This window comes from Streptomyces sp. Wb2n-11 (assembly GCF_001049855.1).
Lineage (GTDB): Bacteria > Actinomycetota > Actinomycetes > Streptomycetales > Streptomycetaceae > Streptomyces > Streptomyces altiplanensis.
In genome coordinates, this window is record NZ_CVPB01000001.1 from 6,388,420 (window position 1) to 6,499,774 (window position 111,355).

Consider the following 111,355-nt stretch of genomic DNA (forward strand, 5'->3'; position numbering starts at 1 on the left):
CGGATCACGCGGTGGTTCCTGCGGCTTCTCGACCGGGCCGTCGGCGAACCGGGCACCAGGATCGCCGACCTCGCCCTGATCGACGAGGACGAGCAGGCACGGCTGCTGGCCCTCGGCCACGGAGGCGAGCCCGCCACCGGTCCGGCGACCGTACTCGACCGGTTCGCCGAGACGGTCGCCGCGTCCCGCAGCGGTGACATCGCGGTCACCGCGCCCGACGGCCGGATTTCGTTCCCGGAGCTCGATGCCCGCTCCGGGCGCATCGCCGCCCTGCTGAAGGAATCCGGGGTCCGTCCCGGCGACGTGGTGGCCGTGCTGCTGCCCCGGTCCGTCGACTCCGTCGCGACGCTGCTGGGCGTACTCAAGACCGGCGGCGTCTACGCACCGGTCGACGAGTCCCTCCCCCAGGGGCGGATCGACGCCGTCCTCGACGACGCCCGGCCCCGGCTCGTCGTCACCGCCGGCGCCACGGCCGGCCGGGCCGGGGAGGTCTGGCCCCAACTGGTGCTCGACAGCGCCGGACCGGCCCGCTCCCTGACGGCGCCGGACATCCCCGAGCCCGCCGTCCGGCCCGGGCCGGACTCGGCGGCGTACCTCATCCACACCTCGGGATCGACCGGGCGCCCCAAGGGGGTGCTTGTCGGGCACGGCTCGCTGGCCCGGCTGCTGGACCACCACCGGCGAGAGGTCTTCGCCCCGGCGGTACGCGCGAGCACAAACCGGCGGCTGCGGGTCGCCCTGACCGCCGCCCTGTCCTTCGACGCCTCTCTCGACCCCGTGCTGTGGATGATCGACGGACACCAGTTGCACGTGCTCGACGACCTGACCAGGCGCGACTCGGAAGCCCTCGTCGACGCGGTGCGTGAACACCGCCTCGACGTCCTGGAGTCGACACCCACCCACGTGCGTCAACTGCTGGATGCCGGTCTGCTCGCGCCGGGCCCGCAGCACCGCCCGTCGGTCCTCGTTCTCGGCGGCGAGGCCGTCCCGCAGGCGCTGTGGACAGCGCTGCGTGAGGTGCCCGAGGTGCGGTCCTGGAACTTCTACGGTCCGACGGAAGCCACCGTCGACACGGTCGTCGCTCCGCTCGCCGGGACCGACCGCCCCGTGCTGGGCACACCGGTCACCGGCACCCGCGCGTACCTGCTGGACGCGCGCCTGCGCCCCGTGCCGGTGGGGGTCGTCGGCGACCTGTATCTCGCCGGCGACAGCCTCGCGCTCGGCTACCACGGCCGGCCGGCCGAGACCGCGCGCGGCTTCGTGCCCGATCCGTACGGCCCGGCCGGCGCACGGATGTACCGCACCGGAGACCGCGCGCGGCGCGGCCGGGACGGCGCCCTGGAATTCGCCGGACGCGCCGACAGCCAGGTCAAGGTGCGCGGCTTCCGGGTCGAGCCCGACGAGATCGCGGCCGTGCTCGAAGCACACCCCGATGTCGTCCAGGCCGCCGTGACCGCCCACGACGGCGGCCCGGCGGGGACCCGGCTCGCCGCCTACCTGGTGCTGTCCGAAGCGCCGTCCGACCTGGCCGGGATACGGGCCCACGCGGCCCGCGACCTGCCCGCGTACATGGTCCCCACCGCCTGGCAGCCCCTGGACCGCATCCCGCTCACCCCCAGCGGCAAGCTGGACCGCAGGGCCCTGCCCGACCCGGCGCCGTCCGCCCTCGCCGGCAGCACCGACGGCGCCGGCAGGGGGCCTCGCAACCCCCGCGAGGACGTGCTGTGCACGCTCTTCGCGGAGGTGCTCGGCGTCGAACAGGTCCTGATCGACGACGACTTCTTCGCGCTGGGCGGTCACTCCCTGCTCGCGACCCGGCTCATCGGCCGTATCCGCACCGCCCTCGGCGTCGAGGTCAGCATCCGCAGCCTCTTCGAGGCACCGACCGTCGCCGCACTCGCGGAACGCCTCCTCGACGGCGCGGTGGACAATCCGCTGGCGACCCTGCTGCCGCTGCGCACCACCGGCGACCGCCCACCGCTGTTCTGTGTCCACCCGGCGGGCGGACTGGCCTGGGCGTACGGCGGGCTGCTGCCCCACCTCGACCCCGACCAGCCGGTGTACGGCCTGCAGACCCCCAACCTCGACGGCGCGGCCGCGTTCCCGGACAGCCTGGAAGCGATGGCGGCCGTGTACGTCGCCGAGCTGCGCTCCGTGCAGCCGCACGGGCCGTACCACCTCTTCGGCTGGTCCTTCGGCGGCAACCTCGTGCAGGAGATCGCGGTGCAGCTCCAGGAGGCCGGTGAGCAGATCGCGCTGCTGACCATCCTCGACGCCTTCCCGATCGCGCCGCTGGACGACCTGGACAGCGCCGGCCGCGACACCGTGTTCCGGGCCCTGCTGTCCAACATCGGGGTGGGCGAGGAGACGCTCGAAGGGGACAGCGAGATCGAGGCGAGCGCGGTACGGGACGCGTTCCGCCGCAGCGGCAGCCCGCTCGGGTCCCTCGAACCGGCCACCATCGACACGATGGTGGACAACTTCGCCGGCCAGGCACGGCTGATGCGCAAGTACACCCCCCGCACCTTCCGCGGCCCCGTCCTGTTCTTCACCGCCGCCGAAGGCCGCCCGCGAGACGCCTTCGGACTCGGACTGTGGGCGCCGTACATCGACGGACACATCGAGAACCACGACGTGGCGTGCACGCACGCCCAGATGATGCAGCCGGCTGCGCGGGCGCAGATCGGCACGACCCTGGCCGCCGCACTGCGCGCCGGTCACCACACCGCACAGGGAGACCACTCATGACCAACCCCTTCGACGACCCGCAGACCCAGCACCGCGTCCTCGTCAACGACGAGGGCCAGCACGCCCTGTGGCCGTCCTTCGCCGACGTCCCCGCCGGGTGGGAGGCCGTGTTCGGCCCCGCAGCCCACGCCGCCTGCCTGGACTACGTGGAGGTGCACTGGACGGACCTCACACCCAGGAGCGCCCGCGCCGCCATGGCCTGACCCGGGCCTGCGGCCCCAGATCACAGCGCGACCCACAGCGCGACTCATACCGCGACTCATACCGCGACGAAAGGCAGCGATGACGGAGCGGCACAACAACGCGGCGATACGCGCCGAAGGGCTCACCAGGAGCTTCGGGGACAAGCAGGCCCTGGCGGGTGTGGACCTGGAGGCGGCGCCCGGCACCGTGCTGGGGGTGCTCGGGCCGAACGGGGCGGGCAAGACCACCACGGTGCGCGTGCTGTCGACGCTGCTCCGGCCGGACGGCGGGCAGGCCTGGGTGGCCGGGCACGACGTGTGCGAGGACCCCGAGAGTGTCCGGCGCAACCTCGGCCTCTCCGGCCAGTACGCGGCGGTCGACGAGAAACTGACCGGCCGCGAGAACCTCTACCTGGTCGCTCGCCTGTACGGGATGGGACGGCACGCCGCCCGGCGCAGGGCGGAGCTGCTGCTCGGAAGCTTCCGGCTCGAAGACGCCGCCGACCGGCCCAGCGGCACGTACTCCGGTGGAATGCGCCGGCGCCTCGACCTGGCGGGCGCGCTCGTCGCCCGCCCGCCCGTCGTCGTGCTGGACGAGCCGACCACGGGGCTCGACCCGCGCAGCCGGGCCGACACCTGGGCCTCCATCCAGGAACTCGTCGACGGCGGTACGACGGTCCTGCTCACCACGCAGTACCTGGAGGAGGCCGATCAGCTGGCCGACACCATCGTCGTCATCGAGCACGGCAGTGTGGTCGCCCGGGGTTCGGCGTCCGAACTCAAGGCCCGGGTCGGCGGCGAGCGGCTGTCACTCACCGTCGCCGACCCCGGGGCGCGGGCGGCGGCGGCCGAGATCCTGGGCGCACTGGGCCCGCACGCGCCGGCCCTGGATTCCCGTACGGGCCGCTTCACCGTCGCCACCGAACACGGTGCTCAGAGCCTCGAATACGCCCTGGGCTGCCTGCGGCTGGCCGACGTCGCCGTACGGGACGTGGCACTCGCGCCGCCCACCCTCGACGACGTCTTCCTGTCCCTGACCGGCCAACCGGAGACGTCGCGCAGACCGGCCGCCACCGGCGGGACCGCCGGCGCGGGCGCATCGGAGGCAGGGCGATGACATCGGTGCGGCGACTGGCCCGCGACTCGTCCATCGTCGCCTGGCGCAATCTGCTGAACCTGCGCCGCACCCCGGGCTCGGTGATCGCCGCCCTGGTGCAGCCGGTGATGTTCGTACTGCTGCTGGCGTACGTCTTCGGGGGCAGCCTCGGCGGGGCGGACTACCGGACGTTCCTCATGGGCGGGATCTTCGCGCAGGCCGTCACCTTCAACTCGGCGTTCACCGCCCTGGGTCTGGCCAACGACATGGACAAGGGCATCGTCGACCGGTTCCGGTCGCTGCCCATGCCCAGGATGGCCGTGCTGCTGGGCCGCACGATGTCCGACCTGCTCATGAGTACCGTGACGTTGGTCGTCACCTCCCTGTGCGGGCTGCTGGTGGGGTGGCGCATCGGCGCGTCCGCCGGCGACGCGGTACTCGCGTACCTCCTCATCCTGCTGTTCGCCTTCGCCATGTCGTGGGTCGGCGCGGCCATCGGGCTGATGGCCCGCAGCGTGGAGGTGGCGCAGAGCGCCGGCCTGCTGTGGCTCTTCCCGGTGACCTTCGTGTCGTCGGCGTTCGTGTCGACGCACACGATGCCGGGTCCGCTGCGGGCGGTGGCGGAGTGGAACCCGGTCTCGGCCACGGCGACGGCCGTACGAGACCTCTTCGGCAACCCGGCGCCCAGGGGTGTCCCCGTGAGCGACGCCTGGCCCGTCGTCCACGCCCTGCCGTACGCGCTCGGCTGCGCGTGCCTGATCACGGGGGTCTTCATGCTGCTGGCGCTGACGCGCTTTCGCCGGGTGACCCTCGGATGAGAACACTCGGTGGGAGCCGTCACGCGCCACCCGGCTCCGTTGCGCCATGGACGCCTTCCGGCGGTGGCTGTTCGACACCGCAGGCAACCAGCAGCCCGTCGGCCCGGCGCTGTTCCTCGCCGCGCCCGGGCTCTACTTCGCCGGATCCGACATCTCAGGCGACGACTTGTACGAAACGCTCGCCTGCCTGGCGGAGCACAAACTGATCGAGCGCATCGACACCGACCTCGCCATGGTCGCCATCACGCCCCGGGGCGTCAGCCGCGCCCTGTCCGGGGGAGGGGAGCCGACACCCAGCAAGCAAGCGTGCAGGACCGCATCAACCAGCCCCGCCCCGGCACCACGTACAGCACCTGCCTGCTGAACGCCAAGGGCGTCATCATCGGCGAGCAGCAGCACTTCACCCAGAACAGCACCAACGGCGTCGACCCGACGCCGTTCGCCCAGCTCGCCGGGTACATCGGCCAGGTCAGCACCACCCTGGGCATGTCCGGGACGGACCGCGTGGAGCTGGAGCGCGTCGCCCAGGACCTCCACGCCGAGGCGACCTGCGAGGACCCTGAGCCGGGCCGCCTGCGCCAGTTCGCCACCCAGCTCAAGGACAGGCTCCTGGAGGCCGGCACCACCATCGCGGCCACGATGGGCGTACAGGTGGCCGACCAGGCCCTCGCCACGCTGGTTCAGCAGCCCTTCCCGCAACGCTGCGGGCCCCGGGGCCGGCCAGGACGTCCCCGGGGCCCGGCATGGGGGCCGTGACGACCAACGACGCTGCGATCCCCGTCGTCACGAGAGGCGCAACCGGATCCCCGGCACGGGCGCGCGTACAGCCCCCTTGACGCTGGCCGGCAGGCGGGTGGATCGTGACCCTTCGCATCACGCTCCCCCCCCCGAAAGGGGGGCTTGCGTGTCGTTCACCTGGAGTTACGTGGTGAACCCCGACGGCTTCTTCGGCCGCGTCGGAAACCTCGACGGCAGCCTCGACAACGTCAGCGACGAACAACTCGCCCGGCTGCGCCCCGACCGGAACGAAGACGAACAGCCAGCCCGGCCCGCTGTTGACCGGCGTATGGATGGAACTCTGCCCGTGCCTGCGGCACCCGTCGTCCGGCCGCCCGCGCGTTCATTGAGTGGTACCGGGCCCCCGGCTGTGACCGAAGGCGCTGCCGGAGCTCTTCGAAGGGGGAGAGAGACCAAGTCCCTGCACGCCCACGGCTGAGACCGGCCACGTCCGCGCCTTTCGGCACCTGTGTCTCGTCACCGGGGAGAGGGGAAGTGGAAACAGTGACCGCTCGCCGAACGGTGACCGTGACGGAAAGACGAACGGACCGTGTGGGGCCCTGGGGCCGGCGGGGTTTCGCGCACGCGGTTCCGGCCCGGTTGCCCGTCGGCTCAAGGGCGCTGCAGCAAGCGGTGGGAAGCGGCCCACGTGATCAAAACCCTGGACCGGGCCTCCGCCTGAATTTTACTGAAGGAGTGAACGTTTGTCGCTCCAGGCATGGGGAGGTCCCCAGCGCGGGCGCTGGGGACCTGGGTCGGGAGGCTGCTCAGTGGCCGGCCGTGTCGCCCCCGCGGTAGGAGCGACGGGCGGCGTCGGCAGCCTTGTCGGTCTGGGCGTTGTACTTGTCGCCGGTACGTTCATCGGCCACGCGTTCCGCGCTCTCGACGCCCTTGTCTGTCGGCCTGCTGTGGGTGCTTTTTGGCCATATCCTTGGCCTTGTTCGTCATATCGCCCAGCCTGCTCATGAGATACCTCCTGTGATAGTGCCGGTGTGTCGTCGTTCGTTGCGGCAGAGCCGCTGTTTCTTTCCCCGATCCGCGTGTGCGGTCGCGCGGCCGTGCTCAGATGTCCATGTGGCCGCTTTGCGCGCGGAGTGCCCAGGCGGTCCGGAAGCTGTGCCGGCAGGGCATGAGCGTGGGAGTCAAGCGTGTCGTCGTGCCCACAGAGGGGCGACGAGAGCGATCAGGACGGCAGCGATGCCGATCTGGAAAATGTGCCGGATCCAGTCGATGCCGCCGGTGTCGCGCACGCCGAAGCCGCTGGCGAGCGCATTGCCTGCGACGGCGCCGCCGATACCGAGGAGGACTGTCAGCCACAGGGGAATGGGCTGACGGCCAGGCAGAACGAGCTTGGCCAGCAGGCCGATGACGAGTCCCGCGATGATGGCCCACAGGAATGACATGACAACTCCTCCTGTTCTGCTGTCCCGGTCTCTTCCGGGAACCTGTAGTTCGCATGCCCGAACAGCTGCCCTGTACTTGCTACCGGGTGGCGAAGCCCGGTGCAGAGCGGAGCCCGGAGCACAAGCGAGCGCTGCACATTCATTTGTGCCGTCGCAGCCAGGTGAGGCTCACGCACGGCGATGTTGCTGCGGTCGTCTCACGCGGTCGCCTCGCTGCCGGTCCCTTGGGACGGGGGCCGGCAGCGGGGCGGATGATTCGCGTGCTGGTATTAGCTGCCGGTGGGGGTGACGCCGAACATCAGGGTGCGACGGCCGATGTCGTAGTGGACGGTTTCGGTGTTCTCCAGCAGGTCTTGGAGAACGTCGGCGTCGTTGGCGTCGACGGTCAGTACTTCTTCCCAGGCGCCTTCGTCCAGGACGAGCTGGAGGGTGAAGGTGCCGGGGACGCCGGGCTCGCCGGCTACCCAGCTGAACTGGTAGTGGCTGAGCTGGCGGACCTTGATGCTGTCGTCGGTGAGCGGCTGCTTGACCCTGGCCATGGATTCTCCTCGCTCAACAGGTGGTGTGGCACGCGACACAGCCCCAGGGGACATCCCGGCGCTCGGTTCCAGCGCGGTCGGCATCTGCTCTCGGGCGGTCATCTCTTGCCCTCCTGCCTCCTGGGTGTCGGCTCCCCTCCGGCTCACCAGCATCGGCGGAACGAAACATCCGCAAGCACACGTAAGAGGAATCTGTTTTCGTGCCGCCGAGTGCGGTTACCCGCCTGGCATGGCACGGACACCGCAACCAGATGAGCACCGAAACGAACCCGGCCGCCACAACGGCTCCGAGCGCTATTGGGACCGTAAGAACGGCGAACCCGACAACCGGCAGGGGGCAGACAGCATCAGATCGGATCCGGAAGTGGAGCGCAACGCACCGGATGCGCCGACCGCGATGCCGAAGCGGTCGTGGTGGGCGGTGCTGAAGCGCACGGCCAAAGAGTTCAAGGACGACGAGCTCGCCGACCGGGCCGCGGCTCTGACCTACTACGGAGTTCTCTCCCTCTTCCCTGCTCTGCTGGTGCTGGTCTCTTTGCTGGGGATCGCGGGCAAGACCGCCACCCAGCAGGTGATGGACAACCTCCAAAAGCTCGCTCCCGGCCCGGCCCGGGACATCATTTCCAACGCCGTACAGCAGCTGCAGGGCAACGGCGGCACCGGGTCGCTCATGGCGATCGTGGGTCTGGTGCTGGCAGTGTGGTCGGCCTCCGGCTACATCGCGGCGTTCATCCGCACCTCCAACGCCGTCTATGACATGCCCGAAGGCCGTCCCGCCTGGAAAGTTCTGCCGCTGCGGCTGGTGCTGACGGTGGTCCTGATGGTGCTGGCGGTCGTCAGCGCGCTGATGGTGGTGTTCACCGGCCCTCTCGCCCAGCGGGCCGGCAGCGCGCTGGGTGTCGGGGACACCGCCATGACGGTGTGGTCGATCGCCAAGTGGCCGGTCCTGGTCCTGCTGGTCACGATCATGATCGCGATCCTGTACTGGGCCGCACCCAACGCGCGCGGCCGCGGGTTCAAGTGGGTGACTCCGGGCAGCTTCCTGGCGCTGCTGCTGTGGATGGTCGCCTCCGCCGGCTTCGCCCTCTACGTGGCGAACTTCGCGTCCTACAACAAGACCTACGGCACCCTGGCCGGCGTGATCATTTTCCTGGTGTGGCTGTGGATCACCAACCTCGCGGTCCTCCTCGGCTTGGAATTCGACGCGGAGATGGCCCGCCAGCGCGCCATCGACGGAGGCCATCCCGAAACCGAGGAGCCGTACGTCGAACCGCGCGACACCGCCAAGTGGACCGAGGAAGACCGCCGCCGCCTCGACTGAAAGCAGCCGTGCTTGCACGACCAGGCTTCCCGACCCGGCCAGCGGCATGATCGCCGCAGGCAGGGAAGGGGCTCGGGCATGACGATGACGCCCCTGATGCCGCAGATGAGGACCGCACCTGGCAGGAAGCTCTGTTCACCGCGGCCGTGCAAGGAGCGATGTGAATTGATCAACGCCGCTGCGGCCGGGACGACGCCGTAATCATGCACCGCTTGACCGGTACTTGGCCCGGCTGACAGGCATCGACTACCTGAGACAGGAAGGATCAATGGCCCCACACCGTGACCTGCACGCTCTTACTGCGGCGGCCGTGACCGCCACGGTTCTCGCGGCGCGATGGTGGTCGGTGTCCCGCCATCGTTGGCCGTATCGGAGGGCCAGCGCCGCCAAGGCCCCCTGGTGGCGCATCGCCCCCCAGGCGCCCTCACTCGATCCGGGTGTCGACCGGCTGGCAGAGCTTCATGCCTCGATGCTCGACCCCACTGCCGGCCAGGCTCTGCGCGAGACCGACGGACACCTCGACCGGTACTGGCGACGACTCCAGCCGCTCTATGTCCGGCACGAGGACGACTCCGGGGCCAGTTAGCACTCATACTCACCCGCTCTGGCTGACGCTCTCAGGGATCTTGAAAAATGAAAGCCTGGAGCGCGATCCGGCGCGGGGGCACGAGCCATTTCCCCAGTCCCGGTGGCCGAAGGTCACCCCGATGCCTGGCCGGAAGCGGACCAAAGCGGTCACGACCGTTGGACGACCGCATCGTCGGTGACGGACGTGAGTGGCGAGGTCGTTGCGATGGGTAGGACTCATAGATTTGGGACGGCCGGGGCCCACCACCCGAGGACCGAGATACGCGTTCGTCCCTGCTCCGACGCCGTGCGTCCGAAGCTACATCTCCGTCGCGTTCAAGGGGCCGACCGGCCGCGAGCACGCTGTCTCCCTCGTCGGGCGGGCCGGGGACTCTTGACGAGGGTGGGTGCCATGCTGGTAGGTGTGCCCGCCGCGCTGCCCTTGCTGTTTCCCATGCGGCGGGTGCACCCGCGCCGAGCGACGGGCGGGTGCACCCACGGCTGGGGTTTGGTGGCCGGGTCAGCCGGGCCAGGTGCCGGTCAGGCGTTGCACGGTGGTGGCACCGGCGCGGTCGACGGCTGCTTTGACGGCGGCGAAGATCGCGCCTTGGAGGGTGGCGGCGAGCAGGATCTCCTACCAGGTGCGGTCCTCGTCGGTGGCGTCGGGGGCGTCTTCGTCGTGGCCGAGGACTTTCCAGACCTGCTTGAACAGGGCGCCGGCCGCGACACCGCTGAGGGCGCCGAGCGCCAGCCCGACGGGCTTGTAGGCGATCTTCGAGGCTTTCATCAGCACCCCCTCTTCTTACGGCGCACGAGGACGAGCACGGCAAGCGCAGCGACTCCGGCGATGAGCAGGCCACGGTTGCCGCGCGCGGTCTCTGTTGCCTGGTACGCCTTCTCGCGGACCGGGTCCGGGGCCTTCTCCTGGAACTTGTCTGCCACGGCAGCCGCTGCCCGGGCGATCTGCTCCTTGGTCTGCGCGGCCTTCTCACGCACCGGCTCAGGAGTCTTGTCCTGCGCCAGGCGCAGCGCTTGAGTGGCCTTGTCCTGCACCTGGCTCTTGACCTGCGCCGCCTTGTGCTGCGTCTGGGCTTTGACATCAGCCTTGGCGGCCAGCGCTTCGACGGTCTGGCCGAGCTCTTCGCGGGTCCCTTCCACCTGCTCGCGCAGTTCTTCAGGGGTAGGCGTCGAGCCGTTGGAGCCGTTGTCCTGCGGGTTGATCGTCATCGGTGCGCTTTCTCCTTGATCTCAGCGACGTCGGCCTTGACGCCGTTGATGGCCCGCTCAGGGGCGGGCGGGGTCGCCTGGCTGATCTGCTTCTTGCCCACGGCGGCAAGCACCGCCGCCAGCAGCGCCAGGACCACGGTGACGGTCAGCGCCGCGGCCCACAGCGGCCACAGCAGGTCCAGGGCCACGATGGCGGTGGCGGCGAGGGCCTGCAGGGCGAGGAAGCCGATCACTCCGGCTCCGCCGAACAGGCCGCCGCCGATTCCGAACCGTTTGCCCTTCTGCTGCATCTCGGCCTGCGCGAGACGCAGTTCCTGGCGCATCAGCTGGGAGATCTGCTCCGACGCCTGCTTGACCAGCTCACCGACCGGCTCCTGGGCCTGGGTGCCCTGGCGCGGCGGGGGATCCATGGACGTACTCATCGGTGTACCTGCCTTCACTGCTCAAGCCGGGCGGGAAACGTGATCAACCGCCCGGGTGGTCGGTGCGGCATGAGCGCCGGCGCCCGCCTGGGGCGTCAGCTTTCCTTGCCGCTGCCAGGGGTGACGTCGTGGACGGGGGCGTCGGCGTTGCGTTTGACGGAGTCGATCCCATTCAGGCAGGCCCGGTGGGTTTCGTAGTGCTCGCTGGTGGCGATGACCTGCCCGTTGGTCGCGATCAGTACGAAGTGGTAGCCCTTTGCGGGCTGGTGCCGGACCTCAAACCGTGCTGCCATGACGCCTGCCTTCCGTTCGTGCCCGCGTAGCGGGGTGGGTGGTTGCCCGGCGCGTACCCGACCTCTGCTACGCCATGCGGTTGCCCGCCACCCCTCCACGGGGCGGTCACAGCACCTGGCGGAGCAGCAGCTGTGGTGCGCGGTGGACCAGCCAGGCGCTGGCCAGGCCGATCGCGGCGCCGGCCGCGACGTCGCTGGGGTAGTGCGCCCCGCTGTGGACGCGTTCGACGGCCACCATCGCGGCGGGCACCGCGGCCGCCGCTCCCCACCACGGCGAGAGCACGGCGACGGCGGCAGTGAAACCGACAGCTGCGGCGGTGTGCCCGGAGGGGAAGGAGGAGGAGTCCGGCCGGTCCTCGACGTCGTCGTGCGGGATCAAATCCGCCGGAGATCTGCGCCGCTCGTACAGCTGCTTGCATACAGCGTTCCCGATCACCTGCGCGCTCAGCATCCCGGCCACGCCCGCCACCGCCGCTTTGCGCTCTCTGCGCCCACCAGTGACGGCCATCAGGAGACCAGTGGCCCACCAGAGTTTCGTCTTCTCGGCCGCGGACTCCACCGCCGGCAACACCTGCCGTGCCCAGGGTGATGTCCAGGAGGCGGCCCGGCGGGTCAGCTGCCGGTCAACAGAGTGGAGGTCATGGAGGAGCTGCATGACCACCCGGTTCCCCTTGCCTGGTGTTCGACACTCCGTCTCAACCACAGAGCGTCCCGGATCAAGCATTGCTTCACGACACGGGGTCAGTCTTTGCCGGTCCATCTACGCGGGTAGCGAGGGACACCTAGGGAGTACACGACAAACCACCTGGGGGCCGCGCCGAGCGCGCCTATGATCGATGCATGCCGTCGTCCCTTCCCACGTCTCTTGCTGTGTCCGACGCCATCACCCACTACCGCCAGCTGCGCGAGCTGAGCGTCGACGAGCTGGCCTATGTGCTCCGGATGCTCGATCACCCGATCTCGGCAGACGCCCTCGCGGAGATGGAGCGATGCGCTCGCCCCGTGACCGTCGACGACCTCGTCGCGATCTCCTATGCCCTCGATACGACCCCAGCGGTGCTGCTGTCGCACATTCCCATCGACATGCCGGAACCCGAGGGGCCCCTCGCCACCGGGCTCCCCCGTGACGTCGACCAGACCGAGCTCCGCGCCTGGCTCGAAGGAAAGACCACGCTTGACCGCGAGTCGCGGGTGAACTGGTGGAAGGAGCGGATCGCCCGTCTCAGGGTCCGGTCGGCACACCACGAGGAGCAGCTGCAGGGTGCGTACGCGGAGCTGTGCGAGCTCGGTGACCTGGCGCTCCAGGAAGCTGACGCCCCGCCGGTGCAGCGTCTTAAGTGGCGCATCCAGGACGGCGAGCACGCGCTCAACCAGTCCGAAGTCGCACTGGCGCTGACTGAGCATCGACTCGACAACCTCCAAGAGGACGCCTGACAGTCGAGTCCTGGCCAGTCGAAGTCGCTTATCCATAGGCGCCTTTGACTGGCTTTCCGTCGTCAGGTGGTACATCTGGTACATCAACCTGCAATACTGATTGCTCGCATTGCGAATGCCTTCACAAGCGTTGATCTGGGAGGACGGCGCCACCTGGACACGCAGGACTGAACGAGAGAAAGCGGGGGCGATCATGACTGAGGATCAGCCTCAGCTACCCGAGCAGCCGACACAGGGCCATGCATCAGCATCACAGGCCGTGCCGCCGCGACCGCAGGTTCCGCCCGTTGTCACGGCCGAGCAGTGGGCCGCCGGGTTCCAGCAGACGCATCATCCGATGTCTGAGTACCAGACCGCTGTTCATGCCAGCCTGATCGTCCACGAGCGCCGGCCTCGTGATCCGTCGATGGAGCAGATGGCCGACGGAGCCAGGCAGGTCGTCAACAGTGCCCGGGACTTCTTCAACACCAAGGTCGCGCCGGCTGTCGAGAACTCTGGAGCCAAGGAGTTCTTCAGCAACCGCGTTGTCCCCGCTGCGCAGAGCGCCGCGCGCTCGATGCGGCAGAGCACCTCGCGTCCGGGACTGGCCAAGCTGAGGGGGCTGCCCACCTTCATCCTTACCGCCGCGGCGTTCCTGGCGATCATCTCGCTGTTCATGCCGCTCGCTTCAGCCATGGGTTTTTCCGTCAACTACTGCAGCGACGAGGCCGGTGGCGAGGGCGGCTTCCTGCTCTTCATCATGCTCGTGGCCATCGCCGTCTCTGCCGTGGCAGTCATCCGCAAGGCGAACTGGTCCCGCACCACCGCCGGAGTCGTGGGCATCGTCGCCGGGCTGATCGGCATGATCGACGGCTTCGGGACCATGGGTTCCATCAGCGGCACCCGCTACGCCTCCGTCGGGGCAGGCGTGGTGCTCCTGGCGCTGCTGTCGGTCGTGGTGCTGGCTGCTGCAGTCCTTGTCCCGCTGCCGCCGCGTCAGGCCTCTGCCGTTCCGCCGATACCGAGCATGCCGCCGGTCCAGCCTCCGCAGAGCTGAACCAAACCGACTGTCCAAAACGAACGAAGGAAGAACGCCATGAACTCCACCAGGACCGCACGTGCGACGCGGACCAGGACCGCCGTGTCCGCCGCGGCCCTGGCCGCGGGTGCTCTCATGCTCACCGCCTGCAGCGGGAGCAGCGATGCTGCTTCCTCGCAGAGCCCCAGCAGCAGCCAGGCCTCCAGTATCGACGGTGCCTACATCTCCATCACCGACGGGGCGCGCGGCGGCATCGCCGCCATCGACGGCCACAAGATCACGTACATCAACGTCACCGCTGGCGACCAGCAGTGCCAGCTGACCACGAAGGCTCTCGACGACAGCAAGCACGACTCGATCGTCAAGGACGGTAAGACCGACAAGGGCCAGTACCAGGTTCTCTCGACCGGCACGATCAACGACAGCCGGACCAGCGTGCTCTGGGACGACGTCAACGGCTCCGACCAGACAGGCACTGACCCGGGATCCGGCTCGATCTCGATGTCGAACAGCATGATCACGCTCGGGTACACCTTCGCCTACTCGATCGACCAGGTCCAGCTCATCCCCGCCGACAGCGACCAGGCGAAGGCCTTGATGGCCAAGGACTGCAACCAACACAGCTGATTGCCGCACCACCCAGGCAGCACAGAACCCGGTGGATATCACGTCCACGGGGTTCTGTCTTCTCTCTGACACCTACTCCTGGAGCTGCTGCGCCCGGTACTCCTCAATCGTCTCCGGTGGCCGGCCGTACTTCGGCGCGTGCTGCTCGACGAAATCCACCTCAGCCCACGCTGCCGATTGCCGGATCCTCGACCGGGCGACCACGACGAACACCATGGCACTGATGGCGATGTTGACCAGACACCACCCAGCCAGCAACGCCGTCAGCACCACAAGCAGACCGTCCTCGATCGCCAGGGTGACCAGAACGACCAAGCCTGCGCTGTTGATCAAGAGACTGGCCACGTACCCCTCGAACGTGCCGGACAGGCGCGCCAGAGTCCGCGGCTCGTCGCGATGCTGCACAGCGCGCATCATCTCGCCGACGAACACCACGGTGGCCACGGCCGCCGCAGTGCTCAATGCCAGGTCGCGGACCCCGGTGATCCACCATCGCGCCGAGCGCCACCAGCCGCGCGGGAACTCGCCGCGAAGCCTCGATCCGAGCCTCATGCTCTTCCCCCTTCTCCTCCTGCCGCGCAAAAGACGACGCACCCGGTGAGGACGATCGCAATGATCGCCCTCACCGGGTGCGTCAGCCCTCCACGCTCGCCCCATCAGTCCTGCGGCTTCTCACGCCGGCCCCGGCGAAGACCACCGGCCGGCCGCTGCTGCGGCTCCGGAGTCTCCATGCTCTGAGGGGCCGGATCGGCAACCCGGCGCGGACGAGGGCGAGGGGGACGAGGGCGCGGAACCGGAGCCTGCCGCGGCGAAGGAGTCGGTGCAGGAGCCGACGTCCGCGGAGCCTGAGCCCGCGGGGCGGGCGTCTGGCGCGGCGTCGGCGTCGACGCCTGAGTCGAACCCGGCTGACGCGCTGCCTGCCTCCGAGCCGGAGTCCGCGCACCAGGCGCAGCCGGAGTCTGACCCGAAACCGGAGCGGCCACGGGACGAGGAGCCGACGTTCCGGCTCCCAGCTGCCTCGGAGCCGGGGTGTCCTGAGCGGAGCGCGTCGGATGCGTGCTCGGCGCGGCCGGCTGCCCGGAAGCAGGAACGGGAACAAGAGCAGGAGGAGCGCCGCTGAAGCGCTGCGGTGCAGCCTGCTGATTCCCGCCCGAGGAACTCTGCTGGCTCGGGGCACCCGTGCCGAACTGCGTCTGGCCCGTCTGACCGGCGACAGCCTCTCCGCTGGTCGGGACAGAACCAGCGCCGCCGGCGCTGCTCTGCCCCTGAGCACCACCGCGAGAGCTCGACGGCTCCGTGGACGAGGCCAGAACCTCGCCGGGGATGACCTTGTTGCCGTCCGAGGTGTACCCGAGATTCGACAGGCCGCCCTGGTTGCTCAGGCCCAGCGCCGTCTGCTTGTCCAAGCGCGAGTTGCCCGCTCCACCGCTCGTCAGCTGCAGCGGACCACCCTTGTCGTCGGGTCCGTCGCCCTGAGCACCTGCGGGACCACTGCCGCCCGGCAGAGCCTTGGCGCCGTTACTGCTTCCGCCGGAGCCACCACCGGGACCACCACCGGGACCACCACCCAGCGCCGGGCCATGCTGGCCGCCGCCCCCGAGGACCAGTTGCTGCGGACTGGCGGTCAGCGCCGTGGTGTGACCGTTCGTGCCGCCGGCGTTCGTCGACGGCGTCTTGCCCGCGGGCTTGCCCGTGCCCGGAGACGCCGGACCGCTGGTCTTGCTGTTGAACCCGTTGGCGAGCTTGTTGCCCATGGCCATACCCGCGCCGGCCCCTGCACCTGCGGCCAGAGCAGGCATCAGCCCACCCTTGTCCGGCTTCGGCGCGGTGTTGGTCTCCAGGAACTTGTCCACGAGCTTGGTGACCACCTCGTCCATCGCCTGCAGCACCGTCTTGCGGACCCGCAGCAGAGCGAAAGTGATGCCCATGATCAGCAGCGACGAGATGAGCGTCAGGATCACCACGATGATCCCGCCGAGCGCAGCGCTGCCCCACAGGCCGCCCGGGCTCATGAAGCTCGACACGGGCCCAGTCATGATGTCCGGGACCGAGATCAGGAACTCCGAGACGAACTGGTAGATGAACAGCGTGACGAGAACCTCCAGGATCAGCGCCATGGAGTAGACGATCACCTTGGCGATCGCGGCCATCGCGCCCAATGTCGCGAACGGCACGGCCGCTACGAGGCCGAAAATCCGCTTGACCGAGCCGGCCAGCATGCCAATGGCGTACCAGAAGCCGAGCAGGACGATGGAACCCAGGACCGTGGCTGCGTTGGACCAGTACATAAACTTCGCCGGACCCGTGCCCACCTGGCTGACGGCCATGTGGTTCTCGCGGGTGAAGCCGGACGTGGCGTTGTTCGAGCTGTACATGTTCAGCGAGCTGGGGCTGAACCCGGTGTTGAGGTAGTTGTACGCCGCCAGAGGAGACAGGTTGCACGAGGAGGGCGTCTTGCCCACCGTGAAGCCGCAGTTGCTCTTCGTCCCGGTCGTGGTGAAGACCGTCGAGTCCTTACCAGGACGAGAGGAGGTCAGGCCCGTGCCGTCGGTCGAGATCACCGGGTGATCCACCGGCTTCGGCCCCTCCTCCTCACCGAACTGCTCTACGTCGCCGTAGCTGTCCTTGTCGACGAACCAGCTCTTCTTGACATCCGCGCTCTCGTCCAGCTGCGTGATCGAGCTCTTGATCCCCGACTCGAAGTCGGAAGCCGCGATCTCGTTGCTGCCGATGTACTTGCCGATGATCCCGAAGGTCGAGAACACCGCCTTGAAGTCATCCGACGCACCGGTGCCGACGGAGACCGTGCCGTCCTTCCAGGCCGACTCGGCGTCGTTGGCCTTCGTGCCGATGCTGATGCCGTTGAACGTCGCTCCGTGGGACTGCTTGTTGATCGCCAGCGCGCTCGTGCGTACCGACATCATCGCGTCAGAGCTCGCCTGGTCGCCGTTCCAGGAGACAGTGGCCTGGTCCGGGATCCCGAGGCGGTCGTTCATCATCCACGCCTCGAAGTCGACGTAGGTGCTCAGCACGACGCGCGTCGGACCGGCATGCTGGCCGAGAACCGAGTTGTCGAACTTGTCGAGCACGCTGGTGTACAACGAACCGATGAGCGGCAGGCCGACGCCGATGAAGACGACGCGCACGATGAGCTTCTTGATCGCCGAACCCCGGTCCATCTTCTTGAACATGACCAGGCCGATGAGCAGGACGCCGATGAAGATCGGCACCAGCGCCTGCCACGAGATATCGACAAGCAGGCCATACCAACCGCTGATCCAATGCTGGAGGCCCGAGAGCGCGCCGCCTCCGGTGTCACCTCCCGTCATCCCGTCGGCGAAGGTCGGATTGACCGCCCTGACCGCCTGGTAGAACCACATGAAGGGGTTGATGAGCTTCAGGAACTGGAGGAGGACGTAGAACAGCGTGCCGACCGCCAGCGCCAGGGCGTAGAGGACCCAGATGATGGAGCCTCCGATCACGCTCACGATCTGGCCGCCGATGCCCGAGGACATCATGTCCAGGCCGAGGTCAGCGTTCGCCGCCCCGAAGTGCGCGTAGTCGAGCATGCCCGAGTACTTCGCGTTGCCCTTGTCGTCTTTCGCTGCCAGGGTCTCGTACGTGACGGTCTGCGAGGACCCCGACACCTCAGCGAAGAACCAGCCCACGATGTTGCCCAGGCTGAACTCCGAGTCGGCGTAGCCGAGCATGGAACCACCCGAAGCAGGACTGCTCGTGACCGGCTTCCAGTTCTCGTGCATGCCCTTGTCGTTCGACGGCGAGTTCTTCTCGCTGAAGTACGAGCTCGCATTCGAAGCCAGCTGGTAGAGGCTGTAGTTGTCGCGCTCCTTCTGGTCGTCCGCGGACGCCGGCAAAGAGGTCGCCATCATGAGGACCGGCACGAACAGCGCGGCCAGGAGCACGAGGGCGAGCCCGCGCGCGAGCCTGCCCTGGCGGGCTCCGCCACCGCCGTGGCCGGCCCAGGCATGCAGCCGCGCCACCGCCGTGATCGTCCCGTTCATCGTCTCTCCTCTACTCCTCGCCTTCGTTTCAGCGCTGACCTCGCTCATGCCTTGACCAGCTTCTTCGGCTTGGGCTTCCTCGCTGGCCGCCTTGCGCCGTCCTCGGGCTGCTGCAGGCTCTTCTTGCCGTCGCGGCGCTTGCCCCCGTCGCTCTGGCCCGCGTCAGCCTCGCCGTCGCCGCCCTCGCTGTGCTTCCGGATGCTGGTGAGGTTCGCGCCCGGTGCCGGCTTGTCGTGCATGATCGCGTCCATCCGCGCCGCCTCTTCGGCCCTGGCCGCCTCCAGGCGGACATGCCTGCGCTGGGCCTCCCGGTAGGGGTTGATCCCCAGTGCCAAATCCAGGTGGAAGACCACGTTGGAGACGCCCCGGCGCAGGTACGTGAGGTTCTCGCCCTTGGTCGTGATGAGCTGGGCGAGATCCGGCGGAATCCGCTGGTGCAGCTGCTTCTGGTATTCCGCCACCGCGCCGTCGCGCATCGGGCCGAAGAGCGTGTAGTCCGCGGCGTCGAACTTGTTGAAGTCGCTGTCGGCCAGCATCGTGTCGACGTCGTTGTAGCTGTAGACCACCCGGCCGCCGCGCTCGTGCATATGGTCGAACTGGTCCTTGATGTACTTCTTCACCCGGTCGTCGATGTGCTCGGTGCCGTGAATGATCACCGTGTCGCCGAGCCCCAGCTTGCCGACGGCGAAGCCGACGATGTTCACCAGCTGCGCCATCGCCACGCCCTTGCCACGGCGCATGAGCCGCGAGAAGTCGTAGACCACGCGCCGCGAATCCCGGACCCCGTCCACGGCCGAGGCCGTGTGGTTGTTGAACAGGTCGCCGTTGGTGCTCAGCATCGCGTTGGCGATGCCCCTGAGCACGTTGTAGGCGCGCAGCTGGTCCGGGTCGGTCTTGCTGGAGTTCAGCAGCGCCTTGTGCGCGGTTGCCAAGTAGGAGACGAACATCTGAAGACGCGGCACCTGGGTGTGCGGGATGTTCACCACGCGCAGGCGGTGACGCTGCTCCTTGGCGTTGTGCCGCCACATGCCCTGCTCGATGTAGAAGTCGGTCGCGGTGTCTTCGAGGGCGCTGCGGATGATCGAGCCGACGGCGCCATCGGTGGTCTCGTAGAGCTGCTCGAACATCAGCTTGAGCTTCTCCATCTGGGCGGAGAAGACCGTCAGCTCGTCCTCCTCCTCGCCGAACATCTCGAACATGTTCACGTCGCCCTGATTCAGGTCCACGCGCGAGGTGAGCCGCTCGAACTTCGGGCCGAGCTTGTCGAGGTTCGCTCCGTCGAGGATGAGGTGGACGACCTGGCCGTTGTTCAGCAGCGCCGCCTGAGAGATCTTCGAGCACCACATGTTGGCCACCCGCTGGCGGTCCAGGTACTCGCTGAGCGTGGCGTCGGCGACGATCGCGTGGTGGTCGTAGGCGTTGACGTCCATGAGCACGGCGCTGTTGTTGACGTCGCCGACCATGTAGCCGACGTACTCGCCGCCTCGGTCGTTGAGGCCATTGGTCACCAGCGAGTACGAGCCGGCCAACTCGGTCGAGGTGAAGTGGAAGCCCTTGCCCTTCTTCTTCTCGTTGTTCTTCCACAGGCCCGAGAGCTCCTGACGCTGCTCCCCGGCGTACGGCGCAGCCTTCAGCGTGCCGAATCGGTCGATGTACAGACGCGTGACCCGGTCGATCGTGTCGTCCAGGGTCGCCAGATCGGGGGCCTTGAGGAAGAGCCGGTTGTGCACCGAGAGGTAGCTCGCACCGTCCTGGATCTCGCCGATCGTGACCCCGAGGTCACCGGAGATCTTCGCCGCCTTGCGCTTGGAGGAGGTCGTGCCCGTCTCCTCCTGCTCGTTCGCATCCAGCCGGTCCAGCTTCTCCGACTGCTTGGTGTACGAGTCGATCCACTTCTCATCCATCCGCTTGACCTGCTCAAGCACGACGGCGGTAACCCGCTCGTCCAGGCCGTCCGGGATCCGGTCGATACCCCAGAAGGCGGCGAAGTTGTCGTGCGCCGCGTCGTCGTGGAAGTACGCCAGGATGCAGGCGACCGAGCCGTCGACCTCGAAGTAGTCGGAGCGGAAGAGGTACCTCTCCTTCGGCTTCAGCGCGAGCAGGTGAGGGTAGGCGTCGAACGTGCCCTGGAGGTGCTTCACCTCCCGGCGGCGCTGCCACCAGTTCTTCTTCGGCTCGGCGGCCTCATCGGCTGCGCCGTCCGCCGGCGCAGCGTCCTGCACGCCCTCAGCCTGAGCAGCACCGTCCGCGCGCGGATCATCGACCACGAGCTCCGCGGTCTCATTCGTCTCGTCAGGCTTCTTTCCCGGAATGCCGAGCTGTGCCCGGACTTTCGTCATCAGCGCCATGGTGTCCTTCGTTCGTTCCTCGTCGTGGTGGCCGGCCTGGCGCTGGTCAGTTCAGCGACGCCTTGAGATCGAGCAGTTCGTCGTCGATGCCCTGGTAGAAGACCCGGAGCATCGGCAGGGCCTCCTCGCGGTCGAGCATCGCGGCTTCCCTGATCATCAGAGTCGAGCCGCCGACCTCGGCCTGGAGGACCTGGTGCCCCTTGCGCAGTGCGTCGGCGTTCTTGCCCTTGAGCAGCAGGTACTGGTGGATCGAGGTGAACTTCCCGCCCACGTGCTGCGTGAGGATGTCGTACTGCTCGTTCTGCAGCTCGATCAGGTCGGGGTCACGGACCTGCAGGGCCTGGTTGCGCCGCTCCAGGTTCGCCACCTGGTGGTAGATCCGCTGCGGCTCCTTCGTCGTGATGAAGCTGTGCTCGCAGGCCGTCTCGACCTTGCGCCAGAAGGAGTCGACCCGGTCGAGGATCCCGACCCGGTCCTCGTCGAAGAGCAGGTAGCTAGCCGAGCCGACGACCAGGTAGACCCGGCCTTCGCCGCCGTCGGAGAAGCGGATCAGCCCGTCCTCGTCGATCCCGTCGATGCCGACGATCGAGTAGAAGTCCGTGGGATTCGAGCTGCGGCGCGTAAAGACGTGACGGGCCTTCGGCGGCAGGTAGGCCAGGAAGGCCGGCACGCGCATGATGCGCAGCTCCTTCGTCCTCATCAGCCCGCCGAAGTAGGCGATCGCCGCCAGTCCCCAAAGAACGAAGAACGTGATGGCGACTGGGCCCGAGCTCGCGACGAACGTCGACGTGCTGAACCACAGCAGGGCGAGGCCGCCGCCGCCGCCGAAGAGCAGCTGCTTGATCGGGGAGGGCTTGGCCGCCCAGCCTCCTTGCTCAGCGTGATCTCGTGGTCGAGGAAGCTCCTGTTCAGCGAACTCGGCACCTTATAGGACAGCTTCGCCATGAACCTCTCATCTCCCCTGCGATCTTAATGACCAGCGATTGCCCTATTCGAAAGACCTCATATGTGAGGTGTGTGGATGGCATCCTATCTTAGATAAGTCATTCGAATCGAGAGTGAAAGAGTCCTGAATGGTGATGTGCGGCGAGTCGGACTAGTGGGTCCGAGTCGTCGGGTGTTGTCTGAGCGGCTGACAGATCAGTCGCGCCGCAGGAGCAGAGCCCATCGCTACCGGCTCGAAGCGCGGAACGTCGTAGCCCAGGTCGAGCACGGCCAGCGCATCGGCGAAGCCGTCCCGATCGAGGATCTCCTGACGGACCGGCATCGTGTGTGACATCAGCGGTGGGGGTTGAGCGCCCGCAGGCGTTCCGGGAAGAGCGCGTCTCGCTGGGGCGGGGTGAGGGTGCCGGTCTCGGGGTCGAGGTGGCCCCATGTGCCGTGCTCGCCGCGCCCGCACAGCATGAGGGTCAAGGTCGCTCCGGGGGGCGAGTGCAGTTCGGTCACTTCGTGGTACAGGTCCCTGTCCACGGTGTTGGCGCTGCCCTGCCCGTGCTCCCGTTCCGTCTCCGCGCGGACCTGGCCGTCGACGAGGAGGTACCGGTCCTCGGAGTATCCGCCCGCGAGGATCTGGGATTCGAAGGGCCACGGGTGCGAGTGCGGGAGGGGGCCGTCCGTCCCTCGAGTGTCGGGCACGTGCCAGAAATTGATCTTGACGGTCCGGTCGCGGTCTTCCGTCAGCGTGAGTTCGGTTTTGCTGAGCCGACCGATGCCGTCCGGGACCAGCCACCACGACATCGGCGCGGTGAACTGCTCCCAGGTGAGCGGGGCGAGGTCGGCGGCGTAGGCATCGACACCAGCGGCCGCCGTCTCGTAGAGCGCGGTGGTGAGTCTCAGCCCGGGGGGCGATCAGCGCAGGGTCCATGCCCGGGAGACTGCCTAACGAGCTCGTGCATGGTTGGCGGTAGCGCGTGGAGGGCGGTGCCGGCGGCGTTGTCGTACGCGGAGGCGGCCAGCACGACCACCTCAATGATCAACCCCAACACATCCACGGCCAGTCCCCGCTTGCGCCCCGACACTTTCATGTTGGCGTCCAACCCCGTCGTGATCCTTGGGACACCCGCCGAGGCGCGGATGGACTGGGTATCGATGATCACAAGGGACGGGCCCTCTAACCGGCAAGCCTTCTCCCGTACCTGACAGCGCAGGAGTTCCTGGATCCGCTGGTCCAGCCCGTCTTCACGCCACAGTCCGAAGTAGTAGAACACCGCCGACCAGGCCGGGAGGTCATGCGGCAGGAGACGCCATTGGCAGCCCGTCCGGTTCTGATAGGAGATCGCGTTCACGATTTCCCGGAGGTCATAGACCCCGGGATCCCCGGTCGCCGACCGCGCCACCCTGCCCTGCTTCCAGGCCGTGATCATCGGCTCGATCAACGCCCACTGCTCGTCCGATAAGTCGCTGAGGTACGGCTCTCTCTTCACGCCCGCATCTCAACATGAACATGCCCACCAGTCGCCCCCGACGGCGACCAGTACCACGATCGGGCAATCACGAACCGAGGAAGATCGGACTTAACGCCCACTCAGTCGCCGAGGATCCGTTCCCACAGCAGGCCGTCCCGCCAGCTCCCGTCGAGGAGGATCGAGGAGTGGGAGACGCCGTACGGGCTGAATCCGTTGCGGCGCAGTACCCGTTGCGATGGCAGGTTCTCCAGGTTGGTGGAGGCCTCGGCGCGGTGCAGGCCGAGTTCGTCCGTCATGACGCGGAGCACGTGGCCAACGGCGCGTCCGGCGTGCCCTTGATTCTGGGCGACACTGGCGATCCAGTATCCGACGGAGCCGCGGCGTAGGTGTGGCTGCGGCAGGATGCCTCCGACGGTGACCTGTCCGATCACGCGGTCGTCGGCGAGCACCACACCCGGCCAGATGGTGCCGGCCCGGTGTCCGGCGAGCAGGCCGTCAATCCGCTCTGCCTGGCCCTCCGGGGTGAAGAAGTCGGCGGGTTGTGCCGGTTCCCACCGTCGGAAGGCATCGACGTCCCGCATCCGATGGGCGGCGATCGGGGTGGCGTCGGCGGGCTCGATCAAGCGGATCGCAGTACTGGTGTGCATGGGGCGGTCCTTGTCGCGGTGCATGGGGTGAGACGGTCGGGCCAGGGGAGGGCGCACATGTTGGCGTGCCCTACACCCGCCGCAGGATCGAGTCGATCGCGCAGCTCGAGTTCTCGCCGAACAGGTCCAGATACCGGGTGTCGAGCTGGTATCGATGCGGACTGCTGCGGAGGAACTCGCGGAGGGTGGCCCGCTTGGCCAGGCTGTCCTCGACCAAAAGGTAGTCCCCGGAGGTCAGTTGGGCATCGAAGAAGTCGAGCACGGCCCGGACGTGTGCGTGGGCGTCCTCGATCACCAGCCAGGGCCTGGGCAGGTCATCGGAGTCGGCGAGGACCTCGCCGAGACGTCCGACGTCCCCGGTTCGAAACCGCACCCGGTCGTCCGCCAGGTCCACTGGAGTGCGATCGATCGAGATGATTTCCGGTCGCTGGCCATGCGCCGCTGCGACGTCGGCCAGCCAGAGTGCGCTCCCGCCGCTGCCGGAGCCGAGTTCGATGATAGTGCCCGGGACCAGTTCGGCGATCAGCATCGGATAACCGGCCAGGTCGAACACCGTCTTGTACAGAGGCCGACCGGCCCACGTGAGGTGATCGGTGACGCCCTGGGTGGCGACGAAGTTTTGGACCGGGAATGCGAGGGCCGCGAGCACGTCCCGGTCGGATCGATCGAGGCGCGGCAGCGGATCCCGGTACCGGTCCCCTGTCAGCAGTGCGAGGTACCCGGTCAGTTCGTCGGACCGGCCGGTGCGCCGGGCCTCGGTCACCGCACCCCGGATGTGGTGGTCGTGATAGGTGGAGATGCCGCCCTGCCGCTCGACTTTCGCGGCCACGAGGCGCTCGGCGATTTCGGCGAGCCCCTTGACGTCGACTTCGTCCATGAGTCAGCGTCCCGGGCAGGGTGCGGCACAGACCAGCCTGGCGTCGACCAGGAGGTCGAGCAGTGTCTGGTCCGCGTCCAGCTCGGACAGGGTGAAGCTGTCGGTCCGGCCCGACACGGCACGCCATAGGGCTTCCTGGCCGGGCTCCAGGGTGATCAGCCGGTCGGCTGTTCGCAACCGGACCCCGTCGGAGTGCAGGACCCCCTCCGGATGGGCGTGGAACCGCACAGCCCGGTCTTTGCCGATCACCGACGACACCGGACGGGCGGGTAGCGGGGCGAACTGATCCAGCCGCGCACCGACCACCCGGGTAGCGACCGTCTCTGGGACCAGCTTGGCGATCATGTCGGCGATTTCTCCCATCGCATCGGTCACCGTGGCCTCGGTGCGCGTACCGTTCCGGAACGCGCCCGGGGGTAGTTCCCGGGCCAGCCCGGGATCACGCAGAACCTCGGCCAACAGGGCGCGCAGCACGGCATCCAGCTTCGTAGCCCAGACGGTGAAGGTCAGGTGCAGGCTCGGCTCCGAACCGCTGCTCCCGCTGTGCCACCATCCCCGAGGTATCCACAGCACGTCACCCTCTGCCAGGACCACCTCCAAGTCGGCCGGGTCCTTCACCGGGTCGTGGTCTGGCGCCCACAGTCGCCACGACTTGCTGCCCGAGACCTGGGTCAGCCAGGCGTGGTAGGGGTCGTGGTGGGCGCCGAAGCCCTGCTCCGTGCGAGGTGTCAGGTAGGCGTTGACAAACACCGGATGCCCGATGTCGGCCGCCAGGCGTCGGCAGGTGTCCGCCAACGGTGGCCAGAACCGCTGCAACCCCTGGAGCACGAGCGTCGCCCCGTCGGCCAGCTCGGCGCCGATCCGGACCGGGTCGGCCAGCCCTTGGACGGCCTGCGACGTGTGCCGTTCCGGCCGGGTCACCAGCTCTGCCGGTACCAACCGGTGGTCCCGGGCCATCCGGAACGCCGGTGCCTGCAGTCCCTGGTCGTTGAGGATCGTGTCCAGCGCCGACCAGGTCAGTGTGGTCCGCAACTCGGAGGCGCTGCCCACCCGGTGGTAGGGCGTGGCGGGCCAATCGTTGGTGAACCAGGTCGGGTCGCCGAGCGCGTTAAGGACGCTCATGTCAGTTCTCCTCTCCGAGTACGGCGCGTACCGCTTCGAGCGCGTCAAGCCGCTTGCGATCCCAGGTGTCCCGGCGGTCTTCGGCCAGTTCCGGTTCGAGGACCTCGACCACGGTGGCCGGCAGCCGCTCCTTCCACCGCCGGAGCAGGAGGGAAGGCCGCCGGTCCCGGAAGTGCAGGCCGTGGGCCACGCGGAGGGCATGTCGGGCGTCTTCGGCGGACAGCTCCGTTCGGCTCAGCAACCAGCGGACGTTCGCCAACGGCACGGTCACGGGGGAGTAGTCCTCCGGGTCGTACAGGAGTGCCACGTCTCCGTCGGACTCGATGGCGCCGGACAGGTACTGCTCGTACACCCAGCCGCTGCCCGTCATGCCCAGGGTCCGGCACTCGACGGCCCGGAGCGCGCCCATCGACGAGGCGCCGGCGAGAGGCTGCCCGGAGGCCAGCACCGAGCGGATCTCGGTGATGCTCACCGCGAGGTTCTGGCCGAACTCGCCGTCCAGGACCAGCACTCGGTCGATGCCGCCGGTATTGACTACCTCGACCAGGTCGAGTCGGCGCACCGGGGGCCGCACGTCTAGGTCGTGCCCCGTCCTCGTGGCGAGTGCCCGCAAATCGACCAGGTCGGCGGGGCGCAGGGAGGGTCCGGTGAACAGGATCGTGCTGGTGCGGGTCATCGCGGGGACCTCGCCAACCCGGCCTCGACCATCATGGCGTGCAGTCTGGTGCCGAGCCGGGCCGGGTCGTTGTGGTGGTTCTCGATGCCGGGCACGATCACTTGGGTCACGGAGAACGGCAGGTCTGGCGGTGCGAGTTCGGTGGCGAACACGAGATCCAATCCGGCCGTCCCGAGTCCGTCGAGAACCAGTCGGAGGTCTCCCTCCACCCTGCCGGTGGTGCTGTTCGGTAGCTCGCCGAAGTCCAGCTCGGACCGGCCAGCGCTCCAGGTGTGCAGCATCTTGCGCATCTCTTCGTAGGAGGCGTGTCGGCGGTGTACCTGGCCGTTTAGGTCCTCGCGAGCTCCGGAGATCACGTTCAGTCGGGACTGCGCGGCTTCGGTGAGTGCTCGGCTGAGCGCCACGGTGGGGTCGGGATGACAGCCGGCGCCGCCGTTGATCAGGAGGCCGTCCTCCGAGTGGGTGTCGTCGGTCGTGACGAAGACGGTCGGTATGCCGATCTCGCTGACGTAGCCGAACAACTGTACCTGAATGCCAGCCCCTTCGAACCGAGCGACGAGTTCCTGCGCTTCGGTTGGCAACGTGCCCGACCTGATCCGGTGGCCGCCCCGCAGCGTCTCGCCGAACGCGGTGCAGTCATGCTCGACAAGTTCCAGCAGGCCGTGCAGCAGTGCCTCGCGCGGGCTGTTGCCCGAGGCCAGACCGATGGTGTTCGAGGAGAACATCCCGTATTCGTCCGGAAACGGGGTGAACACCGCCAGCGCGGGGATGAGTACCTCGGTGTCGGAGCACAACTCGCGCGCCGGCCACCAGGACAGCGGCTGCCGCTCGGTCCAGCGATGGCCGCGCCGGAGAATCAGCCGCCGGGGGTCGAGTGTCGGCCGACCGGCCGCGACGAGTTCGGCGTAGCTGGCGCGGAGCGGCGGTTCGGCGGCCCGGGGCTCGCACCAGGTGCGTTCGATCGCCTCCATCATCGCCGAGACCCGTGCGGCCGTCACGGTCGTGCCCTTGCCACTGGTGACTGTGTTGAGGCCGGGGGCGGCGTCGGGACGGCAACTGTTGAACACCGGGATGCCGAGCACGTCCAGGTCGGTCACGTCGGCGATTCGGGTGATGCCACATCGGTCGAGTACTGCGCCGGCCAGTTCCGCGGTCGCCTCCAGGGTGCGGATCCGCAGCGAAGTGCCGCCCGCGGTGGTCGCGTCGGCCGTGGTCGGCGGGAGCCAGTGCTCGCGGCCGAGGCTGATCCGCGGGGTGAGCGTGGTCGTGGTGGTCGTCATGCTGCCAGCACCTCCGCGCAGGCCGCGCGGACCCAGTCGTACCAGGCGGTCACGTTGGCCGCACGCTCGATGCTGTGACCTTCGTCGGGAAGCAACATGAGCCGTACGTCGACCTTCCTGGTGTCCAGGGCCCGGTACATGGCCCGGGCCTCGCCGACCGGGACGTGCTGGTCCGCGCAGCCGTGCGAGAGCAACACGGTGACTCCCGGATCGATGCCGTCCAGTGCGAGGCTTTCCCTGCGGTATGCCTCGGACTCCTCGACCGGCCCGTACTCCCGAAGCCAGTGCCAGTGCAGGTCGCTGGCGCGGGCCACGGCGGCGAAGTCCGACCAGCCGGCGTGACTGGCGACGAGTCGGATCTCGGGCAACCGGGTGGCCAGGGCCAGGGCGAGGTAGCCGCCGAAGCTGCCGCCCATCGCGGCGACGCGCCGTGCATCCAGGTCAGGCCGCCGGAGCACCGCGCGGACCTGTTCGGCGGCGACCGAGGCCACCTCCGAACTCCACCGACCCCAGCCCCGCTCGACCGTCTCCTGTCCGTACCCCATGGACAGAGGAGGATCAGGCATCAACACGGCGTGGCCCTCCGCGACGAACGGCCACGGATTCCACCGCCACGACCAGTCGACCCAGCTCAACAAGGGGCCGCCATGGCACCAGACGAGTACCGGCAGCGGCTCGGCCGGTTCGTCGGCGGGCAGGCACAGCCAGCTGTGCCACACCGTGCCGTCCTCGGCGAGATGGCTGAGTCGTTCCATGCGTCCGGTCGGCCGGGCGGCGGCCGCCGGGGTCAGCAGGGTGCGCGCGGAGGGTCCGGCCAGGTTCACGGCGACTACTTCGGGGGGCAGGTCCACTCGGGACTGTACGACCAATGCCTCGGCCGCCGTGACGGTGACGGACCCCACGGATCCGGACAGCTCGACCGGCTCGGGACGGTCGCCCTCCGGCAGCACCGTGTACAGACGCCGTCGGCCGTGGTCCTCGCCGACGCAGAGCAGGGTGTGCCCGCACCAAGCCCTCGGCTGGAGCCAGTGCGGGTGACGGGCAGCGGGCCGCAACAGCCGGGAGCCGTCCGACGCCACCAGCACCACGCCCTGGCGCGGTCCGAGTCCCGGAGTGGCCACCCGCTCTGCCGTGCAGGCGAACCAGGAACCGTCCGGGGACGGCACGGCGTCCCGCAGGTCTTCGTCCGGCCACACCGCCTGCGCGGCGGTCGGGTCCGCCACGGGGATGAGCAGCAGGCCGTGACGGCGGTGGCCGCCGGGCAGGAAGCGGACCACGCCGGCCGCGCACCGACTGCCGTCCGGGGTCAGTGACAACAGTCCTGTGAGCCGTTCGTTCGGAGCCAGCGTGACGTCGAGTGGCTCCGGCACCCCGGCTTCGAGGGATGTCAGAAGCAGGCCGAGCACCTCACCGGCGGCCTGGTAGCCGGAGCGCGGCCAGAGGTCGCCGTCCAGGAGGACGGCGGTTCGGTGTGGATCAGCCCGGTCGACGGGCACCCAGGCCGCCGCGACGACCACGGAGCCGCCGGCGGCGTAGGACACCACGTCGCGGCCCGGACTCAGCACGAGTTCCGTCTCGGCGTCGGGCCGGTGCCGGCGCAGGCTCCGACCGTTGCCCGCCTTGGTGTCGGAGAGGAACAGATAGCCGTCGTCGAGCACGGTCACCGCGGAGGCCCCGGCGTAGGCGTGCGCCAGGGTGAGGTCGCCGTCCGGCCCCGGTGCGTAGCCGAGGACGAACGGCACCGGATACGGCCGGTCGGGTCGGGTCATCCTGGCCTCGAGCACCAAGCCGTCCCCGAGCCGGTGCGCGATCTCCGCGCGGACCTGGCCGAGCAAGACGTCCGGTTTCATGTTCGGCCGCCGCAGCGCGGATCGACCGCGGCCCGGTCCACCAGCGCCGCAGGGTCCAGGTCGGCCAGTGCCTTGCCCAGTTCCGTACGCAGCCAAGCGGTCTTCTGAGCCGGCGTGAGGAAGTGGTGGGTCCCAGCGATCTCGGTGGCCGCCGGGCCGTCGAGGAACTCGGCGATCATCAGGCCGGCCAGCTCCGAACCGGTCGGCTCTTCGATGGTCACGGTGAGGTGGAACGATCCGTCCGGGCCGGCCTCGCAGCCGGTGTCCTGCCCACCGGGCAGGTACAGCACATCGCCGGGAACGAGTTCGATCGCTGGGCCGGAGGGCGGCGTCCAGTGCGACTCGCCGTCGAGCTGGAAGTGCAGTGCGTGCTGATCCGTGGTGTGCTCCGAAGAGGCGCTCGCGCCGGGCGGAGTCAGGAAGACCGCCGACCTGGCCCATCCCCGCAGGTCCGCCCGCAACGCGTCCAGCAGGCCGCGGATGCCGACGTGCCAGTCCTCGGGCTGGTTGAGGGTGATCACCCGCCCCGACGCATACTTCGCGCGCACCGCATCCGGATCGGCGTAGGCGGGCAATGCCCGGCCCAACACCTCGCGGGTCGTGGTGATGCCCTGCGCGGTCGCGCCGCCGCCGACCTCGCGGAGCATGCTGAAGTACGGTGCGACCAACAGTCCGCACTCGACCATCTCCCAGGCGGCGGCCCGTACGAGCAGGTCAGGCCCGGCCTCGTACCGGAAGACTTCCGGCCGCCGCGCCCATATCTCGGCGGCGAAGGAGTCGACATCTCCGACGATGTCGGCCAGTAGCGTCATCGGACCGTCCTGTCCCGCATTCGTTCGACGGCCGTGCCGACAAGGGCGTCCGCGTCGGCCGAGTCCAGGTGGTTCAGCAGCGCCTTCGCCACGGCCGCCGCCCGGTCTTCCAGGGGCAGGGCAGGGTCGACCTTCGGCTGTTCGAAGGTCGCCATCAGGGCCCCGGCCAGGTCCCGTGGTGTCGGCTCGGTGATGGTGAAGGTCAGATGCAGGGAAGTGCCGCCCCGGGCGGTGGCCACGTGAGGGAAGCCGTGTGGCAGGTACAGGATGTCGCCGGGTTCCATTACGAAGGTGTGCGAGCGGCTGTCGGCGTCCACGTTCAGCCCCGGACGCGCGTCGATCTGGTCGGGGGCGTCGTAGATCGTCCACTCTTTGGCACCAGCGAGCTGGAGCGCCAGCACGTGTGAGCCGTCCCGGTGGGGGAGCATCCCGGTGTTGTCACAGGGGGTGTAGAAGACGTAGGCCTTAAGTTCGGCGGCGATCCGCGTCTCCAGGGCGCGCATCAGGGTGCGGATCGGAAGGTGCCAGTCTTCGAGCTGGCTGAACTTCATGGTGGCGCCGGCGGCGAGGTGCGACCGGACCCTCTCCGGATCGGCGAACGATCCGACGCGTTGGCCGAGCACGTTCCGGGATCGGGTGAAGTCACCGATCGCGGGCTGGTTGCCCTCGCGCATCAGGGTGAAATAGGGCCAACGCAGGAGGCCGGCGTCGAGCTGGGCCTGGATGGCGTGCTCGTCGATCAGGCCGTCCGGCGGGGCCGCCTTGGGGAACAAGCCGAACTTCTTGTTCCAGTAAGTGCCCAACAGGTCCACGTCGTCGATCAGTCGGACCAGCGGATGTTCCATGACCACAGCCGTCCCTCTTGGTCGGATCCGGACCAACTCTGGGGCCGCCGAAGCGGCTCCCAGAATTGGCTCACCGAAGACCTGTGTTCTTAGGCCTCGTTGATGTTCTCGATGACCATGGGGCGGGAGTGGTCCGAGAGCTCCTCGATTTCCGCGTTGGCTTCCGCGATGAGCAGCTCAGCGTCGGTCGCCCGGAGCTTGTCGTCAAAAGACATGCCGACTCCTTCTGGTTTGAGGCGGTTCCAGCACGTTTGCACCGGATGAAGCATCGACAGTACGTCGATCTGGATCATTCCGATAGGGCATCTGCCCGTCAACTAATGCAAATATCCAAGGAATTCAGCCATGGCTCGGCGCAAACCCGCTACCCCGAGACCGTGTGTGATCGCGTGCTGACGTGGAGTGCCGTAGTGGCGCAACTCGGCCAGGCCCACGCCGAGGGGCAGCGTCCGATGAGCCCGGTCGGGCAGGGCGCGGGCGACCTCGACGGCAGAGGTGCCCGCGAGATAGGGCTCGACGAGTACGACATTGACCTCCGACTGGCCGGCCACCGCGGCCCGCAGCGCCGCCGCGTCGAAGGGCCGGATGGTCGACGCGTACAGCACGGTCACGTCCAGCGGCCCGGTCGCCTCCAGTACGGCGTCGGCCAGCGGTCCGACCGCGATCACGGTGCCTCGCCCGCCCTCGCGCAGCACCCGGAACCCGTTCCCGCCCGGGTGGTAGGCGTTCTCGTTGGCCTGGTTGGACAGGCGGATGTAGACCGGTCCGCTCCCCGCCGCCGCCCGGCGCAGCTGCGCCTCCACCTCGTCGGGATGACCCGGAACGTGGATCGTCCAATCGGGCAGGGTGGCCAGCAGCGCCACGTCTCCGGGGGACTGGTGGGTCCGCCCACCGCTGGCGATGTCGTAGGACCCGCCCGCGCTGACCAGCACCGCGCCCACGTCCTGGTGGTTCAGGTCGAGTTTAATCTGCTCGAACGGTCGCTCGATGAGGAACGGCGCGAAGCTGTGCGCGATGGGTCGCAACCCGGCCAGGGCCAGGCCGCCGGACACGCTGATCAGCAACTGTTCGCGGATGCCCAGATTGATCACCCGATCTGGATGCTCGCCGGAGGCCCGGCCGAACATCTTCGCACTCAGGTCGGCTGTGACCAGCGCGAGGTTCTCGTGTTCGGCGAGCAGCTCGGTCGTGACCTCGACGAACCGCTCTCGCATCTGCCCGGCCATGGCTTCTCCTCCTCGGTTGTGTGGTCAGTGGCTGGGGCTGTACTCGACCTCGGCGACCACCACAGAGGGGCGACCCGGATGAGGTGCGGTGAACGCCGCCTCGAGTGCGGTGTGGTCGCGCCCGTCGACCCGCGCCGTCGCCCAACCCTCCACGGCGAAGCGGGTCTCCAATCCGCCGGGCCAGCCCTGGGTCGCGTTGCCGTTGTCGATCACGACGACGTTGAGCTGCTCGAGCCGACTCCGGCCGGCGTAGGTGATCGCCTCGTGGTTGGAGCCCTCGTCGAGTTCGCCGTCCCCGAGCAGTACCCACAGCCGAGGTGACGTCAGGCCGCGCGCCCGCAGGCCCAGCACGGTGCCTACGGCCAACGGGAGGCCGTGGCCGAGCGACCCGCTGGAGATCTCCACCCCCGGTATGAGCAACCGGTCCGGGTGGTGGCCGAGAGAAGCGTGGTAGGTGCCGAACCGGTCGAACTCGGCCGGATCGAGGAAGCCCTTCGCGGCCAGCACCGCGTAATAGGCCATCGGACCGTGCCCCTTCGACAGGTAGAACCGGTCGCGGTCGTCCGCCATGTCGGGCCCGACCCGCAGCACCCGGTCGTAGAGCACCCAGAGCACATCCAGGGTGGAAGACGCCGCCTCGGCGTGCTTCTCGTCCCCGGTCATCGAAGCCATCAAGCGGTACAGGTCGTCGTAGACCAGCCCTGTCATCACACCACCTACTTCCCCAACTCCGGTCAGAAGCGCGAACATACACGACCGTCGATCTTCACCGGCCGTCACTCACGGACCGCGACGGGATGGCTCAGGGCCACTGCCGGGTCGTCGATCAGTGGTCTAGGGTGGGCGGCCATGAGGCATCGGTGGGTGTACAACGAACGAATACCGCCCGGGGAGACGACGCGGGTGTTCGAGAGGTTGATTCGGCAGGGGAAGGTCCCCGGAGGGCGGATGGCGTGATCACCTCCTTCGTTCGTAGCAACTACGCCTCGCTGCGCGGCCCGGCGGCCCCCCTGGCGGTGCTGCACTTGCTCGACAGCGTCGGCAACGGCCTGTTCCTGGCCAGTTCGACCGTCTACTTCGTCGTGGTCGCCGGGTTGCCCACCGCTCAGGTCGGGATCGGGCTGTCCCTGGCAGGACTCATGGGATTCTTCTCCAGTGTCCTGATGGGGCGGGCAGCCGACAGGTTCGGTGCCCGGCGCATGCTGCTGATCAGCATGTTGGCCCTCGCCGGTGTCTACTGCATGTACCCGATGGTCGACTCGGCGCCCACGTTCTTCGTGGTGGTGGCCCTGGTAGGCGCCCTCGAATGGGGCAGCGGCCCGCTGTTCCACACCTTGGTCATGGATCTGGTCCCGGAAGCCGACCGTGTCACCGCACGGGCCGCGCTCCGTTCGGTGTTCAACGTCGGCTTCTCCGCGGGCGCGCTCATCGCCGCGGGGCTGATCGGCATCGGCGGTGCAGCCATGCAAGCACTGCCGCTCGGCAACGCCCTGTCCTTCGTGCTTGCCGCACTGGTGGTCGCCAGGCTGTCGGTCACCAGCCCCTGGCCGCCACCCGAACGAGCCTCACGGTTCAGGGCGCTGCGTGACGTCCCGTTTCTCGGTGTGATCGGCGTGTCGACTGTGCTCGCCCTCAACGGCACCGTGCTCGCGGTGGGTGTACCGCTGTGGATCCTCAGTGCCGACGGCGTACCGCGCAGCGTGATCCCGCTGGTGTTCATCCTGAACACCGTGCTGGTGGTCCTGTTGCAGGTCCGGGCCGCCCGAGGCTCGGACCACTTGGACGGCGCTGTCGCCGCCGCCCGCCGATCCGGGCTGGTGAGCGCGGCGGCCTGCCTCGTCATGGTTCTCGGTGGTCTCATCGGTTCCTGGGCGACCGTCGGCATCGTGGTGGTCGCCGTCCTGCTGATCACCGCCGGAGAGCTGTGGCAGTCCGCTGGCGCGTTCGGCATCGGCTACGGGCTGGCTCCTGACACCGCCCGAGGTGAATACCTGGGCGCGTTCCACCTCAGGATGGTCGCGCAGGCCACACTCGGCCCGGCTGCGGTGGCCTGGTTCGCGACCGACCTCGCGCCCTACGGCTGGGCGATCGTGGCGGCGGCGCTCCTCGCCGGTGCAGTGCTGATCGGCCCGGCGGTTCGCCGTGCCGAACGCGACCGGGCCATCACCGTCTGAGTCTCCCAACACTCAAGGACAGGACCTGTGCGATGAATATGCGGTTCGGCGTGAGTTTTTGGAAGCTCGAAGACCGGGCCTCCTGGATGGAGAAGTCCCGACGTGCCGAGGACCTCGGCTACCACGTGATCACCGTGCCCGACCACATCGACATGCCATCGCCCTTCCCGGCGTGCGTTCTGGCTGCCGAGGCGACCAGGAGCGTGCGGGTCGGCACGTTCGTGAGCAACACCTCGTTCTACAGCCCGGCACTGTTCGCCCGGGACGTCGTCACTACCGCCCAGCTCACCGGAGGGCGGCTGGAGGTCGGCCTCGGCGCGGGGTGGAAGAAGAAGGAGTTCGACCAGGCCGGAATTCCGTTCGAGGCGGCGGGCAAGCGCGTCGACCGACTCGTCGAGACCCTGGACGAGGTCAACCGGTCCTGGAACGCCGCTCGACCACGCTTCGGCGCCGCGTCCGACCGGCCGCCCCTGATGATTGGCGGAAACGGTGACCGGGTGCTGAGACTGGCTGCCAGGCACGCCGACATCGTGTCGTTCGCCGGCACCGGATTCGACCCGCAGGGTCGGGGGATGCAGTTCCTCACCGATCGACAGATGGACGACCGGGTGGCATTGGTCGATGCGGAACTACGCGCATCTGACCGGGACACCGTGCATCGAAACATCATCGTGCTGCGCACTCAGGTAACGGATGACCGCGCGGCCGCTCGGGAGGACTACTCCCGGTTCCTGCGGGGCACGCTGAGCCCCGAACAGGTCGGCGAACTACCCGCCGTGCTGATCGGGAGTCCGGAACAGATCGCCGAGCAACTCATCACTCGTCGGGAACGGTTCGGGTTCGACTACGTCACCGTGCAGGAGTCGGCACTCGACACCTTCGCTAAGGTGATAGCGCTGCTCCGCTGACGCGGACGCGGAGTCGACCGGCTGCCGTACCAGTCGGCCGGGATCTGCAGGTCGTAGCCCTTGGGGCGGGCGTGTGCGGGGGATGTATCGGGCGGCTGCCTGGTCGCCGAGTGTGATCACACCGCGCTTGGTGAGGGAGGCCAGACGCCGCTGTACCGTCTTGACGTCGCACAGTGGCGATTCGGGCCAGTGTTCGCCGCGACGGGAAGGCGTTGGTGCCGTCAGGATCGGCTTTCTCGGCCAGGCCGGCCAGCAGCATCCTGTCCGTCGTGCTGTTTACGGGGCTGTCGTGCAAGGCCCACAGGATTGGCTCAAGTCCCATGCCGCACCACCACATCCAGGGTGAGCGCGGTGGTGTCGGGGGAGAGGGCCTGTGGCGCCCTCAGGATGTTCCCGCATGAGTTCATGGCTTATCGCCCACTCAGGTCTCTTCGCAAAGATGGATGGCAGCAGCTCTTGCCACGTATTCACACGGTGCGGAGTCATACGACTTCGCAGACCACCATGCCGGGATCGCCGTCGAGCACCTGCTGAAGGCATTCCTCGTCTCCCTGCACCCGAGCCCTTAGCGATCCCAGGCTCTACCAGGGGTTTCCTGTGTCCAATCCGATCCGGAAACAGGAAACAGGTCTCAGACCACTTCGTCGGACGCGGCCTTGTCCCGCAGGGGCCGCAGCCCGCCGGGCAGGTCGGGGAGCTGGAAGGAGTACCCGCCGAGCATGTTGATGTGGTGCCGTACGAACGGGGAGAGGCAGGCGACGTCCTCGTCGCGGACCTCGTGGCCGTCCGTACGCACCGGTCGATACTCGCGGCCCCTGCCAGACAGCCGACGGGGTGCTGGCCGACGCGCACGAAACCGGAGCGGGGGAGGAGCGTCAGATGCGATCCCATCCAGAGGACCCCGGAGCCGTTGCGCGACAACGCGTCGACGTGCAGGCACTCGCCGGGCAGGGCGAGCTGCTTGTTCAACGCCTCCAGAGCCTGGATCTCGCTGCGCGTGCTGCGCCAGATCATCCCAAAGTCGCCCAGCTACACCAACAAGGTGCAGCCTCTCGACGCCAGCGTCAACACTGCGTCGCGCAAGAACCTAGCGTCGCCATGGACATCGCCGATCAGGCCACCCGATCGCCCAACTACACGATTTCGTTCATCGTCCCCATTACATCCTCCTGTTGTCGCTGCTGCTTGTCAGTGCTCGTCCGGCATCAACCGAACGACGGGACGATCTTCTTCTTGCCGCCCTCTTCCTTCCAGGAGATGAGGGCGTCGAAGGTCTTGCCCTTGGCCGAGACGAAGCCCGTACCCTGGATGGTCTTGCCGGCTGCCAGGTCCTTGCGCTGCGTATCGGTGAAGGTCACTTGGCACCAGGACCGAGGCGGCTCGTCCCCGGAGCCGAAGTCCGGGACGATCTTCTTGGCCTTCGCGTCCCAGCTCACCTTGCAGCCGAAGGTCTTGCCCGTCCGCGCGCTCACGAAGTCGTCGATCTCCAGCGCCTGGCCCGCCAGAAGCACCGTGACCTCCGCCGGCGTGAACGTCCGACCAGACCACTTCGTCGGCGTGTCCAGCCCTTCCAGCTGGAACCCGACGAACTTGCGGCCCTTGAAATCGCCGACGCCGAGCGCACCGGTGGCCGTGAAGGGCTTGTCCGCCTTCGACCTCGCCTCGAACGAGATCGTCTCGCCCGCGAGCAGCTTCGTCACCTCGTCATCGCTGAACTCGTGGCCCGACCAGATCTTCTTGAAGGCGACCTTCTTCGGGCCACCTGGAGCGGTCTGCCACACGCCCTCGGCGTGGGCGGCGCCGACCTGCTCCTTCAGTCCCAAGTCAGCGCGCATGGACGCGGCGTTCTTCGTCATCGTGGCGATGTCCTCGCGCACCCAGTCGGCGACGACGGCCAGGCGCTCCTCGGCGGCCGCCGTCCCGGCGGCGATGTCGCGCATGTCGGCGTAGACCTTCTCAGTGAGCCCGAGATCGCCGATGCGCGTGCCCGGCAGGAGCCTCCAACTCATCTCGCCGGCCTGCGCCAGCCTGAGCTTCCGGCCCTTCTCGGTCAGCAGCGGGTACTTCGCCTTGTCGTTGGTGACCTCCGAGTACGTCGAGGTGCGGGTCGCACCTGTACCCACGTCGCGCTTCTCCAGATGCTTCATGAGCCACTTCATCGTCGGGTGCTCGGGGCGCTTGTTCGCGCCCTCGAAGATGAACGGCTCAGCGTTCTGGCCCAGGCCCTTGCCGGACTCGTTCCCGTCGCCCTCGGTGGAGCCGTCTCCGGCGTCCGGATCGAACACAGACCTCCAGCCAGGGCTCCTGGGCACATTGGCGATGCCGACGAAGTCCGGGTACTTCTCCACGTGGCCCTTCTGCTGCTCGTAGAGGTAGTCCTCGGCGAGCATGGCCAGGTAGTTCTTCGCAAGCATCTCGTAGATGAGCCGCCCGGCCTTGCCGTACTTGCGCTCGACCTCGTCCAGCGACGAGGGCACCTTCGGACCCGGACGGTTCGCGCCGTGCGCGCCCTGGGGCTTCACATGCGTGGAACGAGGCTGGCGGTGCGTCAGAAGCCCAGCGTCGACGCCGACCATCGCGGCGATCTTGTCGACCAGCGGCGCGAGGTCCTTGAACTGCTCAGGCGTGATCGTCTTGTCCTCGGTGCGCGGGTACGAGACAACCTGGTCCTCGTACATCTTCTGGTAGGTCGAGAGCGTCAGGTTCGCCTTGACACCCTTACCAACGAGCATCGAAGACAGGGAGGCAAGGTCGAGCAGCTTCGGCGGTGCGGTCTTCTTGTCCGCCCTACTGTCCAGGACGACAGCGGAGGGGCCGTACTGCTGCGGCACCTGGCCCTTCTGGTCGCACCGCGGCTCGTCCGGGTTCGTGTACATGACGTCGTTCTCGTCGCGGAAGCGGTTCTGGAAGAACGGCTTCCTGACGTACGCGTCGTAGGCCTTCTGCTGGTCGCCGACGAGAGAGACCATCGCCGACTTCAGCCGGCCCTGGCGCAGCACGAGGTCCTGGCCGGACTGGCGGCCCATCGCCGTGGCGATACGGGTGAACTGCATCGAGAGGAAGTCCCACTGCGAGCGGTACATCGCCTTGCGGTAATCACCCTCGTCCTGCATGGACTTCACAGGCCGGCGCTGCTCGAAGGCCTTCTGGATCGAGGCCTTCGATTCGTCGGTGAACTCCATGCGGCTGAACCGCTTGCCATGGAAGCCGAGTTCGTCGATCGCCTCCCAGAAAAGCAGATCGCCCTCGCCGGACGGATCCAGGTCCGTGGCGATGACGATTTCGTCGCCGCGGCCGAGCGCGCTGCGCAGCGTCTTGATGACGTCCGCGACGTTCTTCTGCGGATCGCGCTTCCACGAAAGATCCTGCGGGTTCCACGGAAGGTTGCCCAGGTCCCACTTCTGATAGGCGTCCGCGAGCGAGGAGTCCACCATCGCGTGCGGCTGGGCGAACTCATAGAGATGACCCCTCAGGCTCGCCACCTCGTAGGCCGTGCCCTTGTAGCTGCCCTTCGTCCCGCCGAGGGCACTGGCCATGTTCCTTGCTGCACTCGGCTTCTCTGCGACCACGATCGCGACCATGTTGACTCCTTCTCGTCGTTCACTTGGAAACGAGTACGAGCCTACTCGAAAAGGATGTATGAATGAGAGTAAAAAGGAGCCCGGAAAGGATTTGAATGGCGCGAGGGGCATGCGGAGAGAGCCCGGCGCCGGCACGCTGTCCGAGCAATCGCCGCTCGTCGAAAAAAGAGAAGACCCGAGAAGCTGTGCTTCTCGGGGGGCGCCATCTGTCGAGCGCTGTCACCGCCCAGTCGGCAACGCCACGCCGAGCCGGACGCGGTACACCCGCAGCACCTTGCCGAGCATCTCGAGTCCTTCCGGGTGCTTCAGACCTTCCTCCAGCTCCTTCAGTCGGATGGGCCGCACACCGGCCACCTCGGCGACGTGCTTGCGCGTGGCCTGACCCCTGAGCTTGATCAGCAGATCCGGCAGGTCCGCGGTCAGGTCCTCGAACATCCGGAACTTCTCCCGCTCGCCCATGCGCGTGTGGCCGACGTGGATCGCGCCACAGCTCTCTTCGCACCAGTACCAACTCGTCGACGCGTCTTCCCGGAGCTTCGCGGGGATCTCCTGCTCGCTCCGGTAGCGGCGCTTGAAGGCCCACGTCCCTTCGCGCTGTGTCCGGCATCCGCGCGGCGCGTCCTCGGGCCGCGCGGCCGGCGCGGCCATACCCGCACACCGCGGAGTGCAGTACAGGCCGAGGTGCACCGGGTCCTGGGCGCGGAGGCCCAGACCCTTGCCGCACGTCTTGCAGCGCTGCCGGACGGGGAAGAGCTTCTCCTTGCTCGTCGTGGTCATCGAATCGGCCGTCCTTCCCGCTCGCGTTCAAGCTTCGACTGCTTCCTGGTCGCCTCCCGAGCCTTGTCCCGGAGATAGATCGCCTCCCTGTGCGTGATCGGCGCGTCGTGGAGGTTGTGGGAGCCCCGCAGGAAGTTCTCCGTGCGGTCGGCGATGGAGTACGCCAGCGCCTGCTCGATCACCGCGCTCGTGTGGCGCACCTCGCCCAACTCGTCGCGCAGCTTGCGCAGCAACCCGTCCCGCTCGCGTTCAGCGGCCTCGATGTTCGCCAGGCGTGCCACCACGCTGCCCAGCAGTGGGTTGCGAGAGCGGAACAGCTCGACGGCGCGCTCGGTGGCAGGATCGGCATCAAGGTGCAGGTCGAGCTGCGCCAGCAGGAATGCCGTCACCAGCGTGCCCTGGCTCAGCCGCCGGCTGAACTCCCGAGCAGCGCTGTCGCTCACGCCCGGCTCACGGACTGCGGCTGATCGCAGCTGCTCCCGCAGCGCGTTCATGATGCTCTCGGGCAGCGCCTTGATGTGCGGCTGGCTCTGCACGCCGACGAGCCGGAAGCCTGACTGGGGGAGCGTGGCGGTCTCGGCTGTACTGCCCGAGCCCCCCTTCGAGGCCGCGCTCTGCACGGCTTCTTGATGGTCGGTGAGCTGCAGCGATCCGGGCATTACATGCTCGGGTTCATCCGGTGCGGCGACGACGTCATGAGCAGCGACTTCGGCTGTAGCGGCGTCCTCGACGTCCGGTTGTGCCCCGGGGGTCGGAACGGCATCAGCCGCAGGGCCCGCCGGTGCGCCGCCCGGGAGCACCCCGTCAGCGGTGTTCTGTCCGCCGCCGGCACCACCGCGCTGATTGGATCCGCTGGCCCGCTCGGAGTCGTCGGCGTCGGGCTCGTGGTCCGGCTCCAGGTTCGGGCGATCCGCTTCGGCTTCCACATCGAGATCAGCCTGCGGACCTTCAGCCTCGAGTTGAGAGTCGACGTCGCCAGCCTCATCGAACTGCACATCCGGCTCGGGCGTTGCCGCCTCAGGTTCAGGCTGTGCCGCCTGGGCCTGGACACGCTTGAGCTCCTCGCTCCCGCCGCGCCTGTAGGCGTCAAGGAAGGACGTGTCCACCTCCATCACCTCGTTGGTAGGAGTGGTCGCCTCCAGCATCTCTGCGAAATCCCGGCTCATGCGAGCTCACCGTTTTCGTCGTCCAAGAGGTAGTTGTCGCCGCGGGTGAGCCCGATCAGCGAGTCGAAGCCCGTGGTGACGACGCGTTCGAGGTTCGCCGAGTTCTTTGCCAGTGCCGCGACCTGGTCGACGAGCTCGTTGAGCCGCGCGATCTCCAGGGTCGGCAGGTCATAGTCGAGGTTCTCGCGCCGGATCTTCTCGACCACCGCCTCGGCCACGTACTCGTTCACCGAGGAGAACCCGCGCTTGTTGGCCCAGTACTCTGCGCGCTGCTTGTCGTCCGAGCTCAGCCGGACGAACATGCCCTGGCGACCACTACTGCTGCTCTGTGTCGCGCCCGGCGGCTTCTTCTTCGTGCCGCGCACTGGCTGCGTCGCCTTCTCCAACTCCTGTGCCGAAGTCATGTGCGGCTTCTCCTTGCCTAATCTGAATAGTCTATTAGGTCACCTTATCAACGCTAGTAGATAGGTCATTAGTCGCTCTTTGTGCTCCCTCTCGAACGTCAGTAGAGTCGCAGCCGCGCCCAGTCAGTCCCCCCTGGTGGCGCCTCGCCGCAGCAGGTGGCCCTGCTCGATTCCCTTCTCTCGGGCGGGGCCATCTGCTGTGGACCACACCCGCCTTCGCATGACGGCGAGAAGAGAAAAGACCCGGTGCGACATGTCGCACCGGGTCCGCCGTCTGTCTGATGGGCGCCCGCTCAGGAGCCGGGCATGGGAGTTGGCGTCGCGTTCGTCGTACAGTCGACAAGCTCCTGGGTGAACCTCGGGGACTGCCAGATGGCCTTGTCCTTGTCGTTCGGCAGGTGTTCGACGATCGACCCGGTGCTGAGGGGTGCGCCGCCGGCGAAGAAGTGCAGCGCCTCCTGGCTGAAGCCCGCGTTGTGCACCACGGTCGACAGACACTGGCCGGCCGCCGCGTAGGTCTTCTTCTGGCTCTCGTCCCGGGCGTAGGAGGAGAACATCGAGACCAGGCCCTTGGTGAGCTCGATGGACGAGTTGACCGGCTGATCCGCGCGGACCGGGTAAGCCGGGTTCAGGTTCGGCTTGCCAGGTATAGGCTTCGCGGCTGCCTTCGGGGGCGCGTAGCTCTGAGCCTTGAGGCTGCTGCTGTCCGGAAGTACAGCCTTGTCGATGCATGCGTCTACGTCCTCGCGCAGCGACCGCGAGGCCAGCAGTGCGGCGTCGTCCTCGCTCACCTTGTTCAGTCCGTCGGTGACTGTGCCTATGTCGTCGCTGTCGGCCTTGACGATGTAGGCCAGCGCCTTCTCCGACATTCCCGCCTTCCGTGCTGCGCTGGCTAGGCAGGCTCCGCCATCCCTTCTGGAACTTCCGGCGCCCTGGAAGGCGAGCTTGTCCAGCGCCTCGCTGAGAGCCTTGTCGGTGACCTTGGTAGTGCTCGTGGTCGGACTTGGTGGAGGTGCCGGCTGTACCTCCTTGGCCGTTCTGCCCTTGCCGCTGGAACATCCAACGAGCACAACGCCCGCGGCCGCAGCCAACGCCGCAGCAGGGAGTCCAGCCTTCCTCGTCATCCAGGTCCTCATCGCTTCTCGCCTCTCCTGTTGCCGACCAGTTCGACTGGATCGACTGGTCTCTGAGGGCATCTTATGCGAATGGCTATTGAATGATGGCCTGTGATGAGTCAGGATGTCGCGAGATAGAGGATGCAGAGGATGCGCAGAGCGGGACCCGGGCGTGCAGAGTGCCTGCGGGTCTGTTTGGCGCTTGGGGATCAACGGAGTTGATCCGGAAGCCTCTGCGATGCGTCGTGCGCGTGTCGGCTACGGGTGGCCCCCTTGGGCGGCTGTTCGTGGGCTTCTCATCTCCTCCCACGAAGGACTGCTCACCATGACTGCCCTTGCTTCTGATCGGGCCACCGCCGACGTCGATCTGCTGACGCTCACGCTGCAGGTGCGTGATGGCCAGAAGACCTGCTGCAGACCGCCTTCGAGGGGGAGAACCCGGTCTACGCCGACAAGCAGGCCACAGTCTGGTTCAAGGAACTGCCCTGCCTGGCCGCCGAGATGGACGACTCGACCTGCTGCGGTCGGCTGGCTCGGACCCTCAACGCGGTGCTCGCGTCCATCACCCGCGGCCAACAGCTCATGCAAGTGGCCGCGCTCTGGCGCGCACCCGCTTCCGGAAGGAGAGCACCGGACATGACTATGCATGCTGCGCACGTCCCCGCGCCCATGAAGCGAGGTCCGGTCGTCTATACCGACCAGCAGCTTCTCCGCGTGCTCATCCGCCTGGCGCAGGGGGAGCGCATCCTCGGGCGTCGGACGTTCGAGCAGCGACGTGGGGACACAGACCCCTCTGCTCCGCTCTACGAGCGCCGCTTCGGCAGCTGGAACCGCGCACTAGAACTCGCGGGACTCGACACGGTTACACAACCCGAACAACTGCAGGATGCGACGACGAAGTGGTCCCAGGAACAGCTCATCGCCGCGATCCGCCGGTGTCTGCTGGTAACGGGATCCACGACGCTGGCGGCCTACGAGGCCTGGCGCACGGATCCGGCGAATCCGAGGTCTGATGTTCCGCCGGCCACCACCATTCGCTTCCGGATGGGTAGTTGGTCACGAGCCACAGAGTTGGCTTGCAGCTGAAGTCCATCGGTATCTGAGACGCGCGTCAAACCGCGAGCGACACACAGTCGATAGCCCGAGTCGGCGGAGCCGAATCCAAGGATTCCGTGACAGAAATCAACTCCTTGGCCGCGGGCATTGCGGTCCGCGTCCTGTGTTCCTGGAAGGGGAGTCATGGCGAACGTATTCACCGTCTGCGTTCTGGAGCCGTGCTGCGAGAAGTCGGAGCCGGGATACACGCCGATGCCGAAGCCGTACTACGTGCGCACCCCGGGCTGGTTGGACTCGTGCAACCACCTGCGCAGCGAGCAGCGTAAGGCGGTGATCGCCACCTACAAGACGCGTGAGGAGGCCGAGGCCGAGTACCTGGGCAAGGCGCGCGGATGGGGGTCAACGGATGGATGGCTGTACGAGGGGGAGATGCCGCCGGAGGGTGAGCGGTTCCGGATCATGCCGATCAAGGGCACCCTAACCACGCACTTCTGGCACGGGGAGCCGGTCGAGATCCCGTTCCCGACCATCGACCTAGCCCGCGAGTACGCCGAGGAGTACCACGAGTATCCCGACGGCGGGCACCACAAGCAGATCCTCTACAACATCATCGGCGACCAGGACACGGTGGTGCGTTGGTCGTCCTACACGGTCAAGGTCGGAACCGAGTTGACCGCGGACGACTGGGCGTAACACGTGCTGAGCTAGCGGGCGAGCGTAGACCCGCTACCTCCTCAGATCCTGAAGTTCCAGGCGAAGACCGGCCGTAGAGCGGACGGCGAGGGATGCGGATGCACCGGTCCCTGTCCGCCGGCTTTTGCTCCCTAATTCCGTTCCACCCAGCCGTGCTGTGCACAGCACGCCGCCAATCCCAGTCAGAGAAGGAGAACAAACGTGCGCGTCTACGCGGCTTTCGACCTCGGCTTCGAGCGCGACGGGGTCGAGCACACCGCCGAATTTGCCTGGGAGACGGGCGAGCTCCCCGTTCCCCGGAGAAGAGACCGGATCGCCTTCGGCGAATTGATCACGGTCGTCGACAGAGTCCAGTACTCGTGTCTGGACGCCGGATACATCGCCACGCGCGACCACGAGGAATCTCCCGTGAAGATCGATCTCTGGCTGCGGCTGACCAAGGCCACGCGCCAGGGGAAGTACGAGCCGCAGGAGTTCCACTCGATCCTGTCCGAGCTACCCAGTGTCGCCGACTTGTGCGTGACCGGCGTCTGAGAGTGACACACCGGAGATGTCGAGGTGTTCCAGGCCCGAGGCGCAACGCGTCGGCTGGCTCGCGGTGGACGGTCGAGCGCCCATTCCAGACCTACAAGACGGAGCAGGGCGTTGGAGGCGGCCAGGACGCTCGCCCACCACTACGGCTACGGCTGGGCGGTGCGCGACACGTACATCACCCCGGAGTTCGAAGGAGTCCAGGTCTTCGCGGGCCGCTACATGGTGGGGGAATTCTGATGCTCAACAAGAACGCGATGGAGCCGGGCGAGTGCACGTTGTGCGGCGCGAAGGCGCTGCGCTGGCCGAAGGGGCAGCAGCCGGAGGACTGGGGGTCGCTGTTCGAGACCGACTGGAAGCACGCCGGCCGCCCGACGAAGGCTGGGATCGAGCAGTGTGTGATCATCTCACGCGGCTCGTACATGCCGCAGCGGGACCTGGACATGGCATTCAAGCCAACGCCGGGCGTCGAGGTGGAGCAGTTCGAGGTGCGGTACTTCGCGCCGCGCGCCTACCACGTGTACGGGTCGAACCCGGGAGGGTTCGCCGGGTCCATGGTCATCGGGGATCGGGAAGAGGCGGAGCGAAACGCGGACACGTCCACGAACGGGACGGACTCGGTGTACGTCTACCGGGTGGTCAACGGGGTGACGGAGCCGAAGGCGTGCTACGTCGGCAAATGGGAGGCCTCTGCGTGAGCATCGTTCTCATCGACTGTGACCACGGCGGTCAGATCCACACCGCCGACTACGACGAGATCGACGACGACGAGCAGGAGCTCGCAGAGATTGCGGCGCGGCAGGAGGTCGAGCTCCCGGACCACTGGTGGGTGGGCGAGCTGCTGTGTGACGGCTACGAGCGGGCTTTGCGCATGACCTGGGGTGCGTTCTTCGACGGCACTGGAGTCCGCGTGTTCGACGGGGTCGAGGAGCACGGGGAGATGGAAGACGGGATGGGCGTGGGATGACGAAGACGTACGAGTACACGCTGCTGGGGCGCCGGGACTGGGGCGGTGACCTGCGCGTCGAGCACGTCGGTGTGAACTGGCCGGAGGACAAGATCGAGCGGGAGGCCGACGCGCTTGACGAGGACGGGTGGTGCGACACGTTCGAGACCGAGACGGTCGCGGAGGCGTTCCAGGCGGCGGGCGAGCAGTACTGCGACGAGACGCAGATCGACTGCGCGTCCAGGCTGCTCGACGACCGGGGAGTCAAGCCGCAGGTGATGTACGAGGGCCGGACGCTTCAGGAGCAGTCGGCGGTATGAGGGCCCGGCACGGTGCAGGCGCGGGTTTGATTCCCGCGCTGGGCGCGCAGTGGTCCATCCCTGTTTCGGAAGGAGAGGCATGAGCGGGTACGGAAGCATTCGCGCGGTGCGCAACGCCATCACGGAGATGCTGACGGCGGGTGGTCGCGAGCCGAGCGCCTACAACATCGCCGGGATCGCGCGGGACGCCTTCACGGCGCGCAGCGGCGGCGGGTACAGCGCCTCGCTTGACGCCGAGGCCTGGCCGGCCGCCGTCGACAAGCACCGCCGCCCGTTCGGGCTCGGCGACCTGGTGCGTGTCGAGGTCACGACGAAGACCGGGCACACCGAGCTGCACTACGGCAAGATCTCCCAGTTCCGGAAGGCTAACGGCGGCATCTACCGCGGCCGGCCGGTCAAGCCGCACTCCGTGTACGTCGAGCTGGACCACCACACCAATGCCGGCTGGCTATGTCCCCTCACGGAGGTCACCCCGGCGATCGATGACTTCGAGGTCACCCGAGAGTGGTCGGAGGTCCACCAGGGGTGCTTGTCGTGGGACTCCGCCTACAGGTGCCTGCGCTGCGGGTCGTTCTCCTACAAGAGTGCCCGGGTCATGGCCGTGCACAGGGTCAGCGGCCAGCGCGTCCGCCTGTGTGAGGAGTGCTTCACCGACGACGAGCTCGGGCGGCTCGGGCATGAGGTCATGTTCTACGAGCGCAACAGCAGGCAGACCATCACCGAGCTGACCGAGAACCCCGAGCTGATCGCCGAAGCGGCCTCCGACTCCTACTACGGGAAGTCCGACGGCGAGGTGTACCGGGAGTGGGCGGACGCCTTCCCGTGGATGGTCCCGGTCAAGGCCGCCGAGCTGTACGCCGCCTGGAAGGAGCAGGCGCGGGCGACCGCCGGCGCGTGAGGCAGAAGTAGCAGCAGTTCAGACGGGGGTCGGCGAGTTTCGCCGGGCCTCTTTTCGTTTCCCAGTGGAGGTGTGATGTACCGCATCGTGGTCGCCGAGCAGCACCGCAGCACGTTTCGGGGGTACCGGCTGGAAGACCTGGACGACAAAGACGCCGCCGCAATTCGCGAGGGCCGCATGGTGCTGGCCGCCATCGGGATGGAGAGGCGGCACGACGCCGGTGTCTGGGTCCGCAAGGCCGAAAAGATCAACTTCGTGGTCCCCCCGGATGTCGTGGGCGAGTACCCGCACTTCGAGGAGATCGCCGACGAGGAGACCCGGTTCTGGGCCTCCGACATGTGGGGCGCCACGCTCGAAGCGCCGGCCGGGGCGAAGGCTCTCTGGGGCCGGCTCATGATCCCCTGCACCGTGGTCGAGACCGAGACCGAGCCGTACGACCACGGCATCAAGCACACCGGCTACGCCCTCATCCGCGACATGGGCGGCGAGCGCCGCCGCGTCTCCGCGGAGCTGGTCTCGATCGAGCCCTCCGAGGCGTGAGCCCCCCCTGAAAGTCCGAGCCCCCGTACCCGACGTGCGGGGCCCATCCTGATTGGAACGGAATGCAGACCAACAACACTTACCTCTACTCCGGACGCCCCATCGTCGATCGCACCCCGATGCCCGACGGCCGGATGCTGCTCCTTGCGTACGGCCACGGCGTGGAGCCCTGGGCGACTGGCTTCCTCGGCGAGCAGTGCGGCAAGTACTTCACCGACGGCCAGGAGGCGTGGAGGGACTACGCGCGCCGCATGGCGGAGGGCTTGGGCCTCATCGTCGCCCCGGCGGGGTCCGTGGTGATCACCGCCGAGCAGATCGAGCAGGTGCAGGCGTCGGCGATGGGCCTGGCAAAGGCGCACGACGACTTCGAGAAGGCTATCGGTACCGACAACTGCGAGACCCACGTCCGCCTCCAGGCGGAGGACGACATCGCCGAGTCGGCCATGGACATGGGCAACCTCCTGCGGGACCTCAGGCTCTACACGCCCGCCGCCGAGCCCGAGGAGGAAGGCGAGGACGAGCCCGCCGCGACCGAGGCGCCGCAGCACACGACCGGGACCTTCGTCGACGCCGTAACCAACGGCGAGAACTGGAACCGGTGAGCCATGCAGAACCGAGTGAAGCTCCCCTGTGGCCTGCTGACGGGCTCGGGCCCCACGTACAACAGCCGCGGCACGCTCGTGACATGCAGCGACGTGTTCTGCGACGACGAGCCGACGCACGTGATGGAGCACATCACGTGGGAGGGCAAGGTCATGCGCTGGGGCGCGTTCTGCGAGCCGTACATGCTCAAGCGGATCGCCCCCGACGCCGAGGTCGAGGCCGCTCTCGAGCATGGCGTGCAGCGGCAGGGCGAGAGCTTCGGCACCACGCGCTTGCCGCTGTCGGACAAGAGCTGGCGCTACCGCGAGTTCACCGACGAGGAGCGGGCCGAGATCGACCAGATCAAGAACGGCCGGCTGGTGGAGACGTACATCAGCCCCGGCGCCTTCAAGTGGCAGCCGGCGGACGGCGAGAAGGAGCAGCGGGTATGAACGCTTTCGAGATCGATCCCCACTTCGAATGGTTCGAGGAACTGACCGACGAGCGGCGGCTGGAGCGCCAGGTGCTCGCGCTCATGGGCGCGCAAACGGAAGGGCTGGAGGCGAAGCGGCTCGGGGAACTGCTGGAGCGTACGCACCGCGACCGGTGGGCCCCGGTGTACGACAAGACCTGGGACCTCCAGCGGCGGGGGCTGCTGGTGATCTCGCCGGAGCCCGACGAGCTGGAGATCCGGCCGTGCACGTACACGCTGACCGAGGCCGGGGAATCGCTGCTCGACGAGATCCGCGATCAGGCCCGCACCTGCTCGAAGTACTGGCGCGAGCAGCGGTCGGACCTGCCGGAGATCGAGATCGTCGACAACACCGGGGGTAAGGAGACGAGGACGGTGTCGTGGCATTTCCACAACCTGGTCACCGACTCCGGGTCGGAGTTCTTTGCGACGTGGGCGTACGACGAGTCCTTCGTCCGCCTGTGGTCGCCCGAGGGGACGTTCCGCGACGTGCTCTCGTGGGACCCGGGCACGGTGCAGTCGGCCGAGTCGGTGCAGGAGTTCGCCGGGGCCTGGGGGCAGGTGGGGCTACGCATCCACCAGCACCGCATCTACCCGAGCCGGGAGGCGTGATCGTGCTCCCCAGAAGTATCGATTTCATCACGGGCAGCAACGGCAGCACCGCCGGGTTCAACATCGTGACTGCGACCAACCACAGCGAGGTCCACGTGTGGGAGCACCGGCTCGCGGATGGCACCACAACGTAGATGGCCCAGCCTGACAGAGGCGAGAGCGCCTCCGGGTTCCAATCCAAGGAATGGGTCGGGCAGTTCCTCTACAACCACGAGTGGCCGCAGTGCATCCGTCGCAACTGACGGTGGCGCCCCGTACGCACGGTGAACGTGGGTGCGGTTCCGGTTCGATCCCGGGGCGGAGCCTTATGCGCATCCCCGCGTAGAAACCGACGAGGAGGTTTCCTTGCCACACTCGATTTTCGAGTACTACCACCCTGACGCCGACGTGACGTTCCGCTGGGACGGATGGATGCAGGTGATGATCCGCCCAGGCCCGAGCGTTCCGTGGGGCACTTACTCCGACCGGTTCGACATCCGCGAGCCCGACTTGCGGATCAGGAACTTCTTCAACGACGGTGCCTACGACCCGTCTGTGCACTTCGTGCCGCGCACACAGGAGGCGTTCGAGGCCATGTGCGACGACTTCTTCCGCGGCCGGCACGTCGCTGCCGGGCTGCGGGACTACAACAAGTACCCCTGGTCGAGCCGGTCCTGGGGCTGGTCGATGGGCGCGATGGAGTTCCGCTACACGGGCGGCACACACATCGATATGAGCCCGGCCGAGCAGAACGACTGGAAGCCGGTGATCGAGCCTCGACACCGGCTTCTCCGCAGACCTCGCTGCCCTCATCGGTAGCGACGAGCTGCACGCGCTGGCCCCGACCCGGTTCATCGACCTGGTCGAAGAGGTCCGCGATGTCCTCGCCGAGTCCCGCCTCAGCCGCCTCGAGGACGCCAGCAACGACCTGGACTCCGCCGTCACCCACCTCACCGACGCACTCACCAGCCCGGACGGCGACCAGCGTTCGCTCCTGGCCTGGGCGCGCACCCACCTGCGCGACGCGGCCGGGCGCGGCCAGCTGAACCCCGCCTGAGTTGAGCGCACTCCGTGTCACCCCGGACCCCTGCACCTGCGGGTCCGGGGCGATCGCGGTGGCCCCTCAATCCAGAGAGGAGATGGACGTCATGCTGCCCTACTTCGAGGTGGACGTTCCGATACGAAGCACCGAGCAGCCCGGCGTGCGTGGTCTGCACGTCTTCACCGGCCGGGCCGACAGCCGCAGCGCCGCCGTACGGATCGCGCACGAGGTCTACGACGCGGCACGCGCCGCGACGGAGGCCGGACTCGAGATCCCCCACGGACGGCCGGACGGCTGGGGCGGCTGCGGATACCGGCCCGGCTGGGAGCTCGACTGGCCCGCCGCGAAGGCCGGCCCCTGGAGGAATCCGTACAGCTGGACCAAACCCAGCACCTTCGAGCTGTAGCTCTGCCCCGGGACGGCCGCCATCGGCCTGGTAACCACGTCGACCGCCCCGGGCCCACCCAACCCGTACGAGACGAGAGGGAGATCCCCAGTATGGACTCCGTCCTGCACGCCCGGGGCCGGTTCGGCTCGCGCACCCTGCTGATCACCACCGCCGCCCTGCCGCTGACCGGCTGGGCCGTGCACGCCCTGGCGCTGCACCGCAAGCTCGCGGCGACCCGGAAGGACCCGCTGACCGGCCTGATGCGCCGCGACGCCTACACCGCCCGCGCCCGCCGGCTCCTGGCCCGCCACGGCGACGACACGATCGTGGTCATGGTCGACGCCGACAGGTTCAAGGAGATCAATGACGGCCTGGGGCACGCGGCGGGCGACACCGTCCTCGCGTCGATCGCGGCCCGGCTCACGGTCTGGGCGGGCCCGCGCGCTGCGGTCGGCCGCCTCGGGGGCGATGAGTTCGCCGTGGTCCTGGCCCTGCCCACCGACCGCCGGGAGCAGTGCCTTGCGCAGCTGGTCCGGATGCTGCACACGCCGGTCACCCTGGACGACGGCCGCACCGTCAATGTCGCCGCCTCGGTCGGCGCCGCGTCCCCGGACGTGATCGGTGTACGCGACCTGACGCGCCTGCAGAGGGCCGCGGATGCCGCTCTCTACGACGGCAAGCACTCCGGTCGCGCGGTCCTCGCGACGGCGCAGCACCGCACGGTGCCGTCCATCAACGGCCGCCGGGTCGGACGTTCGGGCACCAGCGTTTGGGGGCGAGCCGTGCCCGTGATCACCGCCGCCAACAACACCGAGGAGACCTCCAAGTGAACGACCCCCTGATCCCCGTCGCCGAGATCCGTGCCGCGCAGAACAAGTGCCTGGAACTGCTCGGTCTCGACCCGGTGTCCGAGACCGAGTACGAGAACATGCACCACCACTCCGGCGACGACTTCATGACCGAGTACCGCTACAACCGGCGCGGCACGGCCGACCGGGTCGTGGGTACCGTCACCGAGTGGGTCCGCGTCGGCAAGTCCGTGGAAGCGACGAAGCGCGAGGTCCGCATCAGCGGTAGGGATGCGGGCACCTACACCGTCACCGAGCTGCCCGACCGCTACAAGTGCAACGTCGGGATGCTCAAGCCCGAGGAGACCACCAGCGGGCTCGGCTACATGGTCGACTGCAACCAGAGCGAGACGCAGTGGGCCGCGTATCGCTACACCGCCGACAACTCCCAGTGGTGGGCCGCGCACGGGGACGGCAACCCGCGGGACCTCGTCGCCCGCCTGGAAGCCGCCGACGGCAAAGACTATGCCGCCGTACAGCTGCTCGATGACCGCACCACAGCCTTCGAGCAGCTCGCCGCGATCGACTGGAACAACGTTCCCGTCGCGGCCGGCGACCACCACGTCTCCCGCCTGCTCGCCGGCAAGATCCGCGACTTCAAGGACTACTACCAGCCCGAGCGCACGCACCTGCGCTCGACTGTCGAGGGCTGGCTCACCCGCTACTCCGCCGCCCACGCCTACCGATCGGAGAACTGACCACGGCCCGACAGCTCTGGACCACCGCCCACCTCCGCGCCGGTGATCTCGTCGAGAACGACGTGATCTCCACACCGGATGCGTGGAGATCACGTCACCGAGGTCTGGCTGGAGGAAGGCGAGTTCGAGTTCTACAAGGACTACCCCGACGCCAAGGAGGGGTACAGCAAGTACTTCCACGGGCCCGAGCTCCACGCCCTGCTGACCCTCCTGCGCACCGACGAGACCGGACAGATGGAGGAGTGCTTCTACCCGCTCGACTTCCTGTACCTGTTCCCCATCCAGATCCCGGCCGGCACCACCGAGGAGTGGTCATGACCCGTTACACCCTCGTCGAGCACGAGATGCTCCCGCACTTTGTCGTCGCCGCCCGTGTCACCCCGAAGCTGGAGGCCAAGGCCAAGCAGCACATGGGTGTGATCTTCGACGACTACGCGAAGGCCGACACCGCCGCGGACGGGATCAACGACTGGGCCTGCGTCCAGGCACTCGGCGCCGAGCCGGTCTGCCCGAACCGCACCGCGCACCTGACCGGATTCTCCTCCAAGTGCTCGATCGACGGCCGCTGCCTCTACATCCCGCTCACCACTCCCGACACCGCCACCCAGGAGAGCTGAACGTGAATATCCCTGTCTTCTATAGCCGCTACGGCGGCTCGATCCAGTGGCGCGACGGCCAGCAACACCTCGCGGACCCGGCCGTCAACCACGGCTACCACCACATCGTCGCCTGGCACATCCTGCTGGGCTCGAACGCCTACTACATCATCGACCGCTGCACCGAGGCGAAGGCCGCCAGTGCTCCGAAGGACGTCTTCTCCTGCGACACCATGGACCGATTCGATCCGACCGAGCGCAAGAACTGGAAGCACTGGGGCACGTTCGGCGGCACCGACCAGGTCCGCGAAATCGTCGAGAGCATCGTCGCGGAGCTTGACCGCCACACCAAGGCCCTCGCCACGCACCGCGCCGCCATGAAGGGAGCCGGCCGATGAGCCCGATCGGGCTGCGCACCCTGATCCATACCGTGCTGACCAAGAAGAACGGCATACGGTATGGCGATATCCTCACCGTCGAACGGATCCAGCTTGTGCCCGGCGAGCCGGTGCGCCTGCGGGTGCAGGCGCCGGACCCGATGTGCGCGACCCGCACCCACCTGATCGAAATCAGCGAAGAGAGCTGACTCCGCCGGCTTCCGTCACCCCCGGCGCGGTGTGGCCGGGGGACTCCGGCGCCTACGGTGCCGAGCTTGCCCGGGTGCTGGCTGCCGTCGGTGTCACCGTCGTGGACGGGACCGTCCGGACCGCAAGACGCGGCGGTTGAAGGGCGAGTCCGACTGGATCGACGCCTACGCCGCCGGACGATTGTGCTGTCCGGCCAGGCCACCGGCACATCGAAGATCCGGGACTGCGTGGGCGAGGCGGCGCGGGTGCTCCGGGCCGCCTCGTTGCCACCAGACCCTGAACGCCGAGATCGCCGAGCTGGATACCCGGATCGGTCTGCCGGTCAAGCAGGCGGCCCTCACACTGCTGGAGCTGTTCGGCGTCGGCCCCGAGACAGCCGACCAGCTGCTGGCCTCGGCCGGGAACGACCCCGAACGCATGCGGTCCGAGGAAGTGTTCGCGCGCCTCGCCGGTGTCGCTCAGGTCCCGGCCTCGTCCGGCCGCACCCACCGTCACGGCCTCAACCGTGACGGCGACCGCGCCGCGAACAACGCGCTGCACACCGGCCACACAAATCACTCAAAACGACCTTGCTCCAGCTGCTTGACAGCTGTAGGAGCATTCTGAGAACGGAAAACCCGATGAGCGCCAGGCTGTACGACGGGCTGCGACTGACCGCGCACGCGCCCGACCTCTTCGAACTCACCCGCGTGATTTCCAAGCGCATGCGCGAGGTCTTCCGCGAGCTGGCTGTACCCATCATCGCCAGGAACGTCGCCCGTGTCGTCGACGACGCCGAGGTACGCGAGCGCGACATGGGCGGCCCCCTGCACAACTACCTCGTCTACCGGGCCCGGAAGCTCTGGCTCGACGAGCAGGCCGGACTTGATGACCGCATGACGTTCCACGACCCGCTGCGCTTCAGCATCGTCTTCGGCCAGGTCGATGATGAGTACGGCACACGCCGGCTGGCGTACCCCTTCGCCGGGAACCGCGCCTACGCCGACGCACTCATGGCTCTCGAAGCCGACAGTCGGCCCTTCTTCGTCGACTACCACTACCAGAACCAGGCTGACCGACCCAAGGAGGTCCGGAAGGACGAGTGGAAGCGCCGGCGCGACGACTGGAACCGTCTGCTCGAGGCCGACGACCGCGAGACGGACGGCACCTTCGGGCATCTCCCCGGCTGGCAGCTCCCGGACAGTATTGAAAGCGCCTTCGACGCGGTGCTGCTCGGACACAAGGACACCACCATCGATCTGAACGCGCACTGCACCGTCGAAGACCGTATGCGCCGGGCACTCCGCCGGGCGGTGGTCCTCAACCTGGGACTCGACGAGGTCAACGGCATCAGCAGAGTGCTGACCCGCAACAGGCGTATTGAGCGCGCGATCGAGCTCTACCTGAGTACCGCCGCCGGAGCAGCGATGCCGCGGCCCGCGCTGTTACCAGATGCCCGAGACCTCGACATCGCAGCCAGCGAGCTGCCGCCGGTCTATGAGCCCTCAGCTGAAGCCGTTGCCCGGATCAGCGAGCTGTATCGCGAGCGGGCACTGGCCGGTGACTGATCTGGATCGACGCAGTCGATCCGGAAGTAGATCTGGAGGGGCATCGGCATCCCCCTCGCCCACAGGTGCGATCGCTTCGTGAGCCCTGCGACAGGTCAAGGTCGAGACCGAGCGCCTTGCCGCCAACACCACCACGACGGACGGAGACACCACGTGATGCTCGCGATCGGCGCGCTGCTCGGCTGCGCCGCCACTCTGTTCGCCCTCGCCATCCGGCGCCGCCTGACCCGCACGTCGCACTGCGGGTGGTGCGCGACCGCCTCGAACTGGTCCACCTCCCAGCATGACGCCTTGCTCTGCCGCGGCTACGTCCAGGATCGCCGCCGCGAACGGCTGCGCGACATCAGGCACGGCCGCCCCGTCGAGGAGTCGAACCCGTGGGGCGAGATGTACCTGCTCGACGAAGAGATCGCCCAGCGAACGGGAGCCGACGCATGAGCACCGAGACCACCACAGCGGCCGCCGACTTCGCCCAGGCGCTCGCCGAGCTGGCCGACGGATACCCGACCGACCCCGAGGGCACCGCCCCCGTGACCGTCACGGTCACCGACCCGGGCACCGGCGAGCAGCACCAGGTCCCCATCGAGCCCGGACAACTCGACTGGGTGACCGCCCTGGTGCGCGGCGAGCTGGAAACCTTCCGCAACGCCCACTGCGACGGCACCGGCTACTGCGGGCACTGCCGGGGCACCGGCCTCGCGGGCGGGCACGGCGGCGCCGCCCTGCTCGACGAGCCGCCCGCCGACGACGGTAGCCGCCCGTGACGGCCGTCACACCGCCTCAGTGCCTGGACTGCTTGACCGTGACGGAGCGGATCGAGGTCGAGGCGGTTGGCGCTGCACCGCACCCGACTGCACCCGCCGCACCTACGGCACCGGCGACGAGAACGACGACTTCGACCTCCCCTCTTACAGCAAGACCGACGAGCACGGTGCCCTGATCATCTACCACGGCACCGGCGTCATCGACTTTGAGGCGACCGCCGAACTGGCCTCCCAGGAAGGCCCAGGCGGCCCCGACGACCAGGACCAGGACGACGACGCGAGCCCCGTTGCTCCGCTGACCGCCCCGGTGTGCCGGAGCCCATGAGGTCGGTTGTCTTCCTGCCGCTACGAGCTCAACGCCGGCGCCGCCGCAGTCGCTCACCCCATCGGACAGATCACCCTCTGAACCACGAGCACGTCATGTTCCGCATCATCCGCACCCGCACCAACCGGCAGCTCAACACCGCGATCCAGGAGCTGCACGAGCGTGCTGAGTCCGAGCGACGCTGGCGCCTGACGACCGAGCAGCGCATCGAGCAGGCCCTGGCGCTGCTGGAGGGTCAGGACACCGACCTGGCTGCCCGGCTGCACGCCGTACTCCAGGGGGAACAGCCGTGACCGCGAACCGCCACCAGTCTGCGGCCCCCGCCTTATCGCTCGTGCTTCAGGCCCACGGAGCACGCGAAAGCGGAGGAGGCATCAGCTGATCGCGCCCATCGGCGTCCACAATCCACATCACGAAAAGAGAGAGACCACCATGGCTGAGTCCACGACCACCGTGAAGCACGACGTCACCGTCGACTTCGGCTGCATCGAGCTGACCGGAGCGCTCGTGCACGACGACGAGAACCATGTGCTGGAACTCGAACTCGACGAGGGTCCTGAGCCCATCTCGATCAGCCTGAAGGGCTACGGTCTCACGCCCGAGCCCGGGAACGTCTTCATCAAGGACTGGTCCGAACACTCGGGCTTGACGGCTCGCTTGGCGCAGGCAGGTCTGGTGACGCCCGTGCACGCACTCACCGTCGGGCCTTACCGCTCGACGGCCTACGAAGTGCAGGTGACGCTGTAAGGACTCCTACCCCTGAGTTCCTCGGGCCGTTCCTCGTAGGGGCCCTCATGACCGTCCGACGTCCTGGTCAGGCTGGACCACCACCTCGTCACCGCCCAGCTCTTCCCCGGCAGCCAGCGCCACACCCTGACCCTGCCTTCGAGCGAGCTCAATGAGCTGCTGGGCGTCCTGCTGGATTCTCCAGCGGCACGCTCTCGGCCGAGACGTGCGGCTTCACTCAGGCCGCCCTCCACGAAGCCATCGACGTTCACCACCACTACGGCCCGATCTGGGACTACTGACCACCTGCCGCCCATCGGCTGCTCCCTGTACGGCCTTGGCCGCGCACGGCCCCATGGCGGCGGGACACGACCACCACCGCAACCGGAGGACTCTGTATGGACCTGTGTCAGCTTGGCGCGCCGGCTGATCCGGGCTTCCGGCTCGATCTCGAGGGTCGGGCCCGTTTCCTACACGAGGGCTTCACCGTCGAGGTCCAGGTGCGCCGTGCCACGCCCGAGGACGTCCAGGATTACTACGAGCACGAGTACGACCCCGACGAGGTCGTGATGGAAGGCACCGTGACGCTTTGCGGCGTCGACGTGGCCACGGTCGGCGCCCTCGCGAACGAGTGTGACGCCGACAGCATGAGGGAGGCCCTGGCAAGGATCCTTGACGAGGTCGTCGACGACGTCCACCACACCGTCGCCCGCCTGAGCGTCCGAGTGCAAGAGATCAACCGCAAGCACCGCGCCAAGCAGACGTAACCCCTCACGGCCGGGAGGACCTGGCCGTTCCGCCACAGCCTCCCGTGTCTTTAGCCCTGATCCGCCGGCTCGGTGTCGTGCCGTCCGTCGTTCCTCGTCTTCAAGCTGGGGAACATCACGCCGGGGTCTGGCCGGGAGCGGCCGGTACATCAGCGAAGAACGCGAGTCTGATCGGCGAAGCCGATTCGGGACTCGGAATGACGAAGCATTCGATCAGCGCAGCTGATTCGGATGAAGCATTGAAAGAGAAAATCATCTGATCGGCGAAGCCAATCCGGATGGTGGCATGACAGACAACTGAATATCTCAGCCCAACCCACCCAACTGCGCGCGGACGACGACGTCGATCCGGGCGCTGTGCTGTATTCGAGGAGAAGAGCTCATGTCGAACCCCCGCAACAACGGACAGCTCATCGGCCGCCTCGCGAACGACCCCAAGGTCTTCGAGAACAAGGACGGTTCCAAGAAGGTCCTCTTCACGGTCTTCGCCGACCGCGCCTACACCAACGCGCAGAACCAGCGCGACTCGGACGCCGTGCCGGTCGAGGCCTTCGTCCGTGCGCAGACCCAGGGTCTGGGTCCGTACTCGAACATCCACAAGGGTGACCTCGTCGCCGTTGGCTACATGCTCCGCATGGACCGCTACTCCAAGAACGGCGAGCAGGTCTTCGACCTGAAGGTGATCTCCGAGGACATCACCTTCCTCGAGTCGCGCTCGGTGACCCAGGCACGTCTGAACGAGCGTGTGCGGGCCGCCGAGGCGCAGAACCAGGCCCTGCAGACCCCGGCTGCTCCCGTCGTGGCTGCCGCTCCGGCCGTCGCGCACGTCAGCGCCGTGGACGAGCAGCTGCCGTTCCCCTGAGCCCCGTAGCGGTGCCCCGCCCGGGCGTACGGTCCCACGCGACACAACAGGAAGGGACCGGCATGGACCGGTCCGCAGCCGAGCGCAGCTCCGGAGGTTGTTGTGACCCAAGACGTCCAAAGCACTGCCACCCGATACCGGAACGCAGGTGAAATCTTCGCCTCATGCGGTGCGCCGTACGTGGCCTACCGTCGTCCGCACCCCCCGGCCGTCATCGACTACCTAGCGACGCAGTGGAACTGGACGACGACCCGGCCTCGCATCCTGGACCTGGGATGCGGGCCGGGCACGCTGACCCTTGACCTGGCCGGGCGCGGAGCCTCGGTCACCGCGGTCGACGTGTCCGAGGAGATGCTGGCCGCCGGCCGCGACTGGGCCCAGGCCCGCGGCATCAGGTCGGTGACCTGGAAGCGGGCCGATGCCACCGAGGCGGCGCTCCTGGCGAAGGACGCAGGACCCTTCCACGGGGTGACGATCGCGGACGCCTTCCACTGGATGGACCGGCCGCAGGTCCTCACGGCCCTCGACCACGCCATCCGGCCGGGCGGATTCGTTGCCATCGTTGGCTACCGGGCGCCCGGCACCCAGCGCGAGTGGTGGCACCCGCTGCTGGAGCAGCTGCGCCTGCGCTGGCTCGGGTCGGTGAACCTCGCGGGCCCGGCCACCACGTACGTAGAACCGGCCGGCGGCCACGAGGAGGTCCTGCGCAGCTCCGCGTTCAGTCAGGTGTCCGTCCTGCGGACTGACTACCGGCAGACCTACACCCTCGACGAGCTGGTCGGTCTCCAGCGCACCTACGCCTACTCTTCGGCGGCGACCCTCGGGGACCGGCAGGCTGATTTCGAAGAGGACCTACGCCGGACGCTGACGGCCGTGCGTCCGGACGGGCGCTTCGAGGCCGTTCTCCAGGCCGCGGTGATCGTCGGCCGCCGTCCTGGCGACGCCCCTGAGAACCCCTATGTCTCACCCCGCGGATCCCTCACCCGGCTCCGCAGTAACCACCATCCCCGCGCGCTGTCGTGGGTCAACCTGGGAGAAGAAAATGAAGGTCACCGTCATCGGTATGGGCCGGTTGGGTGTGCCCTACCTGACTGCCCTGGCCGAGTTGGGGCACGAGGTGCTGGGTCTCGACATCAACCCCGAGACGCTGGAGGCGCTGCGGGCCGGGCGCTGCCCGTTCGACGAGCCCGGCATCACGGACTACATCGCCAAGCACACCGCGGCGGGTCGACTGCGGTTCACCGACTCCTACGACGAGGCCGTTGCCCACGGAGACGTGTTCTTCCTCGCGGTGCCGACCCCGCAGCGTGAGGGGGCGATGACGATGGACCTGCGCGCGGTTGAGGACGCCATCGTTGCCCTCGCCCGTCGGCTGACGCGGCCTGCGGTGCTGATCGGCAAGTCGAGCCTACCCGTGGGGGAGGGCGCGCGGTTGGCGGCCCTGGCGGCCGACCAGGCCCCGGAGGGCGTGCGGCTGCGGGTGGGCTGGAGCCCGGACTTCCTGCGCGAGGCGCTGTCCATGGAGACCACGCTGCACCCCGCACGCCTCGTCCTGGGGTCGTCGGACGCCGACCGGACCGTGGTCGAGAGCATCGCCCGCCGGGTGTGGGCCGGCTGGCTGGAGGCCGGGGTGGTGATGCTGTCCACCGACTTCGTGACCGCCGACCTGACCAAGGCGGCCGCGAACGCCTTCCTGTCCACGAAGATCTCGTTCGCCAACCTCGTTGACGACGTCTGCCAGGCGGCCGGCGCGGACTCCAAGACCGTCGCCACCGCCATGGGACTCGACCCGAGGATCGGCCCGTTCGGTCTGACGGCTGGCCTCGGCTGGGGAGGCTCCTGCCTGAGCAAAGACATCCGGGCCTTCGCCGACCGCGCCCAGGCCCTGGGCCAGAGCGCCGCCGCCGACTTCCTGTCCCGCGTAGACCAGACCAACACAGCACGCCGCGAGCTCGCCGTCGCGCACGCCGAATCCATGCTGCCCGGCGGCCTGAGCGGGGCGGTCGTGGCCCTGTGGGGGCCTCCTACAAGCCGTCCGTCGGCGACATCAGCGACTCGCCCGCGCTGGACATCGCCATCCGGATGCACCGCGCGGGCGCGGAAGTCCGTGTCCACGACCCCAGCGTCAACGACCTGGTACGGCGTCACCACCCCGAGCTCACGGTGGTCGACTCCCCGGCCCAGACCCTGATCGGCGCCGGGGTGCTGATCGTGGCCACCGACTGGCCGCGCTACACCGCCCTGGACCCCGCTTCCGTCGCCGACAGCACCACCCGGACCGTCATCGACGCCCGCCGCTGCCTGGACCCCGGCCGCTGGCGGTCCGCCGGCTGGGACTACCAGACGCTCGGTGCGTTCCGCCACCACACCGCCCAGGAGGCCTGAACATGGACCGGCTGTTCGAGAACGCCGCGACGCACCATGGTGTATCCGGAACCCGAGGCTGGGCCGTCGCCCCCGTACGCGGCCTCGACGACCCGGCCTCCCCGCAGGGCCGGTACATTTTGCTCGCCGACGACCTGACCCCGGCTGACACCGCAGCCCTGGATCTCAGCCTCGTCGCCGGGTTCTGCACCGCGAGCGGAGGCCCTACCTCCCACACGGTGCAGGTCGCGCACGGCCTGGGCATCCCGGCCGTCGTCGCGGCCGGCCCTGCAGTGCTGGACTTAATGCCGAACACAGTGTGCGCGCTCGACGGCACTGCAGGCCTGCTGTACGCCGGCCTTGACGGCCCTGACCTCCACAAGGCGATCGCCCGTGAGGACGAGCAGGCCGCACAGGCCCAGGCGCGGCACGAAGCCGCCCTGGCCGCAGGCCCGACCCCGGGCGGGGTCAGCCTCGCCACCACGTTCGTCAAGCCGGAGCAGGCCACCGAACTCACACGCGCCGCTGCCACCGGAATCGGTCTGCTGGCCACCGAACTGCTCTTCCTCGGCCGGGAACACGAGATCACCGACGAGAACGCCCACCACCGGGCCTACCTCGACCTGGCCCGCGCGGTGCACGGCGCGGAGATCACCGTACGCACCCTCGACATCGGCGGTGACAAGCAGGTCCCCGCGCTCAACCTGCCACACGAGGACAACTCCTTCCTCGGCGTCCGCGGCCTCCGGCTGGCCCTGCGCCGCCCGGACGACCTCCTGATCCCCCAACTACGAGCCCTCTACCGCGCGGCCGCAGACGGGGCACGGCTGCGGATCATGTTCCCGATGGTCACCACCGTCGAGGAGTTCACCCGGGCCGCAACGCTCGCCGAAGACGTCCGCCGCCGACTCGCGGCACCGAAGGTACCCCTCGGAGTGATGGTGGAAGTGCCGGCCTGCGCCCTGGCAGTCGACCACTTCGTCCAGCACGTCGACTTCCTCAGCATCGGCACCAACGACCTCACCCAGTACCTCCTGGCCGCCTCGCGCACCAACCCGGCCCTCGCACGCGACATCGACCCCCTCCACGTAGCGGTGAACCGCACCGTCGCCCACGTCGCCGACACCGCCGGCCCGGCCGGCGTGCCGGTCTCCGCCTGCGGCGGCCTGGCAGCCAGCCCGGTGGGCGCCGCAGTTCTGGCCTCGCTGGGTGTCAGCAGTCTGACCGTGACCCTCCCGGCGATCCCCGCCGTCCACGAGGCCCTCACCCGCCTCGACGATACCGCCCGTCAGTCAATCCGCGACGAAGCCCTCACCACCGGCGGCACCGGCCACCTCACCGAGCACGTCACCGCCCTCCTCGGCCTCTGAGAACCGACCGGCCTCGCGCGTCCCCCGGGGCACAGCACGTGCCCCGGGGCCGCCCACCACCTCCTGACAGAAGGGTCGACTTCGCCATGCCCGCCCCCGCCAAGCCCCGCCCGATCAACGTCCTGCTGGTCGGCGGCTGCGGCCACTGGGCCGCCACCGAGAACCACGTCCCGGCCATCCTCACCCTGCAACACCAAGGGTTCCCCGTCAGGGTCAGCGCTATCTGCGACCCGCGCGACCCCTACGACGAGAATCTCCTGCGCCACATGCCCGACCTGCTGGACCTCCTGCGGTACGACCGGCCCCAGTGGATCCAGCCCGAACCGGGGGACAGGGTCGAGGACCTGGAACGCCGCCTGGACGCCGCGCATGCCCGCCAGCCGTTCGATGTGGTGATCGTTGCCTGCGATCCCGTCGCCCACTACCCCTACCTGCACTGGGCCACCCGGCGTGGCATCCACGTCCTGTGCGACAAGCCGATCCTCGCCGTCGCGGACGCCGCCTGGGACACGCACGCCGCGGCCACCATCGGTACCCACTTCGACACCCTGCTCAAGGCCCACCTCGACCATCCCGGCCATCTCTTCGCCATGCCCATGCGCCGCAGGGCCAATGATGCCTTCGTCGACTCCTCCCGCCTGATCACCGAGGTCTACGAAAAGCACGGCCAGGCCCTGACCATGGCTAACTTCAACGTGACCGGCGGCCACTTCCGCCTCCCCGAGGAATACGGCCTCGGCAACGCCCACGGCTACACCCACGGCGTTGGCGCGCTCGCCTTCTCCAGCTACCACTACATCGACCTCATGGCCTGGTACCTGTGCCTGGCCCAAGGGCCAGTCACCGCGGTGCGGATCACCAACCACTACGTGCGGCGCGTCGGCGACTACCTCAACTCCGGCCAGAACCGTCCCCTCGAAGCCCTCCTGCGCCCCCTGTCACCGGAGCCGGCCGCGCCAGCCAACCTGGACCGGCGAACCGCCCTGGCTGAGATGGACTTCGCCTTCACCCTTGAACTCCTCGACAACGACGCCCGGGCCCACGGCTACCTCACCTACACCTTCACCTCCAACAGCTACTCCCACCGTCGAGTCGGCCTTCAGGAGGCCGACCGTGCCGGGCACCTGCCGTTCAGGGAGAAGGGCCGCATGTCGCAGTTCGTCATCGACATACACCAGGGCCCGCTCCAGCACGTACGCGTCAGCAAGAACGACGTGGTCGGCGACCGCTACCGGATCCGGCTCGAACACCGCCGCAACCCCCTCATCGACGCCTCCGGCGGACGCTACGCGGACACGGTCTACGAGAACGCGCACAGCGCCAGCACCGTCACCCCCCAGACCATGACCGCCGAGTTCCTGCGCGCCGCCGCCGGATGCGCGCCGGACGAACTCGTCGCCGGCCGCATGACCCATCTCGCGGGCCAGACCTTCACCCAGCGGATCTACGCGGCCATGTACCAGCTGATCGCTGCTCGCCACGAAGCCGACGCCGAGCACCGCACCGCCACGCCTTCGCTCCTCATCGGCATACCCCGCTGACCTCGCACGCCCATCCGAAGGACACCGACATGAACGCCTTCCCGGCTGTGGACCACGGCATCCTCTTCTTCCCCCGCGGCGGGTCCTCCCTCGTCGTCAAGAACCTCACCGAGCAGACACTCGCCGTCGGCCGCCCGGCCCGCATCTTCGCTGGCTCTCTCGGACAGCCCGGCGCCTACTCCCACGCCCCCACGTTCTACGACGGCCTGCCCTTGACCGCCGCCGACTACAACCCGGCCGCCACCGCCCACACCCACGGCGCGGACGCCCTCCTTCAGCCCGTGCCCATGCACCCCAGTTACGAAGACCGCATCGGCGCCCCCGACCGGGTCTTCGCAGCCGTCGCCCCGGCTACCGCCAACGCCATCGAGGCCTACTGGCGGCGGCACCTCAACACCCACCACGCTGGCCAGACCGGCCTGCTCCACCTCCATCACCTCACCCCCCTGCACGGCATCACCCAAGACCACTGGGGCCCGGTGGTGACCACGCTGCACGGCACCGAACTCAAATTCCTCAGCAACGCCCTTCGCCGACTCCAGCTCGCCGACGCCCTGGGCCTGTCCGTCGCCGCCCTCGGAGAGCAGTACCGCAACGAACCCCGGGCCACCCTGCGGCGCATCACCCAGACGGTGAGAGCCCCTGGCCTCGACGAGGCCGAGACTCTGCTCACCGACCGCTGGCACATGTGGACCCACGCCCGGCACTGGGTGGACCGCCTCCGGGCCTACGCGGCCACCAGCGACCGGACCGTGGTCATCTCCGAACAGGACAGCGCCCTCGCCCAGTCACTGGTCCACATCCCCGACAGCCGGATCGACCTCGTGCCCAACGGCGTCGACACTGACCTCTTCACCCCGCCCGCCACCTTCGACGACACCCACCGCTACAAGATCCTCCACCGCTGGCTCGTCGACGACCCCCAGGGCTGGCTCCCCGGCCAGGCACCAGGCACGATCCGCTACACCACCGCCGACGTACGTCGCCTGCTCCATGATGCCCAGGGCCGCCGCCGGCCGCTGCTGCTGTGGATGGGCCGCTTCCTCGCCTTCAAGCATCTCAACCTTCTCCTGAAGGCCGTCGCCGCCCTGCGCGAGCACACCACTCTTCGCCCCGCGCTGCTGGTCCTGGGAGGCAGCCCCGGCGAATGGGAGGGAGCCCACCCCCACACCCTGGCCTGCGACCTCGACATCACCGACGACGTCTTTTTCGCTGGCTGGCGCCCCCATCGCGACCTCATCGACGGCCTGCACTGCTGCGACCTCCTCACCGCGCCCTCGGTGGACGAGCCCTTCGGACTCGTCTACTTGGAGGCGATGGCCTCCGGCACCCCCGTCATTGCCTCCGCCAGCGGAGGCCCCCTCGGCTTCGTCACCACCAGCGGACCCAACGCGACCGGCTGGCTCCCCGCCCCCGGCAACCTCGCCGACCTCACCGCCACCATCGAGCACGCCCTCACCAACCCTGCCGAGCTGGCCCGCCGAGGGCACGCCGCCGGACGCTTCGCCCGCGACCACTACTCCTGGCGCAGCCTCACCCCCCGCTACCTCGACATCTACGACCGGGTCGTCACAGACCGGAACTGACCGGGACCCCGCGCAGACGGCCCAAAAACGGTCAGCCTCGCCACCGGGACGCAGCACGATTCCGGCACCGAAAACACAGCCGAGTAGGGTGGCGCCCGTGGTCCGGGCGCCATCCGGACAGAACGGAACAACCCCCTGAACCGGTACGAGAAGGATGGATGGAACATGGCAGAGCGACGCATCGCGGTGTTCGGCGCCGGATACATCGGGCTGGTGACCGGAGCATGCCTCGCCGAACTCGGCCACCACGTCACCGTCCGCGACATCAATCCCGAACGCGTCCGCATCCTCCACGCCGGCGACGTCCCCATCCATGAACCCGGACTCGGCGACATGATCGCCCGCAACAAAGGACGGCTGACCTTCACCGAGGACCTCACCGAGGCCGTCGTCGGCGCCGAGATCGTCTACGTCTGCGTGGACACCCCGCCCTCCGCCTCCGGCGACGCCGACCTCTCCCGCGTCTGGGCCGTCGTCCGATCCCTGACCGACGCCCGCGACCTGAAGGCCGTCGTCATGAAGTCCACCGTCCCCGTCGGCACCGGCGCCCGCGCCCGCGCACTCCTCGACGAGATCGGCCTGGCCCACGTCGGCTACGTCTCCAACCCCGAGTTCACCGCCGAAGGCCGCGCCATCGCCGATTTCATGGCCCCCGACCGCATCGTCATCGGCCAGGACAACGACACCGCGGGAGCCCTCGTCACCGCCCTGCATACCGGCATCAACGCCCCCGTCGCCACCATGGACGTGAAGTCCGCCGAGATGGTCAAACTTGCCGCCAACGCCCTCCTCGCCACGAAGATCAGCTTCGCCAACGAGATCGCCACCCTCTGCGAGAACACCGGCGCCAACGTCACCGACGTCCTCGGGGCCGTCGGCATGGACCACCGCCTCGGCGCCCACTTCCTGCGCCCGGGCATCGGCTGGGGCGGCTCCTGCTTCCCCAAGGACAGCGAAGCCCTGCGCCAGATGGCCTCCAACACCGGCTTCCACCCCCAGCTCCTCACCGCCGTCATCAACGTCAACAACATCCAGAAGCGGCGCGCGGTCCATCACCTCAAGGACGAGCTCGGCGACCTCGCAGGCAAGCGCATCGCCCTCCTGGGCATGGCCTTCAAGCCTGGTACAGACGACATGCGCGAGGCACCCTCTACCGTGCTCGCCAGCCGCCTGCTCGCCGAAGGGGCGCAGGTCCGCTCCTGGGACCCACTCGCCCAGCCGGCCGCCGGGGAACCCTGGGACTCCGCCACCCGCTGCTCGACACCGCAGCAAGCTCTCACCGACGCGGACGCGGCGGTCATCGTGACCGAATGGCCTGAGCTCGCCGAAGTCGACTGGACCAAAGCCCACAGCGTCATGCGAACCCCGGTCATCTTCGACGGCCGGAATCTCCTCGACCCCGCGTGCCTGCGCGAGATCGGATTCCGATACACCTCCGTCGGCCGCCCCTGATTGTTTGTCCACCGGCGGGGTCTCGTCTCCGTCGGCGACAGGGATCTGCCGACTTCGTAGCCGGACCGCCCGCTGGGCGCCTCCCACACAGGGAGGCGCCCGCCGCCGTCAGGACGTGAGCGCAACTCCGCAGCCACCGCCGGATGGCAGTCCTGCCTGCCTGGTTGCGGAGCCGGTGACGTTCCAGGCGCAGCGCGCCGAGGTGCCGCGCCTTGTACAGGTGCCGCGGCCACCGGACGGACTCCGTGGCCGCGGGCGCGGGGCAGACCTCGAAGAAGGCCAGCCGCCCGTCCTGCTTGATCCGGGCCATTCGCATCGGCCAGTCCGCCTCCGGGCCACCCCATCAGGTGCGGTCCAGGTTCAGCACCCCGCAGATGGCTGGGACCGGCGCTGGCGTGAGCAGGGTGTTCACCGTCCACAGGTCCCCGGTCAGCAGCCGGGGCTTGCCAACCTCGTGGAGTAGACGGGCGCCAGCCTGTGCGATGTCAGCGGCCTGGCGCGAGTCGGCCGCGTCCAGGCCGAAGCCCTCTACGTCGCTGCGGCAGATCGGCCTGGAGTGCGGGCCCACGACGGTGTGAACGGCGGCGGTGATCTCACTCAACTGCAAGAAAACGAGCTTGTGTGTCCTTCGGGAACGAGCTCAGTCTCTGGGGCGCGGGGGTGCCGGGCAGGAAGAACTGGATCATCCAGTTCCGGCCGACCACCATGCCGGTGGAGTCCACAGCCAGCACCTTCGGCATCAGATCGGTGATCGACAGCAGACCCGCCACAGACTTCTGCACGGAGCGGTTCGAATCCGCAGTGCGCCGACTGATCCTCGGCGTGCACCAGTGGGCACACCGTGCAGACCGACCGCGGAACAGGTTCGATTCCTGAGCGCTGCAGATGATCCCTGCGGCACGTCCCTGGAGATCTCCGCGGCTCCGGCTTCCCCAGCACCCCGGTGCGCGCTCTGCCTTCGGGCAGCAGCTGCGCCGGGGTGCTGTGTTTTTTCTTCTTCGTGGCTCGCTTTGCTCCTCCCGTGAAGACAGTGAGCACAAGGGATCAGCGGAGCTGATCCGGATCTGGCGTTGAAGAACATCCTCGTCACGTCAGGAGATGCGCCATGAACTGCCCGAACTGCGCCATCGACATGGAATCGAACGCCCACGGCGTCCGCGCCAGCAAGAGGGCCAAGAAGGTCACGCACACGTGCTCCGAGTGCGGCTACAGCGAGACACGCTGAGCAGCTCCTCCTTCCCTCCGGCTGCGATCTCGAAGGAGACCACGCCCTTCGCCGAGACGACCAAGGGCGCATCCCCGGAAACTCCCCATGTCCTCTGCCGCTCCACCGGACGCCACCCGCGGTTCGGCAGCAAGGGCGTGCGCCTGCTACTCGTCGGCGACCGGGTCGCCGTGCGCGACCTGCGTGCCGATCGCACCGAGCAGATCGCCCCTTTCGTGGCTGGCGTCGTCGTCGGCCCACCTATCGTCCGGTGCTTGCGACAGCCGCCGACACCGCCGCCTTGGTCACGAACTCCATCCGCCTTCCGCGGACCTGATCTCGACCTTGGCGCGACCACACCTCCAGAGGGAACCTGACCACAGATGGAGCACCAGTGCCTTCTACCGTTGCTACGCCGCAGACCGCCCCCGACCCCGATGCCAAGGCCCGCCGCTGGCCGCCCATCATTTGGGCGGCATTCATCGGAACCTTCACCATCCGCGCCTTCGGCTTCGCCTACCCTTTCCTCCCTTACCACGCCAACAACCTCGGCTTCTCCGCCCATATGACCGGCTGGATCGTGGCCAGCTTCGGCGCCGGCTGGCTCGTAGGACAGGTCGGGTGCGGATGGCTGTCCGACCGATTCGGCCCACGCGCGACGCTCGGCTACGCCATGGGAGCAGCTACCGTGACATTGCCGGTGCTTGCTGAAGTGCAGTCTCCAGTGGCACTCCTCGTATCGTCATTCCTCACCGGAGTGGTATATGACGCAGCACGGCCGGTGATCACGGCACTCATCGACGACACCTTTCCCACCAAAGCGCAGCAGGTACTCGTGAGCGGGTGGCGTCACTTCTGCGTCAACATCGGAGCCGCGCTCACTGGATCACTCGGTGGGTACCTCGCTGCCACAGCAGGACTACCGACGTTGTTCTGGATCAACGCCTGCGCCTGCGCATTGTTCGGGCTCGCTGCGGTGTTTCTGCTCCCGCCCCCGCCCCGAAGCCGAAGAGCTGGCTCGGGTCTGGGCTGTAGCCGTCCGAGCTACTCCGACGCCCTGCGTGACAGCCGCCTGTGGTTGCTCTCCCTGGCCAGCCTCTGTGCTCTCACCTGCGCCGGCAGTGTCTTCACGGCACTGCCGATGCTTATGAGCTCGGACGGCCTCGACGCGACCGCGTACGGGTGGACGCAGGTGGCAAACGCAGCTGCCGTACTCCTTCTCTCTCCCTTCTTGACCCCTTGGCTCAGCAGACGCGCTGCAGAAGGCGGCCCCATGACCGGCTTGCTCGCCGTCAGCTCCCTCCTCCTCGGCATCGGCATGGGACTCGCCGGCCTGGCCGACTCCACGAGCGGCTACTGCCTTGCCGCTGCCGCTGCTGTACCCGGCGAGATCATCCTCTTCATCGCGGCAGGAGATCTTGTCAGCCGTGTTGCCCCGCCTGGAGCGAACGGACGGTACGCCGGCCTGTGGGGCAGCAACCTCGCGCTGGCCGTTATCGCCGCACCGCTCCTCGCCGCGTGGTCGCTCAACCATGGCGGGGGCATCACCGCGACTTGGGTCATCTGTGGTGTCGGAGCGCTCGGGGCAGTCCTGTGCTGGCCCTTGCACTCGATCCTCCGTACACGAGACGCATCTTCTCCGCGATCCCCGAGTCGGGCTGAGATCAGAGACAGGTAGGGAAGAGACCTTGGCCGCCAAGTCAACACAGTGCGGCAAGGCAGCCCTTCTCCGTCAGCTCCGCGACGACCAGCACGTTCGAAGACGGCGATGGCTCTCTGAACCTGCACCCGCGTAGGCCCGGCCCCCCGCTGCACCCGTTCTCTCTCGCCACACGCCGCCAACCAGACGAAGGACGACCGCATGCTCCATGGCATCCAACCCGAACCACCGTTCACTCTCAGCGGTGTCGAACTGACCCGACACCCTGAGCGCACCGTCCGCGTCAGCCGCATCGCGACCGCACTCGGCGTTCTTGGCGTAACCGCCCTGCTCGGAGCGCTGGGAGTCATGGTCACCAGTGCCGTCTATCTGACGGTGACCAAGTCTCGCGACTGGCACAACATGTTGGACTGGTGGGACGCGAGGATGGCGTTCATAGCCGTGCTCCCCGCCGCCTTCTACGCCTGGCGCTGGAATCGCATCAAGGCCGCGTGGACCTTCCGCGGGTATCACCTGGGTGCGGAGGAGCTGTACATCCGCACCGGCCTGCTGAACCGTAGCCTCACCGTCCTGGCCTACGCCCGGATACAGGAGGTGAATGTCTCCTCCGGTCCCATCCAGCGCCGCTACAGCCTTGCCACCGTCACTATCAGCAGTGCGGCCGGCCGCGACGCCGTTGAAAACGTTGATCCGCAGACGGCGCATGACCTGCGCGACCGGCTCACCGACCTCGCCCGTGAGCGGAGGCTGCCGGTATGACCGAGCCGCTCCAAGGCCGACTCCACCCAGTCACACCACTGAGGCGGAGCTGGGCCGTTCTCGTCGCGATGGCAACTTTGGCCTACAACCAGCGCGACCTATTCAGTGTCGGAACCTCCGACACCAAGGAAGCGATCGACATCCCTGTGTGGGCAGCCTGCGTCATCGTGACAGTGCTCATCGGGGGGGTCGTCAGCCTGTTCGTCGCTGCCTGGTGGCACAGCCACTACAGCCTCGAGGGCGACACCCTTGGATACCGCAGCGGTCTGCTATTCAAGGTCCGACGTCACTGCGACCTCGACCACGTACAGAGCGTCGACATCGTCCGGCCCTTTCTCGGCCGGCTCATCGGCGTCTGCACTCTCCGCGTCGTGATGTCCGGCACGACGATGACTTTGTCCTACCTCACCCTCAACCAGGCACGCACGCTCAAGGCGCGCATCCTCGCCGAGGACGCCGGCGACGAGAAGCTCTACAGGGTGAAGGCGAAGGACCTGGTGCTCGCCCTCCTTCTCGACATCGGCACCAACATCTGGTCGCTCGTCCTCGTCGCGTTCGGTGTCCTCCCGTATGCCCTCTCCGGTGAGCTGCTCACGCTCTCCACTCTGATCGCTTTCGCCCCCAAGGTCTGGCGGCTGACCGGCAAACGGCTCTTCGTCTACACCGGATGGTCCATCACCCGCACCGCCGAGGGCAGCTACCGCACCGACTACGGCATGTTCGACACGCAGCAGTACACCTACCGGGATTCCCGCGTCGCCTCTATCGAGATCCACCAGCCAGTCCTGTGGCGGAGGCTCGACTGGGTCGAGGTCAAGGTCGCCGTCGCTGGCGCCGCCGTCCCCGGCCTCCTGGTACCCGTCTGTCCCCGTGCTGTCGCCGAGAAGATGGTTCTCCACCTCCTCGGCCCCGGCACCGTATCCCACCTGCACGAACCGATCCCTGCACCCCCCGAGGCCCGCAAGGTCACGCCCTTCCACAAAGCGCTCGGGTACCGCCTTGACAACGGGTACTTCACCGCCTGGCGCGGGTTCTTCCTCCGTAACGTTACGACGGTGGCCCCCGTCGGCCGGATCCAGTCCGTCTCCGTCGACCAAGGCCCGTGGCAGCGCCGGTTCGCCCTCGCGAGCGTCTACGCGCACATGGCCGGTGGCAACAGCGTGCCGGCCGCCCACCGCACCAATGTCGAATCGGCCGATCTTGCAACTCGCCTCTACGAGCAGTCGATGGACTACGCCGAGGCCAAGCCAGGTCATCAGGCGGGGCTGGTGAACACCGGCCGATAGGCGGCGTCACTGAGCCACTGGCTACCGAGCGACGCATCTGCTGCAGGCGGACGGCAGGCCAACCTCACGCGGGGAACGCCCACACGGCGGCCGGCGGTCGTCCCCTGCCACCGTTTTTCGTCGCCTGCCGCCTGACGCCTGGACCTTGAGCGTTTGCGCCTGCTCCGGGCCCAGCACGTGCTCGGCAGCACTCAACGCCACCGGAGAGCAGGAGGGACCCCACAGTTGAACGAAGCCGGACGGCCTCGTTCACCAGGACCTCCCCGCCCTGGCGGCTGCACGCATCTACGGCGTGCGCCGCGATCCCGACGAGCCCGTCTTCTTTCGAACCCATGCCAGCGGCCCACCCACAGCACAAGCACTGACCAAGGAGCACTGACCATCATGAGTTTCCTCAGCCGCATCGGCTTCATCGAGACCGAAGAGCAGGAGCGGACCCGGCTGGCCCAGGCCCCCGAAGGCTCGCTGAACCACTACCTGTCAACTCGGCCCGTGACCATCGACGAGTGGCCCAAGGACCTGCTCATCGAACTGCCCTGGCAGAAGCCGCGCACTGACCAGGCATACCGCGTCGTCGTGGTGCCGATCGAGTTTCGGAAGGACGCTCTGCCTGAGGATGTCGAGGAGGAGCCGCTGCCGCGCAAGCGCCACTCCGGCGCCTGGATGTGTGCCGTGGTGTTCTCCGACCACCCGGACTACCCGGCCGGCGGCTTCCGCATCGACGTCCCGGTCGCCCAGCTGGCCCGCGGCCGGAGGATCGACCTCGCCGGGGTACCGGCCCAGGCCTGACCCCACGAGCGCAACGCATCCGCATCATCACCCCCCGCAGGGATCACGCCGTGCGGGGGCTCCTCGTTCTCGCCCCCACTCGACTGAAGCAGAACCCGCACCAGAACCTCTCCCGTCCTCCTCGTCCTCGTGGCGCTGCGTTCTGTTCCCTGACCCCACGCCCCTCAACGTCACTCAGCAGAAGGCGAGTTCCGCTATGTACACCGTCAGTGAAGAGCAGAGGGTCGACGCTGTTCACCGGCTGAGCATGATGTCCGAGCGGCACCCTGAGCTGAAGCACCGTGTGGCGGACGCCCGGCTGGAACTCGCTGCCGTCATTCTCGCCATGGACGCCGTCGACGAGCGCATCCAGGCGGGGAGAACACTCACTCCCTCCAGGAGCAGGCTGCCGTCGAACAAGCGAAGAACGCCCATGCTCAGGCCTTGGCGGACCTCCTGCGAGGCGAGCACTGAGCCGCACTGGCTCGTCCCCGCAACCATCAGCGAACCGCGCATAGGAAGACCCGTCATGTCCGATGCACCCGAGTACACGCCCTACAGCATCTACGTGCTGGAGCCGCACGCTGATTGGGTGACCGCCGAGAACGGCTACATCCCGATCGAAGTCCTTGTCGAGCGCGTCTACGGCAAGCCGTACAGCTCGCTGCGCGGATGCCAGCGGGACGACGAGCACATCGGCAACGACAGCGTGAAGCTGTACAAACTCACTTCCGACGATGACTACTTTGAGGCACTCGACGCGTTCGACGACGTCGAGATGTACATGGGCCGGGACTCCCGTACAGGCGAGAGTGTCATCAAGACGGGCACGACAGAGGTGGACTACTGGCTGAGTATCCGCGTTGCTGACGAGAACACGCCAGCCACTGTCGAGGCGAACCCGCCACGAACGCAAGACCTTGAGAACGCCGTGTTCGAGGACCGATTCTTCGCCGATCGCGCCTTTTCCCCGTCACTGGGACTGATCCTCGCCGATCTCATCCGCCGCGGCGAACTCCCGCGCGGCGACTACCTGTTCCGGCACTGGTGGTGATCGAGGCGGAATGAAGGTTGGAACCATCGCTCAGTCTCAGACATCCGTCTTCGACGTCGCCGAGTACATCCTGCAGAGGCACGCCGCGGCCAAGCCCCATCAGCCGGCGATGACCGCAATGAAGCTCCAGGAGCTCGTCTACTACTGCCAAGCCTGACACCTCGCCTGGGAGGGCAGAGCCCTCTTCCCGGAAGCGATCCAGGCCTGGGCCATGAGAGAGACCCAGCACCATGTACAACACCCCTTTACGCCAACGCCTGCGTACCTGGGCGATCTCGATCGCGATAGTTGCCGCCCTGGTCGCAGGCGTGTTCCTCTGGCTCAACCACATCAAGGAGCAAGACGCCCAGGAGCGGGCTGCCATGGCGAACACGAAGATCGTCTACGCCGCGAACCCCGTGCGGAAGCTCGTCAAGCGCACTGACGGCTCCTACTACAAGGCGACCCCCGAGGCGGAGACTCCGTACACCGGGACCTACGACTACACGACCATCGAAGACCACAACGTCGCCGTGCCCGGAAGCGTGTCGGTAGAGGAGCGCAGAGCTCAGCCGTCGTTCCTGTGGTACCGCTCGACGTTCATCAACGACATCACGGTTCGAGTCATCGATCCACATGAAGCAGACCAGACGCCGCGCGTCGAGCGGCTGCGCTGCACGGTCGAGCCCGTCGATGCGTCGAAGCCGAGCTACACCGGCGACCCGCACGACAGGAGTCGGCTGAAGATCGGGCCCGACCAGGAAGGCACGGACGCAGGAAGCCTGAGTGGTTTCTTCTCGAACGGCGGCCAGCAGCTGTGCCAGGACCGGATCACGATCCTCGTGCCGGACGGCAGCATTCAGCCGTAGCCGACTGAGGCTCACCTCTGGGCGTCGGCAGGTGAATTCTGCGGAGCCTCCGCCGGCTGAGCATCATGCTCGCCGGGCGGGGGTCTCTCTTTGTCTGCCTGATCAGCGGAGCTGATCCGGTCTGGTCTTCAGGGCATGAGGGCCCGTGCACGGCGCGCGGCAAGGCGGCCCGCATCGTGGCGGTCGCCGAGCTGCATGACGGCAATGCCCCTGAGGCTCCGGCTCCGGCGGAGTACCGCAACGGCGCGGGCGGCACTCTCGGGCAGACGGAGGCCGAGCCGGTCGAGGTGGAGGCCACCCAGGCGCAGGAGACGGCCTTCACGGCGCGCACGCAGGCGACGCAGGACACCGCAGCGTCCCGACCCGCGTCCGCCGAAGGGCTCCAAGACTCCCGCACGGCGTCAGGCGCGGCGCCGACCGGCGGGGGACGACGGACCGGCCGTACTGCGTGACCTGCTACGGCTCGACGGCATCTGATCACCCGGCGCCGCCCTGAATGCCCAGGCAGCCCCCGTTCGAGTCGGGCCGGTTGCACTCAGCACGAACCCCACCCTCCACACGCGAGAGGCCCCCGACATGAGTCAGCACGCCGCCCCCGAGATCACCCCCGCCCCTGAAATCCTCGCTCGCCTGGACCGCATCGCCGCCGAACGGCACGTGACCGGCCCCGGCTTGTCCCACGCCGAGCACACCGCCGCCGCCCTGGTTATCGCCGACCACTACACCGACGGCGGCACCCGCAAGACCACGACCGGCCTAGTACTCCAGTGCGGTTTCGTGATCTATCCAGCGGGTTCGCCGGCGGCTCGTCGTCGGTAGTGGCTGCGTCGGGCTATTGCCTGGTGGCGCCGGCGCCAGTTGGACCAGTGCAGCAATCTGGCCGCGGTCACGGCTGGTGGGTGGAAGACGGCGACGAGTAGGTGTCGGATCTCCGGGACGGTCAGCGTGACCGGATCGTGGCTGCGGGCGAAGTGGTGTGCACGGGCGGGCCGTTCGGGGACCGCGTCGGAGGCGAGGGCGGTCAGGAAGGCCAGGGCAAGCATGGCGAGCGTGATGTGCCGGTGCCAGGAGGTCCAGTGCCTCACCTGGTAGTGGTCGAGTCCGACCTGACTCTTGGCGGCCTGGAAGCACTCCTCGACGCTCCAGCGGGCCCCGGCAACGCGGACCAGTTCGGACAGGGGCACTTCGGTGGGTGACCAGCACAGGTAGAAGGCGAGTTCACCGGTGGACCGGTTGCGTCGGATGAGCAGGTGGCGGTGGCTGCCGGTGCCGATGTGGATCCAGGCCCAGTCGTAGTACCGCGGCCCCTTCGCGCCGTTGCCGGCGCTGTGCCGCTGCCAGGCCGTGGCAGGCAGGCGGTCGGTGACGATGTCCGCGCGGACGGCAGTGCGGCCGTGGTTGATTCTCACCCGCATCGAGCAGGCGACGGCCAGGACATAGCCGGTGCCGCGTGTTTCCAGGGCGGCGCGGAGCTGGGGGTCCTGGCCGTACGCTTCGTCGCCGGTCACCCAGGAGGCGGCGATCCCGGCGTCCAGCGCGGCGGCGATCATCTCCAAGGCCAGAGTGGGCTTGGTGGCGAACTGCACCGTCTCGGGTATCCCGGCCGCGGTGCGGCGTTCGGGATTATCGGACCAGGAGTGCTCGGGCAGGTAGAGCCGTCGGTCGATCAGGGCCCGTCCCCGGCTGGTGGCCAGGGCGAGGAACACGCCGACCTGCGAGTTTTCGATGCGTCCCGCGGTGCCGGTGTACTGCCTCTGCACTCCTGCCGAGGAGCGGCCCTTCTTCAGGAAGCCGGTCTCGTCGACTACGAGAACGCCGCCGTCGGCGCCGAGGTGTTCGGCGGCGTAGGCACGCAGGTCGTCGCGGACCGCATCGGCGTCCCAGCGGGCGTAGCGCAGCAGGCGCTGCATCGGCCCGGGCCGGGCATGGCCGGCCTGTTCGGCCAGTTGCCAGCAGTTCTTCCGTTCGACGCTCGACAGCAGCCCGAGCAGGTAGGCGCGGGCCGCGGCCCGGGGTTCAACTCGGCCGAACCTGCCCGCGATCCGGGCCATGACCTGGTCGAACATCGCCCGCCAGCGAGCAGGGTCTACGCTATGGCCCACGGCCACCGCACGATCTTCAGGAGTCCACACAACCCCCGATGATCACGCGGTGGCCGTACCCGTTCCCAGCCGGGGCCGCGACAAGATCGCGAAGTCAGACTGGAGTACTAGACCGTGACGAACTCTTCTGGTGGTACCGGCTCGGCTCCACCTGGGACCTGATCCCCGCCTACCGCACCGCACGTGGCCTGACCGGCCAGGGCGCCTGACACCCCAACCCCCTTACGGCGCCCAACCCTCTTACGGCGCCCTGCACCTGGGCGGGGCGTCCACAGCCACGGAAGCCGAACCAACCCGAGGAGAACCCCGCATGTCCACGCTCACCGCATGCCCCAGCCTCACCAAGACGCGCCCCGCGTACGACGGCCACGCCGGTGCCGTGCTCCGTGACGCGCTCGAGGTACTCGGGATCGTGCACCACGTGGACCAGCCGTGGCGCGGGCTGCCTACGGAGTACCTGGTGTGCAGTGTGCCGGGGCGTGCGCGGGTGTGGATCCACTGTGTGGCGGACCCGTCCGCCCGCACTCCGGAGGGCCGCCGGTTCGCCGATCACTACGACCTGCCCACGGTCGCACTGTGGGCCGTGGCCGCCATGGTCACCGAGGACGAGTCAACCCAGTTCGTGTTCAACGGGTTTGACGACGAGCACAAGCCCACGGCGAGCGCGGGCATGCAGACCGGGCAGTGTGCTGCCGCCGTGGCCGAGCACTTCGGGCTGACGGTGCCGGAGCCTGAGTACACCTGTCTGCACTGCGCGCGCGTCATCGAGTGGATCGAGGCCGACGGGCAGGGCGCTTGGTACGACTCGTCCAACTGGATCGGGTGCGTGGACGGCGAAAGCCTGCACGCCCCGGAGCCGCTGTGCGGTTGGTGCGAGGACTACGGGTTGATCGAGGTCTTCGACGACTCCACCGACGCCCTGAAGGGGCACATCACATGCGACAACGCGCCGTGTGTCGCCCGGCGCATTATGCGCAGCGATCAGGTCGAGCGCGAGCGCCAGGCCGCGCAGGTGCAGGCCGCCGCGCACGAGTGCACCGGCCCCCTGTGCTGCCCCCCGTTCTAGCCCTCATGGCCCCCGGCCCTGCGACGAGTGCGGGCGGGTCGGCCGGTTCGAGACCGGCCGGGGGCACTCAGCACACCCGACCACGGCAGCAACCCGAGAGGAAACCCAGCATGATTACGCAGGTCCGCAGCATCGTCCCGGAGACTGTCAAGCCCGAATACACCCGGTACACGCCGACCAACGGCAAGAAGCCTGACGGCGCCGACTTCGGCGTTGACGGCTGGCTGTTCGCGCTGCCCGGCGAGACGCTCGGCGGGGTCCGGTTCTCGCAGGCCATGTACGCCGCCTTTCAGGTGAGCGAGCGCGGCGCGTTGTTCTGGAGGGTGCGGGAGGTGGGGGGCGAGCGCAGGCAGGTCGGATCCGACAGCACGACGCGTAAGGGTGCGCTCGCGGTGAACACGGTTGCCCAGCAACGGGAGAAGGCCGCCGCGCCGGCAACTCGCGACCCGGGCGCCCGTACACACGACGCCGCCTGGCGTATGGCCGCCGAGGACGGCGAGCGTTCCCAGGTGTCGGCCACCATGACCAAGCGGCTGGAGCGGATGCGTGCGGGCCAACTCGCCGCCCTGCCGACCGTCGCGGAAATCCGGATGGCGTACCCACTCGCCGGCGGGGGCGCCACGCTGCGGCTGATGACCGCCGAGGGCAGCACGGCGGAACGCCACATGATCCCGCTCACGGAGCGGGGCGCGGCCGGTCGGGAGAATGACCCCGCCGGGATCTATCTGGACACCATCACCGACGGCGCGAACACGGAAGGGCTGAAGATCGCCGCCGGATGGCACCTGATGCGGCTTGGCTTCAACTACGCGCGCGGCGCGGCCTGGGCGCCGTACACCGGCAGCGCGAGCAGCGAGGCGCAATGGAAGGAGTGGGCGCCGATGTTACCCGAGGGGCACCGGTGGCCGCACACGGTGCGTGTCGCCATCACGGCGACGGCCGAACACCTCGCCTACATCGACCGCGCGTACGGTCCCGCGCCGGAACTGCCGGACCTTCCGACCGGTGTGAGCGCGCAACCGTCCGGCCCGCGTTCCTGGCAGATCTGCTACGCCAACCGCCGGTTCTGGCAGCTCTCCTACTGGCCCCGGATGGGCGGCGACGTGTGGACCCTGTACGCCGACCCGGCCCGTACCAAGTCCCTCGCCAGGGCCGCGAGCCCCGGCGAACTCCTCGCCACCATCCCCGCCCGTGACGCCGAAGCGCAGGCCCGCGCGGCGGTCCGCAAGAGCTACTGAGACGGGATCCGACACGATGACGGTCACGATCACCGCGGCGCGCGGCCGGTTGGTTCGGCGCCACACGGCCAGCATGCGTCCCACGGAGACACGATCCTCCGCCTCGTCTGGGCCTCGGAGCAGTGCAGCTCGAAGCAGGAGCTGGAGAGCGAGGGAACTGAGTTCCAGCTCATCGGCCGGAGTCCGGCCCGAACGGTGAACCGTACTGGCTGGAGCTCGACCCGGAGCGTGCGGCCGTACTGCGCCAGGACCTGGCCGGGCCCGACGGCGAATGACCACCGCACGTAGGACGCCCGCCGGTATTCGAGCTACCGGCGGGCGCCCTCCGATCACACCACGAGGAGCCACACATGACCAGCAACCCGGACTTCACAGCCACGATCACCGAGCGCACCGTTGTTGTCACCTGGCCGGGCAACGAGCGCGGAGGAGCAACACCACCGCCGGACGACTGGCAGGACCGCGCCTGGGCGCAGGAGTCGACGCTGTACGAGATCGATGAGGGGCCCGTCTCCGGCTGCTCGGTGCTGCGCTGGCGGAACGACCCGCGCTCGGACGCCGAACTCGTCGCCGTGTCGCTGTCGCTCGTCAGTGGCAAGCCCACGCCTGCCGTCAGGTTGTCGCCGGACCGGGCCGCGCTCCGCGACCGCATCGCCGAGACGCTTCGAGAGTGCGGGATCTACGACACGGAGGAGCGGCTCTGGCGGTCCCTGTCGCCCGCATGGCTCGAGGAGATCGGACCTGCGGTGCTGGCCGTGCTGCCGCCGCCCGCCGACCAGGCTGCGGTCCTCGCCGAGGCGATCCGTCGTGTCGAGGACCCTGCCGAGCGCGCCAAGACGACGACCGGTCTCGGGCTCGGCTGGGAGGCCGCGCGGGACGTGCTGCGCCGCATGACCGCCGAGGCGCAGCAGCAGCCCGAAACGACCACCGCTGACAAGGCCGCCGAGCTCGGCATCACGGATACCCAATACCGTGCCTGTTCCCATCGCGCGGCCGTGGAAGCTGTCCGCGCCGCAATGCCGGGCCTGTACGCCAGTGTGGCCCTGCGTGTGGAGGACGCTCTCGCCGTGACACAGCAGCAGGAGTGCACACTGTGCGGCCACCTCACCTGCATGGGCGGCAAGCCCTGCGGCGTGATCTCCACGGAACGCGGGGAGCTGCACGAGCCTTGCGGGCGACAGGGAGCCGAGGCGCAGTAGCAGCCCGAGACCGAGGTCTCGCCCGCCTCGCCCTCCGAGGCCACCGCACGACGTCGCTCCGACGTGGCCGCCTGTGTGCCACACCCGGCATTCCTGGGTCTCCCGATCCTACGAGTGGCCGGAATCAACCCAGCTACAAAGTAAGGACGCTGATGGTCACCGTCGAATTCACCCCGAAGGACATCCCAGCCTTGCGCCGGGCCGCGAAGTTCCTGCGCCGCACGGAACTGAACCTGCCGGCCACGGCCGACTCCAAGACCCACGACGCCATCCTCATCTCCGCTCTGCGGCTGGACGACCAGGCCGACGAGCTGGGCGGGCAGGCCCCAGATCCGACCGTGAACGGGACCCGTCGCCCGATCTTCAACCAACTCGTCGCCCCCCAAGCCGGCGGGCCCATGTTCCACGAGGAGGCAAATGCGCTCCTCGACGCCCACGAGGACGCGGTCCGGGCCGCTGCCGCGGTGGGCGCGCTCCGCCTCCAGGGCGCGATGCTCGCCCTGCACCCGAAGACGGCCAACCCCCGGCACGGGTGCTGCGCGACGCCGAAGGTCTGCAAGGGGACGCACCGGCCGGAGTGCCGGAGCAGCGAGCACACGATCGGCGGTCAGGTGCCGTGGCCGTGCAAGTCGCTGCGCGCCGTCGGGATCAGCAGCGACACCGACGCCGACGCCGTGCGCCAGGCCCTGGCCGCCTTGGAACGGGAGAGCGACCCCGACGGCTACCCGAGCCGGAAGAAGACGAACCGCGGCCGCGCCGTGCACGCCACCAGGCAGGTGGACGACGGCATCGGCGACACCGGCGCGTGCGGCATGTACTTCCCGCGGGACACGGAGAGCAGCCTTGAGGACCCCGACACCGACGTGTCGTGCCAGGCATGCGTGAAGGCACTCCTCAGCAAGCGCGAGGAGGCCGAGGCCGCAGCCGCCGACGAGGCCGCGCACTGCTGCACGCTGCCGCCGAACCGCTTCCTGCCGTGCGGCTGCTGCCCGCACCAGGTCTGCGAGGACTGCGGCGACTGCGCCCACACGTGCGAGTGCGGCACCGGCGGAACCCCCGGACCTGCCCGCCGGTGAGTTGTGTCCCAACGGCCAGCCCCGCCCGGAGTGCTCCGAGAGCGACCCATGCGAGCCCTGATGGCAGGACCAGTAGGGGGAGGGCGACGCGATCGAGGCCAGCATGGGCCTGCGCTGAAACCCGCCCCCACGGCCTGCGCCGACCGGCGGGGGCGGGGCCGTTGGCCTGCTTTCGCAGGACGGGCTCGGTGCGCCACGCCGGGGCGCACCGAACCGCAAGGACGGCGCCGTAACGCCCCCACCCCCCCGGTGCAGGCCGACCCGAACGGCCGGCCGCCCGCCGGTTCCTTGAACTCCGCAGCCGAGGCCCTGCTGAAGGACCTGCAGAACCCCGGCAACCACACCGCCCGCTCCGCGCACGTCATCCACCTCTCGCAGTTGGCCCGCCGCATATACCGGGGCCTGCGGGTCGCCGGGGACGTCACCGCCACCTCGCTCTCGCGGTCGCCCTGCTCGTCGCCCTCATCTGACCTAAGGAGACCGCCGTGCTCGTCGGCGCACGCATCGAACTCACCGCCCGGATCGACGCCCTGGGCTTCACCGCCCACCCGGGCGAGCAGGGCCTCATCCAGGAGATCCACGCCGGCGGCCACTACACCGTCCGCATGGACAACGGCCGCACCCAGTTCCCCCGCCGCAACGAGATGACCTCGCCTGATAGCCGCGACTCCCAGCTCCTGGGCCGGGCCCGCGCCGCGCTCGCGCAGCTCGGCGAAGGCCCGACCGCCCCTGGTTACCCCGACGGCAGCGACCTCAACGGCTGGTTCACCGGCACCCCCGAGATCGACCGCACCACCCTGGCGTGGGCCGCCGCCTTCACCCTGCTCGCCGACCACCAGCCTGACGCCCAGCTGCTCGCCCACGTCTCCGGCGCCGACGCGGTGCTGCGCGAGGAGGGCGTGCGCGGCATCGCCACCCTGCAGAGTAACCTCGTCGGCGGCGCCCCAGTCGACCACCGGTTCACACGCTGCGCGTACTGCGGCGGCCACGGAGACGACCCCACATTCCCGACCTGCGAAGAGCGCGGCTGCCCTCCCAAGTACGAGTTTGTCGGGCACGACCATGGGTGCCCGGTCTGCGGCGGCGAGATGTGGGAGCCTGCCTGGTACGGCGAGCAGCAGATCTGCTACTGCGACGGACTGCTCGCCGACGCGCTGCTGCCCGCCCCACCAGGCCGCCTCGCCCGGCTCCTGCGCCGGGCCTGACCGCTACCGAAAACACCCTGACCAACACCTGTGAGGCCCGTTGGACCCAACAGGTCTAACGGGTCTGCGTGCCTGCCCTGACCTGACCCCGGCACGACCTGGCCACCGGGCTCCAGGACGGCTCCGGGGCCACGCGCATCGAGCGCGTCGCCTGATGAACAGCACAGCCAAGACCCCCACAGGGACCGGCGGGGGTTTTCCTTTTTTGCACGCTCAGCCCCGGCTTCTCACTCCGAGTCAGTCGGGCTGTGCATTCGTTGTCAAAAGATCTTTCGCGCGTCATGGCCTCGAATCGACAGGTGATCTGGAATGGCCTGACAGGGGGTCGAGCTGGGGGAGAGGGAATCGGATGAGACACGGGCATTGCGCTGCAAGGCAGCGCCGGGGTCTCACTGCCGAATCCATCACATCTTCCCGGGGGAGACCGCCATGCCCGAGCGCACCGAGCACGCCCTGCTCTACATCAAGTATGTCGACGACGCCCTTGCCGAGCAGGGTGTCGCCGCAGTCGAAGGCGCGATCTCCGGGATCAGCCTGAGGATCCTGGCGAGGGCTCTACCTGACGGCCGGACGTCCGTCGCCGTCTCGCTCTACAGGCGCGTGCACCGCATGCGCGCCTCGGGCAAGGCATTCCACTACTGGACTCACGAGAAGCTCACGTCGATGGCCCGCACGAAGAAGGACCTCGTCGTCCTGCGCGAGATCGACCGCCGCGTCGGCAAATCCTTTACCCGCCATGTCTTCTCCGGGATCATGGTCGAGTCCTGGATTCACGGGTTGTCCGGGACACTGCAGCAGTGGGTGGAGAGCAACCCGCAGGCCCGGCGGCTTGAAGGACCGAAGCCCGAGGGAGTCGACAGCGCCGTGGACCAGGCGATCGCCGCGATCCGCGAACACATCGGCAAGCTGCCGAACTGGAACGACCGCTTCCCGCTGCTCGCGGAGGACTGGCAGTATCGTCCGGCCTCCGCCTACCTGCCCTATCTCGATGCCCACGACCATGCACAGGTCGCGAAGAACCTCTTCGGCGTGCGCGCCTACCGCAGGCCACTGGCCCGCGAGGTGGAGCGTCTGGACATCAACACCCTGAGCTGGTTCGCCATGTTCCGCGGGTTGGTGCCCGTGGACTGGCTCATCGACGCAATGCGCACCACGGAAACAACCAGTGGCCACAGCCTGATGGAGCGGCCGCTCACATCCCTGCAGCAGCGAGGCATCCGCTCGATCCTGCGCCGGACTCCGCAGCCGGTGCTGCGACGGATCCTCAAGGAGCCCGTCCACCAGGCGCGGCGCACGCTGGCCGATGCAGCCGACTGCACGGCTCACCGTTTGGCCGTCACCCGTGACCTCGACCTCCTTCCAGAGATCATCGCTGCCCGCGGGCAGCGCCGGGTCCGCGGCTCCCGTGACCTCGAGCACCTGGTCCGGGACCTGCCCGCAATCGAGCGCTGGCACGACTCCCGGGGCCGCACGGCCCAGCGCGTCATACAGGAGGAAATCTACGGCCTTCGCGAGATGGAGGACTACAACCGCGTGATCCGGCTGCTTCCCGAGGGCACGGCCCAGGTCGCTGATTGGAACCTTTGGAAGAATGAGACGTTCCGCGTGCAGGCGTTGAGTCTGATCGAGGACCGTCGGCGTGAGCTGATGGCTGCCCGCGATCGTGAGCGCTACGAACGCGAGGAGGCCCGCCGCCTCGAGCGGATCGCGAGGCAGGCCGAGCGCCACCAGTGGGCACTGCAGACGGCCGCACTGCTGGATGGTCGGGAAGCAGCCCCCGGTCTGAACCTCGTCGTCGCCCAAGATGCCGAGACGCTCTCCCGCTGGGGTGCGATGCTCAACAACTGCATCGGCGCGTACGCCGGCGAGCTGGAGCTGGATGTGTTCGCCGCGGTCTGCGAAGCGGACGGCCGCGTGCGTCTGAACCTGCAGATCACGCAGTCGCATGGCGTAGAGCAGATCCTCGGGAAGAACAACCGCGACGCCGTGCGCGAGCTCGGCGAAGCGGCCCAGCAGGTCGTCGACGGGCTGGTCGCCATGGAAGTCCGCTTCCACTTGGATGCTCTGGGCATGGACGGGCTGCGACTGCCCCAGAGGACTCACTGACGCCAAATCTCTACAAGGACCCCGACCTGGTGCTCCGGCATCAGGCCGGGGTTCTTCTCTTGCCAGCCGGAATACCGGAGGAGCACGTGGACTGCAGGGAATCTCTTTTCTGTGCTTCTACTGCTCTGTGATCAGCACAGCTGATCCGGGAGACGACTCGCAAGTATGAGCCCATGAGGCGTCAGGAGTGACCACCGTGGCCCAATACAGTCAGATGCCCATGTTCACCGACACCCTCGGATTCCTCTCGAACTTCGATGAGACGCCCTTCTTCGTCCCGCCGCTGGGGCGCGAAGCTGCCTCCGGTGAACACGCATTCAACGCGCTGAAGACCCTCGATCCCGCTGAGCAGAACCACGTGCTCAGTGCTCCGACTCCCGGCGAAAGCAAGGGGCGGGGCCGCCGGGTGACGCTGCGCCCCGGCTGGAACACCGGAATGCGCGTCTGGGCCATGCAGCGTGTGCTCATGGCCAAGTTCGCTGTCCCCGGCCTGAGCCAGCGGCTCGTCGCCACCGGTGACCTGATGCTCGTCGAGACGAATCACTGGCATGACCAGTTCTGGGGCTCGTGCTTCTGTCCGAAGCACGAGCAGGTCCCAGGCACGAACATGCTCGGCGAGTTACTGATGGCCATTCGCGCACACCACAGCTGACGGTCAGTTGTCACACCGGAAGCCCTCCCCGGCAGAGCGTCATGCTCCGCTGCGGGAGGGCTTCTTTTACACTTCCCGCTCTGATGCCGCAGACAGTGCAGCGAAGACCCCACCGCCCGGAGCACTTGCTCCGACGGTGGGGTCTCTGTTTCCGCGGCCCTGCGTGTGCCTACGGCCTGAGTCCCATGATCGGCAGGAAAACGAACTCCCCCATGAGCAGTGCGCCGAGCAGAAAGGACAGCACCGAGACACCCATGACACCGATGGCGAAGACCGTCGGCCTCTCCTTGTACAGGGTCTTCGCCCGGGCAATGAGGCCCGGGCTCTTCTTGTGCTCGTGCTTGCCGTCGTGTGGGCTGATCGCATTCTCGTCGCGCATGATGCTGTTCCTCCTGAAATCATCGTGTCGGGTTGATCTGGTCTGGTCTGGTCTGGGTCTCCGTCGCCCGTCACAGCCCAGCTGGTCTGCCTCGTGCACCAGAACACCCGCGTTGCGGGGCATGCCCGCCAGTGCGGCCGCCGCTGTTTCGGCACCGACGGCGGCGTCGCATCCGCCGCAGAGTCCCGCGCGTACTTCGTTGCGCTGGCACGCCGGGCACGATTCGGCTGCCGTCTCCTGATCTGCGGGGGCGAGAGCCTCGTGCGCATAGTGCCGAATGAGCTTCCGGCCGTCGGCCGCGCTGTGGGCGTGCCCGATAATCGGCGCGGAGACCGCCGCTCCGCGCTAGGCCGGAGCGTCGTCGCTCTCGACGTCAGAGGGATCGGTTCGTTCTTGCGTGATCGTCATCGCTGCACCTCCAGAGCATCAGCGGGTTTTCCGGTGGTGTCCTGAGGCGGGGCGATGAGCAACCGCCGTGATCCATTGATCGCCCGGACCACCCTGAGCTTCCGGCCCCAACCGCCCAGAACATGAGCGAGAGCGGGCCACGACTCGAAGGTCTCCAGCGTGAGGACGTCGCGACGGCGCACCACCGCAGGGATGTGCAGCAGCGTCAGTTGTACGTAGATCATGTGCATGGCCTGCGGTGCTATGTCCTCAGCCGTCACATGCAGCTGCGTCTGTGGGTTCAGGCCGTGCTCGAGCATCGCCTGCGACAGAGCAACCATGAACGCGCCCGCGCCGCAGCTGGGTTCATACACATTGGCGAAGCCGTCCCTCTGCACCTGCTCGACCACCGAGTCGATCTGCATCTCGGCCATCAGCCGGGCGACGTCGTAGGGCGTGTAGAACTGGCCCAACCGCTCGTTGCCGAGCTCCAACTCCATGTAGAGGCGGCCGAGTACGTCGCAGGGCTCGCGCTCCATCTCCGTGGTCACCAGCGCCAGGGCGTGCGCGAAGCGGTCCAGCTCTGTTCTGCTGTAGCGGCCGGCGATCTGGAGGTACTGCCCCTTCGCGTGCTTCCCAGGCATTGCTCCCGCGGACGTCCACGGCGTTGCGCAGAGCCAGCGCCGCCATCTCGACGAAGTTGTCGAAGACTTCGCTCATCCGCTTCGCGCCGGTGTTCGCCGCCAGCAACTTCACGATCTCGCGGTAGCCGCTCATGCGCCCGGCTCGGGGCTGCTCTTCGAGCCGACCGTGAGAATCGCGGCGGAGCCCGGAAGCTCCTCATCCGACCCGAGCAGCTTCCACCGGGCCTGCTCGCGAAGCGGAACCAGCGCCCCATCGCGGATGAACGCGAGCACGGTCTCGTCCGACAGCTCGATGCTGCTGCTGATCTCGGCAGCTTCAGCCTTCGAGGTCGCATCGAGTGCTTCACACATCAGGCCACCTCCTTACTGCGCTTGCCCGCGGGCTTCGCGGCGAGGGCCTGCTGCTCGACGTGGCGAGCCGCGATGTACAGGCCCTCGCGGTTCAGGTGCCGCGAATAGCTCGAGTCGAGGTAGAGCACGGGCACGTCGCCTGCGGCCTTCAGCAGCGCCGGGTGCAGCAGGTGCTTGATCGGACCCGAGCCGCCGCCGTAGACGTAGACGACCTCAGTCGTCGCGCCGGCCTGCGAGAGAACATCGCCGAAGGAGGAGACGATCTCGTCGACCAGGTAGCTGGCCTCGTCCTCGACGAAGCCGGCGGCACGCTGGTGACGGTTCTTCACCAGCACCGACGGCTCCGCGTGGAGGAAGTCCGCCAGCTGCTTGCGCGAGGAGAACTGCAGCGTGGCGTCCGACTCGCTCATGCGCTCCATGGCGTTCATCAGCGCGGTGCCGTAGCCCTCGTCGAGCGTGGCGGCCGCCTCGGGGTTGAACCGCCCGTCGGTGAAGACCGGGAAGTTCACGGTGCCTTCGCCGACGTCGACGCCGATGGTGTGCTGGACCGCCACCAGATCAGAAGCAGAGACGTCCTCGACGATGGACGCGTCACGGGTGCGCAGATCGTCCAGCAGCGCCTGGGCGAGCGGCTCGCCCTTGTCGGTGATGGCGAACTGCGCGGAGGCACCCTCGGCCATCACCTGGACGTCGACGAACTGCAGACGCACCGAGACGGGAGTGCTGAAGTTCTTGATCGTCACCAGGTGCACCGTCGAATCCGCGCTGCCCAGCAGACCGATGAACTCGGCGGCGTAGGCGTGGCGGCGCGCGACGAACTCGGAGATCGGCAGCGCCAGGCCGGCGCGCACCTGCACGCGCAGCTCGTGATCGGGCAGCGCGCCGTTCTCGCGGACGTAGTCGCGCAGGGCCTTCGCTGCGAACACACCCAGGACCAGAACCTTGCTCAGCTCCTGATCGGCCTTGGAGTGCTTGCCCAGCACCTCGAACTCGGTGAACTTCGAGCCACGCACAGACAGCGCTGCCCGGCCGAAGATCCGGCGGTCCGACGCCGCCACCAGGGGAGTGGTGAGCGAGCAGTCGATCTGGTTGTAGAAGTCGCCGGCCATCACGGAGGCCGCATCGCCATCCGGGAGCGGCACCTTCGGCGAGGTGCGGGAAGTCGAGACGACCGCGCTGGGCAGATCGATCTCGTCGAAGGTGCTCTGCTTCGTATTCTGGATGACGCCCTTGACATAGCCGTTGCCGACGTCGATGCCGCCGGTGAGAGTGATGAGGTCGGTCGGGTTCGTGCTCATGAATTCGGTCCCTCGGTGTCTGTGTTGTCTGCCTGGAAAGTGAGAGTCACCGCGTCACTCAGCGCCGAGTGCTCGCCATGATTTCGTCGATGGATGCCTGCTTCGGCTGCTCGGGCGCTGGGCTAGGGACGGGATCCTCGGCCGTCTCAGCCGGTGCGGGAACCAGCTCGGGCTGGGCTTCCGGTGCTGGTGCTGCGGTCTCGACGACGGCATCCGTGCCGACCTCGGCCTCGTCGGCGACTGCGGGCTGCGGCTGAACCGGCCTGGCGGCCGGACGGCGCTCGGTGACCGCCTCGTCGTCCTCGCGCTGCTCGGTGCTCTCCAGCGGCGGCCGGCCGCGACGCGGCAGTTGCTCGACGGGCTTGTAGTAGACGTCGACGTATCCGTCGCGCTGAATGGACTCCCGAATGAGCAGTCGTAGCGATTGCGAGATGTTCTCCTGCTGATCGAGCCACTCGATCACCGAGGTGTCGGCAGCAGGCACGGTCCAGCGGACCTTGCGAGGTTCACCCGACTGATTCGCCATTGCGCTCACCTCGCCCTGTCACTCGCTCCTGCACTCCATCCGGTCGTTCGCCGGATGCTTCTCGCTCTGTCACATGGACTCACCGCCCTTCGTGTTTCCTCTCGAATGCGAATCAGTGCGAGTCCACCCTAGTGTCCCTATCGAGTCCTGTGCAAGTCTCATTCGATACGCGAGTGAGGTGCCATTGATGTCCCTGTCGAGTACTGGCAGGGCCACCTGCGAGACACCGCAGTGCCCCTGCCTGGGGCGGCCGCGCGCAAGCCGCCGGCGTCATGCGCCTATGAGCCCGCCTGCTACGCAGCAAGTGCTCACCCGGGACACCTGCGAGACACTTGCGGTACCGACACTGATCCAGAAGAGGCACAGCGAAGTACGAACGGCGTCCCTGTGGTGTCCCGGTCGTATCTCCTGGGAGACGCCACCCGGCATCCCCGCACGGGTGAGTCCTCCGAAGGCTCTGTATGCGACGCCAGTGCGGCCCTGTCGGGGCGCACGCGAGACGCCGTGAGGACGTACGCAGAACTCCAAGAGGTACACGGCATCAGTCGGCGTCTTATGTGTGTCGCAGTTGCGTCCCCCGCGTGTCCCGATGAGTCACCTCGGAGACGCGAGGGAGACGCTGTTTCATTGCTGTTTCATGGGGCCGAAAGGCCTCTTTGTGCCTCTTGCCGGAGGGCACAGCAGCGCAGCCATGAAACGCCGGTGGAGCGAGATCAGCGCAGCCGTCGACGAGCCGTCGGCACGGCGCTGGTGCGACGGTCGGTACAGGGGCGTCATCGGGCCGTCATGTTCGCGCAGAGGAGAGCAGAGGGAGAAGGGGGAGTAGGCCCCGCACACAGCGAGCGTGCGAGGAACGACTTGCTTCCGCAGCAAAGGCCCGTGGGGTAGAGGAAGAGCAGAGGCATTTGCTGCGGAAGCAGCCCCTGGAGGAAGACGACAACGGCCCGATGACGCTGGAGCTGCTCGCTGTGCGCGATGGGCGGCTGGTCGCAGCAGTCGGGCCTCTCTTCTTCTGATGCGTCCACGAAGGAACATCCCGGGCTCGCCGCGCAAGCGCGAAAAGGAGCACAGCCCGGGGCCGGAACGTGCGTCGTCGACACAGTGCAGAACGCCCGCCTCGGACGCGGTGCATAAAGTGCTGGCACGCTGCCGCGGCAGCACCGGAGCGAGGTGAATCCACGTCGGTGCAGCCAGCACAACGCGATGGTGCGAGGCCGGCTGCGCCGTCCGCAGCGAGCGATGGAGCAGAGCGTTATCCACAGCCGGAGCGACGGCGTCGCGAGAGGCCGGACCCGCTGTGCGGCGAGGGCTGTGCCGCCGACGGCAGCAGGGTGATGAACCGGAGCTGTGCCCCGTCAGGAGCAGACCCGTACCCCCGCCTCGCTCGTGCCTCACGAGGACGGATCAGCATGGGGGTACGGCCGTAGCACGGACGGCAAAACAGCAGTACAACCAATAGGTGCGATGACCAGGCGAAACGGCCAGACCCGTACCCCCGCTACGCGGAAGAAGGGGAGGGGTACGGGTCAAGAGGGTACGGACCGTTTCCCCTGATGTTCCAGGCTTCCGCTAACGCTCCAGCCGTGGAACAGCGAGGACGACGACAAGGAAGCAAAGGGCATAAGGGAACCTGATAACACGTGTCCTGCGGACCCTCGCTTCGCTCGGCCACTCCGCTGCGCTCCGAGGACGTGTTAGTCGGCATAGCCGACGGGTTCCACCGCTCGCTTCGCTCGCCGGTCCGTCGGTCGCTGGCGCTCCCTCCGGCTATGCCCAGCGCTGCGCTTGAGAGAGGAATGCCCGCCACTGGCCCGCTGCAGTTGTCCACAGATGTGGGCAGCAGCCGAGCGACCGAGCGGCAGCGGATCGCCGTCGCTGCGCGACGGACTCATCGGCAGAAGGGCGGCCCCTCCGGATCGGCTCGCTAGCGCTCCCCGTGCGGTGCGGATCGGCGCAGTCGAACATCGAGCCTCGGCGGCGCCTGTCGCCGCTGTCATGCGCGAGGACCACGCCATCATCGCCGTCCACGGGGACCCACGACGGCCTCATCACCGTCGAGGACGCTGGCTGTGGAGATGCACTCCGAGCTGGTTGCGTGATGTCGTCCGGTGCGCCGAGTCGCCCGTCGACTCGCGCGTAAGTCACGAGCGGAAATCATTTCCCGAATCATTGCAGAGCAGGCTGACGCCTGCTCCGGTTCTTGATGGGGACCGCACTGACAGAGCCGGATGGAAGGACCTCACGATGGAACTGACACGTGTCGTAAACAAACACCGAGAGCCATTCGACGTCTACATCGGCCGCGGCTCGATCTGGGGCAACCCCTTCCCGCTGGCCCGCAATCACACAGATGCCGATCGGGTGCGAGTGATCCGGCTGTACGAGGAGTATCTGCTCTCGCAGCCCGAGCTGATGGCCCGTCTGCCCGAACTCCGCGGAAGGACGCTCGGATGCTTCTGCGCGCCCAAGTCCTGCCATGGTGATGTGCTGAAGAAGCAGACCGAGGCCGACCAGCCGACGCAGCAAGCATTCACGCACGTCGTCCTCGTCACCGGTTCCCAGAGCTGGAACGACGAGAAGAGCATGCGTGAGACGTTCAACGACGCCTGGCGCGACTGGGATCCCGAGAACGTCACCCGGCCGGTGCTCTTCTCCGGGCACTGCCCCAAGGGTGCCGACGCCATGGCCGAGCTGCTGTGGCGGGACGCAGGCTTCGAGATCATCACCTTCCCAGCCGCCTGGTCGGCTCATGGGAAGGGGGCCGGCTTCCAGCGCAACCAGGGGATGGTCGACGCCGCCCAGGTCTTCCGCGAGGCCGGGGCTCAGGTGCTGTGCACGGCCTTCCTCGATCTCTGCCGGAAGCCCGGATGCCCGCAGCGAGACCAGGAGCAGCTCATGCCGCATACGCCGGGGCACTTCTCGCACGGCACCATCCACTGCAGGTCTCGCGCGCGAGCCGCGGGGATCGTGACGGCCACCGTGATCCATCCGTCGCTGCCGCCGTTCTGAAGACGCGTGAAGGGCCCTGCAGCACGCTGCGGGGCCCTTCAAAGACGGATGGGAGGAGTTGGCCGGGAGGCGAACACCAGGCTCAGCGCTACTTGCTCCGATCGATGCCGTGCGCCTCGTCATAGGCCTTCATGACCGTCTTCGGGATGCGTCCCCGTTCCGCGAACTCATAGCCCTCCTTCTTGGCCCACTCACGGATCTTGTCGCGCTCCTCAGGAGTCGTCTCGGGCACGACTCGCTTCTTGGGCGCCGCCTTCCCGGCTTTCCGACTGACCTTCAAGTACGGCTTCAGCGCTTCCTCAAGCTTCTTCTGCTCCTCAGCGGTGAGATCGACCTCGTACCAGGTGTCACCCAAGCCGAACGTAGCTGTCGCTGCATCCGGCTTACCACTGAGATCTGACTCGACAATGCTTCGAATGGCCATACCAGCGACAGTAACCGATACGCAAGGACCTTGGAAAGCCTGTCGCGACCATTCGCGATATGTGTGTCATTTGGAACCCGAATAAGACTCGGAAACACTGCTAAATAAGCAGGAGTAGTTAATGTCACTGCTAAAATCACAGCAGCGTCAGGGGTGTCGCATACCCCGTTCTCCACCGACCAACAACCCAGTTCGAGAGGTGCCCACCATGTCCATGCTCCAGACCGTTGACGACCATTCGCTCACCGACGAGGACACCGACCTCTTCGAGCTGCTGTGCCAGCGCAGGGGGTGGTCGGATCAGTACCTGAAGGAGATCGAGTCCACCGAACACGACGAGCTCCTGGACCTGGCCGAGATGGTCGAGGCCCTTCATGACGCCCAGACCACGGGCAAGAAGATCACCATCGCCCCCGACTTCGACATGGACGGCATCTCCTCCGGCGTCCTCGGCTACTCCGGCCTGTCCGAGCTCGGCTTCGACGTCGAGCTGCACTTGCCCGACTACCGCCGCGGTCACGAGCTCGCGCCCGAGGACATCGCCGAGATCCACACGAAATGGCCCGACACGCGGGTCCTGCTCACCTGCGACGGGGGAGTGAACTCCCACCGCGGTATCGCCGCCGCGCGTGCCCTGGGCTGGACGACGCTGGTGACCGATCACCACGAGGAGCTCGCGCCGGGCTCGACCGCGGACATCACCGTCGACCCGTGCCGGATCGACGAGACCTACGCCCACACAGGGATCTGTGGTGCGCACGTGCTCTACCAGGTGATCGAGGCGTACACCCGCGTGCACCGGCCCGAGAAGCTCTGGGAGATCCACCTGCTGCGCCTGTTCGCCGGCCTGGGCACCGTTTCCGACGTCATGCCCGTGCTGTACGAGAACCGTCAGCTGGTGCGTGATGCGATCTCGATCGCCCGTCTGCTGCGCGTCGCCGCGCCGGAGACGATCCCCAATCCCTGGGGTGGGTTCGACGCTGACCCGGATGCCATCGACGTCGAGCAGTCGATCCTGATGCAGCTGCTGCGCACCGAGCCGCATCACCCGGTCTTCCTCCGGGCCTTCGAGGGCTTCGCGATCGTGCTCAAGGCCTTCGCGCAGATCGGCAAGATCCGAGACATCGACGACCTCGACGAGGGCTTCTTCGGCTTCTACCTCGCCCCGGCGATGAACAGCCCGCGCCGCACGGGGACCTCGCTTGAGCCGTGCTTCGCGGTGTTCACGGCCGCCGGTGCTGACGTCAAGCTCAAGGTCGCCCACCAGGTGATCGAGAGCAACGAGCTGCGCAAGCAGCTGGTCATCGAGCACATGGAAGAACTCGCCACCGGGGACCAGCCGTTGGCCCCGTGGGTGTACTTCTCGGACGCCTACCCGGGCATGTACGGGCTGCTGGCCAACCGGATGATGGAGCTCAACGGCCACCCGGTCGTCGTCGTCAACCGGCCCGCCGGCCCCGACGATTTCGTCAGCGGTTCCGGTCGTGCGCCGGAGTGGTTCGACATCATCACCAGCCTGGAGCCGCACGACGGTCTCAGCGCCATCGGGCACCAGCAGGCCTGCGGCGTTCGCGTCGCGAAGGTCGAGAAGCTCGGTGACCTCGTCGCTGTGCTGCAGGAGGCCACCCAGGTCGCCCTGCTCGCCGTCAGCACCGACGGACCAAGCGGTGATCTGGTACTCGGCCCGGATGCCGACTGCGACGCCAGCCTCGAGGACCTGCAGCCGTTGTTCGAGCTGGTGCGTCGGACCGAGCGGCTCAAGCCCTTCGGGCACGGCTTCACCGCGCCGGTCTTCGAGATCGCGATCGAGCCCCTGGGGCTGCGTGTGGACCGGATCGGGTCCGAATCGCAGCACCTGCGTCTGGTCACCCGGTCCGGCCTGTCCTGCCTGTGGTGGAACGTCGCCGAGGAGAAGTTCGACGTGCTCCGGGGCTTCGTGCAGCGCGCCAGCCGCACCGAGCTCGGGACGCTGCGCTTCACGGCGACGCTGCAGCTGAACACCTTCCGCGGTGACACCCGCGTCCAGGCCGTCATCAACGAGCAGATCGCCACGGCTGCTTGAGACCCGTAGAGGAGGAGACCTTGACGACTTCACCGATCACCTCGCGTCTGCTCGGCATCGGGTGGTGCGTCCTCGTGTCGTTCGCCGCCGTCGCGGTCTACCTCGGCCTCGGCGCCTTCGCAGTCCTACTCATCGGAGAGCCGATCGTCGCGACCGCCGTCCTGGGCATGATCGTCGTCGTCCTGGTCGGTTCGGTGAGGATCCAGCGGCCCCGGTGGCTCGCGCATGCGCTGGCCCCGCAGCCGAGGCCGGAGATCCCACGCTTCGGGTGGACCGTTCTCGGCTGCGCGGTCCTGGCCTTCCTCGCCGGCCAGTCGCTGGCCTTGTGGATCTACGTCACGGCCGGGTCCGCCGGCTTCGACGCGTCGAACCAGACCAGGCGCGCGGCCGGGGCTGTGGCGACCCTGTTGCTCACCCTGGTCGCGGCTCCCGCCGGGGAGGAGGCCCTGTTCCGAGGGCTGATCTACCCGTTGCTGCGCAAGCGGGTGGGCATCCTCGCCTCCACGCTGGTCACCACCGTGGTGTTCGGCCTGCTGCACGGCAACGCCGTGCAGTTCGCCTCGACCCTGCCACTGGGGGTGCTCCTGGCCCTGGTCTACGAACGCACGCGCGTGCTGTGGCCCTGCGTGCTCCTGCACCTGGGCTTCAACCTCGCTGCCGCCCTTGTCCCGGCACAGGCGCTCGGCGCTCTGGCGAACCCCGTCTCCGCGGTGTTCCTGTGCCTGGCCTTCGCTGGTTGTGCCTTGGGGCTCTACCGGCGGGTCGCCGGCGGGACTGCGCCAGTCGCAGTCCAGGGCGCGGGAGGCGAGTCCGCGATGCAGTGAGCGAGGTACTCAGCCTCTTCTGAAAAACGATGGTGCCCTCCCTGCGGGACCTGGCGGCCTTTCAGCCGCTGGTCCCTCGTGCGGAGGGCATGCTCGTGGTGACCGGGGTGATCCGGTCACCGGGGGTGTGACTGAAGGTAACTATTCAGTCATACTCATCAGGGGAGGAGAGGATCTCATCATGGCTATCGTCAGCACCTGCACGTACGACTCACAAGGAAAGCTCGTCCGTCCCGACGCGCTCGACATCAGCCGTGCGAAGATCCGTCTGGACCTCGACACTGGTGAGAAGCCCACCTTCGATCGCGGTCACACCCATGTCTTCGTCGTCTCTGACATGGGCGTCACGGCCGAACAGGCCTGTGAGCGCGTGAACTCAAGGCTGCGCCGGTTCTTCGATCGCGCTGAATCCGTTCGCGGTTTCCGCGAAATCACGAGGGAGAAGAGCCAGAGCAAGAACCGGCTCAACCTCAACACTACGATTTCCTACGAGATCCTCTACGTCGTCGAGTCCGACGAGCGATCCCGTAGCCGCAGTCCCGAGTCCCCCAATGCGGGATACCAGCGAGGCTGAAGGCTGATCACCCCTGGGTGATTCGCGCCATCCAAGTCTTGCACTCATCAGCACATGCAAAGAGGCCGGAGAGCTCCCTTCCCACGGGGATGCTCTCCGGCCTCTCTGTTTCCACGTTCCAGTGCAACATCGATCACCTGGCGTCAACGATAGCAGCTGTCGTGTATCACTCGCAATGAGCAGCGAATGTCAGTCAAATGCCCTCTCGCTTCCAGTGGAGTCTCATGGGCGAACGACTCGGACGGAGTTCTGACTCGTGCTCGGAGGACGCGTCAGGAGCCTTCTGCGAGCCTCAGGACGCCGAGGATGTTTCATGCGGCTTCCAGCCCCGTTGAGGCTCGGCCGCGCCGCCTGGGAGCCGGACGGCGGATCGGCGTGGAAGTCCGTTTCGACTTGGTCGCCAGGGGGATGGGCGCATCGAGCTGCCAGATGTACCACGAGACGTGGTACACCCCTGAAACCGCGTCTGAACTGGGCAAACACCTGTACCGCGAGGCTCTTTCCCGCATCGGGTGTACCACGTGAGATCGCTGACGTGGTACGACGTTTCGCCTGGTCAGCCAGTGTTTCCCGCCCATGTGCCACGAGTACCACGTCTTTTTGACCGTTTACATAGGGCGCGTTCGGGAGCGGTCCAGGCGGCTTCAGCCCCAGCTCGCCAGTCTGCTCTTTTATCCCCCCTGCGCATGTATCTAGTCTCTATTTCCTGGTACAAGTGGTACGGGGGGTATGTAAACGCCTCCTGACCTGGGCAAACACCTGTACCACGTAGAAAATGCCACGTGGTACAGCTTGCTCTTGAACTCCCGGAATTCGCGCCCTGACCTGGGAAAACAGTTGTACCACGTCAAGTGGTACACGCTCGGTTGCCTCAGGGGGGTATGCGGGTATGCGGGTATGCGGCTCTCGGGATCCTCCTGGAGAGCGTCCAGTGGATGCTCTGGTGGCAGCTGGCTCGACCGGTCAGAAGAACTCCTCCGGACCTCGACCAGGGGCCGGGCGGCTCACGCCGCCCGCGGGTGGGTGGTCGAGCACGAGAAGCCGGCGACTCCGTGGAGCATGTGCCCGACGGAGTCGCTGGTTCTCACGTCCCACTCAGGCTCGCGATGCGTGTGGCATGGCCGTGGCCGTGGCCGTCGCGCGCGCCCTCTTCAGTCCCTGTCGTGGCCCTTTCGATCTTCCATTGGTTGCCATCCAGTGCATCAGTCGACTCTCTTATTTGCTGGTAGTTCAATCGTTGCAAAAGAGCACTCGGATGGCGTAGGGTCAAGATCGCGTTCCATTCGATTACGAGTCCAATCGGCTTCCCACGCATCGCCGGCAGGAACTCGATCATGATCGAGAAAGCAGTAACATGACGCCTCCTGATGCCCTCATGTCCGTACCTGCCGCCGGTTCCAACGCCGGACCGCGCACCAATCCCGTCGCCGACGTCCTGGCCAGCGTCATGGGGTACTTCTCGAACCGCGACGACATGGCTCCGCAGAACGAGATCGTCACCTACGTCACCGCCGCCTACCTCGACCAGATCGACCCGGCCGATCCTCCGACGTCTCGCGTGCTGGAGAAGGAGCTGCTGGCGATCGTGGGAGGCGTCGTCAAGGCCGAGAATTTCAAGGCGGCCGTGGCCGCCGAGAAGTACTCCCTGCCGAGATATCTGACGTACTGGCAGGTCGCGCAGATCCTCCTGCGTCTGCACCACGTCATCCGGATCGCGCCCAACGCCAAGGACACCGACCGCGAGTACGACCTGCTGGCGATGTACCAGGCCGCGGGCCGCGCGCGCGGGACGTACACCACCAGCGAGGACGACATCCGCACCACGGCGCGCATGTACAACACTCAGCTGACCCTCAAGGAGTTCGCCGAGGTCCTGGCCGTTTTGCGCGAGGACAGCCCGCGCCGGCACCAGAGCACGAACCGCGACTTCATCGCCGCGCGCAACGGCATCGTCTTCTACGGTGCCGAGCCGCTGGACGTCACGATCTTCGGCAAGGACTTCCACTTCGAGCCCAAGCAGGTCCACCCCTTCGACCCCGCCATCGTGCTGCTGACCAAGAACGACGTCGACTACGTGGACGACGCCCCGCAGCAGGTCATCACGCACCCTGAAGACGGAGATTGGGAAGTTGTCGCCTGGATCGAAGAGCTCTTCGACCAGCCCGGTGACGAGGGCCTCGCCGACCTGATCTGGGAGATCATCGGCGCGATCATCCGGCCGCACGTGCGCTGGGGCAAGACCGCCTGGTTCTACTCCGAGCAGGGCAACAACGGTAAGGGCACGCTCTGCGCGCTCATGCGCAACCTCGTCGGCAGCGGCGCGCACACCTCAATTCCGCTCTCGGACTTCGGCAAGGACTTCGCGCTCGAACCGCTGGTGCGCGCCAACGCGATCATCGTCGACGAGAACGATGTCGGCACCTTCATCGACAAGGCGGCCAATCTGAAGGCGATCGTGACCAACGACGTCATCCAGATCAACCGCAAGTACCGGATGCCGATCGCCTACCAGTTCTTCGGCTTCATGGTCCAGTGCCTGAACGAGTTCCCGCGCGTGAAGGACAAGTCCGAGTCGTTCTACCGCCGGCAGCTCTTCGTGCCCTTCACCAAGAGCTTCACCGGAGCCGAGAAGAAGTACATCAAGGACGACTACCTCCAGCGCCATGAGGTTCTGGAGTACGTCTTCTGGTACGCGATCAACCGTGCCGGCGCGTCATCTCCGGGTGACTACTACCAGCTCTCAGAGCCGGTGGCCACTAAGGAAGTCCTGGCCGAGTACAAGGAGGTCAACGACCCCGTGCGCGCCTTCTGGGAAGAGTTCCGCGGGCGGCTGGTCTGGGACCTGGCACCGTTCACGTTCCTCTATGACCTGTACAAGGCCTGGTTCGCCGACGTCTCGCCGTCGGGCTCGCCGGTGAGCAACAAGCAGTTCATCACTGACCTCGTGGCGATCGTCCGGCCGGATGCCCTGTGGCACTGCCCGGACAAGAACCGCAAGGTCCGACCCGGCCAGATGATGCACACCCCCGAGGTGCTCATCGCCGAGTACGAGCTGAAGAAGTGGATGCACCCGAGCTACACCGGCAGCGACCCGAAGAAGAAATCCCAGCCGATGCTGCAGGCCAACTATCGCGGGCTGCTCCGGCAGGCGGGCGCATCCGCCCTGACCGACGACACCACTGACGAACAGAACTGATGCGCCCATGGCTAAAACTGCTGGCGCACTCGGCGGACTCACCCAGGCCGTACTCGAACTCGCCTGCGGCCAGGGCCGCCTGATCACGGCGATGCCCGACGTGCGTGCGAGCAGCGGATCACCAACCTCACCGTCCGCTCGCAGATCACGACGGACCCCGTGGAGAAGGCCCGGCTCATGAGTGAGGCGTCCCGGCGCATGGATACCCCGCGCCGGCGCTCTCCTCACGACTCCCTCTGAGGCCGCGCGCGCCTCCTCCCCAGACACCGGCCGTGATGGTCGGACCGACGAAAGGAGATCCCCACCATGACCACACAGCGAACACCCGTCACGGCCTCGAAGGCGCGCTTCACCTTCTACGACATCGAGTCGTTGTCGGACGTCTTCACCCTGTGCGCCTATACCCCGCAGCCCGGCAGAGCCGTCGACGACCTAGAGATCTTCTTCCTCGCCGACAACCAGCAGCTCTCCGACGCCGTGGACCCGCAGGCGCTCTATGAAGTCGTGGTGCGCTCCAACCCGGGCCTGCCCGCGGTGAGCGTCCAGCTGTGGAACCTGCGCGGCGAGCGGGGCAACCTCCGCCTCGCCGAGCTGATGGGTCTCTCGAACGCGGACCAGGTCAACGACCGCAGCGAGGTCTCGTCCTATCCGGCGAGCCTGCGCCCGGTCTGCGACACGGATCCCGAGTACGACCCGCTGAAACACCCGTTCCTGGCCGGGTACAACTCGCTGAACTACGACATGACCATGCTCGCGCTGTACCTGATGGAGACCTTTCCGGCTCCGCACTCCGACCGTCTTGTTCAACCGACCACCGCGCGCGAGATGCGCGAGCACAACGACAAGCTGTTCAACGAGCACATCGAGTACATGCCCGGCTACCTCGGCTGGGACGGCCCGGCCGCCAAGATCCGCCGCGCCATGATGCACTCGGGCCGGCACCTGGACGTCGCCCGTCTCAACGAGCTGCAGACCAAGGTGAGCCTCAAGCGCCTGCTCGGGATGCTCGGCCGCCAGATCAAGGAGTCCGAAAAGCTCAGCCACGACACCTCGATCGCCGCGATCGAGGATCTCTATGAGCTGTTGGCCTACAACGTCTCCGACTGCCTGGGCCTGGCCCAGCTCTTCCAGCACCCGACCTACGCCAGCAACTTCGACCTCAAGGCCGGTCTGCTGGCGCAGTACTCCGAGACCGTCTACGCCAAGAACGGCTCGGTGCGCCGGGACCGCCTGGCCATCGACTCGTCCTCGGCGAAGTTCGTCGGCCGCATCCTCGCGCCGTACACCTCGCTGAACGACATCGAGGCCGTGTCGTTCCTCTATCCGGCCAAGGAGGTGGCCGAGGAGCAGGGCATCTCCCAGGTCAACGTGCTCGACGAGTGCGTGCGCTTCTTCGAGGACAACGTGGCCCCCGACCCTGCCAAGGACCCAGCCGCGACGCCGGCACAGGCAAAGGCACACCGCCAGTTCATGCAGGTCGTCAATTACTACCGCTCGATCGAGGGACAGAACTTCAACGACTCCGAGGAGTACCGCGACCTGTTCGACCTCCCGGCCAAGTCCTTGCGCGAGCTGCCGAGGACACCGAACAACGTGCCCTACTTCCACCGTGACGCCTCTCCGTCGTCGTGCTTCGCCACGTTCAGCACAGGCGGCATCCACGGAGCCGAGGCAGACATGACAGCCTTCGACGCCGACTCCTTCGAGCACCGAGAACAGGCAGCCATGATCGGCCTCGCCAAGCTCTTCTACCCGGACGCGAAGGACTTCGTCGCCGAGGCCAAGCGCCAGCACAACCTGCTCGCGCTGCCCGACGGCACGGCCGTCGACAAGCGGCTCGTACTGCTGGGCTCGGACCCGAAAAAGGTGAAGTACCGCAAGCCGAAGAAGGACGACCAGGACCAGGCCGAGCAGCTCGCGCGTGCGCAGGCCCAAGTGCCGGATCCGGCCCAGCTGCTGGACACTCAGCGCCCGGACACCGAGGCGATGCACGTGCGCCTGGCCGACGGGACCGTACTCGACGGCAAGATAGTCCTGGCCATCACCTCGGCGGTCAGGGCCGTCTATCGCGATGAGCCGGCGAAGAAGGCCCCCACGCTGTTCACTGCGAAGGCCGACAAATCCACCAAGCTGCACCCGAAATTCGCACGGACCTCGGCCGGCCTCGTCATCCACGAGGACTTCACGAGCTACTACCCGAACCTGCTGCGCAACATGAGGGCGTTCTACAACCCCGAGCTGGGCGCGGACCGCTACACGACGATCTTCTTCGAGAAGGAGCGCCTGGGCTTCGAGATGAAGAAGCCGGGGCTCTCCGCCGAGGAGAAGGCCCGACTCACGACCTTGCGCAACGGCACGAAGCTGATCCTCAACTCGGCCTCTGGAGCTGCTGACGCCGCGCACCGGACCCCGATCAGGATGAACAACCGCACCATCTCGATGCGGATCATCGGCCAGCTGTTCAGCTGGCGGATCGGGCAGGCCCAGACGCTGGCCGGCGCGCGGATCATCTCGACGAACACCGACGGCCTCTACTCCGTCGTCGGCGGCAAGAACGGCTTCGATGAGACCACCAACAACCGGGTGCTCGCCGAGCAGCAGGCCGCCATCGGCATCGACATCGAACCGGAGCTGATGTTCCTCATCAGCAAGGACTCGAACAACCGGCTCGAGCTGGAGCCGCCCAGTGAGAACCGGAACGTCGCCGACAGCCCGATCATCACCGCCTCCGGCGGGACACTGGCCTGCCACGCGGGTCCTACCCCGACGAAGTCGCTGGCTCACCCGGCCGTGATCGACTTCGCCCTGGCCCGCTACCTGCAGACTGTCGCCAGCAGGGGAGAGGAGGCTCTCGCCGAGCCGTTCGATCCCGTACTGGGCCGGAAGATGATCGAGGAGGCGATCGACCCGGCCGATCCCGTGCGGACACTGCTGCTGTTTCAGAACGTCCTCGCCGCCTCGCGTGGATCAGTCACCTACCCGTTCGCCGCCGACCCGGTCGGCGCCGGGCCCGACCGTGACGACAACGAGGACGTCGATGCGCAGCTGGTGAACCCGCGGGCCCTGCAAATGGTCAACCGGATCTTCATCGTCCACGACGGCACAGATGGTGCCGTGAGCCTGCACAACGCCGGCGCATGGAAGGTGAACCCGGCCAGCCAGAGCAAGCGTCGAGAGTCCGGGAGCGCCGGCGTGCGACGTGACCCGATCGCGCTGGAGATCCTGCGCCACCACGGGTGGGCGAAGAACCGCAGTGAGGCCAGCACCTCCGACGGCCTCACGCTGCTGCCTGATGACCAGGACGTCGTGATCCGCCGGATCAACGGCATCGATCCGTGCTGGTCGGTGGTCGTCGTCAACGACGACCTCCGCGCGCTGCCGGCCGCCCGGATCGAGCAGCTCATCGGGGCGCTCGATCTTGACGTCTACACCCGGATGCTCGACGAGACGTTCAGCAAGAACTGGAAGAACGCCATCTGATCAACACCTGCACCGCCACCGGACCGCAGGGTGCCGGGCCGTGTCGACACGACGCTGCTCGGTGCCCGAGTTGAATTTGAGATGAAGGCGAGTCTGGCTCGCCATGGCAAGAGAAGCGAGAGACGTCATGTTCCAGACCACACTTCCCATCCACACCATTGAGGGGGGCGACGAGTTGTGAGTGCCGCGACCGAATCAGTCCAGCCCGGTCAGCGCTGGCGGCGCAAAAGTGACGGGGTCCTGACCAAGGTCATTTACGTAGATTCACCCGTCCAGTTCCGGCGCTCGGTCCATCATCGAGCGCAGCGTCGGACGATCACCGAGTTCGGCTCATTCCTGAAGAAGTACGAGCTCGTGTCCGATGCCGTGCCGACCGACATCCCCGCCCAGGACGACGACGCCCAGGCCCAGCAGGAGAAGAACACGACCTGCGAGGGCATCCTGGTCCGCCGGGGGCAGATCTGGGAGGACCTCGACACCCAGCAGAGCAACCGCCACGCCGTCATCGAGTCCGTTGCGGACGGGGAGGCCCAAGTCCGGGATCACTACGGCACGAAGCACTCCACCCTCAGCGTCTCCCGAATGCACAGGCACTCCACGGGCTTCCGGCTCGTCGAGCCCGGTGAGCTGAAATACGGTGCCCTGACGGCCTCTTCGGGCGAGAAGATGAGAGCCGATGACGTCCCCGAGTGAGCGTGTCATCGAGGACTACCTCCTTGCCCAGTGTCGGGCACACGGCTTCCTGTGTTGGAAGTTCGTCTCGCCGGCTCGCGGGGGAGTGCCCGACCGGATCATCGTTGCCCGGGGCCGCATTGTGTTCGTCGAGGTCAAGCGCCCTGGTGGCCGGCTGCGGAAGCTGCAACAGCGTACGCACGCCAAGCTGCGCCGCCACGGGGCCGAGGTCCACGTTGTCGACGACAAGCCGGGCGTCGACGCGTTCATTGCCCATCTCCTCCAGTCCCCATCCGGCCAGCAGCTGACAGCATCGTGAACCAGCGGCGGCCGGCCGGTTCCGACCGGCTCGATGCGAGACCTGGTTGATGGTCCAGCTACGCCAGTTTGCGCGTTCTCAAGGTCGATGAGATGCATGCCACCGTCGTGCTGGTCATCGGCCGCAGGGCTCGGCGATGATCCTCAGGGCTCCATGAGTGCCGTCCGAGTCCCGGTGCAACGCCCGTAACCGGCCTGACGGGCGGCCCGGTCCGAGGCCGTCCGACGCCAGAAGCGGAAGTTCGACCGGCTGACTCCGAGGATGCTGCATGGCCACATCACGCCGCAGTTGCTCTGAGGTCGGCGACGCACTGTCAGCGGTTCCCCGGCTAGATACCTCGCCGCCTTCTGCAGGAGACCGACGCCACGAAACCCAACCTTGGAAGGCCCCGATGTCCCTCACCCTCCCGATCGTAGAACTCCGGACACTGCTGCACGACGCGCTCTCGGCAGCGCTCGCCTCCGACGCCCTCACCCTCCCGGCCTCGCTGATGTACACCCCCGACGTCCACCGTCCGGCTCTGTATCTGGAGAGCACTGTCGTACGCGGACGGCCGGGCGAGGGCAAAACCTTCTGGGCCAGGGCCTTGACGGACCCGCAGCTGCGCACCATCGCCGCGCGGGAGTACCGTATGCCCAGACTGGAGCGGACGGAGGCGATTACCGCCTTCGGGACACAGCCTGACGCCGGTCAGCCGACCGCAGGGGAGCTGCGCGCCCTCACGGGGTGGGGGGTGCAGCCGACCGTCCTGTGGAGTGCCGTCGCGCTGACCGCGCTCGGCGTGCCGGACCTCGCCGCCCTCACCACCTGGACCGAGCGCGTCGACTGGCTGACCCGCAACCCCGGGGCCACCGAGCGGTCCTTGGCCGAGTTCGAAGCCACCGCGCGGATCACCGACACCGTCCGGCTCGTTCTGTTCGACGCCCTGGACCAGCTCCACCCCGACCGGATGCTGGCCGAGCACCTGGCCTCCGGCATGCTCAACCTCGCCGTCACCCTCTCGCGCCGTACCACCCGGCTGCGCACGAAGGTGTTCATCCGCCCCGACATGCTGGACGGAGCTCTGACCGGGGTCCCGCGCCCGGACCGCGGCTTCCTGACCGGCCGGGCAGCCGACCTTTCCTGGGGCCGGTCCGACTACCTCGGCCGTACCGGCAGGACCGAGCTGTACGGCCTGTTCATCCACCTCCTGGGCAACCACGACAGCGCGGAGGCCGCCGCCTTCCGCGCGGCCTGGCCCACCTGGGAGCAGAGCCAGGACGGCCGGTTCCTCGCCCCGTCCGGGCTGAACGGCGTCCCGAGGATCCAGGAGGAGTTCTTCACCGCCCTCGCCGGCCGGTTCATGGGCACCAACGCACGCAATGGCTACACCTACAGCTTCCTGCCCAACCGCCTCCAGGACGCGCTGGGCACGATCACTCCGCGTCCCTTCCTCACCGCGCTGGCCACCGCTCTTGAGGACACCGGCCGCCGCCACCCGGGACACGACCGGCCGCTGCACCACGATGATCTGCGGAACAGCGTGCGCTGCGGGGCGCTGGCCATTGAACTCCACCGGGCGCTGCCGTGGGTCCGCCTCACCATGGAGCCGCTGCACGCGGCGAGCCCTGCGACGTCTTGAGCATGTCCTTGAAGACCGTGACATCGCCCGGATTGTCCCCGTCGACCATGAAGGCCAGCTGGGCCTTGATCGTGAACCAGTCGACGCCCTTGCTCTTCGCGTACTGGCGCAGCAACGTGTTGCGGCCGAACGTCCACTGCCCGAGACCGATGCCGTTGTCCGTGTTCTGTGCGGCGCTGGCCTTCCCGGCGGTCATGGCATACGTCCCCGTGGGGAAGTTCTGCACGCTCGTCGGGTCGATCCCGGACTCCTGCGACCAGTTGCCGAGGATGCCCGCGATGTTCTCCTTCGGCATCCCCCAGCTGCTGAGCACCGAGTAGATCTCCTTGGCGTTCTTCTCCACGCCCGCCAGGACGGCGGCCCCGGAACCGTTGCCGACGCTACCCGCGTTGACGACGCACGCCGTCCCGTTCGCGTTGATGCTGCCCTCGGTCAGCCCCGTCGAGTTGAGGACGCCGGTCAAGACCGTGCCCAGCAGGGCCACGGTGGCAGTCACCGCGACCGCACCCGACATCGCTGCCGCTACAGGGGTCATCGTCGCCGTGACGGTGACGCCCAGGACCGCGCCCGCCCCCTTGGCTATAAAGCTGCCGATCGCCATGAACGGCGCAGCGATCGCATGACCCACCGCCTTGGCGATGTTGACGATGAGCGTCCACAGCAGCTTCCCTGCGTTGACGGCCATCGCCATGGCGGCGAAGAACATGGACTTCAACCAGTTCAGCAAGGCCATGGCCATGACCACGCCCATGGCCGGCGGAGCAGCAGCCGCGCCACCGCCGACGGCGACGCCCTTGGCCGCCTTCGAGCCCAGGCCCTCGTCATCTTTCGACGCACCGCGCTCGTAGCCCGTGCCGCCGGCACCCAGCTCGCGCTGGTCAGCCGGCTTGACGTCCGGGCTGCCGCCGGTGACCTTGAACACGCCCTTGACCGCGTCCTGGGCTCCCTCGACGCCGACGTTCTTCGCTGCGCCAACGGCGGCTCCCGGAAGCCCGCCAGCCTGTGCGCCGGCCACGGCACCGGAGACGGCAGCTCCTGCGTAACGCCCGACGTGACGCCGGGTCGCGCTGCTGCCGTCTCCCTCGATCGCCTTCTGGGCCGCGCCTCCGGCCATGCTCCCGGCGACGCCATTCATGCCCTGCTTGATCTTCGACCCAGCACTCGCGGCACCAGCCGCCTTGCCTGCGGTCTCTGCGGTGTTTGCCGCGTCCGGCATCTTCGACACAGCGTCCGGTCCATGAGGTGCAGCGTTCGCGGCGTCCGAAGGATCAGCTCCCGTCCCCGGGAACTGCTTGGGCACGCTGGCCTTGCCCTCGGGAGGCTTCTCGATGCCCTCCTCAGGGCCGAGGCTCTTGGTCCCGCGACCTTGCCGGGGCATCCCCTGACTCACCGACGTGCTCAGCTGGTCCTTCGTCGTCCCCTTCTTGGGACTCCGATTCGGCTTGTCGGTGGCCATTTTGTTTTCCTTTCCGTCTCAATGTCAGGTAGCGGGATGCGTCACTTCCTATCCGCACTCAATAGAGAGTGGTGAGGAAGTCCTTGTCGTCGCGAATGGTGCTGTTGGACTGCACGTCCCGCAGACTCACGTCCAGTCGGAGCAGGTCGAGCGACAGATCAGACTCGTACTGCGACTTGTTCCGGGAGTAGTTCTGATACGCCTGTGAAAGGTTGTTCATGATGTTCATGAGAGGGCGCATCGTCACGTCAGAGGACTGGTAGTCCTTGGCGAGGCCGGTGCCGTCCGAGAGGATCCACTGCATGTCCGAGATCTGCTGGCTCGTCGGATCCGAGCCCTCGTCACGCTTCTTGGCGAAGAACTGGGCGTAGCTCTGACCGGCCGGCACCAGGACGTCGAGGTAGCCGTCGTAGACGTTGCCTGCACGCCAGTTGAGGTCGAAGCCGCCCGGGACGACGTGCTTGGTCTGCAGCGCCAGCGTCGAGACGCCGTCCTTGGCCTCGGCCGCGGAGACGCCCGTGATCTTGTCGGTGGCAATCGAGACCGGAACGGTCGGCGGACGCAGGAACAGGCCGTCGATCTTCGTCGTCTGCAGGTCGGACGTGTACGACCGAATTTGCGTCAGATTCGTGCGCATCTCGACGAGTTTCTGGTCCAGGGCATCCCTGGCCTCGGCCTCCATCTCCTTGAGTGCGACCTCGTAGTAGGCCTGCGCCGGGTCGAAGGTCAGAGCGTCGAGCGCCGCGATCTTCTGGACCCCGGATGCGCCAGGGTTGAAGAAGACCCGCCACTGGTCGTACTTGGAGAAGGTCTCGTCGCCGGCCAGCTTGCCGCTGCTCTGCGCCTGCTCCGCTCCGGGCGTGGTGAGTTCGGCGTTCGCACGGACCGTCAGGTTCAACACCTGGCGGTCGAAAGGCCGGTCGGCGTTCAGGAGGACCCCGACGTAGCCGGTCGAACCGAAGGCGTAGAAGGAGCCCTTGATCCCGCTGGTGCTGACCGGCTCGCTGTTCAGCGAGGTGTCCGACCCGAGCAGGAACGCCCTGTAGTCCGCGGCGTTGTACGAGATCTGAGCGGTCGGACTGAAGTGCATCATCACGAGCGCCTTGTTGCCGCTCTCGTTGGTGTAGACCCCGTCGACGGTGCCGTCGAGATTCGTCTTCGACGTCTTGAAGTCGCTGGTGTACAGCGCCGTCTGCGACAGCGAGTCACGCTCCGCCTGGTACGCCGAGGCCCCCGATGCGCTGATCACGATCGCGCCCGTGACCGCGAAGATGCCGAAGAACACCCCAAAACGCTCGATCGCGTGGTGCGAGTCGAGCTTGAACTTCCTGCTGAAGGCCAGCGCCTTGTCTTTGATCCCCATGTTCTGCTCTCTTTCGTGCCTGCACCGTGCTGCGTGACTGGATATGGCGAACCGGGCCGGAGGAGGCCTTGCACCTCAACCGACCCGGTTCGCTCGACGCCTCTGCCCCCGGTCGTGTGCACGGTCTGTGACGGCCTCTTACTTGGAAAGGCCGCTCAGGAACCCGCTGAATTGATCGACGGTCTGGACGATCACCGTGCCGCCGCCGAGGTCCGTGATGGTCTGCTGGCCGCCGGAACCGATCGTCGAGATCAGCGACCACCCGCCGGTGCCCAGGGCTCCGCCGACGAGAATGAGGAGCGCGATCGTGCCCCAGCCCTGCTGCTGACCCGCGGACTGCGGGTTGGCCATCAGCTTCTTGATCAGGAGCACACCGCCCCAGACCAGGCCGACAGCACCGAGCAGCATGAGCAGAAGACCGCCCCAGAGCTGGATCTGGGACTTGGCGTTCTGCAGGAAGCTGGTCAGGTCCCAGGCTGCACTCGGCAGGGAGGCCTGTGTGAGGACGGCTGCCTCGTAGATCTTCGTCATGGTTCTTTTCCATCCCCTTTCTAATCGTTCGATGACATGCCAGTGAGTCGCGAGGCAGCAAGTACCGCTAGCTCACTCGGATGAGCGCTGGTAGAAGGCTTGAATGGTCAGTGACCCGCTGTCGATCTTCCCGGTGACTCGTATATGTGCGCATCTGCAATGGCTAATCTACCCCATTGAGTCGACGGATTGCAGGGGGCGATGAAAGGCTTATTGACAAGCGGTAAGAAGGGACTCGAAAACGAGGCGAATCGACGTCGCGATGCGCGATCACAGGCCGTGGTGCGCTCCTGTGGAATCCGCAGTGCGGGATGTGTAATGTGCTGCCCCAGCACTGCTGCGACGCTGGCCTGCTCGTTTTCGAGGCGGGCCACCCCCACACGCCCCGTCGATCGCGATCTTGACCAGGAAGTGCCAAACCGCCATGAACCCACTGCCCGGGGACCTTTTCGCCCGCCGACTTCGTCAAGAACGCGAACGCCTCGGCATCAGCCAGGCAGAACTGGCGCGCCGTATGGCCGCACTGCTTGGCACGAACGTTGACTCCACCGCCATCACGCGCATCGAGCAGCAGACCCGTGCGGTCAGGCTCGACGAGGCGGTCACCGCCGCCAAGGCTCTCGGGGTTCCTCTGATCACGCTGGTCAGCGATAACTACGCCCGGGAAAACGAGGCTGAGATCCAGAGCCAGCTCGCCGAGCTCGCCCTCGCCGAGCAGGAGTGGGAGAGGCTGCGCCAGAAGATCCACCGGATCACCCAGACCATCCAGCAGCTCTCCGCCGAGCGGGAGGCCTTCCGTTCTCACGCGCTGGACGTCAACCCTGAAACCGCCGGCGACTACGAGCTCGACCCTGAGACCCAGGCCGCTCTCGATGTCCGGATGCGTGATGTCTGCAACAAGCCGGCCGGAGAGGTCGCAGGCTCAGGCGCATAACGCTGTTGCGGGCAACCGGGCTGCATTCCCGGTCGTAGGCGTTCACCGTCTCGGATTTCCACCACCGGATGCCTCTGGCTGAACTCGCGGCCACGGGCCCGGCATCGGACCACGACCGCGCTGGCCGTCGACCTAGTCCCTGGAGGGATCGAGCTCGGTGGCCTGGAGCCCCTGGACGGCTGCCGCCGGAGGGGTGTGATGGGTCTGGGCGCGGCGCGTGATGCCGCAACGGTGCCAGGCGGACTTCGAGGCCTGGGCGTCCTTCAATGTCCAGATAACCTTCAAGTTGGTTCCACGCCGCTCTCGTACAGGCGATCGCGGACTGAGGGGCGCTTCGCCCTTGAAGCGGAAGCTGCGATCTTCGCCCGGGTAGACGAGGGGCAACCCCCACATCGCCGAGATTCTCGAGCGGTACAGCTAGGCTCGTAGGCATGGGATTCGACTGGGAGAACATGCTCGACACAAGCGGCAACGGCCTCAGCGATGCCTACGACAGCGCGGTCTCCGCAGTCATCTACGGCGAGGACCCGGTGGGTGATCGTCGGCCCCTCCCGGTCGGAGAAGAGCACGACGACTCAGACGGCCTGCGCTGACCTCAGTACACATACGACAACGGCGTATGGTCGCCGCATCCCATGCTGATGCTGCTCGGTACGGAGAATAGGCGAGCGCCCCGCCGGAAGATCTTGGGCGCTCGTGCGTCACGCGGCCTTGACCAAGTTGGCCCGGGTCGCTCTCTCCCACTCGACCAGGAGTTGTTGGTACTCCGCCGCGCGGCTGGGGGTGACGGGCTCCTCCATGAGCCGGCGGATGGCCGCGTTGATCCGCGCAGCAGCAGGGCGCAGTTTTCCGTGAGGCCGGGAGGGGGAGGGCATGGATAAAACGTACGGGCCCGCACCCACAATGGCCGCGGAGCTCCGCGCCCGATGGCGTACCTCGACGGGGAGCGAGAGCTCCCCGTCGCGCTCAACCCGGGTGTACCCGACGATAGGGGAGTTGCAGTGGGCGGACGTAAAGGAACAGGCGCTCCGCCTCTGTCTCCCGGTGGGCGTCGCTGTCGCCAAGGCTGCTGACGAGGTCGATCGGCTCCGCATCGTCCTGGCGCCGAGGCCCCATCAGGGCGGCATGAGGACGCCCCCTTGGTTCTGACGCACCGTCGGATTCCGGGCACTCCCGGGCACTTGGTGGTGCGCGAGATGGGGGAATCCACGGGGTGACCTGGGGCTACTCCGGGCACACCAAGTGTGGTGATTTCCCGAGGGGTCACTGTGAAACCGCAGGTCATACGTGCTCCCTTACTTTCACCCAACCCCTTCCTCTGGTACGTGGTTCCCGGCCCGCGCGCTTTCGACGTCAGGCCGGTCCAGTACGACCTGACCCCCTTCGCCGGCCGGCTCAACGACGGCCGCCCGCACCGCGTCGAGGTGTCCGTCGTCGGCGTCCCCGAGGGGCAGAGCGGCTGGAGCACCCCCGTCAACGTGCTGGTCTGGCAGGACGAGGGGAGTGACGTCGTCACGGGGGAGCTGACCCGGTACCGCAGCGGCGCTCCGGCCGGCTCCACGGCGTACACGGCGGGCCCGGAGCACCGGCTCACCGCCGAGGCCGGCCACCGGCTCACCGTCTCCGGCCATGTGAACACCTCGCACGGCCGTGTCGTCACCACCGTCGACCGCACCCTCGCCCACACCTCCGTCCACCGCTGGACCGACGGCGAGGACCTGGACGCGCTCAAGGGCGAGTGGACGGACCGCGAGACCGTCACCACCGACGGCCGCGGCCCGGCCACCACCGTGCGCGCCCACCGCACGTACACGATGGACGGTACGACGACGCTCGGCGCCGGCGACCGGCTGCGCACCGTGCTGGCGCTCGGCGACCGCGCCGCCACTTCCACCGAGCGGGGCGGCGAGCGGGTGTCCTGGTCGCGGCTGGACGACGCGTACGAGGGCGACGCGACGTACACCGCGAACGTCCCCCGCGAGGACCGGCACGCGGTCGGCACGTCCAGCGGGCGCTACCGGCTGTACGGGACGGACGGCTGCTACGACCGGAGCCTGAAGACGGTTCAGGGAACGGTGACGGAGGACCGGCTGCGCTGCTGAGGAGCGGGGCCCGGCCCCGCGCGGCCCGGACCCCGCTCGCCCGTCGGGCCCGGGCCACACTCGCCCGACGCCCGGTGGAGGCGGGTCAGCAGAGGCGCTCCGGCATTCCGTCGACCAGCGCGGACAGCAGGCCGCCCAGCACCTCGCGCTGTTCTGCGGTCAAAGGGGCCAGGATGTCCTC

Annotated in this window: 120 protein-coding genes and 7 pseudogenes (2 of these 127 running past the window's edge); 80 read left to right on the forward strand and 47 right to left on the reverse strand. The window is 67.6% G+C overall.

Features of this window, described 5'->3' with window-relative positions; translation table 11 throughout:
- From BN1555_RS29245 to BN1555_RS38570, 7 genes are all read left to right on the forward strand, one after another.
- Positions 1-2,748, forward strand: the final stretch of a protein-coding gene (locus tag BN1555_RS29245; protein WP_093802153.1) for a non-ribosomal peptide synthetase. Its footprint begins 7,680 nt before the window's first position; only the last 2,748 of its 10,428 coding nucleotides appear in the window; the start codon falls outside the window, past its left edge; it ends in the stop codon at positions 2,746-2,748.
- Positions 2,745-2,951 (forward strand): MbtH family protein, encoded by a 207-nt coding sequence (locus BN1555_RS29250; RefSeq protein ID WP_093802154.1) that lies wholly within the window; start codon positions 2,745-2,747, stop codon positions 2,949-2,951. The genes BN1555_RS29245 and BN1555_RS29250 overlap by 4 nt, the downstream gene beginning before the upstream one ends.
- Positions 2,952-3,030: 79 nt before the next feature.
- The gene (locus BN1555_RS29255) at positions 3,031-4,047 is read left to right on the forward strand and encodes an ATP-binding cassette domain-containing protein (protein WP_093802155.1); all 1,017 of its coding nucleotides are present in this window, start codon (positions 3,031-3,033) and stop codon (positions 4,045-4,047) included.
- The gene (locus BN1555_RS29260) at positions 4,044-4,844 is read left to right on the forward strand and encodes an ABC transporter permease (protein WP_093802156.1); all 801 of its coding nucleotides are present in this window, start codon (positions 4,044-4,046) and stop codon (positions 4,842-4,844) included. The genes BN1555_RS29255 and BN1555_RS29260 overlap by 4 nt, the downstream gene beginning before the upstream one ends.
- A 46-nt stretch (positions 4,845-4,890) precedes the next feature.
- On the forward strand, positions 4,891-5,208 hold the full coding sequence (locus tag BN1555_RS29265) for a hypothetical protein (protein ID WP_093802157.1): 318 nt from the start codon (positions 4,891-4,893) through the stop codon (positions 5,206-5,208).
- Positions 5,151-5,600 carry a hypothetical protein gene (locus BN1555_RS29270; RefSeq protein WP_093802158.1) on the forward strand — a complete coding sequence of 150 codons (450 nt, stop codon included), beginning with the start codon at positions 5,151-5,153 and terminating at the stop codon, positions 5,598-5,600. The genes BN1555_RS29265 and BN1555_RS29270 overlap by 58 nt, the downstream gene beginning before the upstream one ends.
- A gap of 148 nt (positions 5,601-5,748) precedes the next feature.
- Positions 5,749-6,060, forward strand: a complete 312-nt coding sequence (locus tag BN1555_RS38570; protein WP_141662898.1) for a hypothetical protein — start codon at positions 5,749-5,751, stop codon at positions 6,058-6,060.
- A 328-nt stretch (positions 6,061-6,388) separates the two neighbouring features.
- Here BN1555_RS38570 and BN1555_RS40710 read toward each other — a convergent pair whose 3' ends face one another.
- The 3 genes from BN1555_RS40710 to BN1555_RS29285 all read right to left on the reverse strand — a co-directional run bounded on the left by BN1555_RS40710 (position 6,389) and on the right by BN1555_RS29285 (position 7,563).
- Positions 6,389-6,490 (reverse strand): Rv0909 family putative TA system antitoxin, encoded by a 102-nt coding sequence (locus tag BN1555_RS40710; RefSeq protein ID WP_255306231.1) that lies wholly within the window; start codon positions 6,488-6,490, stop codon positions 6,389-6,391.
- Between the two features lie 273 nt (positions 6,491-6,763).
- The gene (locus BN1555_RS29280) at positions 6,764-7,024 is read right to left on the reverse strand and encodes a GlsB/YeaQ/YmgE family stress response membrane protein (protein ID WP_093802159.1); all 261 of its coding nucleotides are present in this window, start codon (positions 7,022-7,024) and stop codon (positions 6,764-6,766) included.
- 269 nt (positions 7,025-7,293) lie between these two features.
- Complete coding sequence (locus BN1555_RS29285; RefSeq protein WP_093802160.1) at positions 7,294-7,563, reverse strand: hypothetical protein; 270 nt, start codon at positions 7,561-7,563, stop codon at positions 7,294-7,296.
- Positions 7,564-7,792: 229 nt separating this feature from the next.
- On the opposite strand from BN1555_RS29285, the gene BN1555_RS29290 reads away from it, so the two are divergent.
- Both BN1555_RS29290 and BN1555_RS38575 read left to right on the forward strand, forming a co-directional pair.
- On the forward strand, positions 7,793-8,884 hold the full coding sequence (locus BN1555_RS29290; protein ID WP_093802161.1) for a YihY/virulence factor BrkB family protein: 1,092 nt from the start codon (positions 7,793-7,795) through the stop codon (positions 8,882-8,884).
- Between the two features lie 268 nt (positions 8,885-9,152).
- Entirely contained in the window at positions 9,153-9,470 is a 318-nt protein-coding gene (locus BN1555_RS38575) for a hypothetical protein (protein WP_141662899.1), read from the forward strand.
- 501 nt (positions 9,471-9,971) lie between these two features.
- Here BN1555_RS38575 and BN1555_RS29300 read toward each other — a convergent pair.
- The 5 genes and pseudogenes from BN1555_RS29300 to BN1555_RS29320 all read right to left on the reverse strand — a co-directional run bounded on the left by BN1555_RS29300 (position 9,972) and on the right by BN1555_RS29320 (position 12,048).
- Positions 9,972-10,238: pseudogene (locus tag BN1555_RS29300) on the reverse strand (DUF4235 domain-containing protein).
- A complete protein-coding gene (locus BN1555_RS29305; protein WP_093802162.1) occupies positions 10,238-10,678 on the reverse strand; it encodes a DUF3618 domain-containing protein in 441 nt (146 codons plus the stop codon). Before BN1555_RS29305 ends, BN1555_RS29300 begins: the two are co-directional and overlap by 1 nt.
- On the reverse strand, positions 10,675-11,100 hold the full coding sequence (locus BN1555_RS29310; RefSeq protein ID WP_093802163.1) for a phage holin family protein: 426 nt from the start codon (positions 11,098-11,100) through the stop codon (positions 10,675-10,677). The genes BN1555_RS29305 and BN1555_RS29310 overlap by 4 nt, the downstream gene beginning before the upstream one ends.
- Positions 11,101-11,195: 95 nt before the next feature.
- Positions 11,196-11,393, reverse strand: a complete 198-nt coding sequence (locus BN1555_RS29315) for a YegP family protein (protein WP_093802164.1) — start codon at positions 11,391-11,393, stop codon at positions 11,196-11,198.
- A gap of 106 nt (positions 11,394-11,499) precedes the next feature.
- On the reverse strand, positions 11,500-12,048 hold the full coding sequence (locus BN1555_RS29320) for a phosphatase PAP2 family protein (RefSeq protein WP_093803725.1): 549 nt from the start codon (positions 12,046-12,048) through the stop codon (positions 11,500-11,502).
- A gap of 185 nt (positions 12,049-12,233) precedes the next feature.
- Here BN1555_RS29320 and BN1555_RS29325 point away from each other — a divergent pair, with 185 nt between their 5' ends.
- The 3 genes from BN1555_RS29325 (at position 12,234) to BN1555_RS29335 (ending at position 14,472) form a co-directional block, all read left to right on the forward strand.
- The gene (locus BN1555_RS29325) at positions 12,234-12,827 is read left to right on the forward strand and encodes a DNA-binding protein (RefSeq protein ID WP_255306232.1); all 594 of its coding nucleotides are present in this window, start codon (positions 12,234-12,236) and stop codon (positions 12,825-12,827) included.
- 193 nt (positions 12,828-13,020) lie between these two features.
- Positions 13,021-13,863, forward strand: coding sequence for a hypothetical protein (locus BN1555_RS29330; RefSeq protein ID WP_141662900.1), 843 nt, complete (start codon positions 13,021-13,023; stop codon positions 13,861-13,863).
- Between the two features lie 39 nt (positions 13,864-13,902).
- Positions 13,903-14,472 carry a hypothetical protein gene (locus tag BN1555_RS29335; RefSeq protein WP_093802167.1) on the forward strand — a complete coding sequence of 190 codons (570 nt, stop codon included), beginning with the start codon at positions 13,903-13,905 and terminating at the stop codon, positions 14,470-14,472.
- 72 nt (positions 14,473-14,544) lie between these two features.
- Here the strand turns inward: BN1555_RS29335 and BN1555_RS29340 are convergent, their stop codons facing one another.
- The 17 genes and pseudogenes from BN1555_RS29340 to BN1555_RS29415 form a co-directional block, all read right to left on the reverse strand.
- Positions 14,545-15,024 (reverse strand): hypothetical protein, encoded by a 480-nt coding sequence (locus BN1555_RS29340; RefSeq protein WP_093802168.1) that lies wholly within the window; start codon positions 15,022-15,024, stop codon positions 14,545-14,547.
- A gap of 104 nt (positions 15,025-15,128) precedes the next feature.
- Entirely contained in the window at positions 15,129-18,494 is a 3,366-nt protein-coding gene (locus BN1555_RS29345) for a hypothetical protein (protein WP_255306233.1), read from the reverse strand.
- A 44-nt stretch (positions 18,495-18,538) separates the two neighbouring features.
- Positions 18,539-20,833 (reverse strand): hypothetical protein, encoded by a 2,295-nt coding sequence (locus BN1555_RS29350; RefSeq protein ID WP_255306234.1) that lies wholly within the window; start codon positions 20,831-20,833, stop codon positions 18,539-18,541.
- A gap of 55 nt (positions 20,834-20,888) precedes the next feature.
- On the reverse strand, positions 20,889-21,518 hold the full coding sequence (locus BN1555_RS29355) for a hypothetical protein (RefSeq protein ID WP_255306235.1): 630 nt from the start codon (positions 21,516-21,518) through the stop codon (positions 20,889-20,891).
- A 602-nt stretch (positions 21,519-22,120) separates the two neighbouring features.
- Positions 22,121-22,579, reverse strand: a complete 459-nt coding sequence (locus BN1555_RS29365; RefSeq protein WP_093802172.1) for a hypothetical protein — start codon at positions 22,577-22,579, stop codon at positions 22,121-22,123.
- A gap of 185 nt (positions 22,580-22,764) precedes the next feature.
- Positions 22,765-23,265, reverse strand: a pseudogene (locus tag BN1555_RS29370) (transposase); the annotation flags it as partial.
- Between the two features lie 101 nt (positions 23,266-23,366).
- Complete coding sequence (locus BN1555_RS29375; protein ID WP_093803726.1) at positions 23,367-23,894, reverse strand: GNAT family N-acetyltransferase; 528 nt, start codon at positions 23,892-23,894, stop codon at positions 23,367-23,369.
- A gap of 70 nt (positions 23,895-23,964) precedes the next feature.
- Entirely contained in the window at positions 23,965-24,771 is an 807-nt protein-coding gene (locus BN1555_RS29380) for a CmcI family methyltransferase (protein ID WP_093802173.1), read from the reverse strand.
- A 3-nt stretch (positions 24,772-24,774) separates the two neighbouring features.
- Complete coding sequence (locus tag BN1555_RS29385) at positions 24,775-25,893, reverse strand: JmjC domain-containing protein (RefSeq protein ID WP_093802174.1); 1,119 nt, start codon at positions 25,891-25,893, stop codon at positions 24,775-24,777.
- 1 nt (position 25,894) lies between these two features.
- Positions 25,895-26,569 (reverse strand): TfuA-like protein, encoded by a 675-nt coding sequence (locus tag BN1555_RS29390; RefSeq protein WP_093802175.1) that lies wholly within the window; start codon positions 26,567-26,569, stop codon positions 25,895-25,897.
- A complete protein-coding gene (locus tag BN1555_RS29395) occupies positions 26,566-27,849 on the reverse strand; it encodes a YcaO-like family protein (RefSeq protein WP_093802176.1) in 1,284 nt (427 codons plus the stop codon). Before BN1555_RS29395 ends, BN1555_RS29390 begins: the two co-directional genes overlap by 4 nt.
- Complete coding sequence (locus BN1555_RS29400; protein ID WP_141662901.1) at positions 27,846-29,699, reverse strand: S9 family peptidase; 1,854 nt, start codon at positions 29,697-29,699, stop codon at positions 27,846-27,848. The genes BN1555_RS29395 and BN1555_RS29400 overlap by 4 nt, the downstream gene beginning before the upstream one ends.
- Positions 29,696-30,511 (reverse strand): hypothetical protein, encoded by an 816-nt coding sequence (locus BN1555_RS38065; RefSeq protein ID WP_107081111.1) that lies wholly within the window; start codon positions 30,509-30,511, stop codon positions 29,696-29,698. Before BN1555_RS38065 ends, BN1555_RS29400 begins: the two co-directional genes overlap by 4 nt.
- Positions 30,508-31,356 (reverse strand): JmjC domain-containing protein, encoded by an 849-nt coding sequence (locus BN1555_RS29405; protein WP_141662902.1) that lies wholly within the window; start codon positions 31,354-31,356, stop codon positions 30,508-30,510. Before BN1555_RS29405 ends, BN1555_RS38065 begins: the two co-directional genes overlap by 4 nt.
- An 89-nt stretch (positions 31,357-31,445) precedes the next feature.
- Complete coding sequence (locus tag BN1555_RS40715) at positions 31,446-31,571, reverse strand: hypothetical protein (RefSeq protein WP_255306236.1); 126 nt, start codon at positions 31,569-31,571, stop codon at positions 31,446-31,448.
- Between the two features lie 102 nt (positions 31,572-31,673).
- A complete protein-coding gene (locus BN1555_RS29410; RefSeq protein ID WP_255306237.1) occupies positions 31,674-32,582 on the reverse strand; it encodes a transketolase family protein in 909 nt (302 codons plus the stop codon).
- A gap of 24 nt (positions 32,583-32,606) precedes the next feature.
- Positions 32,607-33,290 carry a thiamine pyrophosphate-dependent enzyme gene (locus tag BN1555_RS29415; protein WP_093802179.1) on the reverse strand — a complete coding sequence of 228 codons (684 nt, stop codon included), beginning with the start codon at positions 33,288-33,290 and terminating at the stop codon, positions 32,607-32,609.
- A 245-nt stretch (positions 33,291-33,535) separates the two neighbouring features.
- Between BN1555_RS29415 and BN1555_RS29420 the strand changes: the two genes are divergently transcribed.
- Together BN1555_RS29420 and BN1555_RS29425 are read left to right on the forward strand one after the other, a co-directional pair.
- On the forward strand, positions 33,536-34,756 hold the full coding sequence (locus tag BN1555_RS29420) for an MFS transporter (RefSeq protein WP_176710159.1): 1,221 nt from the start codon (positions 33,536-33,538) through the stop codon (positions 34,754-34,756).
- A gap of 38 nt (positions 34,757-34,794) precedes the next feature.
- Positions 34,795-35,664: a TIGR03621 family F420-dependent LLM class oxidoreductase gene (locus tag BN1555_RS29425; RefSeq protein ID WP_176710160.1), complete on the forward strand. Its 870-nt coding sequence runs from the start codon at positions 34,795-34,797 to the stop codon at positions 35,662-35,664.
- Positions 35,665-36,295: 631 nt separating this feature from the next.
- Here the strand turns inward: BN1555_RS29425 and BN1555_RS39180 are convergent.
- From BN1555_RS39180 to BN1555_RS29450, 6 genes are all read right to left on the reverse strand, one after another.
- The gene (locus tag BN1555_RS39180; protein ID WP_176709884.1) at positions 36,296-36,460 is read right to left on the reverse strand and encodes a Tn3 family transposase; all 165 of its coding nucleotides are present in this window, start codon (positions 36,458-36,460) and stop codon (positions 36,296-36,298) included.
- A gap of 409 nt (positions 36,461-36,869) precedes the next feature.
- Complete coding sequence (locus BN1555_RS29430) at positions 36,870-39,245, reverse strand: DNA topoisomerase (protein ID WP_093802182.1); 2,376 nt, start codon at positions 39,243-39,245, stop codon at positions 36,870-36,872.
- 219 nt (positions 39,246-39,464) lie between these two features.
- Entirely contained in the window at positions 39,465-40,022 is a 558-nt protein-coding gene (locus BN1555_RS29435) for a hypothetical protein (protein WP_093802183.1), read from the reverse strand.
- Positions 40,019-41,188, reverse strand: a complete 1,170-nt coding sequence (locus tag BN1555_RS29440; RefSeq protein ID WP_093802184.1) for a hypothetical protein — start codon at positions 41,186-41,188, stop codon at positions 40,019-40,021. The genes BN1555_RS29435 and BN1555_RS29440 overlap by 4 nt, the downstream gene beginning before the upstream one ends.
- Positions 41,185-41,592 carry a hypothetical protein gene (locus BN1555_RS29445; protein WP_093802185.1) on the reverse strand — a complete coding sequence of 136 codons (408 nt, stop codon included), beginning with the start codon at positions 41,590-41,592 and terminating at the stop codon, positions 41,185-41,187. The genes BN1555_RS29440 and BN1555_RS29445 overlap by 4 nt, the downstream gene beginning before the upstream one ends.
- A 293-nt stretch (positions 41,593-41,885) precedes the next feature.
- Positions 41,886-42,716: a hypothetical protein gene (locus BN1555_RS29450; RefSeq protein WP_255306238.1), complete on the reverse strand. Its 831-nt coding sequence runs from the start codon at positions 42,714-42,716 to the stop codon at positions 41,886-41,888.
- Positions 42,717-43,343: 627 nt separating this feature from the next.
- Here BN1555_RS29450 and BN1555_RS29455 point away from each other — a divergent pair.
- The 38 genes and pseudogenes from BN1555_RS29455 (at position 43,344) to BN1555_RS29635 (ending at position 66,799) form a co-directional block, all read left to right on the forward strand.
- Positions 43,344-43,793: a homing endonuclease associated repeat-containing protein gene (locus tag BN1555_RS29455; RefSeq protein WP_093802187.1), complete on the forward strand. Its 450-nt coding sequence runs from the start codon at positions 43,344-43,346 to the stop codon at positions 43,791-43,793.
- 153 nt (positions 43,794-43,946) lie between these two features.
- Complete coding sequence (locus tag BN1555_RS29460; RefSeq protein ID WP_093802188.1) at positions 43,947-44,456, forward strand: hypothetical protein; 510 nt, start codon at positions 43,947-43,949, stop codon at positions 44,454-44,456.
- A 201-nt stretch (positions 44,457-44,657) separates the two neighbouring features.
- Complete coding sequence (locus BN1555_RS29465; RefSeq protein ID WP_093802189.1) at positions 44,658-44,990, forward strand: hypothetical protein; 333 nt, start codon at positions 44,658-44,660, stop codon at positions 44,988-44,990.
- A gap of 111 nt (positions 44,991-45,101) precedes the next feature.
- The gene (locus tag BN1555_RS40720) at positions 45,102-45,227 is read left to right on the forward strand and encodes a hypothetical protein (protein WP_255306239.1); all 126 of its coding nucleotides are present in this window, start codon (positions 45,102-45,104) and stop codon (positions 45,225-45,227) included.
- On the forward strand, positions 45,227-45,685 hold the full coding sequence (locus tag BN1555_RS29470) for a hypothetical protein (protein WP_093802190.1): 459 nt from the start codon (positions 45,227-45,229) through the stop codon (positions 45,683-45,685). The genes BN1555_RS40720 and BN1555_RS29470 overlap by 1 nt, the downstream gene beginning before the upstream one ends.
- The gene (locus BN1555_RS29475) at positions 45,682-45,954 is read left to right on the forward strand and encodes a hypothetical protein (protein ID WP_141662903.1); all 273 of its coding nucleotides are present in this window, start codon (positions 45,682-45,684) and stop codon (positions 45,952-45,954) included. The genes BN1555_RS29470 and BN1555_RS29475 overlap by 4 nt, the downstream gene beginning before the upstream one ends.
- Entirely contained in the window at positions 45,951-46,253 is a 303-nt protein-coding gene (locus BN1555_RS29480) for a hypothetical protein (RefSeq protein WP_093802192.1), read from the forward strand. The genes BN1555_RS29475 and BN1555_RS29480 overlap by 4 nt, the downstream gene beginning before the upstream one ends.
- A 79-nt stretch (positions 46,254-46,332) precedes the next feature.
- The gene (locus tag BN1555_RS29485; protein WP_093802193.1) at positions 46,333-47,151 is read left to right on the forward strand and encodes a hypothetical protein; all 819 of its coding nucleotides are present in this window, start codon (positions 46,333-46,335) and stop codon (positions 47,149-47,151) included.
- 75 nt (positions 47,152-47,226) lie between these two features.
- A complete protein-coding gene (locus BN1555_RS29490) occupies positions 47,227-47,691 on the forward strand; it encodes a hypothetical protein (RefSeq protein WP_093802194.1) in 465 nt (154 codons plus the stop codon).
- Positions 47,692-47,753: 62 nt separating this feature from the next.
- Entirely contained in the window at positions 47,754-48,293 is a 540-nt protein-coding gene (locus BN1555_RS29495; protein WP_093802195.1) for a hypothetical protein, read from the forward strand.
- 3 nt (positions 48,294-48,296) lie between these two features.
- The gene (locus tag BN1555_RS29500; RefSeq protein WP_093802196.1) at positions 48,297-48,725 is read left to right on the forward strand and encodes a hypothetical protein; all 429 of its coding nucleotides are present in this window, start codon (positions 48,297-48,299) and stop codon (positions 48,723-48,725) included.
- Positions 48,722-49,357, forward strand: coding sequence for a hypothetical protein (locus BN1555_RS29505; protein ID WP_093802197.1), 636 nt, complete (start codon positions 48,722-48,724; stop codon positions 49,355-49,357). The genes BN1555_RS29500 and BN1555_RS29505 overlap by 4 nt, the downstream gene beginning before the upstream one ends.
- A gap of 2 nt (positions 49,358-49,359) precedes the next feature.
- Positions 49,360-49,491: a hypothetical protein gene (locus BN1555_RS40725; protein ID WP_255306240.1), complete on the forward strand. Its 132-nt coding sequence runs from the start codon at positions 49,360-49,362 to the stop codon at positions 49,489-49,491.
- A 211-nt stretch (positions 49,492-49,702) separates the two neighbouring features.
- Positions 49,703-50,155 (forward strand): hypothetical protein, encoded by a 453-nt coding sequence (locus BN1555_RS29510; RefSeq protein ID WP_141662904.1) that lies wholly within the window; start codon positions 49,703-49,705, stop codon positions 50,153-50,155.
- Between the two features lie 320 nt (positions 50,156-50,475).
- Positions 50,476-50,784: a hypothetical protein gene (locus BN1555_RS29520; RefSeq protein ID WP_093802199.1), complete on the forward strand. Its 309-nt coding sequence runs from the start codon at positions 50,476-50,478 to the stop codon at positions 50,782-50,784.
- 92 nt (positions 50,785-50,876) lie between these two features.
- Complete coding sequence (locus tag BN1555_RS29525; RefSeq protein WP_093802200.1) at positions 50,877-51,596, forward strand: GGDEF domain-containing protein; 720 nt, start codon at positions 50,877-50,879, stop codon at positions 51,594-51,596.
- Positions 51,593-52,312 carry a hypothetical protein gene (locus BN1555_RS29535; RefSeq protein WP_141662905.1) on the forward strand — a complete coding sequence of 240 codons (720 nt, stop codon included), beginning with the start codon at positions 51,593-51,595 and terminating at the stop codon, positions 52,310-52,312. The genes BN1555_RS29525 and BN1555_RS29535 overlap by 4 nt, the downstream gene beginning before the upstream one ends.
- Positions 52,313-52,390: 78 nt before the next feature.
- On the forward strand, positions 52,391-52,630 hold the full coding sequence (locus tag BN1555_RS29540) for a hypothetical protein (protein WP_093802203.1): 240 nt from the start codon (positions 52,391-52,393) through the stop codon (positions 52,628-52,630).
- Positions 52,627-52,929: a hypothetical protein gene (locus tag BN1555_RS29545; RefSeq protein ID WP_093802204.1), complete on the forward strand. Its 303-nt coding sequence runs from the start codon at positions 52,627-52,629 to the stop codon at positions 52,927-52,929. Before BN1555_RS29540 ends, BN1555_RS29545 begins: the two co-directional genes overlap by 4 nt.
- Before the next feature lie 2 nt (positions 52,930-52,931).
- Complete coding sequence (locus tag BN1555_RS29550) at positions 52,932-53,306, forward strand: hypothetical protein (protein WP_093802205.1); 375 nt, start codon at positions 52,932-52,934, stop codon at positions 53,304-53,306.
- Positions 53,303-53,494 (forward strand): hypothetical protein, encoded by a 192-nt coding sequence (locus BN1555_RS29555; protein WP_093802206.1) that lies wholly within the window; start codon positions 53,303-53,305, stop codon positions 53,492-53,494. Before BN1555_RS29550 ends, BN1555_RS29555 begins: the two co-directional genes overlap by 4 nt.
- Positions 53,495-53,837: 343 nt before the next feature.
- Positions 53,838-54,035: pseudogene (locus BN1555_RS40730) on the forward strand (transposase); the annotation flags it as partial.
- An 80-nt stretch (positions 54,036-54,115) separates the two neighbouring features.
- Entirely contained in the window at positions 54,116-55,042 is a 927-nt protein-coding gene (locus BN1555_RS29565; RefSeq protein WP_093802208.1) for a hypothetical protein, read from the forward strand.
- Between the two features lie 156 nt (positions 55,043-55,198).
- Positions 55,199-55,480 (forward strand): hypothetical protein, encoded by a 282-nt coding sequence (locus BN1555_RS29570; protein ID WP_093802209.1) that lies wholly within the window; start codon positions 55,199-55,201, stop codon positions 55,478-55,480.
- Positions 55,477-55,806, forward strand: a complete 330-nt coding sequence (locus tag BN1555_RS29575) for a hypothetical protein (protein WP_093802210.1) — start codon at positions 55,477-55,479, stop codon at positions 55,804-55,806. The genes BN1555_RS29570 and BN1555_RS29575 overlap by 4 nt, the downstream gene beginning before the upstream one ends.
- 19 nt (positions 55,807-55,825) lie before the next feature.
- Positions 55,826-56,131 carry a hypothetical protein gene (locus tag BN1555_RS29580; protein WP_093802211.1) on the forward strand — a complete coding sequence of 102 codons (306 nt, stop codon included), beginning with the start codon at positions 55,826-55,828 and terminating at the stop codon, positions 56,129-56,131.
- A 95-nt stretch (positions 56,132-56,226) separates the two neighbouring features.
- Positions 56,227-56,424, forward strand: coding sequence for a hypothetical protein (locus tag BN1555_RS29585; protein ID WP_093802212.1), 198 nt, complete (start codon positions 56,227-56,229; stop codon positions 56,422-56,424).
- A gap of 139 nt (positions 56,425-56,563) precedes the next feature.
- Positions 56,564-56,878, forward strand: coding sequence for a hypothetical protein (locus BN1555_RS29590; protein WP_093802213.1), 315 nt, complete (start codon positions 56,564-56,566; stop codon positions 56,876-56,878).
- Positions 56,879-57,255: 377 nt separating this feature from the next.
- Entirely contained in the window at positions 57,256-57,624 is a 369-nt protein-coding gene (locus tag BN1555_RS29595; protein ID WP_093802214.1) for a hypothetical protein, read from the forward strand.
- Positions 57,625-57,668: 44 nt separating this feature from the next.
- Entirely contained in the window at positions 57,669-57,884 is a 216-nt protein-coding gene (locus BN1555_RS38580; protein ID WP_141662906.1) for a hypothetical protein, read from the forward strand.
- A 122-nt stretch (positions 57,885-58,006) separates the two neighbouring features.
- On the forward strand, positions 58,007-58,486 hold the full coding sequence (locus tag BN1555_RS29600) for a single-stranded DNA-binding protein (protein ID WP_093802215.1): 480 nt from the start codon (positions 58,007-58,009) through the stop codon (positions 58,484-58,486).
- A gap of 180 nt (positions 58,487-58,666) precedes the next feature.
- Positions 58,667-59,077 (forward strand): annotated as a pseudogene (locus BN1555_RS41700) (class I SAM-dependent methyltransferase); the annotation flags it as partial.
- 451 nt (positions 59,078-59,528) lie between these two features.
- Positions 59,529-60,494: pseudogene (locus BN1555_RS29610) on the forward strand (nucleotide sugar dehydrogenase); the annotation flags it as partial.
- Positions 60,495-60,499: 5 nt separating this feature from the next.
- A complete protein-coding gene (locus tag BN1555_RS40735) occupies positions 60,500-60,871 on the forward strand; it encodes a UDP-glucose/GDP-mannose dehydrogenase family protein (RefSeq protein WP_255306241.1) in 372 nt (123 codons plus the stop codon).
- 2 nt (positions 60,872-60,873) lie between these two features.
- Positions 60,874-62,220 (forward strand): putative PEP-binding protein, encoded by a 1,347-nt coding sequence (locus BN1555_RS29620; RefSeq protein ID WP_093802218.1) that lies wholly within the window; start codon positions 60,874-60,876, stop codon positions 62,218-62,220.
- Positions 62,221-62,306: 86 nt separating this feature from the next.
- Positions 62,307-63,761, forward strand: coding sequence for a Gfo/Idh/MocA family oxidoreductase (locus tag BN1555_RS29625; RefSeq protein WP_093802219.1), 1,455 nt, complete (start codon positions 62,307-62,309; stop codon positions 63,759-63,761).
- Between the two features lie 29 nt (positions 63,762-63,790).
- Positions 63,791-65,347, forward strand: a complete 1,557-nt coding sequence (locus BN1555_RS29630; RefSeq protein WP_176710163.1) for a glycosyltransferase — start codon at positions 63,791-63,793, stop codon at positions 65,345-65,347.
- 165 nt (positions 65,348-65,512) lie between these two features.
- A complete protein-coding gene (locus BN1555_RS29635; protein ID WP_093802221.1) occupies positions 65,513-66,799 on the forward strand; it encodes a UDP-glucose dehydrogenase family protein in 1,287 nt (428 codons plus the stop codon).
- A 343-nt stretch (positions 66,800-67,142) separates the two neighbouring features.
- On the opposite strand, the gene BN1555_RS29640 is transcribed toward BN1555_RS29635, so the two are convergent.
- A complete protein-coding gene (locus tag BN1555_RS29640; RefSeq protein WP_093802222.1) occupies positions 67,143-67,406 on the reverse strand; it encodes a hypothetical protein in 264 nt (87 codons plus the stop codon).
- Positions 67,393-67,581: a hypothetical protein gene (locus tag BN1555_RS38590; RefSeq protein ID WP_141662909.1), complete on the reverse strand. Its 189-nt coding sequence runs from the start codon at positions 67,579-67,581 to the stop codon at positions 67,393-67,395. The genes BN1555_RS29640 and BN1555_RS38590 overlap by 14 nt, the downstream gene beginning before the upstream one ends.
- 816 nt (positions 67,582-68,397) lie before the next feature.
- On the opposite strand from BN1555_RS38590, the gene BN1555_RS29650 reads away from it, so the two are divergent.
- The 9 genes from BN1555_RS29650 to BN1555_RS29690 all read left to right on the forward strand — a co-directional run bounded on the left by BN1555_RS29650 (position 68,398) and on the right by BN1555_RS29690 (position 75,197).
- Positions 68,398-69,681 carry an MFS transporter gene (locus BN1555_RS29650; RefSeq protein ID WP_093802224.1) on the forward strand — a complete coding sequence of 428 codons (1,284 nt, stop codon included), beginning with the start codon at positions 68,398-68,400 and terminating at the stop codon, positions 69,679-69,681.
- A gap of 183 nt (positions 69,682-69,864) precedes the next feature.
- A complete protein-coding gene (locus BN1555_RS29655; protein ID WP_093802225.1) occupies positions 69,865-70,422 on the forward strand; it encodes a PH domain-containing protein in 558 nt (185 codons plus the stop codon).
- Positions 70,423-70,490: 68 nt separating this feature from the next.
- A complete protein-coding gene (locus BN1555_RS29660; protein ID WP_176710164.1) occupies positions 70,491-71,708 on the forward strand; it encodes a PH domain-containing protein in 1,218 nt (405 codons plus the stop codon).
- 384 nt (positions 71,709-72,092) lie between these two features.
- Positions 72,093-72,497, forward strand: coding sequence for a hypothetical protein (locus BN1555_RS29665; protein WP_176710165.1), 405 nt, complete (start codon positions 72,093-72,095; stop codon positions 72,495-72,497).
- Between the two features lie 196 nt (positions 72,498-72,693).
- Positions 72,694-73,530, forward strand: coding sequence for a hypothetical protein (locus BN1555_RS40740; RefSeq protein ID WP_255306242.1), 837 nt, complete (start codon positions 72,694-72,696; stop codon positions 73,528-73,530).
- A gap of 10 nt (positions 73,531-73,540) precedes the next feature.
- A complete protein-coding gene (locus tag BN1555_RS39185; RefSeq protein WP_176709885.1) occupies positions 73,541-73,687 on the forward strand; it encodes a Panacea domain-containing protein in 147 nt (48 codons plus the stop codon).
- A 73-nt stretch (positions 73,688-73,760) separates the two neighbouring features.
- A complete protein-coding gene (locus tag BN1555_RS29680; RefSeq protein WP_093802229.1) occupies positions 73,761-74,378 on the forward strand; it encodes a hypothetical protein in 618 nt (205 codons plus the stop codon).
- 176 nt (positions 74,379-74,554) lie between these two features.
- The gene (locus BN1555_RS29685; protein WP_141662910.1) at positions 74,555-74,830 is read left to right on the forward strand and encodes a hypothetical protein; all 276 of its coding nucleotides are present in this window, start codon (positions 74,555-74,557) and stop codon (positions 74,828-74,830) included.
- Between the two features lie 124 nt (positions 74,831-74,954).
- On the forward strand, positions 74,955-75,197 hold the full coding sequence (locus tag BN1555_RS29690; protein ID WP_093802231.1) for a hypothetical protein: 243 nt from the start codon (positions 74,955-74,957) through the stop codon (positions 75,195-75,197).
- On the opposite strand, the gene BN1555_RS29695 is transcribed toward BN1555_RS29690, so the two are convergent.
- Entirely contained in the window at positions 75,161-76,429 is a 1,269-nt protein-coding gene (locus tag BN1555_RS29695) for an IS701 family transposase (RefSeq protein WP_093803728.1), read from the reverse strand. The two genes, BN1555_RS29690 and BN1555_RS29695, sit on opposite strands and share 37 nt — an antisense overlap.
- A 361-nt stretch (positions 76,430-76,790) precedes the next feature.
- Between BN1555_RS29695 and BN1555_RS29700 the strand changes: the two genes are divergently transcribed.
- The 7 genes from BN1555_RS29700 to BN1555_RS29730 all read left to right on the forward strand — a co-directional run bounded on the left by BN1555_RS29700 (position 76,791) and on the right by BN1555_RS29730 (position 85,022).
- Positions 76,791-77,546: a hypothetical protein gene (locus BN1555_RS29700; RefSeq protein WP_093802232.1), complete on the forward strand. Its 756-nt coding sequence runs from the start codon at positions 76,791-76,793 to the stop codon at positions 77,544-77,546.
- A gap of 110 nt (positions 77,547-77,656) precedes the next feature.
- On the forward strand, positions 77,657-78,784 hold the full coding sequence (locus BN1555_RS29705; protein ID WP_093802233.1) for a hypothetical protein: 1,128 nt from the start codon (positions 77,657-77,659) through the stop codon (positions 78,782-78,784).
- A 350-nt stretch (positions 78,785-79,134) separates the two neighbouring features.
- A complete protein-coding gene (locus BN1555_RS29710) occupies positions 79,135-79,983 on the forward strand; it encodes a hypothetical protein (RefSeq protein WP_093802234.1) in 849 nt (282 codons plus the stop codon).
- 152 nt (positions 79,984-80,135) lie between these two features.
- Positions 80,136-81,059, forward strand: coding sequence for a hypothetical protein (locus BN1555_RS29715; RefSeq protein ID WP_093802235.1), 924 nt, complete (start codon positions 80,136-80,138; stop codon positions 81,057-81,059).
- A 485-nt stretch (positions 81,060-81,544) separates the two neighbouring features.
- Positions 81,545-82,264, forward strand: coding sequence for a hypothetical protein (locus BN1555_RS29720; protein WP_093802236.1), 720 nt, complete (start codon positions 81,545-81,547; stop codon positions 82,262-82,264).
- A gap of 429 nt (positions 82,265-82,693) precedes the next feature.
- The gene (locus BN1555_RS29725) at positions 82,694-84,370 is read left to right on the forward strand and encodes a hypothetical protein (RefSeq protein WP_093802237.1); all 1,677 of its coding nucleotides are present in this window, start codon (positions 82,694-82,696) and stop codon (positions 84,368-84,370) included.
- Between the two features lie 220 nt (positions 84,371-84,590).
- Positions 84,591-85,022, forward strand: a complete 432-nt coding sequence (locus BN1555_RS29730) for an NADAR family protein (RefSeq protein ID WP_176710166.1) — start codon at positions 84,591-84,593, stop codon at positions 85,020-85,022.
- Positions 85,023-85,191: 169 nt separating this feature from the next.
- On the opposite strand, the gene BN1555_RS29735 is transcribed toward BN1555_RS29730, so the two are convergent.
- The 5 genes from BN1555_RS29735 to BN1555_RS29755 all read right to left on the reverse strand — a co-directional run bounded on the left by BN1555_RS29735 (position 85,192) and on the right by BN1555_RS29755 (position 88,607).
- Positions 85,192-85,401 (reverse strand): hypothetical protein, encoded by a 210-nt coding sequence (locus tag BN1555_RS29735; RefSeq protein WP_093802239.1) that lies wholly within the window; start codon positions 85,399-85,401, stop codon positions 85,192-85,194.
- Between the two features lie 404 nt (positions 85,402-85,805).
- A complete protein-coding gene (locus tag BN1555_RS29740) occupies positions 85,806-86,432 on the reverse strand; it encodes an N-6 DNA methylase (protein WP_218058208.1) in 627 nt (208 codons plus the stop codon).
- Between the two features lie 129 nt (positions 86,433-86,561).
- On the reverse strand, positions 86,562-86,783 hold the full coding sequence (locus BN1555_RS29745) for a hypothetical protein (protein ID WP_093802240.1): 222 nt from the start codon (positions 86,781-86,783) through the stop codon (positions 86,562-86,564).
- Positions 86,783-88,081, reverse strand: coding sequence for a ParM/StbA family protein (locus tag BN1555_RS29750; protein WP_093802241.1), 1,299 nt, complete (start codon positions 88,079-88,081; stop codon positions 86,783-86,785). The genes BN1555_RS29745 and BN1555_RS29750 overlap by 1 nt, the downstream gene beginning before the upstream one ends.
- 58 nt (positions 88,082-88,139) lie before the next feature.
- On the reverse strand, positions 88,140-88,607 hold the full coding sequence (locus tag BN1555_RS29755; RefSeq protein WP_093802242.1) for a hypothetical protein: 468 nt from the start codon (positions 88,605-88,607) through the stop codon (positions 88,140-88,142).
- Positions 88,608-90,851: 2,244 nt separating this feature from the next.
- Between BN1555_RS29755 and BN1555_RS39685 the strand changes: the two genes are divergently transcribed.
- Positions 90,852-91,616, forward strand: a complete 765-nt coding sequence (locus BN1555_RS39685; RefSeq protein WP_255306243.1) for a DUF4326 domain-containing protein — start codon at positions 90,852-90,854, stop codon at positions 91,614-91,616.
- Between the two features lie 88 nt (positions 91,617-91,704).
- On the opposite strand, the gene BN1555_RS29765 is transcribed toward BN1555_RS39685, so the two are convergent.
- Positions 91,705-92,040 carry a histone-like nucleoid-structuring protein Lsr2 gene (locus BN1555_RS29765; protein ID WP_093802243.1) on the reverse strand — a complete coding sequence of 112 codons (336 nt, stop codon included), beginning with the start codon at positions 92,038-92,040 and terminating at the stop codon, positions 91,705-91,707.
- A gap of 208 nt (positions 92,041-92,248) precedes the next feature.
- Between BN1555_RS29765 and BN1555_RS29770 the strand changes: the two genes are divergently transcribed.
- The 3 genes from BN1555_RS29770 (at position 92,249) to BN1555_RS29780 (ending at position 95,500) form a co-directional block, all read left to right on the forward strand.
- Positions 92,249-94,102, forward strand: a complete 1,854-nt coding sequence (locus BN1555_RS29770) for a DHH family phosphoesterase (protein ID WP_093802244.1) — start codon at positions 92,249-92,251, stop codon at positions 94,100-94,102.
- A 20-nt stretch (positions 94,103-94,122) separates the two neighbouring features.
- Entirely contained in the window at positions 94,123-94,926 is an 804-nt protein-coding gene (locus tag BN1555_RS29775) for a CPBP family intramembrane glutamic endopeptidase (RefSeq protein WP_093802245.1), read from the forward strand.
- 181 nt (positions 94,927-95,107) lie between these two features.
- The gene (locus BN1555_RS29780) at positions 95,108-95,500 is read left to right on the forward strand and encodes a hypothetical protein (protein ID WP_093802246.1); all 393 of its coding nucleotides are present in this window, start codon (positions 95,108-95,110) and stop codon (positions 95,498-95,500) included.
- Positions 95,501-96,584: 1,084 nt separating this feature from the next.
- Here the strand turns inward: BN1555_RS29780 and BN1555_RS38595 are convergent.
- Positions 96,585-96,836, reverse strand: coding sequence for a hypothetical protein (locus BN1555_RS38595; RefSeq protein WP_141662912.1), 252 nt, complete (start codon positions 96,834-96,836; stop codon positions 96,585-96,587).
- A gap of 39 nt (positions 96,837-96,875) precedes the next feature.
- Here BN1555_RS38595 and BN1555_RS29785 point away from each other — a divergent pair, with 39 nt between their 5' ends.
- From BN1555_RS29785 to BN1555_RS29805, 5 genes are all read left to right on the forward strand, one after another.
- Positions 96,876-98,696 carry a DNA primase family protein gene (locus BN1555_RS29785; protein WP_255306244.1) on the forward strand — a complete coding sequence of 607 codons (1,821 nt, stop codon included), beginning with the start codon at positions 96,876-96,878 and terminating at the stop codon, positions 98,694-98,696.
- 306 nt (positions 98,697-99,002) lie between these two features.
- Positions 99,003-102,176 carry a hypothetical protein gene (locus BN1555_RS29790; protein WP_093802248.1) on the forward strand — a complete coding sequence of 1,058 codons (3,174 nt, stop codon included), beginning with the start codon at positions 99,003-99,005 and terminating at the stop codon, positions 102,174-102,176.
- A 354-nt stretch (positions 102,177-102,530) separates the two neighbouring features.
- Positions 102,531-102,869, forward strand: coding sequence for a hypothetical protein (locus BN1555_RS29795; protein ID WP_141662913.1), 339 nt, complete (start codon positions 102,531-102,533; stop codon positions 102,867-102,869).
- The gene (locus tag BN1555_RS29800; protein ID WP_093802250.1) at positions 102,853-103,167 is read left to right on the forward strand and encodes a VRR-NUC domain-containing protein; all 315 of its coding nucleotides are present in this window, start codon (positions 102,853-102,855) and stop codon (positions 103,165-103,167) included. Before BN1555_RS29795 ends, BN1555_RS29800 begins: the two co-directional genes overlap by 17 nt.
- A gap of 391 nt (positions 103,168-103,558) precedes the next feature.
- Complete coding sequence (locus BN1555_RS29805; RefSeq protein WP_093802251.1) at positions 103,559-104,788, forward strand: hypothetical protein; 1,230 nt, start codon at positions 103,559-103,561, stop codon at positions 104,786-104,788.
- Here BN1555_RS29805 and BN1555_RS29810 read toward each other — a convergent pair.
- The 3 genes from BN1555_RS29810 to BN1555_RS29820 all read right to left on the reverse strand — a co-directional run bounded on the left by BN1555_RS29810 (position 104,745) and on the right by BN1555_RS29820 (position 108,138).
- Complete coding sequence (locus BN1555_RS29810) at positions 104,745-106,244, reverse strand: phage tail tip lysozyme (protein WP_141662914.1); 1,500 nt, start codon at positions 106,242-106,244, stop codon at positions 104,745-104,747. The genes BN1555_RS29805 and BN1555_RS29810 overlap by 44 nt on opposite strands.
- Positions 106,245-106,302: 58 nt before the next feature.
- The gene (locus BN1555_RS29815) at positions 106,303-107,607 is read right to left on the reverse strand and encodes a hypothetical protein (RefSeq protein WP_093802253.1); all 1,305 of its coding nucleotides are present in this window, start codon (positions 107,605-107,607) and stop codon (positions 106,303-106,305) included.
- A 138-nt stretch (positions 107,608-107,745) separates the two neighbouring features.
- Positions 107,746-108,138, reverse strand: a complete 393-nt coding sequence (locus BN1555_RS29820; protein WP_093802254.1) for a hypothetical protein — start codon at positions 108,136-108,138, stop codon at positions 107,746-107,748.
- 424 nt (positions 108,139-108,562) lie between these two features.
- Between BN1555_RS29820 and BN1555_RS29825 the strand changes: the two genes are divergently transcribed.
- Positions 108,563-109,072, forward strand: a complete 510-nt coding sequence (locus BN1555_RS29825) for a helix-turn-helix domain-containing protein (protein WP_093802255.1) — start codon at positions 108,563-108,565, stop codon at positions 109,070-109,072.
- A gap of 431 nt (positions 109,073-109,503) precedes the next feature.
- The gene (locus BN1555_RS39195) at positions 109,504-109,665 is read left to right on the forward strand and encodes a hypothetical protein (protein WP_176710167.1); all 162 of its coding nucleotides are present in this window, start codon (positions 109,504-109,506) and stop codon (positions 109,663-109,665) included.
- Positions 109,666-109,773: 108 nt separating this feature from the next.
- Here the strand turns inward: BN1555_RS39195 and BN1555_RS39200 are convergent, their stop codons facing one another.
- Positions 109,774-109,947: a hypothetical protein gene (locus tag BN1555_RS39200; protein ID WP_176710168.1), complete on the reverse strand. Its 174-nt coding sequence runs from the start codon at positions 109,945-109,947 to the stop codon at positions 109,774-109,776.
- 69 nt (positions 109,948-110,016) lie between these two features.
- Positions 110,017-110,176: pseudogene (locus tag BN1555_RS40745) on the reverse strand (hydroxymethylbilane synthase); the annotation flags it as partial.
- 203 nt (positions 110,177-110,379) lie between these two features.
- Between BN1555_RS40745 and BN1555_RS29835 the strand changes: the two are divergent.
- Positions 110,380-111,174: pseudogene (locus BN1555_RS29835) on the forward strand (peptide-N4-asparagine amidase); the annotation flags it as partial.
- A gap of 85 nt (positions 111,175-111,259) precedes the next feature.
- Here BN1555_RS29835 and BN1555_RS29840 read toward each other — a convergent pair.
- A protein-coding gene (locus BN1555_RS29840) for a MarR family winged helix-turn-helix transcriptional regulator (RefSeq protein ID WP_093802257.1) crosses the window boundary here: on the reverse strand, positions 111,260-111,355 show its end. The gene runs 396 nt beyond the window's last position; only the last 96 of its 492 coding nucleotides appear in the window; its start codon lies beyond the right edge, outside the window; its stop codon occupies positions 111,260-111,262.

Coding starts and splice junctions, on each gene's coding strand:
- BN1555_RS29250 (WP_093802154.1), top strand. CDS start 2,745: ATGACCAACCCCTTCGACGACCCGCAGACCCAGCACCGCGTCCTCGTC.
- BN1555_RS29255 (WP_093802155.1), top strand. CDS start 3,031: ATGACGGAGCGGCACAACAACGCGGCGATACGCGCCGAAGGGCTCACC.
- BN1555_RS29260 (WP_093802156.1), top strand. CDS start 4,044: ATGACATCGGTGCGGCGACTGGCCCGCGACTCGTCCATCGTCGCCTGG.
- BN1555_RS29265 (WP_093802157.1), top strand. CDS start 4,891: ATGGACGCCTTCCGGCGGTGGCTGTTCGACACCGCAGGCAACCAGCAG.
- BN1555_RS29280 (WP_093802159.1), bottom strand. CDS start 7,024: ATGTCATTCCTGTGGGCCATCATCGCGGGACTCGTCATCGGCCTGCTG.
- BN1555_RS29285 (WP_093802160.1), bottom strand. CDS start 7,563: ATGGCCAGGGTCAAGCAGCCGCTCACCGACGACAGCATCAAGGTCCGC.
- BN1555_RS29290 (WP_093802161.1), top strand. CDS start 7,793: ATGGCACGGACACCGCAACCAGATGAGCACCGAAACGAACCCGGCCGC.
- BN1555_RS38575 (WP_141662899.1), top strand. CDS start 9,153: ATGGCCCCACACCGTGACCTGCACGCTCTTACTGCGGCGGCCGTGACC.
- BN1555_RS29305 (WP_093802162.1), bottom strand. CDS start 10,678: ATGACGATCAACCCGCAGGACAACGGCTCCAACGGCTCGACGCCTACC.
- BN1555_RS29310 (WP_093802163.1), bottom strand. CDS start 11,100: ATGAGTACGTCCATGGATCCCCCGCCGCGCCAGGGCACCCAGGCCCAG.
- BN1555_RS29315 (WP_093802164.1), bottom strand. CDS start 11,393: ATGGCAGCACGGTTTGAGGTCCGGCACCAGCCCGCAAAGGGCTACCAC.
- BN1555_RS29320 (WP_093803725.1), bottom strand. CDS start 12,048: ATGCAGCTCCTCCATGACCTCCACTCTGTTGACCGGCAGCTGACCCGC.
- BN1555_RS29325 (WP_255306232.1), top strand. CDS start 12,234: ATGCCGTCGTCCCTTCCCACGTCTCTTGCTGTGTCCGACGCCATCACC.
- BN1555_RS29330 (WP_141662900.1), top strand. CDS start 13,021: ATGACTGAGGATCAGCCTCAGCTACCCGAGCAGCCGACACAGGGCCAT.
- BN1555_RS29335 (WP_093802167.1), top strand. CDS start 13,903: ATGAACTCCACCAGGACCGCACGTGCGACGCGGACCAGGACCGCCGTG.
- BN1555_RS29340 (WP_093802168.1), bottom strand. CDS start 15,024: ATGAGGCTCGGATCGAGGCTTCGCGGCGAGTTCCCGCGCGGCTGGTGG.
- BN1555_RS29345 (WP_255306233.1), bottom strand. CDS start 18,494: ATGAACGGGACGATCACGGCGGTGGCGCGGCTGCATGCCTGGGCCGGC.
- BN1555_RS29350 (WP_255306234.1), bottom strand. CDS start 20,833: ATGACGAAAGTCCGGGCACAGCTCGGCATTCCGGGAAAGAAGCCTGAC.
- BN1555_RS29355 (WP_255306235.1), bottom strand. CDS start 21,518: ATGCGCGTGCCGGCCTTCCTGGCCTACCTGCCGCCGAAGGCCCGTCAC.
- BN1555_RS29365 (WP_093802172.1), bottom strand. CDS start 22,579: ATGTCGTGGTGGCTGGTCCCGGACGGCATCGGTCGGCTCAGCAAAACC.
- BN1555_RS29375 (WP_093803726.1), bottom strand. CDS start 23,894: ATGCACACCAGTACTGCGATCCGCTTGATCGAGCCCGCCGACGCCACC.
- BN1555_RS29380 (WP_093802173.1), bottom strand. CDS start 24,771: ATGGACGAAGTCGACGTCAAGGGGCTCGCCGAAATCGCCGAGCGCCTC.
- BN1555_RS29385 (WP_093802174.1), bottom strand. CDS start 25,893: ATGAGCGTCCTTAACGCGCTCGGCGACCCGACCTGGTTCACCAACGAT.
- BN1555_RS29390 (WP_093802175.1), bottom strand. CDS start 26,569: ATGACCCGCACCAGCACGATCCTGTTCACCGGACCCTCCCTGCGCCCC.
- BN1555_RS29395 (WP_093802176.1), bottom strand. CDS start 27,849: ATGACGACCACCACGACCACGCTCACCCCGCGGATCAGCCTCGGCCGC.
- BN1555_RS29400 (WP_141662901.1), bottom strand. CDS start 29,699: ATGAAACCGGACGTCTTGCTCGGCCAGGTCCGCGCGGAGATCGCGCAC.
- BN1555_RS38065 (WP_107081111.1), bottom strand. CDS start 30,511: ATGACGCTACTGGCCGACATCGTCGGAGATGTCGACTCCTTCGCCGCC.
- BN1555_RS29405 (WP_141662902.1), bottom strand. CDS start 31,356: ATGGAACATCCGCTGGTCCGACTGATCGACGACGTGGACCTGTTGGGC.
- BN1555_RS40715 (WP_255306236.1), bottom strand. CDS start 31,571: ATGTCTTTTGACGACAAGCTCCGGGCGACCGACGCTGAGCTGCTCATC.
- BN1555_RS29410 (WP_255306237.1), bottom strand. CDS start 32,582: ATGGCCGGGCAGATGCGAGAGCGGTTCGTCGAGGTCACGACCGAGCTG.
- BN1555_RS29415 (WP_093802179.1), bottom strand. CDS start 33,290: ATGACAGGGCTGGTCTACGACGACCTGTACCGCTTGATGGCTTCGATG.
- BN1555_RS29425 (WP_176710160.1), top strand. CDS start 34,795: ATGCGGTTCGGCGTGAGTTTTTGGAAGCTCGAAGACCGGGCCTCCTGG.
- BN1555_RS29430 (WP_093802182.1), bottom strand. CDS start 39,245: ATGGTCGCGATCGTGGTCGCAGAGAAGCCGAGTGCAGCAAGGAACATG.
- BN1555_RS29435 (WP_093802183.1), bottom strand. CDS start 40,022: ATGACCACGACGAGCAAGGAGAAGCTCTTCCCCGTCCGGCAGCGCTGC.
- BN1555_RS29440 (WP_093802184.1), bottom strand. CDS start 41,188: ATGAGCCGGGATTTCGCAGAGATGCTGGAGGCGACCACTCCTACCAAC.
- BN1555_RS29445 (WP_093802185.1), bottom strand. CDS start 41,592: ATGACTTCGGCACAGGAGTTGGAGAAGGCGACGCAGCCAGTGCGCGGC.
- BN1555_RS29450 (WP_255306238.1), bottom strand. CDS start 42,716: ATGACGAGGAAGGCTGGACTCCCTGCTGCGGCGTTGGCTGCGGCCGCG.
- BN1555_RS29455 (WP_093802187.1), top strand. CDS start 43,344: ATGACTATGCATGCTGCGCACGTCCCCGCGCCCATGAAGCGAGGTCCG.
- BN1555_RS29460 (WP_093802188.1), top strand. CDS start 43,947: ATGGCGAACGTATTCACCGTCTGCGTTCTGGAGCCGTGCTGCGAGAAG.
- BN1555_RS29470 (WP_093802190.1), top strand. CDS start 45,227: ATGCTCAACAAGAACGCGATGGAGCCGGGCGAGTGCACGTTGTGCGGC.
- BN1555_RS29480 (WP_093802192.1), top strand. CDS start 45,951: ATGACGAAGACGTACGAGTACACGCTGCTGGGGCGCCGGGACTGGGGC.
- BN1555_RS29485 (WP_093802193.1), top strand. CDS start 46,333: ATGAGCGGGTACGGAAGCATTCGCGCGGTGCGCAACGCCATCACGGAG.
- BN1555_RS29490 (WP_093802194.1), top strand. CDS start 47,227: ATGTACCGCATCGTGGTCGCCGAGCAGCACCGCAGCACGTTTCGGGGG.
- BN1555_RS29495 (WP_093802195.1), top strand. CDS start 47,754: ATGCAGACCAACAACACTTACCTCTACTCCGGACGCCCCATCGTCGAT.
- BN1555_RS29500 (WP_093802196.1), top strand. CDS start 48,297: ATGCAGAACCGAGTGAAGCTCCCCTGTGGCCTGCTGACGGGCTCGGGC.
- BN1555_RS29505 (WP_093802197.1), top strand. CDS start 48,722: ATGAACGCTTTCGAGATCGATCCCCACTTCGAATGGTTCGAGGAACTG.
- BN1555_RS29520 (WP_093802199.1), top strand. CDS start 50,476: ATGGACGTCATGCTGCCCTACTTCGAGGTGGACGTTCCGATACGAAGC.
- BN1555_RS29525 (WP_093802200.1), top strand. CDS start 50,877: ATGGACTCCGTCCTGCACGCCCGGGGCCGGTTCGGCTCGCGCACCCTG.
- BN1555_RS29540 (WP_093802203.1), top strand. CDS start 52,391: ATGCGTGGAGATCACGTCACCGAGGTCTGGCTGGAGGAAGGCGAGTTC.
- BN1555_RS29545 (WP_093802204.1), top strand. CDS start 52,627: ATGACCCGTTACACCCTCGTCGAGCACGAGATGCTCCCGCACTTTGTC.
- BN1555_RS29555 (WP_093802206.1), top strand. CDS start 53,303: ATGAGCCCGATCGGGCTGCGCACCCTGATCCATACCGTGCTGACCAAG.
- BN1555_RS29565 (WP_093802208.1), top strand. CDS start 54,116: ATGAGCGCCAGGCTGTACGACGGGCTGCGACTGACCGCGCACGCGCCC.
- BN1555_RS29570 (WP_093802209.1), top strand. CDS start 55,199: ATGCTCGCGATCGGCGCGCTGCTCGGCTGCGCCGCCACTCTGTTCGCC.
- BN1555_RS29575 (WP_093802210.1), top strand. CDS start 55,477: ATGAGCACCGAGACCACCACAGCGGCCGCCGACTTCGCCCAGGCGCTC.
- BN1555_RS29585 (WP_093802212.1), top strand. CDS start 56,227: ATGTTCCGCATCATCCGCACCCGCACCAACCGGCAGCTCAACACCGCG.
- BN1555_RS29590 (WP_093802213.1), top strand. CDS start 56,564: ATGGCTGAGTCCACGACCACCGTGAAGCACGACGTCACCGTCGACTTC.
- BN1555_RS29595 (WP_093802214.1), top strand. CDS start 57,256: ATGGACCTGTGTCAGCTTGGCGCGCCGGCTGATCCGGGCTTCCGGCTC.
- BN1555_RS29600 (WP_093802215.1), top strand. CDS start 58,007: ATGTCGAACCCCCGCAACAACGGACAGCTCATCGGCCGCCTCGCGAAC.
- BN1555_RS29620 (WP_093802218.1), top strand. CDS start 60,874: ATGGACCGGCTGTTCGAGAACGCCGCGACGCACCATGGTGTATCCGGA.
- BN1555_RS29625 (WP_093802219.1), top strand. CDS start 62,307: ATGCCCGCCCCCGCCAAGCCCCGCCCGATCAACGTCCTGCTGGTCGGC.
- BN1555_RS29630 (WP_176710163.1), top strand. CDS start 63,791: ATGAACGCCTTCCCGGCTGTGGACCACGGCATCCTCTTCTTCCCCCGC.
- BN1555_RS29635 (WP_093802221.1), top strand. CDS start 65,513: ATGGCAGAGCGACGCATCGCGGTGTTCGGCGCCGGATACATCGGGCTG.
- BN1555_RS29655 (WP_093802225.1), top strand. CDS start 69,865: ATGCTCCATGGCATCCAACCCGAACCACCGTTCACTCTCAGCGGTGTC.
- BN1555_RS29660 (WP_176710164.1), top strand. CDS start 70,491: ATGGCAACTTTGGCCTACAACCAGCGCGACCTATTCAGTGTCGGAACC.
- BN1555_RS29665 (WP_176710165.1), top strand. CDS start 72,093: ATGAGTTTCCTCAGCCGCATCGGCTTCATCGAGACCGAAGAGCAGGAG.
- BN1555_RS40740 (WP_255306242.1), top strand. CDS start 72,694: ATGTACACCGTCAGTGAAGAGCAGAGGGTCGACGCTGTTCACCGGCTG.
- BN1555_RS39185 (WP_176709885.1), top strand. CDS start 73,541: ATGAAGGTTGGAACCATCGCTCAGTCTCAGACATCCGTCTTCGACGTC.
- BN1555_RS29680 (WP_093802229.1), top strand. CDS start 73,761: ATGTACAACACCCCTTTACGCCAACGCCTGCGTACCTGGGCGATCTCG.
- BN1555_RS29690 (WP_093802231.1), top strand. CDS start 74,955: ATGAGTCAGCACGCCGCCCCCGAGATCACCCCCGCCCCTGAAATCCTC.
- BN1555_RS29695 (WP_093803728.1), bottom strand. CDS start 76,429: ATGGCCCGGATCGCGGGCAGGTTCGGCCGAGTTGAACCCCGGGCCGCG.
- BN1555_RS29700 (WP_093802232.1), top strand. CDS start 76,791: ATGTCCACGCTCACCGCATGCCCCAGCCTCACCAAGACGCGCCCCGCG.
- BN1555_RS29705 (WP_093802233.1), top strand. CDS start 77,657: ATGATTACGCAGGTCCGCAGCATCGTCCCGGAGACTGTCAAGCCCGAA.
- BN1555_RS29710 (WP_093802234.1), top strand. CDS start 79,135: ATGACCAGCAACCCGGACTTCACAGCCACGATCACCGAGCGCACCGTT.
- BN1555_RS29715 (WP_093802235.1), top strand. CDS start 80,136: ATGGTCACCGTCGAATTCACCCCGAAGGACATCCCAGCCTTGCGCCGG.
- BN1555_RS29725 (WP_093802237.1), top strand. CDS start 82,694: ATGCCCGAGCGCACCGAGCACGCCCTGCTCTACATCAAGTATGTCGAC.
- BN1555_RS29730 (WP_176710166.1), top strand. CDS start 84,591: ATGTTCACCGACACCCTCGGATTCCTCTCGAACTTCGATGAGACGCCC.
- BN1555_RS29735 (WP_093802239.1), bottom strand. CDS start 85,401: ATGCGCGACGAGAATGCGATCAGCCCACACGACGGCAAGCACGAGCAC.
- BN1555_RS29740 (WP_218058208.1), bottom strand. CDS start 86,432: ATGCCTGGGAAGCACGCGAAGGGGCAGTACCTCCAGATCGCCGGCCGC.
- BN1555_RS29745 (WP_093802240.1), bottom strand. CDS start 86,783: ATGTGTGAAGCACTCGATGCGACCTCGAAGGCTGAAGCTGCCGAGATC.
- BN1555_RS29750 (WP_093802241.1), bottom strand. CDS start 88,081: ATGAGCACGAACCCGACCGACCTCATCACTCTCACCGGCGGCATCGAC.
- BN1555_RS29755 (WP_093802242.1), bottom strand. CDS start 88,607: ATGGCGAATCAGTCGGGTGAACCTCGCAAGGTCCGCTGGACCGTGCCT.
- BN1555_RS39685 (WP_255306243.1), top strand. CDS start 90,852: ATGGAACTGACACGTGTCGTAAACAAACACCGAGAGCCATTCGACGTC.
- BN1555_RS29765 (WP_093802243.1), bottom strand. CDS start 92,040: ATGGCCATTCGAAGCATTGTCGAGTCAGATCTCAGTGGTAAGCCGGAT.
- BN1555_RS29770 (WP_093802244.1), top strand. CDS start 92,249: ATGTCCATGCTCCAGACCGTTGACGACCATTCGCTCACCGACGAGGAC.
- BN1555_RS29780 (WP_093802246.1), top strand. CDS start 95,108: ATGGCTATCGTCAGCACCTGCACGTACGACTCACAAGGAAAGCTCGTC.
- BN1555_RS38595 (WP_141662912.1), bottom strand. CDS start 96,836: ATGATCGAGTTCCTGCCGGCGATGCGTGGGAAGCCGATTGGACTCGTA.
- BN1555_RS29785 (WP_255306244.1), top strand. CDS start 96,876: ATGTCCGTACCTGCCGCCGGTTCCAACGCCGGACCGCGCACCAATCCC.
- BN1555_RS29790 (WP_093802248.1), top strand. CDS start 99,003: ATGACCACACAGCGAACACCCGTCACGGCCTCGAAGGCGCGCTTCACC.
- BN1555_RS29800 (WP_093802250.1), top strand. CDS start 102,853: ATGACGTCCCCGAGTGAGCGTGTCATCGAGGACTACCTCCTTGCCCAG.
- BN1555_RS29805 (WP_093802251.1), top strand. CDS start 103,559: ATGTCCCTCACCCTCCCGATCGTAGAACTCCGGACACTGCTGCACGAC.
- BN1555_RS29810 (WP_141662914.1), bottom strand. CDS start 106,244: ATGGCCACCGACAAGCCGAATCGGAGTCCCAAGAAGGGGACGACGAAG.
- BN1555_RS29815 (WP_093802253.1), bottom strand. CDS start 107,607: ATGGGGATCAAAGACAAGGCGCTGGCCTTCAGCAGGAAGTTCAAGCTC.
- BN1555_RS29820 (WP_093802254.1), bottom strand. CDS start 108,138: ATGACGAAGATCTACGAGGCAGCCGTCCTCACACAGGCCTCCCTGCCG.
- BN1555_RS29825 (WP_093802255.1), top strand. CDS start 108,563: ATGAACCCACTGCCCGGGGACCTTTTCGCCCGCCGACTTCGTCAAGAA.
- BN1555_RS39195 (WP_176710167.1), top strand. CDS start 109,504: ATGGGATTCGACTGGGAGAACATGCTCGACACAAGCGGCAACGGCCTC.
- BN1555_RS39200 (WP_176710168.1), bottom strand. CDS start 109,947: ATGCCCTCCCCCTCCCGGCCTCACGGAAAACTGCGCCCTGCTGCTGCG.